This is a genomic window from Tenacibaculum piscium, from assembly GCF_021390755.1.
GTDB lineage: Bacteria > Bacteroidota > Bacteroidia > Flavobacteriales > Flavobacteriaceae > Polaribacter > Polaribacter piscius.
Genome location: NZ_JAJGWR010000001.1, coordinates 691,694 through 807,036 on the forward strand (window position 1 = coordinate 691,694; position 115,343 = coordinate 807,036).

General features: G+C 30.7%; 105 protein-coding genes (2 of these 105 running past the window's edge). 70 read left to right on the top strand and 35 right to left on the bottom strand.

The window, feature by feature from the left end:
- Positions 1-76 carry the end of an IS1096 element passenger TnpR family protein gene (locus L0U72_RS03290; RefSeq protein ID WP_101916914.1) on the top strand. 449 nt of this gene lie to the left of the window's left edge, so 76 of the gene's 525 nt are visible here — the last part of the coding sequence; its start codon lies beyond the left edge, outside the window; its stop codon occupies positions 74-76.
- A 74-nt stretch (positions 77-150) separates the two neighbouring features.
- Positions 151-771 (top strand): L-threonylcarbamoyladenylate synthase, encoded by a 621-nt coding sequence (locus L0U72_RS03295; RefSeq protein ID WP_101916915.1) that lies wholly within the window; start codon positions 151-153, stop codon positions 769-771.
- An 8-nt stretch (positions 772-779) separates the two neighbouring features.
- Here the strand turns inward: L0U72_RS03295 and L0U72_RS03300 are convergent, their stop codons facing one another.
- Together L0U72_RS03300 and L0U72_RS03305 are read right to left on the bottom strand one after the other, a co-directional pair.
- Complete coding sequence (locus L0U72_RS03300; protein WP_233898408.1) at positions 780-1,790, bottom strand: glycosyltransferase family 2 protein; 1,011 nt, start codon at positions 1,788-1,790, stop codon at positions 780-782.
- A gap of 24 nt (positions 1,791-1,814) precedes the next feature.
- Entirely contained in the window at positions 1,815-2,258 is a 444-nt protein-coding gene (locus L0U72_RS03305; protein ID WP_193699864.1) for a type I restriction enzyme HsdR N-terminal domain-containing protein, read from the bottom strand.
- Between the two features lie 17 nt (positions 2,259-2,275).
- Between L0U72_RS03305 and holA the strand changes: the two genes are divergently transcribed.
- Positions 2,276-3,277, top strand: coding sequence for a DNA polymerase III subunit delta (gene holA / locus L0U72_RS03310; protein ID WP_233898409.1), 1,002 nt, complete (start codon positions 2,276-2,278; stop codon positions 3,275-3,277).
- Here holA and L0U72_RS03315 read toward each other — a convergent pair.
- Complete coding sequence (locus L0U72_RS03315; protein WP_233898410.1) at positions 3,261-3,581, bottom strand: transposase; 321 nt, start codon at positions 3,579-3,581, stop codon at positions 3,261-3,263. The genes holA and L0U72_RS03315 overlap by 17 nt on opposite strands.
- A gap of 102 nt (positions 3,582-3,683) precedes the next feature.
- Entirely contained in the window at positions 3,684-4,712 is a 1,029-nt protein-coding gene (tsaD, locus tag L0U72_RS03320) for a tRNA (adenosine(37)-N6)-threonylcarbamoyltransferase complex transferase subunit TsaD (RefSeq protein ID WP_233898479.1), read from the bottom strand.
- A 230-nt stretch (positions 4,713-4,942) separates the two neighbouring features.
- Between tsaD and L0U72_RS03325 the strand changes: the two genes are divergently transcribed.
- The 5 genes from L0U72_RS03325 to L0U72_RS03345 all read left to right on the top strand — a co-directional run bounded on the left by L0U72_RS03325 (position 4,943) and on the right by L0U72_RS03345 (position 14,142).
- On the top strand, positions 4,943-9,364 hold the full coding sequence (locus L0U72_RS03325; RefSeq protein ID WP_233898411.1) for a translocation/assembly module TamB domain-containing protein: 4,422 nt from the start codon (positions 4,943-4,945) through the stop codon (positions 9,362-9,364).
- 40 nt (positions 9,365-9,404) lie between these two features.
- The gene (locus L0U72_RS03330; protein ID WP_101916921.1) at positions 9,405-10,337 is read left to right on the top strand and encodes a DUF368 domain-containing protein; all 933 of its coding nucleotides are present in this window, start codon (positions 9,405-9,407) and stop codon (positions 10,335-10,337) included.
- A gap of 44 nt (positions 10,338-10,381) precedes the next feature.
- A complete protein-coding gene (locus L0U72_RS03335; protein WP_233897766.1) occupies positions 10,382-11,404 on the top strand; it encodes a DUF368 domain-containing protein in 1,023 nt (340 codons plus the stop codon).
- A complete protein-coding gene (locus L0U72_RS03340; RefSeq protein ID WP_233884267.1) occupies positions 11,376-12,146 on the top strand; it encodes a shikimate dehydrogenase family protein in 771 nt (256 codons plus the stop codon). Before L0U72_RS03335 ends, L0U72_RS03340 begins: the two co-directional genes overlap by 29 nt.
- Before the next feature lie 151 nt (positions 12,147-12,297).
- A complete protein-coding gene (locus L0U72_RS03345; RefSeq protein WP_233898412.1) occupies positions 12,298-14,142 on the top strand; it encodes a DUF349 domain-containing protein in 1,845 nt (614 codons plus the stop codon).
- A 123-nt stretch (positions 14,143-14,265) separates the two neighbouring features.
- Here L0U72_RS03345 and L0U72_RS03350 read toward each other — a convergent pair whose 3' ends face one another.
- Positions 14,266-14,646: a Rid family detoxifying hydrolase gene (locus tag L0U72_RS03350; protein WP_101916925.1), complete on the bottom strand. Its 381-nt coding sequence runs from the start codon at positions 14,644-14,646 to the stop codon at positions 14,266-14,268.
- A 38-nt stretch (positions 14,647-14,684) separates the two neighbouring features.
- Positions 14,685-17,459 carry a putative LPS assembly protein LptD gene (locus L0U72_RS03355; protein WP_233898413.1) on the bottom strand — a complete coding sequence of 925 codons (2,775 nt, stop codon included), beginning with the start codon at positions 17,457-17,459 and terminating at the stop codon, positions 14,685-14,687.
- 112 nt (positions 17,460-17,571) lie between these two features.
- Between L0U72_RS03355 and L0U72_RS03360 the strand changes: the two genes are divergently transcribed.
- The 11 genes from L0U72_RS03360 to L0U72_RS03410 all read left to right on the top strand — a co-directional run bounded on the left by L0U72_RS03360 (position 17,572) and on the right by L0U72_RS03410 (position 28,116).
- A complete protein-coding gene (locus L0U72_RS03360) occupies positions 17,572-18,633 on the top strand; it encodes an N-acetylmuramoyl-L-alanine amidase family protein (protein ID WP_233860938.1) in 1,062 nt (353 codons plus the stop codon).
- A 61-nt stretch (positions 18,634-18,694) separates the two neighbouring features.
- Entirely contained in the window at positions 18,695-19,660 is a 966-nt protein-coding gene (locus tag L0U72_RS03365) for an MlaD family protein (RefSeq protein ID WP_101916927.1), read from the top strand.
- A 42-nt stretch (positions 19,661-19,702) separates the two neighbouring features.
- Positions 19,703-21,022 (top strand): 4Fe-4S dicluster domain-containing protein, encoded by a 1,320-nt coding sequence (locus L0U72_RS03370; protein ID WP_233898414.1) that lies wholly within the window; start codon positions 19,703-19,705, stop codon positions 21,020-21,022.
- A 60-nt stretch (positions 21,023-21,082) separates the two neighbouring features.
- Positions 21,083-21,862, top strand: coding sequence for a (Fe-S)-binding protein (locus L0U72_RS03375; protein WP_101916929.1), 780 nt, complete (start codon positions 21,083-21,085; stop codon positions 21,860-21,862).
- A 17-nt stretch (positions 21,863-21,879) separates the two neighbouring features.
- Positions 21,880-22,524, top strand: a complete 645-nt coding sequence (locus L0U72_RS03380) for an SPOR domain-containing protein (protein ID WP_193706532.1) — start codon at positions 21,880-21,882, stop codon at positions 22,522-22,524.
- 102 nt (positions 22,525-22,626) lie between these two features.
- Complete coding sequence (menA, locus tag L0U72_RS03385) at positions 22,627-23,532, top strand: 1,4-dihydroxy-2-naphthoate octaprenyltransferase (protein ID WP_241426923.1); 906 nt, start codon at positions 22,627-22,629, stop codon at positions 23,530-23,532.
- 49 nt (positions 23,533-23,581) lie between these two features.
- Complete coding sequence (locus tag L0U72_RS03390; protein WP_233898415.1) at positions 23,582-24,283, top strand: metal-dependent hydrolase; 702 nt, start codon at positions 23,582-23,584, stop codon at positions 24,281-24,283.
- 16 nt (positions 24,284-24,299) lie between these two features.
- Positions 24,300-24,812: an SRPBCC family protein gene (locus L0U72_RS03395; protein WP_193699860.1), complete on the top strand. Its 513-nt coding sequence runs from the start codon at positions 24,300-24,302 to the stop codon at positions 24,810-24,812.
- Positions 24,813-24,951: 139 nt separating this feature from the next.
- The gene (locus tag L0U72_RS03400; RefSeq protein ID WP_233898416.1) at positions 24,952-26,028 is read left to right on the top strand and encodes an o-succinylbenzoate synthase; all 1,077 of its coding nucleotides are present in this window, start codon (positions 24,952-24,954) and stop codon (positions 26,026-26,028) included.
- A gap of 71 nt (positions 26,029-26,099) precedes the next feature.
- Positions 26,100-27,041 carry a CPBP family intramembrane glutamic endopeptidase gene (locus L0U72_RS03405; RefSeq protein WP_233898417.1) on the top strand — a complete coding sequence of 314 codons (942 nt, stop codon included), beginning with the start codon at positions 26,100-26,102 and terminating at the stop codon, positions 27,039-27,041.
- Positions 27,034-28,116, top strand: coding sequence for an AMP-binding protein (locus L0U72_RS03410; RefSeq protein ID WP_233898418.1), 1,083 nt, complete (start codon positions 27,034-27,036; stop codon positions 28,114-28,116). The genes L0U72_RS03405 and L0U72_RS03410 overlap by 8 nt, the downstream gene beginning before the upstream one ends.
- 375 nt (positions 28,117-28,491) lie before the next feature.
- Here the strand turns inward: L0U72_RS03410 and L0U72_RS03415 are convergent, their stop codons facing one another.
- A complete protein-coding gene (locus L0U72_RS03415) occupies positions 28,492-28,944 on the bottom strand; it encodes a hypothetical protein (RefSeq protein ID WP_233860945.1) in 453 nt (150 codons plus the stop codon).
- Positions 28,945-29,818: 874 nt separating this feature from the next.
- On the opposite strand from L0U72_RS03415, the gene L0U72_RS03420 reads away from it, so the two are divergent.
- From L0U72_RS03420 to L0U72_RS03435, 4 genes are all read left to right on the top strand, one after another.
- Complete coding sequence (locus tag L0U72_RS03420) at positions 29,819-30,217, top strand: hypothetical protein (protein ID WP_058885421.1); 399 nt, start codon at positions 29,819-29,821, stop codon at positions 30,215-30,217.
- A gap of 68 nt (positions 30,218-30,285) precedes the next feature.
- Positions 30,286-30,456: a hypothetical protein gene (locus L0U72_RS03425; protein WP_158508516.1), complete on the top strand. Its 171-nt coding sequence runs from the start codon at positions 30,286-30,288 to the stop codon at positions 30,454-30,456.
- Entirely contained in the window at positions 30,443-30,979 is a 537-nt protein-coding gene (locus L0U72_RS03430) for a hypothetical protein (RefSeq protein ID WP_058885420.1), read from the top strand. The genes L0U72_RS03425 and L0U72_RS03430 overlap by 14 nt, the downstream gene beginning before the upstream one ends.
- The gene (locus tag L0U72_RS03435; protein WP_058885419.1) at positions 30,972-31,196 is read left to right on the top strand and encodes a hypothetical protein; all 225 of its coding nucleotides are present in this window, start codon (positions 30,972-30,974) and stop codon (positions 31,194-31,196) included. The genes L0U72_RS03430 and L0U72_RS03435 overlap by 8 nt, the downstream gene beginning before the upstream one ends.
- On the opposite strand, the gene L0U72_RS03440 is transcribed toward L0U72_RS03435, so the two are convergent.
- Positions 31,193-31,576 (bottom strand): helix-turn-helix domain-containing protein, encoded by a 384-nt coding sequence (locus tag L0U72_RS03440; RefSeq protein WP_058885418.1) that lies wholly within the window; start codon positions 31,574-31,576, stop codon positions 31,193-31,195. The genes L0U72_RS03435 and L0U72_RS03440 overlap by 4 nt on opposite strands.
- A gap of 262 nt (positions 31,577-31,838) precedes the next feature.
- Between L0U72_RS03440 and L0U72_RS03445 the strand changes: the two genes are divergently transcribed.
- From L0U72_RS03445 to L0U72_RS03590, 30 genes are all read left to right on the top strand, one after another.
- The gene (locus L0U72_RS03445; protein WP_101955825.1) at positions 31,839-32,087 is read left to right on the top strand and encodes a hypothetical protein; all 249 of its coding nucleotides are present in this window, start codon (positions 31,839-31,841) and stop codon (positions 32,085-32,087) included.
- Positions 32,088-32,473: 386 nt separating this feature from the next.
- Positions 32,474-32,761 (top strand): hypothetical protein, encoded by a 288-nt coding sequence (locus L0U72_RS03450; protein WP_058885416.1) that lies wholly within the window; start codon positions 32,474-32,476, stop codon positions 32,759-32,761.
- A 62-nt stretch (positions 32,762-32,823) separates the two neighbouring features.
- The gene (locus tag L0U72_RS03455; protein ID WP_058885415.1) at positions 32,824-34,722 is read left to right on the top strand and encodes a hypothetical protein; all 1,899 of its coding nucleotides are present in this window, start codon (positions 32,824-32,826) and stop codon (positions 34,720-34,722) included.
- Positions 34,723-34,733: 11 nt separating this feature from the next.
- Positions 34,734-35,042: a hypothetical protein gene (locus L0U72_RS03460; protein ID WP_058885414.1), complete on the top strand. Its 309-nt coding sequence runs from the start codon at positions 34,734-34,736 to the stop codon at positions 35,040-35,042.
- A 2-nt stretch (positions 35,043-35,044) separates the two neighbouring features.
- A complete protein-coding gene (locus L0U72_RS03465; protein WP_058885413.1) occupies positions 35,045-35,380 on the top strand; it encodes a hypothetical protein in 336 nt (111 codons plus the stop codon).
- Complete coding sequence (locus L0U72_RS03470; protein WP_233898419.1) at positions 35,374-36,456, top strand: hypothetical protein; 1,083 nt, start codon at positions 35,374-35,376, stop codon at positions 36,454-36,456. The genes L0U72_RS03465 and L0U72_RS03470 overlap by 7 nt, the downstream gene beginning before the upstream one ends.
- Before the next feature lie 2 nt (positions 36,457-36,458).
- Positions 36,459-36,749, top strand: a complete 291-nt coding sequence (locus tag L0U72_RS03475; RefSeq protein WP_058885411.1) for a hypothetical protein — start codon at positions 36,459-36,461, stop codon at positions 36,747-36,749.
- Positions 36,750-36,835: 86 nt separating this feature from the next.
- A complete protein-coding gene (locus L0U72_RS03480) occupies positions 36,836-37,102 on the top strand; it encodes a hypothetical protein (RefSeq protein WP_058885410.1) in 267 nt (88 codons plus the stop codon).
- Between the two features lie 5 nt (positions 37,103-37,107).
- Positions 37,108-37,338, top strand: a complete 231-nt coding sequence (locus L0U72_RS03485) for a Thoeris anti-defense Tad2 family protein (RefSeq protein WP_058885409.1) — start codon at positions 37,108-37,110, stop codon at positions 37,336-37,338.
- Positions 37,339-37,357: 19 nt separating this feature from the next.
- Positions 37,358-37,771, top strand: coding sequence for a hypothetical protein (locus L0U72_RS03490; RefSeq protein WP_144430058.1), 414 nt, complete (start codon positions 37,358-37,360; stop codon positions 37,769-37,771).
- Between the two features lie 122 nt (positions 37,772-37,893).
- On the top strand, positions 37,894-38,100 hold the full coding sequence (locus L0U72_RS03495; RefSeq protein ID WP_058885407.1) for a hypothetical protein: 207 nt from the start codon (positions 37,894-37,896) through the stop codon (positions 38,098-38,100).
- A gap of 208 nt (positions 38,101-38,308) precedes the next feature.
- On the top strand, positions 38,309-39,952 hold the full coding sequence (locus L0U72_RS03500; RefSeq protein ID WP_058885406.1) for a hypothetical protein: 1,644 nt from the start codon (positions 38,309-38,311) through the stop codon (positions 39,950-39,952).
- Between the two features lie 10 nt (positions 39,953-39,962).
- Positions 39,963-40,682, top strand: coding sequence for a hypothetical protein (locus L0U72_RS03505; RefSeq protein WP_058885405.1), 720 nt, complete (start codon positions 39,963-39,965; stop codon positions 40,680-40,682).
- On the top strand, positions 40,682-41,353 hold the full coding sequence (locus L0U72_RS03510; RefSeq protein WP_058885404.1) for a hypothetical protein: 672 nt from the start codon (positions 40,682-40,684) through the stop codon (positions 41,351-41,353). The genes L0U72_RS03505 and L0U72_RS03510 overlap by 1 nt, the downstream gene beginning before the upstream one ends.
- 25 nt (positions 41,354-41,378) lie before the next feature.
- Positions 41,379-41,852, top strand: coding sequence for a hypothetical protein (locus L0U72_RS03515; protein ID WP_144430057.1), 474 nt, complete (start codon positions 41,379-41,381; stop codon positions 41,850-41,852).
- Between the two features lie 4 nt (positions 41,853-41,856).
- Positions 41,857-42,285, top strand: a complete 429-nt coding sequence (locus tag L0U72_RS03520; RefSeq protein WP_058885402.1) for a hypothetical protein — start codon at positions 41,857-41,859, stop codon at positions 42,283-42,285.
- A 57-nt stretch (positions 42,286-42,342) separates the two neighbouring features.
- Positions 42,343-42,939 (top strand): hypothetical protein, encoded by a 597-nt coding sequence (locus L0U72_RS03525; RefSeq protein ID WP_101955904.1) that lies wholly within the window; start codon positions 42,343-42,345, stop codon positions 42,937-42,939.
- Between the two features lie 84 nt (positions 42,940-43,023).
- The gene (locus L0U72_RS03530; RefSeq protein WP_058885400.1) at positions 43,024-43,527 is read left to right on the top strand and encodes a hypothetical protein; all 504 of its coding nucleotides are present in this window, start codon (positions 43,024-43,026) and stop codon (positions 43,525-43,527) included.
- Positions 43,515-43,802 carry a hypothetical protein gene (locus L0U72_RS03535; RefSeq protein ID WP_058885399.1) on the top strand — a complete coding sequence of 96 codons (288 nt, stop codon included), beginning with the start codon at positions 43,515-43,517 and terminating at the stop codon, positions 43,800-43,802. Before L0U72_RS03530 ends, L0U72_RS03535 begins: the two co-directional genes overlap by 13 nt.
- A gap of 9 nt (positions 43,803-43,811) precedes the next feature.
- Positions 43,812-44,669: a hypothetical protein gene (locus tag L0U72_RS03540; protein ID WP_058885398.1), complete on the top strand. Its 858-nt coding sequence runs from the start codon at positions 43,812-43,814 to the stop codon at positions 44,667-44,669.
- A gap of 22 nt (positions 44,670-44,691) precedes the next feature.
- Positions 44,692-44,844, top strand: a complete 153-nt coding sequence (locus tag L0U72_RS03545) for a hypothetical protein (RefSeq protein ID WP_158508515.1) — start codon at positions 44,692-44,694, stop codon at positions 44,842-44,844.
- A 10-nt stretch (positions 44,845-44,854) separates the two neighbouring features.
- Positions 44,855-45,415 carry a hypothetical protein gene (locus tag L0U72_RS03550; protein ID WP_058885397.1) on the top strand — a complete coding sequence of 187 codons (561 nt, stop codon included), beginning with the start codon at positions 44,855-44,857 and terminating at the stop codon, positions 45,413-45,415.
- Positions 45,416-45,439: 24 nt separating this feature from the next.
- Complete coding sequence (locus L0U72_RS03555; protein WP_233898420.1) at positions 45,440-45,940, top strand: carboxypeptidase-like regulatory domain-containing protein; 501 nt, start codon at positions 45,440-45,442, stop codon at positions 45,938-45,940.
- Between the two features lie 4 nt (positions 45,941-45,944).
- Positions 45,945-46,262, top strand: coding sequence for a hypothetical protein (locus L0U72_RS03560; RefSeq protein ID WP_193704657.1), 318 nt, complete (start codon positions 45,945-45,947; stop codon positions 46,260-46,262).
- A gap of 5 nt (positions 46,263-46,267) precedes the next feature.
- On the top strand, positions 46,268-46,759 hold the full coding sequence (locus L0U72_RS03565; RefSeq protein WP_233898421.1) for a putative periplasmic lipoprotein: 492 nt from the start codon (positions 46,268-46,270) through the stop codon (positions 46,757-46,759).
- Positions 46,760-46,762: 3 nt separating this feature from the next.
- Positions 46,763-47,239: a hypothetical protein gene (locus L0U72_RS03570; protein WP_193704655.1), complete on the top strand. Its 477-nt coding sequence runs from the start codon at positions 46,763-46,765 to the stop codon at positions 47,237-47,239.
- Between the two features lie 37 nt (positions 47,240-47,276).
- The gene (locus tag L0U72_RS03575) at positions 47,277-47,726 is read left to right on the top strand and encodes a hypothetical protein (protein ID WP_233898422.1); all 450 of its coding nucleotides are present in this window, start codon (positions 47,277-47,279) and stop codon (positions 47,724-47,726) included.
- Between the two features lie 4 nt (positions 47,727-47,730).
- Complete coding sequence (locus tag L0U72_RS03580; protein WP_233898423.1) at positions 47,731-48,732, top strand: collagen-like domain-containing protein; 1,002 nt, start codon at positions 47,731-47,733, stop codon at positions 48,730-48,732.
- Between the two features lie 20 nt (positions 48,733-48,752).
- A complete protein-coding gene (locus tag L0U72_RS03585; protein ID WP_233898424.1) occupies positions 48,753-49,340 on the top strand; it encodes a glycoside hydrolase family 108 protein in 588 nt (195 codons plus the stop codon).
- Positions 49,341-49,427: 87 nt separating this feature from the next.
- Complete coding sequence (locus L0U72_RS03590) at positions 49,428-52,700, top strand: ArdC family protein (protein ID WP_233898425.1); 3,273 nt, start codon at positions 49,428-49,430, stop codon at positions 52,698-52,700.
- Positions 52,701-52,751: 51 nt separating this feature from the next.
- Here the strand turns inward: L0U72_RS03590 and L0U72_RS03595 are convergent, their stop codons facing one another.
- The 6 genes from L0U72_RS03595 to L0U72_RS03620 all read right to left on the bottom strand — a co-directional run bounded on the left by L0U72_RS03595 (position 52,752) and on the right by L0U72_RS03620 (position 63,588).
- Positions 52,752-55,619 (bottom strand): type III restriction-modification system endonuclease, encoded by a 2,868-nt coding sequence (locus tag L0U72_RS03595; protein WP_233898426.1) that lies wholly within the window; start codon positions 55,617-55,619, stop codon positions 52,752-52,754.
- 1 nt (position 55,620) lies between these two features.
- Complete coding sequence (locus L0U72_RS03600; RefSeq protein WP_233898427.1) at positions 55,621-57,507, bottom strand: site-specific DNA-methyltransferase; 1,887 nt, start codon at positions 57,505-57,507, stop codon at positions 55,621-55,623.
- A gap of 131 nt (positions 57,508-57,638) precedes the next feature.
- A complete protein-coding gene (locus tag L0U72_RS03605) occupies positions 57,639-58,829 on the bottom strand; it encodes a site-specific integrase (protein WP_214984058.1) in 1,191 nt (396 codons plus the stop codon).
- A 116-nt stretch (positions 58,830-58,945) separates the two neighbouring features.
- Complete coding sequence (locus L0U72_RS03610; RefSeq protein ID WP_233860946.1) at positions 58,946-59,662, bottom strand: YebC/PmpR family DNA-binding transcriptional regulator; 717 nt, start codon at positions 59,660-59,662, stop codon at positions 58,946-58,948.
- Between the two features lie 90 nt (positions 59,663-59,752).
- The gene (locus L0U72_RS03615; protein WP_233898428.1) at positions 59,753-61,753 is read right to left on the bottom strand and encodes a DUF3352 domain-containing protein; all 2,001 of its coding nucleotides are present in this window, start codon (positions 61,751-61,753) and stop codon (positions 59,753-59,755) included.
- A gap of 206 nt (positions 61,754-61,959) precedes the next feature.
- Complete coding sequence (locus L0U72_RS03620) at positions 61,960-63,588, bottom strand: acyl-CoA carboxylase subunit beta (protein ID WP_233898429.1); 1,629 nt, start codon at positions 63,586-63,588, stop codon at positions 61,960-61,962.
- A gap of 215 nt (positions 63,589-63,803) precedes the next feature.
- Between L0U72_RS03620 and L0U72_RS03625 the strand changes: the two genes are divergently transcribed.
- The 7 genes from L0U72_RS03625 to ettA all read left to right on the top strand — a co-directional run bounded on the left by L0U72_RS03625 (position 63,804) and on the right by ettA (position 71,512).
- The gene (locus tag L0U72_RS03625; protein WP_233898430.1) at positions 63,804-64,211 is read left to right on the top strand and encodes an OsmC family protein; all 408 of its coding nucleotides are present in this window, start codon (positions 63,804-63,806) and stop codon (positions 64,209-64,211) included.
- 492 nt (positions 64,212-64,703) lie between these two features.
- Positions 64,704-65,144, top strand: a complete 441-nt coding sequence (locus L0U72_RS03630) for a MarR family winged helix-turn-helix transcriptional regulator (RefSeq protein WP_193699856.1) — start codon at positions 64,704-64,706, stop codon at positions 65,142-65,144.
- A gap of 168 nt (positions 65,145-65,312) precedes the next feature.
- Positions 65,313-66,197 (top strand): pirin family protein, encoded by an 885-nt coding sequence (locus L0U72_RS03635; protein ID WP_233860948.1) that lies wholly within the window; start codon positions 65,313-65,315, stop codon positions 66,195-66,197.
- A gap of 138 nt (positions 66,198-66,335) precedes the next feature.
- Positions 66,336-68,360, top strand: coding sequence for an NADPH-dependent 2,4-dienoyl-CoA reductase (locus L0U72_RS03640; RefSeq protein ID WP_233898431.1), 2,025 nt, complete (start codon positions 66,336-66,338; stop codon positions 68,358-68,360).
- Between the two features lie 112 nt (positions 68,361-68,472).
- Positions 68,473-69,459, top strand: a complete 987-nt coding sequence (gene lpxD / locus L0U72_RS03645) for a UDP-3-O-(3-hydroxymyristoyl)glucosamine N-acyltransferase (RefSeq protein ID WP_233898432.1) — start codon at positions 68,473-68,475, stop codon at positions 69,457-69,459.
- Positions 69,460-69,616: 157 nt separating this feature from the next.
- Positions 69,617-69,799 (top strand): CAL67264 family membrane protein, encoded by a 183-nt coding sequence (locus L0U72_RS03650; RefSeq protein WP_101916944.1) that lies wholly within the window; start codon positions 69,617-69,619, stop codon positions 69,797-69,799.
- A gap of 21 nt (positions 69,800-69,820) precedes the next feature.
- Positions 69,821-71,512, top strand: coding sequence for an energy-dependent translational throttle protein EttA (gene ettA, locus L0U72_RS03655; protein ID WP_101916945.1), 1,692 nt, complete (start codon positions 69,821-69,823; stop codon positions 71,510-71,512).
- 117 nt (positions 71,513-71,629) lie between these two features.
- On the opposite strand, the gene L0U72_RS03660 is transcribed toward ettA, so the two are convergent.
- The 5 genes from L0U72_RS03660 to argS all read right to left on the bottom strand — a co-directional run bounded on the left by L0U72_RS03660 (position 71,630) and on the right by argS (position 82,705).
- Positions 71,630-72,646, bottom strand: a complete 1,017-nt coding sequence (locus L0U72_RS03660; protein WP_101916946.1) for a porin — start codon at positions 72,644-72,646, stop codon at positions 71,630-71,632.
- 199 nt (positions 72,647-72,845) lie between these two features.
- Positions 72,846-73,025 carry a hypothetical protein gene (locus L0U72_RS03665; RefSeq protein WP_233898433.1) on the bottom strand — a complete coding sequence of 60 codons (180 nt, stop codon included), beginning with the start codon at positions 73,023-73,025 and terminating at the stop codon, positions 72,846-72,848.
- A 24-nt stretch (positions 73,026-73,049) separates the two neighbouring features.
- Positions 73,050-78,737, bottom strand: a complete 5,688-nt coding sequence (locus L0U72_RS03670; protein ID WP_233898434.1) for a M43 family zinc metalloprotease — start codon at positions 78,735-78,737, stop codon at positions 73,050-73,052.
- A 515-nt stretch (positions 78,738-79,252) separates the two neighbouring features.
- A complete protein-coding gene (gene lpdA / locus L0U72_RS03675) occupies positions 79,253-80,641 on the bottom strand; it encodes a dihydrolipoyl dehydrogenase (protein WP_233898435.1) in 1,389 nt (462 codons plus the stop codon).
- A 270-nt stretch (positions 80,642-80,911) separates the two neighbouring features.
- The gene (gene argS / locus L0U72_RS03680) at positions 80,912-82,705 is read right to left on the bottom strand and encodes an arginine--tRNA ligase (protein ID WP_233898436.1); all 1,794 of its coding nucleotides are present in this window, start codon (positions 82,703-82,705) and stop codon (positions 80,912-80,914) included.
- A 113-nt stretch (positions 82,706-82,818) separates the two neighbouring features.
- Here argS and L0U72_RS03685 point away from each other — a divergent pair, with 113 nt between their 5' ends.
- From L0U72_RS03685 to L0U72_RS03700, 4 genes are all read left to right on the top strand, one after another.
- Positions 82,819-83,346 (top strand): YkgJ family cysteine cluster protein, encoded by a 528-nt coding sequence (locus tag L0U72_RS03685; protein WP_233898437.1) that lies wholly within the window; start codon positions 82,819-82,821, stop codon positions 83,344-83,346.
- A 210-nt stretch (positions 83,347-83,556) separates the two neighbouring features.
- Positions 83,557-84,249 carry a toxin-antitoxin system YwqK family antitoxin gene (locus L0U72_RS03690; protein ID WP_233898438.1) on the top strand — a complete coding sequence of 231 codons (693 nt, stop codon included), beginning with the start codon at positions 83,557-83,559 and terminating at the stop codon, positions 84,247-84,249.
- Positions 84,250-84,407: 158 nt separating this feature from the next.
- Positions 84,408-85,595, top strand: a complete 1,188-nt coding sequence (mnmA, locus tag L0U72_RS03695) for a tRNA 2-thiouridine(34) synthase MnmA (RefSeq protein ID WP_101916953.1) — start codon at positions 84,408-84,410, stop codon at positions 85,593-85,595.
- Between the two features lie 34 nt (positions 85,596-85,629).
- Entirely contained in the window at positions 85,630-86,571 is a 942-nt protein-coding gene (locus L0U72_RS03700) for an NAD(P)H-dependent flavin oxidoreductase (protein WP_233898439.1), read from the top strand.
- A gap of 595 nt (positions 86,572-87,166) precedes the next feature.
- Here L0U72_RS03700 and ribB read toward each other — a convergent pair.
- From ribB to tpx, 6 genes are all read right to left on the bottom strand, one after another.
- A complete protein-coding gene (gene ribB, locus L0U72_RS03705; protein WP_233898440.1) occupies positions 87,167-88,318 on the bottom strand; it encodes a 3,4-dihydroxy-2-butanone-4-phosphate synthase in 1,152 nt (383 codons plus the stop codon).
- Between the two features lie 2 nt (positions 88,319-88,320).
- Positions 88,321-89,772, bottom strand: coding sequence for an LptF/LptG family permease (locus L0U72_RS03710; RefSeq protein WP_233884225.1), 1,452 nt, complete (start codon positions 89,770-89,772; stop codon positions 88,321-88,323).
- Between the two features lie 136 nt (positions 89,773-89,908).
- Complete coding sequence (locus tag L0U72_RS03715; protein WP_233897747.1) at positions 89,909-90,562, bottom strand: LolA family protein; 654 nt, start codon at positions 90,560-90,562, stop codon at positions 89,909-89,911.
- Between the two features lie 101 nt (positions 90,563-90,663).
- On the bottom strand, positions 90,664-93,591 hold the full coding sequence (locus L0U72_RS03720; RefSeq protein WP_233898441.1) for a DNA translocase FtsK: 2,928 nt from the start codon (positions 93,589-93,591) through the stop codon (positions 90,664-90,666).
- A gap of 27 nt (positions 93,592-93,618) precedes the next feature.
- Positions 93,619-93,999 (bottom strand): diacylglycerol kinase family protein, encoded by a 381-nt coding sequence (locus tag L0U72_RS03725; protein WP_233884222.1) that lies wholly within the window; start codon positions 93,997-93,999, stop codon positions 93,619-93,621.
- A 6-nt stretch (positions 94,000-94,005) separates the two neighbouring features.
- Entirely contained in the window at positions 94,006-94,503 is a 498-nt protein-coding gene (gene tpx, locus L0U72_RS03730) for a thiol peroxidase (RefSeq protein WP_101916959.1), read from the bottom strand.
- Between the two features lie 123 nt (positions 94,504-94,626).
- Here tpx and L0U72_RS03735 point away from each other — a divergent pair, with 123 nt between their 5' ends.
- Entirely contained in the window at positions 94,627-96,021 is a 1,395-nt protein-coding gene (locus L0U72_RS03735; protein ID WP_145993203.1) for an MATE family efflux transporter, read from the top strand.
- 21 nt (positions 96,022-96,042) lie between these two features.
- Positions 96,043-96,267, top strand: a complete 225-nt coding sequence (locus L0U72_RS03740) for a hypothetical protein (RefSeq protein ID WP_058885356.1) — start codon at positions 96,043-96,045, stop codon at positions 96,265-96,267.
- A gap of 73 nt (positions 96,268-96,340) precedes the next feature.
- Here the strand turns inward: L0U72_RS03740 and L0U72_RS03745 are convergent, their stop codons facing one another.
- The gene (locus L0U72_RS03745) at positions 96,341-98,548 is read right to left on the bottom strand and encodes an endonuclease MutS2 (protein WP_233898442.1); all 2,208 of its coding nucleotides are present in this window, start codon (positions 98,546-98,548) and stop codon (positions 96,341-96,343) included.
- Positions 98,549-98,585: 37 nt separating this feature from the next.
- Here L0U72_RS03745 and ung point away from each other — a divergent pair, with 37 nt between their 5' ends.
- Positions 98,586-99,248: a uracil-DNA glycosylase gene (gene ung / locus L0U72_RS03750; protein WP_233898443.1), complete on the top strand. Its 663-nt coding sequence runs from the start codon at positions 98,586-98,588 to the stop codon at positions 99,246-99,248.
- Here ung and L0U72_RS03755 read toward each other — a convergent pair.
- From L0U72_RS03755 to L0U72_RS03780, 6 genes are all read right to left on the bottom strand, one after another.
- Positions 99,235-100,266, bottom strand: coding sequence for a glycosyltransferase family protein (locus tag L0U72_RS03755; RefSeq protein WP_233898444.1), 1,032 nt, complete (start codon positions 100,264-100,266; stop codon positions 99,235-99,237). The two genes, ung and L0U72_RS03755, sit on opposite strands and share 14 nt — an antisense overlap.
- Positions 100,267-100,280: 14 nt before the next feature.
- On the bottom strand, positions 100,281-101,150 hold the full coding sequence (locus tag L0U72_RS03760; protein WP_101917056.1) for a UDP-2,3-diacylglucosamine diphosphatase: 870 nt from the start codon (positions 101,148-101,150) through the stop codon (positions 100,281-100,283).
- A gap of 229 nt (positions 101,151-101,379) precedes the next feature.
- Positions 101,380-104,733: a preprotein translocase subunit SecA gene (secA, locus tag L0U72_RS03765; protein ID WP_233898445.1), complete on the bottom strand. Its 3,354-nt coding sequence runs from the start codon at positions 104,731-104,733 to the stop codon at positions 101,380-101,382.
- A 133-nt stretch (positions 104,734-104,866) separates the two neighbouring features.
- The gene (locus L0U72_RS03770) at positions 104,867-105,088 is read right to left on the bottom strand and encodes a DUF2795 domain-containing protein (protein WP_101916964.1); all 222 of its coding nucleotides are present in this window, start codon (positions 105,086-105,088) and stop codon (positions 104,867-104,869) included.
- Between the two features lie 78 nt (positions 105,089-105,166).
- Positions 105,167-105,775 carry a cob(I)yrinic acid a,c-diamide adenosyltransferase gene (locus L0U72_RS03775; protein ID WP_233884214.1) on the bottom strand — a complete coding sequence of 203 codons (609 nt, stop codon included), beginning with the start codon at positions 105,773-105,775 and terminating at the stop codon, positions 105,167-105,169.
- Positions 105,776-105,811: 36 nt separating this feature from the next.
- The gene (locus L0U72_RS03780) at positions 105,812-106,216 is read right to left on the bottom strand and encodes an acyl-CoA thioesterase (protein ID WP_233898446.1); all 405 of its coding nucleotides are present in this window, start codon (positions 106,214-106,216) and stop codon (positions 105,812-105,814) included.
- Between the two features lie 172 nt (positions 106,217-106,388).
- Here L0U72_RS03780 and dnaA point away from each other — a divergent pair, with 172 nt between their 5' ends.
- The 3 genes from dnaA to L0U72_RS03795 are packed head-to-tail and all read left to right on the top strand — an operon-like array spanning position 106,389 to position 108,995.
- Positions 106,389-107,813, top strand: coding sequence for a chromosomal replication initiator protein DnaA (dnaA, locus tag L0U72_RS03785; protein WP_233898447.1), 1,425 nt, complete (start codon positions 106,389-106,391; stop codon positions 107,811-107,813).
- Positions 107,814-107,818: 5 nt separating this feature from the next.
- A complete protein-coding gene (locus tag L0U72_RS03790; protein ID WP_233898448.1) occupies positions 107,819-108,298 on the top strand; it encodes a low molecular weight protein-tyrosine-phosphatase in 480 nt (159 codons plus the stop codon).
- On the top strand, positions 108,288-108,995 hold the full coding sequence (locus L0U72_RS03795; protein ID WP_233898449.1) for an SAM-dependent methyltransferase: 708 nt from the start codon (positions 108,288-108,290) through the stop codon (positions 108,993-108,995). The genes L0U72_RS03790 and L0U72_RS03795 overlap by 11 nt, the downstream gene beginning before the upstream one ends.
- 118 nt (positions 108,996-109,113) lie before the next feature.
- On the opposite strand, the gene L0U72_RS03800 is transcribed toward L0U72_RS03795, so the two are convergent.
- The 3 genes from L0U72_RS03800 to mltG form a co-directional block, all read right to left on the bottom strand.
- Complete coding sequence (locus tag L0U72_RS03800; RefSeq protein ID WP_233884207.1) at positions 109,114-109,659, bottom strand: peptidoglycan-binding protein LysM; 546 nt, start codon at positions 109,657-109,659, stop codon at positions 109,114-109,116.
- Between the two features lie 316 nt (positions 109,660-109,975).
- Complete coding sequence (locus tag L0U72_RS03805) at positions 109,976-114,325, bottom strand: collagenase (RefSeq protein ID WP_233898450.1); 4,350 nt, start codon at positions 114,323-114,325, stop codon at positions 109,976-109,978.
- A gap of 280 nt (positions 114,326-114,605) precedes the next feature.
- Positions 114,606-115,343: the 3' portion of an endolytic transglycosylase MltG gene (mltG, locus tag L0U72_RS03810; protein ID WP_101916971.1), read on the bottom strand. It continues 291 nt past the right edge of the window; only the last 738 of its 1,029 coding nucleotides appear in the window; its start codon lies off the right edge, out of view — the gene reads right to left on this strand; the stop codon is at positions 114,606-114,608.

A 115,343-nucleotide genomic window follows, 5' to 3' on the forward strand; every position in this document is an offset into this window, starting at 1 on the left:
TGAATTTGGAGGAGAATTTAATGATGAGTTTCCAAGTTTCGAAAATATTGATGATTTTGATTTTGATAATTTTTAAATATTTTTAGATTTTTATAGCGCATAAAAACAGCAAAATAAACAGTAATAAATAGCAATAAATAGCAAAGAGAGATGGCACAATTCATAAAATTATACAACGATAATCCGAATCCGAAAGAAATTGCAAAAATTGTGAAAGTTTTACAAAATGGCGGTTTAATTATTTATCCAACAGATACTATTTATGGCTTAGGATGTGATATTACCAATACAAAAGCACTCGAAAAAATCGCTAGAATAAAAGAAGTGAAGCTAGAGAAAGCAAATTTTTCATTTATTTGTAATGATTTAAGTCATTTATCCGATTATGTAAAACAGATAGATACGCCAACTTTTAAGATATTAAATAGAGCGTTGCCAGGACCTTATACCTTTATTTTACCAGGGAGTACTTCATTGCCAAAGGCATTTAAAAAGCGAAAAACGGTCGGGATTCGTGTGCCAGATAATGCTATTGCTCAGGCGATTGTGGAGGCTTTGGGAAATCCAATTGTTTCTACATCGATTCATGATGAAGATGAAATGATAGAATATACCACCGACCCAGAATTGATTTTTGAGAAATGGCAAAACCGTGTCGATATTGTAATTGACGGTGGCTATGGCGATAATCAAGCATCAACAGTTATTGATTTAACCACTGCGATGCCAGAAATAATTCGGGAAGGAAAAGGAAGTTTAGATATTTTGTAATTTTTTTGCTATTTTAAATTTTCAAATTTCGTTCTTCCCAAAGCATAACATTGCCAAACAACAGAAATATGATTGTTATAATTTGATTTCTGTTGTAGTTTTTTCCTTTTTTTGAGGAATTTAAAAAAGTTTGCATAAAAGCTAAAATGTGCTTTTAAAATAGCGATAGTATGTGTTGGTTTTAATTCAATTAAAAATTTAATTCCTGCGATTCCGTCTAAAATCAAGCGAGAAAAAATTACAAAAAACACTAAATTGTTCGGAATATTTTTAAGGATATTAAACAAACTATTTCTAAAGTTTAAGTGGGTTTTCTGCGGATTTATTGCTTCCAAAGTAGCACCGCCAACATGATATACGGTTGATTTTCCTACATATTTAATCGTGAAATTATTGTTTTTTGCTCGCCAACATAAATCAATTTCTTCTTGATGTGCAAAATAATCTTCATCAAAACCACCCAATTCATGATACACTTTTGAGCGGATAAAAAAACACGCTCCCGATGCCCAAAAAATTTCGGTGGTATCATTAAATTGTCCGTTATCGGTTTCTAAATGATTGAAAATTCGTCCACGACAATATGGGTATCCGTATAAATCTATAAATCCGCCACCTGCTCCTGCGTATTCAAATTTTGCTTTGTCTTTCTTTTTAGATTTAAAATCTAAAATTTTAGGCTGAATAATTGCCGTTTTTTCTTCTTTTTTAAAGGTGTCTAAAATAGGCGTTAGCCAGTTTTTTGTAACCTCGATATCAGAATTAACTAAGCAATAAATATCGGCTTTAATATGTTGTAACGCATCATTATATCCTTTGGCATAACCGCCGTTAGTAGTATTTTTAACAATTTTAACCGTAGGGAAATTTTGTTTGATAAATTCAACAGATGTATCTGAAGACGCATTATCAGCCACATAAATTTCGGCTTCTTGCTCACTAAAATTTACGATACTCGGTAAAAATTGTTCTAATAATTGTTTTCCATTCCAATTTAATATAACGATGGCTGTTTTCATATTGGCGAATTTATCAATTATTTGTTATTTATAATCAGGAATATCTTTTAAAAAAATATAGGTTTCATTTTTTGTATCAAGTTTGCAAAAATAATGCGATAATCCGTTGGTAACCACCAAAAAATTAGCCTTTAATTTTAAATTATAACGGGCAATTTGGTCGAAAGTATCTTGTGCAATTTTGATTTTTGGAGCTTTACATTCCACGATAATATTCGGTGTGCCATCCGAAGAAAAAATAACAATATCGGTGCGTTTTTGAAGAGTATTCAAAACTAATTGTTTTTCAATCGCAATTAAACTCGCAGGATATTTTTTTTCTTCCATTAAAAATCGAACAAAATGCTGACGAACCCATTCTTCAGGAGTTAATACCAAGTATTTTTTTCTTAAATTATCAAAAATAAATGTCTTATTATCGTTACTTTTGAGCCTAAATTTGTAGGTAGGAAGATTCAATTTTTGCATGCTTCAAAAATAATAAAATGAACGATATTAAAGCTATCATCTCCGATATAAAAGCAGGAAATTTAAAGCCTATTTATTTTTTAATGGGCGAAGAACCGTATTATATTGATAAAATTTCAGATTATATCGAAGAAAATGTGCTTGATGACTCTGAAAAAGGGTTTAATCAAGTGGTTATGTATGGCAGAGATGTTACGATTGATGAAATTATAGCATCGGCAAAACGCTACCCGATGATGGCTGATAAACAGGTGATTATCGTAAAAGAAGCACAGGATTTAAGCCGTACCATTGATGCAATTGAAACCTATGCTCAAAATCCACAAGTAAGTACCGTATTGGTTTTTAATTATAAATATAAAAAGCTTGATAAACGTAAAAAATCGTACAAAGCGATTGCTAAAAATGGTTTAATTTATGAAAGTAAAAAATTATATGACAATCAGGTTGCTGATTGGATTCGTAGAGTTTTAAGCGGGAAAAAATATACGATTGAGCCAAAAGCATCTCAAATGTTGGTAGAGTTTTTAGGAACAGATTTAAGTAAAATCGCCAATGAATTGGATAAATTAACTGCTGTTTTACCTCAAAAAACAATTATAACCGATAAACATATTGAACAAAATATTGGTATTTCAAAAGATTTTAACAATTTTGAATTACGAAAAGCAATCGGTCAAAAAGATATTGTAAAAGCAAACAGAATCATCAATTATTTTACGCAAAACCCTAAAAATAATCCGTTAGTAATGACGATTTCATTATTAAATAGTTTTTTTACACAATTGTTAATGTATCATGGTTTGAGAGATAAATCCAAAGGTTCTGTGGCTAAAAATTTAGGTATAAATCCTTATTTTGTAGATGATTATACGGTTTCAGTAAAGAAATATCCAATGCGAAAAGTATCGCAAGTAATCGGTTTTTTAAGAGAAGCAGATATTAAAAGTAAAGGAGTTGGAGCAAATCAATCACAGGGAGATATTCTAAAAGAATTATTGTTTAAAATTTTGCATTAATTTTATTGAGGCTGTCTTCTTCCCAATTTTGAGGATTATTTTTGATATATTCTGAAATTTTTAAATGTGATTTTTCATTTCTGATAATGTGTTCCCAATAATTTCGTTGCCATAATTTTTCATCAAAACGTTGCCAATTATTTGATTTTACATTACGAATATAATCATTTGTGGTCATGGTTTTAAACCATTGAACCACCGAATGTAGGGGCGAACCTATGTGTTCGCCCAACGATTCCTGTTTGCCTAGCGATTTATGTTTATCTAACAATTCCTGTTTGCTTAAAAATTCCTGTTCGCCCAACAATTTATGTTTGTCAATTTTTACGGATTGGTGGCGGGCAGATAGGTGTGAGCGTACAGATATGTGTGGGCGGACACATAGGTCAGCCCCTACGAATTACATTTATTCTGTAACTTTTAAACGTGCTTTTGAAGTTACGGAAATATCGGTATAATCATTATTCAAATGTTTTAAATATCCAGCGATGGCAATCATGGCGGCATTATCGGTGGTGTATTCAAATTTTGGAATATAGGTTGTCCAACCCCAATGTTTTTCAGCTAAAAGTAAACGTTTTCTAATTTCTGAATTTGCAGAAACGCCACCAGCAATTGCAATGTGTTTAATATCGGTTTGTTTCACGGTGTTTTTTAATTTATCCATCAGAATTTCAACAATTGTATGTTGAATAGAGGCACAAATATCATGTAAATTTTCTTTGATAAAATCAGGGTTTTCTTTTACATTTTTTTGGATAAAACGCAAAATTCCTGTTTTTAATCCGCTGAAACTAAACTCTAAATCGCCGACTTTTGGCTTGGTAAACTGATACGCCTTTGGATTTCCTAATTGTGCATATTTATCAATTAAAGGACCTCCAGGATATGGTAATCCTAGTATTTTTGCCGATTTGTCAAACGCTTCTCCAACGGCATCATCAATAGTTTCCCCTAAAATTTCCATTTCAAAATGATTGCTAACTTTAACAATTTGCGTATGTCCGCCGCTAATAGTTAAACAAACAAACGGAAATGGCGGAATTTTAGCATTTTCATCTTCAATAAAATGCGCTAAAATATGTGCTTGCATATGGTTTACAGCAATCAACGGAATGTTTAATCCTAAGGCAAAAGATTTAGCAAAAGATGTCCCAACTAATAAAGAACCCATCAAACCAGGACCTCGTGTAAAAGCAATGGCACTTAAATCATTTTTGGAGATATTCGCCTGTTCAATAGCTTGTTGCACTACAGGAACGATATTTTGTTGATGCGCTCTTGATGCCAATTCAGGAACAACACCGCCGTATTTAGCGTGTATTTCTTGGTTTGCAACCACGTTACTTATTACCTTTCCGTTGTAAATTACCGAAGCACTTGTGTCATCACAAGAACTTTCAATACCCAAAATATAGCTGTTTTTTGTCGTCAAAATAGTATTTGAATTATTCAATTTAATCGTGTATTAAAATGCAAAAATATCGTTATTACGTTAGATTTTCGTTAAAATTGATATTTCTTTAAAATTAGGCAATATTTTTGCTGTTAGCGGGTTACATTTGTTAGTCATTTTATAAAAATAAAATCATCATTAAAAAGCTAGGGAAAATAGTGTGGAAGTGTTCAAAGTACGTGCTACTTTTTTTAATCTTGCTCATTATTTTGCTATCGCTACCCGTTGTACAAACTCAAATAGCAACAAAAGTAACAACTGTTTTAAATCAAAAATACAATACAAATATTGTTGTTAAAAAAGTCGATTTATCATGGTTAGGAAATGTTCAATTAAAAGAAATTGAAATTAGAGATCATCATAAAGATACTCTTATTTTTATTCAGAATTTAAGTACTTCACTATTAAATGTAAAACGTATTGTTGATAATAAAGTCGATTTAGGGGAAGCTTCTTTAAGTGGTGCGTATCTTAATATGAAAAAATATAAAGACGAAAAAGACGACAATCTTGCGATTTTTATGGCCTCTTTTGATGATGATCATCAGAAAGATAGCGTTACACCTTTTGTCTTAAATAGTGCCAAGATTTCGTTGGATAATTTTACGTTTATCAAAACAGATCAGAATAAAAAAGAAGCATTAGAGTTTTCAGCACACAATGTACATGGCGATTTTATTGACTTTTCTATCAAAGGCCCAGAGATTTCTCTAAAAATGAGAGAAGTCTGTTTTATCGAAAATAGAGGAATTCAGATAACAGATATGGCGACCGATTTTCGGTATACCAGAAAATATATGAATTTTGAGAATACTGTTTTAGAAACAGCGAATAAATCAAAAATAAAAGGAAATTTTAAATTAACATACAACAGAGAAGATTTTGCGAATTTTAATGATAAAGTGAAATTTAAAGCCACTTTATTAAAAAGTGCCCTCGCTATTAAAGATTTAAATAAATTTTATAAAGAATTAAAGGGAAATGATATTTTGCATTTCACCACAAATATGAACGGCGTTTTAAATAATTTTAGCCTGAATAATATCCAATTATATTCCGAAAAAGGAATGAAAATTATTGGAGATATGGGTTTTGTAAACGCTATCAAAAAAGAACGAGGATTTGTTTTTGATGCTGATTTAGATAATGTTACGGCTAATTATTTTCAATTAAAAAATGTGCTTCCTAACGTCTTAGGGAAATCGTTACCGAATGAATTTCAACGATTTGGAAACTTTACACTTAAAGGACTTATTCGAGTTACACCAGCACAAATGGAAGCGACAATATCGGTGAAATCTGCCATAGGAACGATTATTTCAGACCTTCAATTAACCAATATTGATGATATTAATCAGGCAGTTTATACCGGTGAAGTTGCTTTTAAAAATTTTGATTTAGGTATTTTTGCAAACGATCCAATACTTGGTGAAATATCCTTAAAAGCCGACGTAAATGGTAGCGGTTTTAATATGGATAACGTAAATACAACCATTATCGGAAAGATTAGTAGCCTTGAATTTAATAAATATACCTACAAAGATTTATATGTAAATGGTCAGTTTCAAAACAAAAAATTCGACGGTTTATTAAAATCAAAAGATGAAAATTTTAACCTCAATTTTGAAGGGTTAGCCGACTTTTCATCCGTAGTAAATAAATTCGATTTCGTAGCAAATATTGATAAAATAGATCTTAAAAAAACAAACTTTTTTACCCGAGATAGTATCGCAACGCTACATGGAAATATCAATTTAAATATTTCAGGAAATAATTTTGATGATATTATTGGAAAAGCAACCTTTGAAAATCTAGTGTATAAAAATCAAAAAAAAGACTATTTATTTGAAAAATTTGAAATAAATTCTTCCGTAAAAGATAGCATAAAAACGATTGAAGTAAATTCAAAAGAAATTGTTACAGGTGCGTTAAAAGGAAAATTCTCTTTTGAAGAATTAATTCCCATTACCCAAAATGCACTGGGAAGCGTATATGCCAATTATCAACCTAATAAAGTTGCTCCAAATCAGTTTTTAGAATTTGATTTTACCATTTATAATCAAATTATCGACGTGTTTTTTCCAAATATTACAATCGCCAAAAATACACGCATAAAAGGACGTATTAATTCCGATAAAAATGCCCTGAAATTAACGTTCACATCACCCGAAATTCAAGCCTATAAAAATAGTATCGAAAATATTGTGTTGCGTATGGATACTAAAAATCCGCTGTATAATACGCATTTAACAGCTCATAAAATCAGCAATAAATACTATAATATCGAAAAATTAAACCTGCTAAATAGAACCAAAAATGATACACTCTATTTTAAATCGGTATTTAAAGGAAGTGAAAATCAGTCAGAAACTTTTAACCTAGATTTCTATTATACTATTGATGAATTTAAAAAATCAGTGGTTGGTATTCAAAAATCAAACTTCAATTACAAAGGATTTAATTGGATTATCAATAAAAATGAAGATAAAAAACATAAAATAGCCTTCAATCTAAAAGAAGATAATTATATCATTAGTCCGTTTTTAGTAGAGTCGGAAGCCCAAAAAATTGCCTTTAAAGGCGTTGTAAAAGATACTACTTATAAAGATTTACAAGCCAGTTTTACCAACGTTAAATTAGGTAGTTTTTTCCCTGTAATTGACAATTTAAGCCTAGAAGGAAATCTAACGGGGAATATCGATTTACAACAAAAAGAAGGGAAAATAGCACCAAAAACAACGCTATCAATAGAAGACTTTTATATTAATAAACAACCTCAAGGAACGCTATCTTTGAAAATAACAGGGGATAATTCCTATGAAAAATATAACGCAAATCTTTCGTTGATTAACGAAAAAATAAAGCATATTTCAGCAATCGGAAGTCTTGATTTTTCAGCGAAAAAACCAAGCATAGATGCACAAATCTATTTAGAAGAATACGATATTTTAGCGTTTAGCCCGCTGGGAAAAAAAGTACTAAATAAATTAAGAGGGAAAATTACAGGGAATTTTAGAGCCAAAGGTTTGTTAAGTAATCCTGATTTTAAAGGAACTTTAAATGTAGAAAATGGTGGATTAACATTTCCGTATCTAAATGTAGATTTTGACCTAAAAGGAAATACGAATATCGTTTTAGATAAGCAACAATTTAAACTCAAAAATGTTCTGCTAGAAGATACAAAACATAAAACAACAGGAGATTTATCAGGATATATAGCGCATCAAAATTTTAAAGATTGGTATTTGAAATTAGATATTAATACCAAAAATTTACTGGTTTTAGATACCCAAGAAACCGAAGAATCTTCCTATTATGGAACCGGTTTTTTAAACGGAAATGCCGAAATTAGAGGACTTACTAGTAATTTAGATATCGTGATTGATGGAAAAACAAATAAAGGAACATTGTTTGTAATTCCTTTAAATGATGTAAAAACTATTGATAATTATAAATTAATCCGCTTTAAATCAGCAGAAATAGATGCTCAAAATAATCAAGAAACAATCAAAGATATAAAAGGACTTGATTTGAAAATAAATCTTGAAGTAACAAAAGATGCCGTCGCTCAAGTTGTTATTGATAAAGTTTCTGGAAGTGAACTAAAAGGAAGCGGAAAAGGAAATTTAAGAATCGATATTAATACGCTTGGGAAATTTAAAATGTATGGCGATTTCGAAATTCATAAAGGATTATATAATTTTAAATATGCAGGAATTTCAAAGCCATTTATGGTGCAAAAAGGAGGACGAATTGCTTGGAATGGAAATCCGTATAATGCCGAATTGGATTTAATTGCCATCTATAAAACCAAAGCAAATCCCGCTCAATTACTCGATAATATTAACTCAAGCCGTAAAATACCCATCGACTTATATACCAAAATTACAGGAGGATTATTCAGTTCTAAACAAGAATTTGATATTAAAATTCCAAATGCAAATTCAACGGTAGCTTCCGAATTGGAATTTATTTTAAACGGAAATGATTTGAATACTAAAATGCAACATTTTTCATTTTTGTTAGCTTTTGGAACTTTTTATAATCAGGAAAATATCGGGAGTAGTGCCGCTAACGGATTACGAGGAACTGCCTCTGAAATCGCATCGAGCATTTTAACGGAAGTATTAAATAGTGATGATAGTAAATTTCGATTAGGACTCGGATATACGCAAGGCGATAACGGAAACTCGGAGGATGTAAATAGTTTAAAATCAGACGATCAAGTTGATGTTTCGGTAAGTACACAAGTAAGCGATAGAGTGTTGATAAACGGAAAAGTAGGCGTTCCTGTGGGAGCAAATACCCAAACAAATATAGTTGGAGAAGTGAAAATTGAAGTGCTTTTAAATAAAGAAGGAACTTTAAGAGGAACGGTTTTTAATCGACAAAATGAAGTGCAATATTCATCCGAAGAAGAAGGATATACACAAGGTGTTGGTTTTTCTTATCAAGTTAATTTTAATAATTTAGCAGGACTTGCAAAAAAATTAGGACTTAAAAAAAATCAGCAAAAAAATAGTCAGAAAAATAATCTTAAAAATAACCTGAAAGACACACTTAAAATTAAGGAAGTCAAGAAAAAAATTAAGAAAAATAAATTTGTCAGCTTTAAAAAAAACAGAAAATAAATCAGTAGAAAAATCAGTGCAAAAGAATAATTAAAATTACATGAACAGAACCAAAAAAGATTATTTAGTAATCATGCTAAAAGGACTCGCTATGGGAGCCGCAGACGTTGTTCCTGGAGTTTCAGGAGGAACTATTGCTTTTATTTCAGGCATTTATGAAGAATTATTAAACTCCATAAGTGGCATTACTCTAAGTTTATTTAAAACCTTAAAAAATCAAGGATTTAAAACCGCTTGGAAACAACTTAATGGAAACTTTTTAGCATCGCTTTTTATAGGAATGTTTATCAGTATACTTTCTTTGGCGAAAGTAATTTCGTGGTTACTTGTAAGTCATCCAATTTTATTGTGGTCTTTTTTCTTCGGATTAGTTTTAGCAAGTATTATTTACATCGCAAAACAAATTACAAATTGGAATTTTATCGCCATTATATTACTGATAATTGGCGGTATTTTAGCGTATTATATTACGACATTAAATCCTCTGATTGCTGAAAATTCATCGACAATATTTATGTTTTTAGCTGGAGCAATTGCCATTTGTGCCATGATTTTACCTGGTATTTCTGGTTCGTTTATTTTAGTGCTTTTAGGAGCATATAAACCTGTGTTATCTGCTATAAACACTAGAGATTACACCACCATAATGGCAATTGGATTCGGGGCAATTGTAGGATTATTATCTTTTTCAAGACTTTTAAAATACTTATTTGCACATTATAAAAATTATACGTTAGCAGTTTTAACAGGATTTATAATTGGGTCGTTAAATAAAATTTGGCCTTGGAAAAAAGTGCTCACATTTAGAACTAATTCTCACGGTGAAAAAGTACCGTTTAACGAATTATCAGTTTCGCCATTTTCATTTGATGGAAATCCGCAAATAATGTATGCGTGCTTATTAGCAATCTTCGGATTTTCGTTAATTCTAATTCTTGAAAAATTAGCCGTAAAAAGTCATCAAAAGGATTAAAAATTCCTAAAAAATAAGTATTTTAGTTCCTTATATTTTAAAAAATGTATCAACAACAGCAACGCACATTATCACAAAAAATAGTGCTTTTTTTAAAAGGAATAACCATGGGAGGTGCCAATAAAGTTCCTGGAGTTTCTGGAGGAATGGTGGCTTTTGTAATGGGATTTTATGAAGAACTTATTTTTTCTTTTCAGCGGATAAACGCAAAAGCATTTAAATTGCTTTTCAATGGACGCTTCAAAAGTTTTGCCCGATACACCAACTTACAATTTTTAACATTGATAATGTTAGGAAGTATGTTTAGTTACTTTACAATTTCATTGGTGTTAGATTATTTTTTAAAAAACAATGAATTATATGTTTGGTCGTGGTTTTTTGGAATGATTATCGGTTCAATTTATTATATTTCAAAAGATTTTAATGACTGGAAATTAAAAAATACAATCGCTCTAATCATTGGTGTTGCTATCGGTATTTTTATCAGTTTTTTAACGCCCGCCAAAGAAAATGATAATCTTTGGTTTGTTTTTATTTGTGGGATTATCGGCGTTTCAGGGATGACACTTCCTGGATTATCAGGGTCTTTTATTCTGATTTTATTAGGAAATTATGTGTTATTATTGGTCGATAGCGTCAATGTTTTTGCAAGTGTTGTAACGAGTTTGGTATCAGGCGATTTTGAGGTGTTGAAAAATCCTGTAAAAATAAGATATTTAAAAATCATAAGCGTTTTTACGCTGGGTTCTGTCTTCGGGTTAGTGTCTATTTCGCATATTTTAGGATACGTTTTAAAACGATGGCATCAGCTGGTAACTGCCGTAATTATCGGTTTTATAACAGGTTCTTTAGGAATTGTATGGCCTTGGAAAAAAACAATATTCAAAAGCAATGAAAACGGTTTTTTATTCGATAAAAAAGGACATAAAATCGTGGAAAATTATCAGCGATTTATACCCGATTTTTCAACACAAGAAACATGGATTTCAATAGGTTTTATCATCTTTGGAATCGCCTTAATTTTAATGATAGACTTTTATGCAAGAAAAAAAACAACAAAAAACTAAGAACACATACGCCTTAGTTGGAAAAAATATTTCATACTCTTTTTCAAAAGGATATTTTACCGATAAATTTGAAAAATTAGGACTCGATTCAAGTGAATATGTCAATTTTGATATCCAATCAATAGAGGAACTTCCCCTAAAAATAAAAGAAAATAAACAGCATTTAAAAGGAATGAATGTTACGATTCCTTATAAATTAGAAGTATTCAACTTCTTAGATAAAATAGATAAAAAAGCACACAAAATAGGTGCGGTAAATACTATCAAAATATCTAAAAAAGGAAAATTAAAAGGATTTAATACCGATGTTTATGGATTTAAAAAATCCTTACAACCATTGCTGGAAAATCATCATCAAAAAGCCCTGATTCTAGGAACAGGAGGCGCCTCAAAAGCAGTTGCCTATGTGCTTAAAAAATTAAATATCAACTATCAATTCGTTTCTAGAAATCCGCAAGGAAAAAAAGAAATTTCATATCAAGATGTATCCAAAGAAATTATAGAAACACATCATCTAATAATTAATTGTACACCTTTAGGAACGCATCCAAATATAGAGGATTGTCCTGATATTCCGTATCAATTTTTATCTGAAAAACACCTCTTGTTTGACCTGATTTATAATCCAGCAGTAACTACGTTCTTGAAAAAAGGAAAAGAAAAAAAAGCAACCATCAAAAATGGACTCGAAATGCTAGAACAACAAGCCGAAAAAGCTTGGAGAATATGGAATGACCAATAATTTAGAAGTAAATTAAAATAAAATAGCGTATGCTATAATATTATAGAAGAATCCGTATATTTATAAAATTAATAATTTAAAAATAATTAATAAAACTTTTAAGAATTAAAAGTTGAAAATTAAATTAATAAGGAACTTAAACATTGTAGATATGTTAGAAAATAACGAAAAAGAAGTACAAGAACCAATTACAGCGGAAAATACTGTTGTGAAAGTAGCAACCGAAAAAGCAGTGAACGAAGTAGAAACACAAGTTGCTAATGAAGCTGAAAAAGTAGATGAAAAGCACGAAATACCAATGCTGGAATATGCAACGATGGAGTTGGATATATTGGTGTCGGAATTAAAAAAGTTATTAGACAACCATCAAGTACAACAGTTAAAGTCGAATATTGATGCCATTAAAAATGCTTTTAATACCAAATTTAATGACTTACTAACTCAAAAAAAAGAAGCCTTTTTAGCCGAAGGTGGAAATGTAATTGACTTTCAGTTTTCAAGTCCTATTAAAGCCGAATATAATAAATTAGTAGGCGAATATAAAGCCAAACGTGATGCGCATTACGCACAATTGGAAAATCAATTAAAAGAAAATTTAGACAAAAGAAATGCCTTAATCGAAGAGTTAAAAACACTAATCGAAAAAGCAGACGCCAAAACAATGTATAATGATTTCCAGGAAATTCAAAAAAAATGGAAAACAATAGGCGCTGTTCCTAAAACAAAATACAATGATACTTGGAAAATATACCATCATCATGTAGAACGTTTTTATGATTTATTAGACTTAAATAAAGACTTTAGAGAACTTGATTTTAAACATAATTTAGAAGAAAAATTAAAACTTATTTCGCACGCAGAAACTTTAAATGAAGTAGCTGATGTAAATGTAGCTTTTAAAGATTTACAAGATTTACACCGCATCTGGAAAGAAGAAATAGGGCCTGTAGGTAAAGAACATCGAGAAGATATATGGGGAAAATTTAGTGAAGCAACCAAAAAAATACACGATAAACGTCATCAATATTTTAGAGAATTAAAATCGAAATATCAAGAAATGATTGACGCAAAATTGAAAGTTGTTGCCGAAATTAATGCGTTCGATACTTCGAAAAATGAATCGCACAACGATTGGCAAAAAAGTATTGTAGAACTTGAAAAACTACGTAAAAAATACTTTGATATCGGGAAATTACCCTACAATAAAAGTGAAGCTGTTTGGCAAGAATTTAAAAATGCGACCAAAAAATTCAACAGTTCAAAAAATGTTTTTTATAAAGCTGAAAAAAATACCCAAAACGATAACTTAAAAAGTAAAATTGCACTTATCGAACTTGCTGAAAGCATTAAAGATAGCGATGATTGGGAAGAAGCAACCAATACTATGAAACGTATTCAGTCTGATTGGAAAAAAATTGGTCATGTACCAAGAAAGTTTTCTGATGATATTTGGAAACGTTTTAAAGATGCTTGTAATTTCTATTTTGATAGATTACATGCTCAAAAAAATGAGCAAAATAAAGAGCAATTAGCGCTTGTTACCGATAAAAAAGCATTTATAGAAAAAATAAAAACATCCGAAGACTTAAGCCTAGAAGCGATTCAAGAAAATATTGTTGCATGGAGAGCTTTAGGAGCATTGCCTAGAAATGCTCGTCATTTAGATGAGAAATTCAACAAAGCAATTGACGCGCATTTAGGAAAACTAAACATGAGTAAAAGTGATATCGAATTGATGAAGTTTAAAAATTCGATTGATATGTATTTATCACAAAAAGATTTAAAAAAATTAGATAACGAACAATATTTTATCCGTAAGAAAATAGATGAAACAGTTCGTGAAATGCAACAATTAGAAAATAATTTAGGTTTCTTTTCTAATGCAAAATCGGATAATCCTTTAGTATTGAATGTTCGTAAAGGGATTCAAGAATTTAAAGACCAATTAGCTGTTTGGAAATCAAAATTAGCATACATTAAAAAACTTGATTATTAGATTTAGTAATAATTTTCAATCAAATTAATAAATCAAAATAATAAATCAAAATAAATTAAATTTTAAAAAACGAACTCGAGTCTTTTATGTGAATATAAAACATAAAAAACTCGAGTTTTTTTATTATTTAACAGCAATCATACTAATTTCTACATTCACAAATTTAGGCAAATTCGCTACTTCTACAGTTTCTCTTGCGGGAGCTGTTGCTTCGTTAAAATATTGGGCGTAAACGCTATTTATTTTTGAAAAATTATTCATATCAGAAATGAAAATAGATGTTTTTACGACATTTTCAAAAGTCATTTCAGCAGCGGCTAAAACTTCTTTCATGTTTTCCATAACTTGTTTTGTTTCAATTTCGATGGTATCTAATACGAGTTCACCATTTTCAGGATTGAAAGCAATTTGACCCGAAGTATATAACGTATTTCCGCTTAAAACAGCTTGATTGTAAGGTCCAATAGGAGCAGGAGCTTTATCGGTAGTGATAATTTTTTTCATTATATTTTGATTTTATGTTTTGATATTTTTAGAGATTCTTAAAATAACACTCTATCTGGCGGTTTATTTTTATCCCATTTCAAATCGCTTAATACTGATGATTTTACTCCGATAAAGAAATTATACGAAGTTCTTTGTCCGAAAGGTGTCCAACCGAAATTTAAACGCCAACTATCTAAATCTCTAGAAAAATTTAAATTTGTATAGGAGAATCCAGTATTTTTAATGTCATATCCAGAATTAAAACCAACGCCCCATTTAGGCGATAATTCGACATTTCCACTAAACATTAAAATATTTCGAGTAATATCGCTGGTAAATCCGTCATTAGAATAATTTAAGGTATAGGTTAAATTTAACGTCCAAGGAATTTTATGACGATATAAAAGCGTTTCTTTTACTTCCGTTTCATTCTCTGGTGTATTGGAAAAATCGTTGGCATTTTTATTGTTTCGACCAAATAAATCAGGGGTGTCTTGCGCACCGTTTCCGTTATTTTTACGCTTATTTTTATTGTTTTTTAGACTTTCTTTATCTTTTTTAAAATCTTCACTAGACAAAGAGTAATTTGCCGTTATGCCCACTGTTTTTATTCGGAATAATTTATCATTAAATTTATCGATTTTTTCTCCCTTTTTATCAAGCTGATACGGGTCTAAAAGCATATTCGCATTTAACGCTAATTTATCTTTGAATAAACGAGTTCCCGCACTTACAGTAACATCGCTCCAACGAATACTATCTTTGGTAATATCGTAGGAAGTACTAAAATTCAAATTATTTAAAAGTGTTATTTTCTGATCTTCTTCATCACTATCGGGGTCTTTTGGAGCTACTTTGGCTTCTAAAACATTGTTAACGGCAATTCCAATTCTATTTGAAGTTCCACTTCCTGGGGTACCATATATTCCTCCTTTAAAAGGAGAATACGTTCGTAAATCGGTTGGGTCAGAGCTTTGTTGTACTTGTAAATCGTGATTTTTAGCAAAATTAGGCGTATATCCGTAAGAAATCGAAGGTCTAATCGTATGACGAATGGCTTTTAAACGTCCTTTTTTAAAGTTAAAAGTTCCGTAAATATTTGTAGATAAAGAAACTCCAAAATTATAAGTATGAAACCGATTGAATCCGCCAATAGTATCGTTTACAACCGCACCTAAATTTTTATCAGCATTGACTTTTGTAGGGTCGTATCTTTTATGAATTTTATCAAAATACCAAACATCTCGATAACTTGCACTAGGCGATACTGTAAAATGTTTAAACGCTTTTAAATTCGTACTGGTGCTAAGATTATGTTGAATCCCTTTTTTGGCAGTATTGAACATTTTTGCCGTAAAAAACTCATCATCCGTAGTATTTATAAGGTATTGTCCTTGCATACTATAATTCAAACCCATTTTTTGAATCGCATTATTTTTAGCACCTCCTTTGCCTGCAAACGGATAGACAGGACGCATATTTAATTGCAAAGCAGGTAGGGTCATGGTTATTTCTTCGGTGTTGGTGTTTTGACCATGTTTTAACGTAATATTCATGTTAAAAGGCGTTCCAACGAAGTTTTTTGAATACGAAATCGATGAATTTAAACTATTGTCAATAGCTCTTGAATTATTTGCTTGATTCAACGATTCTAAGAAAAAAGTACTACTTCCTAAATCAACAGAGGCAGAAAAACTAGAATTTGGACTCGATTTAGTATCTCGATTATGACTCCAACGAATATTGAAACTAGAACTTTTATTATAGTTTGATAAACCTTTAATTCCTTGAATATTATTCTGAAATTGAAGACTAAAATTCCCACTGAAATTGTAGCGTTTATAATAGTTAGATTCCGTTCGGAAACCCCAACTTCCATTGGTGTATAAATCTCCTAAAACAGTTAAATCAAAATAATCACTTAATGCCAAATAATATCCTCCATTTTGTAGAAAAAATCCTTGACTATTACTATCTCCCCAAGATGGAATGATAAAACCAGAGGTTCTTTTATCTGTTAAAGGAAAGTAGGCAAATGGTAAAAATAAAGGGGTCGGAACATCCGCTAAAACCAAATTACTGCTACCTACAATTATTTTTTTACCAGGAACTAATTTGGCTTTGTTAGTTTGAATATAATAATCGGGGCGTTTCTTTTTTGAGGTGGTAAAACGTAATTTACGCATATAAATGGTCGAATCATTGACTCGTTTTGTTTTTTCGGCATAAGTTATAATACCACTTTGAACCGTTTTTACGCCATAAACCAACGCTTTTTTAGTTTTGAAGTTAAATAAAATAGAATCTTGTTCTGATTCTTGTCCATCTTGTTTAAAAACAGGGCGTTGATGATAACCTAAACTATCTTTTATTCCCTTGGCGTACACGGTATTGTTTTTATAATCAAGCACAATTATTCCTGCTTTCAAATCAATATTTGTGTACGTAATTTGGGCTTTATTATATAACGTTACTGTTTTATTTTTTGCATTCTGAAGCGTATAATCTTCCGCATTATGCGTAATGATGCCTTGAATAACTTCTTTTTTCTCTTTGTCTTGTTTATTTAAAGAAATTAACGAATCTTTTAGATAATCCTTAGAAGGTTCTTTTAAGGAATCTTTCGAGATATTTAAAACTGTCTTTTTTTTAGGCTTTTTAGCCTCGATGCTTGTTGTACCTAAATCTTGAGCTACACTTATTTGATAATAAAAAAGGCAGAAAGCTAAAAGTATGTAAGTTAGAGTTGTTCGCAATGTTATAAATGCTATTTTTGTGTTATATTTAAAAATATCTGGCGTATTATTTGCACGCCTAAATACAAAACCCAAAAATAGTTAAATTTTATTGATGCAATTCTTAAAATTACGTAAATATAATCACCTAAAAAATTATTTTTTATTTTTGATCTCAATATTCTTTTTATTGGGTGCTTCAACACAGGTGATAGCTCAAAAAAAATACAATATTGTACTTGATGCAGGACATGGAGGAAAAGATCATGGAGCTTCGAGAGGTTCCTATATCGAGAAAAAAATCGCCTTGAAACTTGCCTTAAAAGTAGGTGAAATATTAAAGAAAGATAAAACAATTAACGTCAGTTATACTCGAACGAAAGATGTTTTTGTCGAACTTCATAAACGAGCAAGTATCGCTAATAAAAAAAATGCCGACCTTTTTGTGTCGATTCACTGCAATGCAAATAATTCCTCAAAACCACACGGTTCTGAAACCTATGTGCTAGGTTTAAAGGGAAATCAAGAGAATTTAGAAATCGTAAAAAAAGAAAATGCCGTGATTTTCTTGGAAGATAATTATCAAAAAAATTATGATTACGATCCTAATTCTCCACAATCTTTAATAGGATTATCGGTATTACAAGAAGAAAATTTAGACGCAAGTTTGTCGTTAGCAAGTTTGGTGCAAACTAATTTTAAAAAAATAAAAAGATATGATAGAAAAGTAAAACAAGCTAATTTTTTAGTCTTGCGAGAAACTGTAATGCCAAGCGTACTTATTGAACTTGGTTTTTTATCGAATAAATCCGAAGGAAACTTCCTTAATTCAAAATACGGACAGCTAAAAATGGCAAAATCACTCGCAACTGCCATCAAAAAATACGTACAACGATTAAAATTAAATACGATTCAAGATAAAACAATCGTATCAACTAAAAAAATATCAAAAAAAATACCAAAAAAAATAATTCGAAAACCAACTCGAAAAATTGCTAAAAAATCAACGTCTAAAATTGCCTTTAAAGTACAAATAGCAGCGTCCAAAAAACAACTAAACAAACGAAACTTTAACTTTAGAGGACTCAAAAATGTAGAATCGAAGTTTATTGGTGGATATCATAAATACTATTATGGAAGTTCTTCTAGCTTTTCACAGGTTAAAAAAACATTAACACATCTGAAAAAAATAGGCTATAAAGATGCTTGGATTGTCGCTTTTAAAGGAAATAAAAAAATATCGGTTAAAGAAGCACTGAGAAATCATTAATTTAGAAAAACTATATTTATACTCCCAAAATATTAGTATTTTCGTGGGATAAATTTTATGTATGTCAAAAGAACTAAAAACTGGTATTGTTGCTATCGTGGTTATCGCCCTATTTGTTTGGGGATATAATTTTTTAAAAGGAGAAAATTTGTTTAGTGGTAGTAATCGGTATTTTTATATTGAATACAAAAATATAAACGGACTAAACGAAGCGAGTCAAGTAACCATAAATGGATTGAAAGTTGGTAAAATTGAAAATATTTCCTTCAAAGATACTCCTGATAAAAAAGGAATGTTACTTGTGAAAATTTCACTGAATAATGATTTCGTTTTCTCTAAAAATAGTGTTGGTAAAATATATTCCGCTAGTTTAATGGGCGGACAAAATTTAGCAATTGTTCCTCGATATGATGGCGAAAAAGCTGTTTCTGGAGATTATTTAAAAGGAGAAGTAGAATCTGACCTTTTTTCATCCGTAGGTGAAAAATTAAATCCGATTCAATCAAAACTTCAAAATGTGCTAATCGGTGCAGATTCATTACTTGTAGGCGTGAATCAAGTATTGGATGAAAAATCTAGAAAAAGTTTAAATAATAGTATTCTTGGTTTAGAAGGAACAATTAACGGTGTTCAAAAAACCCTGAAATCAGTAAATAACTTGTTAGCAAATAACAAACAAAATCTTGATGCGACCTTTAAAAATACTAAAAAAATTACGGATAATTTCTCGAAAATATCCGAAGATTTAGCCCAAACAAATCTTGGTGCTACCGTGAAAAAATTAGAAACAACCTTGGCGAATGTAAATGGATTATTAGCCAACGTAAAAGACGGAAAAGGAACGCTAGGGAAGTTAATGACCGATGAAAAAATGTATGCAAACTTAACAAATGCATCAAAAGAAATGGAAGAATTATTACGGGAAATGAAATTAAACCCAAAACGATTTGTTCATTTTTCATTATTTGGTAAAAAAGCAAAAGCATATAATGAAGAAAATAATACCAAAAATATAAGTGCGAAATAAACGCATCTACCAGAAATTACTAACATTAAAACAGCAAGAACGATGGAGAAATATTTACCAAACATAATTTTCGCAACTATTTTAATCGCAGGGATTGGATATTTTGTATTAAATGTTCGAAAATTAGTTCGAAATATTAAGCTAGGAAAAGATATTGATAGAACTGACCGAAAACCTGAGCGTTGGAAAAATATGGCAAAAATAGCCTTAGGACAATATAAAATGGTGCGTCGTCCTGTTTCTGGAATTCTACATGTAGTAGTGTATGTAGGGTTTATTTTGATAAATATCGAAATGTTAGAAATTGTTATTGATGGATTATTAGGAACGCATCGTGTTTTTCAGCCAATTTTAGGCGATGCTATCTATGGATTTTTAATCGGTAATTTCGAAATTTTAGCCGTGCTTGTTTTTGTTGCAGTTACTATTTTCTGGTTTAGACGAAATATCGAAAAAGTAAAGCGTTTCTGGAGTAAAGAAATGACTGGTTGGCCAAAAAATGATGGAAATATTATTCTATATTTTGAAATGGTTTTAATGTCGTTATTTTTGATAATGAACGCCACTGATGTTGCCTTTCAAGAAGCAGGAGCAGGAAATGTAATTTCTCAATTTATTGCCCCTTGGTTCAATGGTTTTTCAGTAGAAAGTTTACATCTTATAGAAAAAACAACTTGGTGGGTACATATTATAGGTATTTTAATTTTCTTGAATTATTTATATTATTCAAAACATTTACATATTTTATTAGCATTTCCAAATACCTTTTTTGCGAACTTAAAACCAAAAGGACAACTTACAAATTTAGCTTCTGTAACCAAAGAAGTTAAAATGATGCTAGATCCTGATGCCGACCCGTACGCAATGCCAGAAGAAGGAACGGAAGACGAAGTACCTGAAAAATTTGGTGCTTCTGATGTTACCGATTTAAATTGGGTGCAACTAATGAATGCTTATACCTGTACCGAATGTGGACGTTGTACTTCGTCGTGTCCTGCAAATTTAACGGGTAAAGAATTATCGCCTCGTAAAATTATGATGGATACCAGAGATCGTTTGGAAGAGGTAGGGAAAAATATCGACCAAAATAACGGTGTTTTTAAAGATGATGGAAAACAACTGTTAAATGATTACATTTCTCCAGAAGAATTATGGGCGTGTACAAGTTGTAATGCCTGTGTGCAAGAATGTCCAATAGGAATTGATCCGTTGTCTATTATTATGGAGATGCGTCGTTATTTGGTGATGGAAGAATCGGCAGCTCCTCAGGAATTAAATGCTATGATGTCAAATATTGAAAATAATGGAGCACCTTGGCAATATAGTCAGCAAGATAGACTTAACTGGAAAGATGAAGCATAAAGCTTTTTTAAGCTCTCAATAATAAAAATTTAGAAATAACAACGCTTAAAACATAAAACGATGAACGTACCAACAATGGCAGAAATGATGGCTCAGGGAAAACAACCAGAAGTGTTGTTTTGGGTAGGAGCAGCAGGAAGTTATGATGATAGAGCTAAAAAAATAACCAAATCATTTGTAAAAATATTACATAAAGCAGACGTGAATTTTGCGGTGTTAGGTACGGAAGAAAGTTCAACTGGAGATGCCGCAAAACGTGCAGGAAATGAATTTTTGTTTCAAATGCAAGCAATGATGAATATTGAAGTCTTAAACGGATATCAGGTAAAAACAATCGTAACCTGCGATCCACATTCATTTAATACTTTAAAAAATGAATATCCAGAATTAGGCGGTAAATATGAAGTGTATCATCATACTCAATTTATTAGTAAATTAATAAAAGAAGGACGTTTATCGATTGATAATACGACTTTAAAAGGAAAACGATTAACGTATCATGATCCTTGTTATTTAGGACGTGCAAACGAAATATACGAAACACCACGGGAATTATTACGTAATTTAGGCGTGAAAATGACCGAAATGAAACGTCATAAATCAACGGCTTTATGTTGCGGTGCAGGAGGAGCACAAATGTTTAAAGATGCTGAAAAAGGTGATAAGGAAATTAATATCTTACGTACCGAAGATGCGTTAGAAACCGATCCTCAAATTATAGCAACAGGTTGCCCATATTGTAATACTATGATGACGGATGGTGTGAAATTTAAACTTAAAGAAGACCAAATCGTGGTGAAAGATATTGCAGAACTAATTGCGAGTGCCAATAATTTATAGATTTTAAATCCAAAGAAATGCCATTAATAGACGACGATGAGTTTATTAAAATTTGTGATGAATTAGAAAGATTAAAGCAAAAAGAAAAAGACCTGGAAAAAGGGTATATCGATTTAAAGTTAGAGAATACCAAAATCAGTAGTCATAAAAAATATCGAGTTTTACTTATTTTTGCATTAATAGCCCTAGTTTTATTTTTGATTGTAACGATGTATAATAAACATCATAAATTTACAATCATTAAGCAGCAAAAAATATCCTTAGAAAAATTAATCGATAGCATTAATAATGTCACAAAAATAAAAGAAACATCAAGGTTAAAAAAAGAGAAAACTGTTGCTCTTTTAGCAAAAAATAAAATTGTTTTTACAGTTCAAATTGGCGTTTTTGAAAACCTTAAAATGTCCGAAGAAAACCTAAGACAAGAAGGAGGGATCCGAAAAATGCCTAATAATTTAGGTGAAAAAACAGAAAAATATATTGCAGGTGCTTTTTCTACTTATGAAAATGCCCGAATATTTAGAGATGAAGTAAAAAAAATAGGTATAAAAGATGGATTTGTAGTAGCATTGCGTAACGGAAAAAAAATCCCGATTAGTACTGCTGTAAAATTATCAAATTTAGATTCTTTGGATACTTCAGATCAATTAAGTATTGAATAATTAAGAGCATAAAAGAATAATTAAGAAATTTATAGCTTAAAAAAGGAAGGATGTACTCTTTCCTTTTTTATGTTTCAAATTATTTTGGATTAAAGAATAACTATGAAAAATTATATAAAAGCTGCACGTTTACGCACCTTACCATTATCGATATCAGGAATTATTGTGGGAGCATCGCTTGGAATTAAAGATAGTGTACCTACATTTTATTTTTGGGAAAGTACTATTTTTTGGTTGGCAATTTTAACGACTATTGGTTTTCAAGTTTTGTCAAATTTTGCAAATGATTATGGCGATGGTATCAAAGGAACCGACGATAATAGAGAAGGAGAAGCTCGCATGGTTTCATCAGGAATGATTACGCCAAAGCAAATGAAAATGGCAATGATAATAACCGCAATTATCACATTATTACTTGCTTTATTATTGATTTTCACTTCTTTTGGGAAAGATAATTTTTTGTTTTCAGCACTATTTTTAGGATTAGGAATTGCGTCAATTGTGGCAGCGATTAAATATACGGTTGGTAAATCGGCATACGGTTACAGTGGTTTTGGTGATGTTTTTGTATTTCTTTTCTTCGGATTATTAGCAGTCGTGGGAACCTATTTTCTATACACAAAGCAAGTAAATTTTGGTATCTTTTTACCAGCCATTAGCATTGGATTATTAAGTACTGCCGTGCTAAATTTAAACAATATGCGCGATAGAATAAATGATAAAAAAGTAGGTAAAAATACCTTAGTCGTTAAAAATGGTGCAAAATTCGCTAAAAAATATCATTATACATTATTGATAATTTCTTTTATAACGGCGATGATGTATGTACTAATTAATTATCAAAAACCAGTACAATTCTTATTTATATTGGCGTATTTACCAATTATAAAACACGTATTTTTTGTGTATAAAAACAAAGAAGAACCGTTATTAGATGGTGAATTAAAAAAAGTAGCGTTAAGTACTTTTTTATTTTCAATATTATTTGCACTAGGATATCTTTTTTAAAATAAGGAATAAATAAAATATAAAATTAATACAAAATAGTATTTAAATAATGAACATTACATTTTACGGTCATGCTTGTTTTGGCATCGAAATTAACGGAATATATTTATTAGTAGATCCATTTATCACAGGAAATTCACTGGCATCAAATATTGTAATTGCCGATATTAAAGCCGATTATATTTTGCTAACACACGCACATCAAGACCATGTTTTAGATGTTGAACTTTTTGCAGAACAAACAGGCGCAACCATTATATCTAATTTTGAAATAGCACAATATTATGGCGCTAAAAATTTAAAAACCGCCGCAGTAAATCATGGAGGAACTTTTAAAACTGCTACTTTTTCGGCTAAATATGTAAATGCAATTCACACTTCTTCATTTGCTGATGGAACTTACGGAGGGCAACCAGGCGGATTTATAATTTCATCCGAAGAAAAAGTATTATATATTGCTGGAGATACTGCCGTTACTATGGATATGAAATTAATTCCGATGACCACAAAAGTAACTACGGTAATTTTTCCGATTGGCGATACTTTTACCATGGGCGTTGAGGACGCAATTTTAGCCAGTAATTTAGTGGAATGTGATACGGTAATTGGTTGTCATTTCAACACATTTCCGCCTATTGAAATTGATACACATCAAGCAAAAGAAAAATTTACAGAAGCCAAGAAAGAATTGATTATTTTAGAAATAGGAGCTTCGATTAATATCGCTGAAATTAGTAAAAACAAGCACTAAAAAACAAGAAGTTAGTATGAAATCAGTAAAAATAATTTTAGGAATTGTAACGGCTTTTGTCCTTGTTTTTTTCATAACAGGAATCGTTGTAACAGAGGTTAAATATAGTACTGAAATTGAAATTAATAAACCTGTAACCGAGGTTTTTGAAAATTTCACCAATCCAGATTTGATGAAAAAATGGTTGCCAGATATCAAATCAATTGAGCCAATAATGCAGAAAAAAGCTGTTGTAGGAAGTACTTATACAATGATTATCGAAAATAATGGGCAAGAAGTGACCATGATTCAAAAAATCACGGAGTACGTTCCGAATCAAAAAATAACATTTGAGTATCATTCAAACGAAATGCTTAAAAAAGAGGCGTATAATTTCAATGCTAACGGAGCAAAAACTACGATTATCCAAAATAGTAGTGTCAATAGTAAATCGTACATGACAGCGTGTTTGTATCCTTATTTTAAAGGAACATTTAAAGCGTTAAATAGGAGATATTTACAACAATTAAAAGAACTTGCAGAAAAATAATTTTTTGGGCGTTCGAGCGGGCTTTCCATTACAATCTTTTGTTTCGTCCCTCACAAAAGGATTTTCATTGCAATCCCTAACGCAAAACCAACTTACATTCTAAAAAACACGTGACTAAAATCTTCTTAAAATAAGCAAAATGATACAAGCAACTTATCATCAGTATTTATTGAATTTTAAACAAGCAAGCGGTACATCTCGAGGTATTTTACGCACTAAAGAAACGTGGTTTATCATCTTAAAGAAAGACGGAAAAACAGGCGTGGGAGAATGCGGTTTATTTAGAGGATTAAGTATTGATGATACGCCAGATTATCAAGAAAAACTACAATGGTTTTGTGAAAATATCAATCTAGGTTTAGAGGTTTTATTAGCTAAAGCGATTCACTTTCCATCGATTCAATTTGGTTTAGAACAGGCTTTTTTATCTTTGAAATCTGAACTGAAATCTGAACTGAAATCTGAACTGAAATCTGAAAATAAATTTGAATTATTTCCTTCGGATTTTACAAAAGGGACACAAGATATTCCCATAAATGGCTTAGTTTGGATGGGCGATAAATCGTTTATGCAACAACAAATTAAAGATAAATTACAGCAAGGTTTTACCACGATAAAAATGAAAATCGGTGCGATTGATTTTGATACAGAACTCAATTTATTAAAAGCAATTCGCAAGGAATTTTCATCTAAAGAAATAACGCTACGAGTCGATGCAAATGGAAGTTTTACTCCTAAAGATGCTTTACAAAAATTACAACGATTATCGGAATTAAACATACATTCTATCGAGCAACCAATACAGCAAGGACAATGGCAAGAAATGGCGAATTTGTGTGAAAAAACGCCTTTGCCAATCGCTTTAGACGAAGAATTGATAGGTGTTTTTACATCCGAAGAAAAAGAAAAATGTATCGAAACAATTAAACCGCAATACATTATTTTAAAACCAAGTTTAATTGGCGGATTTCAAGGAAGTAAACAATGGATTTCAATCGCTAAAAAATACGATGCCGATAATTGGATAACATCAGCATTAGAAAGTAATATTGGTTTAAATGCCATTGCACAATTCACAAAAATACTCGAAAACCCACTGCCTCAAGGCTTAGGAACGGGTGGTTTATTTACCAATAATTTTGAAAGTCCGTTAGAAGTTATTAATGGAAATTTACATTATAATATCAAGAAAAAATGGGCGTTTAATTTAGAATAATCTTATTTTAAACTTTTCTAAGCGTACATTATTTTAAAGAAATGAACAAATATTGAACAAATATTGAGCAAATGAATTTTATACAGCAAGCATACAAAGGAAAAAATGATTGGTTTTATTATTTAGCAAGTATTTTTTTAGTCATATTTGGTTGGCAATTTATAGGAATTATGCCTTTGGCATTAGTTGCAGCTTTACATTCTAAAGATTTTGATGCGTTTTCTAAGGCAGCCAATGAAAGTTTTATGAGTTTAGGAATTAATAAAAATTTATTTTTATTTCTGATGATATTAATGTTTGCTATCGGGTTACTATTTTTATTTTTGGCGGTAAAATTCATTCATAAAAGAGCGATAAAAACCATCATAACAAGCCGAAAAACCATTGATTGGAGTAGGTTTTGGTTCGGTTTTATGACTTGGGGAATTTTAGCGGTAAGCATCACTTTTTTAGGTATTTTTTTAACACCAGAAAATTATACATGGAATTTTAAACCTGTTCCTTTTTTTACATTAGTAGCCGTTTCTTTTTTATTTTTACCTTTACAAACTAGTTTTGAAGAGTTGTTATTTAGAGGTTATTTTATGCAAGGTTTAGGCGTTTGGTTTAAAAATAGATGGTTGCCTTTAATCATAACTTCGGTGGCTTTTGGGTTGTTACACGGTGCAAATCCTGAGGTTGAAAAAATTGGTTATATTTCGATGGTGTTTTATATTGGTACAGGATTTTTCTTCGGAATTACCACTTTAATGGACGAAGGAACGGAATTAGCGTTAGGATTACATGCGGTAAATAATATTGTCGCCGCATTTTTAGTAACCACCAATTGGACGGTTTTTCAAACAGATGCTTTATTTGTTGATATTTCAGAACCTTCTATTGGAATCGAAATGTTTTTACCTGTTTTGGTATTGTATCCTTTGCTATTATTCTTGTTTTCTAAAAAATACAGTTGGAAAAATTGGCAAGAAAAATTATTTGGACAGATAGAAAAACCAATCAACATTGAATAAACAACCTTTTCATAATAGTTTTAAATTAAACGGAATTTCTTTTTCATCCGAAGAAAAATTACTTGTTTTTGCTGATAAAATATCAAAATCTACACATACTTTTTTAAGTGATTGGTTCAATGAAAACGATTTTGTAATCGTACAAACTTCGGGCTCTACGGGCAAACCAAAACCGATAAAGTTGCAAAAAGAGTTTATGAAAAACTCTGCTTTGGCTACTGGAAAATTTTTCAATGTATCAGAAAATACCACAGCGTTATTATGTTTATCTACGGATTATATTGCGGGTAAAATGATGTTGGTTCGTGGGTTAATATTAGGTTGGCAATTGGATATTGTAAAACCAGATTCTAATCCGTTAAAAAATATAAAAAACGCTGAAAAACACTATGATTTTTCCGCAATGGTTCCTTTGCAATTACGAAATTCATTGTCTGAATTACATAAAATAGATAAATTAATTGTCGGTGGAGGTGTGGTTTCAAATGATTTAATAAAAGCTATTCAAAATATTCCAACCAATATATTTGCTACTTATGGAATGACTGAAACAATTACACATATTGCCGTTAAAAAACTCAATAATTTTAAGAGTCATCAACTTGTTTCAGATGCGAATTATACTATTTTATCAAACGTAAAAATAACTACTGACACTAGAAATTGTTTAGTTATTGAAGCACCAAAAGTATCCGAAGAAAAAATAATAACTAATGATATTGTAAAGTTGATTTCTGCGACTAAATTTGAGTGGTTAGGACGTTTTGATAATGTTATTAATTCTGGAGGCGTAAAATTACATCCCGAAAAAATAGAAGAAAAATTATCAGAAATAATAACATCTCGTTTTTTTGTTATCGGAATTTCTGATGCTATTTTAGGCGAAAAATTAATCTTAATTATTGAAAATAAAATTTCATCCGAAGAAGAAAAAACCTTAAAAAAAGCCGTTGAAAACTTAAAAACATTATCAAAATTCGAAGTTCCGAAAGAAATTTATTTTATTGATAATTTTATAGAAACAGAAACAAATAAAATTCAACGAAAAAAAACTTGGAATTTAATTTTAGTATAACCTCTTATTTAAAAAACAAAAATCCTAATTTATTAAATTAGGGTTTTTGTTTTCTGATATTATTCAATAACTTCAATAAAAATATCGTTTTCTGTATTATTAGAATTTAATTCGTTAATTAATGCTTTAGAAACTGACACTAATTGCCCTATGTGATTTTTATAAATAGCATGAGGATACCTTTTAATATTGTAAACCTTTTCCTTCAAATTGAAAAATCGCCCATTTTCCTTCTAATAGCTTATTAGATATAGTTGTTAAAAGCATCACAGTGAATTCTTAATCTGCTGTTTTAGGTACAAAATTATTATTACTACAAGTAGAAATAAGTAGTGAAAAAATAAGTTTGATAAATAGGAATTTTTTATTCATTATTTAAATTGTTTTTACGCTAGTTTTTTTGAAAAAAAACTTGGTCATTTTATTATACATTTTCATTTCTCCTATTAGTTTAGTATCAATTAATTTAAATGTAAAATCGTTCATGTAAATAGAAGGATTAAATTCAGCTTTAGTAAATATAGTATCAGGGTTGTAATCAATTTTGATTTCATTTTGTTCTGATAACACCCATTTAAAATACCCTATTTCAAAAATTTCTATTTCATTACATCCAGAAATATATCTTTCAGAAACAACTACTTTTTCTTTAAAAAAGGTAAGTATTAAATAAATTTCTTTACCAGCACAACGACTAGGTCTATTTGTTTCTTCACACATAGAACCAACTTTTGATATAAAAGTGTTATTTTCAAGGTGTTTTTTATCTTCTTGGGCTTTAAGTATAAGAGACCAAAACATAAAACTTATAACAATAACTATTTTCATTTTTTATCTCTATTTTATTAAAAAATTGAATTAAGGCATATAGATTAGTTTATAAATTATGCAAAGCGATGTAACTTATTTACAAACCTAAGTAGGAGATAAGTAATTCATAGTAATATTTCTTTCACAGATAAGTCAAATGTAATGAAAAAATTAGTAGAAGTGAAAAAAGTGTTTTTTGTGATATATGTTATTCTAGGTTAAAATTTATTTGTTCGGAATTTAAGTAAAAACAGATAAGAACCAATAAATATGGAAAATAAAACCTCCTATTAAATAGGAGGTTTGTCTTGTATTTACAATGCTTTCAGGCTATTACATAACCATGCTGTGGTATACATTTTGAACATCTCTAATACTGTTTAAAGCCTTTTAATTATAGGTTTTTTTTGTTTTTAATGTATTATTTGTTCTTTATTTGTTCTTTAATAGTGTTTTTTTAGCATTTTTTATATCTAAAAAGATGTTAGAATAATCTTTTTTCTAAATTTTTTTGACCTGTTTTAAAACCATATTTTTTTCCTCAAAAAAATAAGATTAACTAAGGTTGTAGCTATTAATAAAATAATATTTGTTTCAGTTTTTTTATCTTCATAAAGATATGAATATTATAATTACAATCAAATTTACTTAAAAATAAAAATCCAAATGTTAAGTAAATGTTAACGAAATTAGGGTTATCCCTAATTCAAATTAGGGTTATCCCTAATTCGAATTAGGGGTATTGGGTATTGACTGTTAATTAAAAAGGTTGTTAATTTGCGGAAAAAATTATTTCAGGATAACTAACAGTTAGCTTAACATAGCTTACAAAGCCTTAAATTTTTACTTTTACTTTAGTTTTTTTTAAATTTAAAACAAAAAACATTAAAAAATGGTGCTATTAAAAGAAGAAGAAATTATTACTGAATCAGCAGATAACCAAATAATATTAACTAACAAAAGAGTTCGTTATTATTATAATTCAAAAAAAACAGATTATACTTCAATTCTTCTAAATAGAATTAGTTCTATTGAAGTAGTGAAAACTCAAAAAAATATATTATATCTATATATTGGTATTTTTATGATTTTAGCTGATATTAGATTTAAGATAGGGCTATTAGCTCTTTTAGGAATAGTTTTAATAGGTTTATTTGTAACATCATCTAAACATGTAGTTTCTATTACCCCTAATGGAGGTAAACCTATAATATTTTCAACTAAAGGCTTCAAAAATGAATTTATTAATGATTTTGTAAATAAAGTAGAAAAAGCATCTAGCTTAACATAGCTTACAAAGCCTTAAATTTTTACTTTTATTTTAGCTTTTTTTTAATATTAATTTAAAACAAGGCAATTATGAAAAAATTACAAGTAGTAGCATTAGCAATATTCAGTACATTTATTTTAACCAGCTGTACAGATGATACTGAATATCTTTTAGAAAAAGAAGATAAAGCAAATGTTCAAGAAAGTCAAATAGGGTTTATAGATAAAGATGAAGTTGAAAGTCCAGATGATAGAAAATAGAAAAGCATTAATTATAATAACTGGAGCAATTACAATTTTATCTGTAATTGCTCCATATATTCATATTTTTTTAGATAAAACAGATCAAATAAAAATTTTTGGTTTTAGAAATATAAGAACTTTTTTATATGTATTAGGACTACCTATATCTTTATTTTCTTGTGCTGTATTTCTTTTATACTCTACAAAATTTATGAATGAAACTTCTCCTAAAAAATATTTCAAAAAAATAAGTTTTCTTTTTTTATGGAGTTCGTTTTTTCAATTTATATGGATTTTTTGGGATAAACAAGATCTCCCTAAAGTTACTTATTACATAATAATATTACTTATCAGTTTTTTTACAACTTATTATTTTAAAAAAGCAATAGGATTAAGAAAAGAAACTCTTATAAAGCTTCAAAACATAGTTAATTCATTGTCTCGGTTCAGTATTATAACAGTAAAAAAACATATACCTAAAGAGAATCAAGAAGGGTATAAAAAGGATTTAATTAACGCATTAAAAGAAGGTAATGAATAACTCTAAACAAGAAGAATTAGAAAATCTTAAAGATTTTTATAAAGATTTTTTTCCTGATGACGTAAAAGAATCTTTAAATCATTTAATAGATGAAGAAATTGGACAACAGAAAGAAATTATTAAAGAATATAAAAAAGAAATTTTAGGTAGTAATATTTCTGCAAAAATTTATTTTTCAGATTTAGAAAACCTTATTACTAGAAAATTAGCTTATTAATCTTTTGATGTTAATTTTAACGGATCTATAGAGCCATCATCATTTTTTATTTCTTTTATTAAACCTAAAGCTTCCATAACAAAAGTGTTGTAAAAAACACTTTTCTTTTTTAATTCGTCTATATTTTTTGCAGCGAATAAAGCTATTTCATCTAGAGTTACAATTTCTTTTTTAGAAACATCCATAAAAATCTCTTCCTTCCCTACTCCATACTTCTCAAAAACAACACGAAATAATGCGGATTTTGATTTAGGTATTTTTTGACCTGCTTCGTAGTTTTGTATAGTTCTCCAAGAAACACCAAGTAAATCAGCTAAAGATTCTTGAGTTATTTTATTTTTTTTACGAAATTCTTTTATATCTAAGTTATTTATATCCAATGCTTTATGATTTTTTTTACGAAATAATGCGTGTAAAGTTTTAAAAACACGCAGAAAGTGTGTAATTTAGCTCTATCAATAAAACAAATATAGCAATTAACTTGTTATAAATAGGGCTAACAGTACAATTGATAATACAGTACAATATAATAAACACTTATGAAAGTTTGAATACTTGTATAAGTAAATTTTTTTCAATTGTTATTTCTAGTCCATTTACGCAAAAAAAGCGCAAAAAAGCACAAATAATTAAAGCAGTAATATGGAAGCTATAAAACCTTTAAATGTATCTGGTAAAATATTCTGTCAAATGGTAGGGCTTACCTATAATGGACAAATATTACAAGGGTTAAGAGACTTAAATTTAGTTACTTTTTTCAAAATTGGTAAAAAATATATGTACCCTTTTGAAGAAACAAAACTAATTTCTGATATGTTGAGAGATGGCAAAATATCAATAAAAACTAACGGAGGTTACTATATAACCTTAACCGATAGTAAGACAGGATAAAAACAAAGCAAAAATTAACCATTAGGTTATAGCTTCAAACAATACCAGTAGGATAGGCTAACACCTGTTTTAGAATAAATAGTACGATTACCAATAAAGCTTATAAATGTCGGAAATTATATAGCTTTAAGATAAAACCAGTAGGATAGGCTAACACCTATTTTAAAGTAGCTCACAACCTATTTCATTTATACACCGACATGTATTAAATTAAATTTAAAGTTGTGGGTTATTTTTTTAAAAGATCATTAACATTTTGGCAGATTTAGAAAGTCTTATAATTAATTGAGCTTTCAGATTTTTAAAAAGGAATTAGGTCTCCTTTTTATTTTTTTGAAAGCAAACCAAAAGTAAGACTTTCTTTTCTGTTATTAAACATTTTAACAATGAACAAAACGCAAAAAAAAGCAATTAAAGCGCAAAACAGAATTGAAGTATTTTTTTCAGAAAAGCTACAAGTTTTTTATGTAAAAGGAAAAAGAAACCATGAGCCAACACAAAAATTTAAGGCATTAATTACTTGTGAGCATGCTTTTTTTAATGAGTTTTTAACCTTTTTAGAACAGTTTAAATCTTCTAAAGAGTTAAAAACGTATAAGTTTTTAGAGCTTAAAGACAAATTAAATGATTTTCTAATCAATAACGCTGCGAACTTGAAAAATACAGCAGCGTAAAAATAAAAGTGATTAGAAACTGGAACTTCTAATCACTTTTTAAATTAAAAAAATCAAAACGGATGAACAAATTTACAAATAAACCCGCAAATAAAACGCAAAATCGCAAAATAATACTTAGCACTATTGGTCTTTATAACCAATCTGTTAAAGATGCTTTGCGTAAACGTAAAATTTCTGTTATTGAACAGCACGCCATCAAAAACTTTATGGATGGAGCTTATAGAAATAAATTAACAGATGCTCAATATAATGAAGCCGTAGAACAGTTTAATAAAAGCGGTTTATTACTTCTTAAAAAAGGAGCAGAAGAAGAGAAATTTCAAGAAGCAAATTTACCACAGTATTCATATATCAATTATCCATATTTAGACCGTGAAGCGTTTAAAAACACAATGGATAATTACAGGCAATACGTATATAAATACAATGTAAAAACGGAATTAGAAAACGAAGAGATAAGAAAATACAACAGTACTATTGTAGAACACCCTTTTCAGCTTACAGAAGCAAAAAAAGCACGTAAAGCCGCCTTTGAAAAAGCAAATAAAAAAGAATTTCCAAGAAAATACAATGAACTTGTTATTGAAGAGAATAAAAAAGGTGCAATAGTTTCAAAAAGAAAAATTCAAACTATAAAACCATTTAGTGAAATGATTTTTCAAGTTTTAGTTGGGTTTTATACGTCTCAATTAAAAGTTCGTAATGCTTATTTATTGCAGATGAAAAAACCAACAAGCACTTTAAAAAAATCTTTACCAAAATTAAAGATAGATCATAGGAAATTAGCGACTCATGAAATAGCAGATATACCAAGATTAGGTATTTGCAAAAGATCGGCGCAAATCCATGTAAAAAGACTTAGAGAAGCAGGTGTTTTAATCAATTATAAAATGATTAATCAAAATAAGCCTATTTCTGTAAATTTTAATTACGAAATAATCGAAATTTTAGACGGAAAAACCCCAAAACAGCAATTACCTGAAAATAAATCGTTTACCCCTCTAAGTTTGCAAAACCTACCTGATAATAGTGATACTACTAGAACTAAAAACTTAAAAGAAAAAGAAATAAAAGGCTGTGCAAATAGCACAACCTTGAATGAATCCGGTTCGATGCTGGCAAATCAGTACGAAAGTAATACCGCGTCTCCTGCGGAGGGCTACAAGAACACCAGTCGGATAAGTAACAAAACTGAAATCCGAATAGAGGGTGGAGAGAAAATAAACTTGCCCGATTTTTTAAATAAACCAGTGGCAAAAAAGAAAACCGATTTATTAAGCATTAATTTTTTAAATAGGCTAGAAAATGAAAAAGATTTTTCCGCAAAATTAGCCAATGGCGAATTTGACAATTACAGAGGTATGCGCTATGATTATTTACAAAAAATAGAGCAATATGGGCTTTTATCTACTGATGAATTTAAGCAAGTTGTAATCGAAGATTTTATAAAATCGTCTGCGAAAATTTGGAAAAAACACAGTGTTTACGTGGGAGAATGGAAGAAAACAATCAATCTTCTAAAAACGCAATTATTTAAAAATCTTACACACAAAAGTACTGTTATAAAAAAATTAAAAGAATTGCGTTGGAAATTAGAATTTGCAAGAACATGGTTTTTGAAAAAAGAAGATGTAAACGCATTATTTCCATTTTCTTATTTCGATAAAACTCGTACAAACTCTAATGAATTAGGCTTTTATGGGCTTCATTCTATTTGGAAAAGTCATTTAAAGTACCAGGAGAAAAAAGCGAAAAATGATAAAGAATTAGCGCAAAATTCAAGCGCAAGAAAACGCAAATTATCAACACAAAAGAAACTTACTAGGGCAATTAGTAAATATGATTTAGGTCAATTCACTTATAAACAGCTTTTTAGTTATGTACAGGATAATTTGCCACATGATTACTTGATTTTATTACCAGCTTTAATTAAAACCGAAAACACAAACTTAGCCTAAAACCTAAAAAAATGAGTAAAGAAAATATAACAACAAAATGTAGTTGTGGAGCTAATAATAAAATTACGTGTCCAAATTGTAGCGAATTAAAAATGGTTATTCTATTAAAAAATGGATTTAGTCATTTAAAATTAGTGTCAGGCACTAGAAAAATAAATCCTGTATGGTATAACCACCTTTCTAAGAATAAAAAATCCCACAGTATTTTATACAATGCCATGTATAGGCGTTTCCAAGCATCAGAATATGCAAATACAGCCAATAGAATCAATTTTTACAGCAATACAACTGGAAAATTAGTAATCAGTATAAAAGTTTAATTATGAAAATACAATTATTCTTAAAATTCCATCAATTAATTGCCTTGCACAAATTGACTATCAAGCTTTATGATTTGGATTTTTTAACTCTTGAGTCTCAAGAAAAAATTGCCGTATCAATCGGTTTAATTTTAGCAGATAAATTTGATAAAAAAATTAAAACTATACAAAAGAAGCTTTTTTTTGATACTGAAAAAGATATAAAATTCACATTTGATTTTTTTGAAGCTTGGGCTTTAAAGCAGATATGTATTCAATTAATCGGTATTTCGGATAGTGATTTTAATAAATTAAATATTCAAGTTGTAATTAATAAACTAGATCAAGAAAGATGTTAAAAACTACGAAGAAAAAAGAATTATACAAGTCTCTTATTTCGATGAACTCTTTATCAAGGTCGATACAAAGTTATAATATATTTTATGGGATAAAGCAAGCTGCATTTTTCTTTATCCTCTTTGCTGAATTAATTACGAATGATTATCTGCGTATAATTCCTGCTTTATGTTTTGGATATTTTGTATCAAAAGCAATTCTTGATATTGCTGTAAATATTCCAAAAAACAAAGATTGGGTGATTATATCAATTTCAATATTTGACTTTTTTATGCTTTGTGTTATTACAAATGTACTAAAGCAGCCAAGCTGGACAGCAGTGATTAATCTACTAATATTTTGTGGTTTTGTTACGTACATAGGTTATTGGTTAAATCAAGTATTTGTATTAAAAGTAGCAGAAAAAGAAGCAGAAGAAAAAGCAGAATTGGAGCAGAACCGAGCAGATGCCGAGCAGGTAGAAGCAGACTTAAATAATGCTAAAGCAGAATTGGAGCAGAACCGAGCAGATGCCGAGCAGGTAGAAGCAGACTTAAATAATGCTAAAGCAGAATTGGAGCAGAACCGAGCAGATGCCGAGCAGGTAGAAGCAGACTTAAATAATGCTAAAGCAGAATTGGAGCATAACCGAGCAGATACCGAGCAGGTAGAAGCAGACTTAAATAATGCTARAGCAGAATTGGAGCAKAACCGAGCAGATGCCGAGCAGGTAGAAGCAGACTTAAATAATGCTARAGCAGAATTGGAGCAKAACCGAGCAGATGCCGAGCAGGTAGAAGCAGACTTAAATAATGCTAAAGCAGAATTGGAGCATAACCGAGCAGATGCCGAGCAGGTAGAAGCAGACTTAAATAATGCTAGAGCAGAATTGGAGCATAACCGAGCAGATGCCGAGCAGGTAGAAGCAGACTTAAATAATGCTAGAGCAGAATTGGAGCATAACCGAGCAGTTAATAATCAAATAGATTTAGTAGATACAATTGATCGTATATGCCCGCATTGTAATGCTGATTTTCCTAGTAAGAAATCAAGAGATGCTCACAAAGGAAGATGTAAAATGAACCCTAAAAATATTTAAAAATGACACAAAAAAAAATATATCCTCTAAATAAAAAGGAAAGAAAAAGAAAAATACTGCCATTAAATGAAGATTATAAATTAAAAAAAAAATTAAGAAAAGATAATTTTTATAATTTTTTTAGAGATTATGTTAAATCTTATGACGAAATGAAAAATGAAATTGGAGAAATTGTAAAAGAATATAGAGGTATTCCAATTAAACAAGCTCGAAACATTCGTGTTTTTAGATATCCAGAAATTCAAAAGTTTATAGAGAATAATGATTTTCAGAAGTTATTTTATTTTGATTAAAAAAACCTAAATACCACCTTTAATTTTATAAGGTAATCGTTTATTATGACTAAGAGAAATAATTTAATCCAAAAATCAATAAAATTATGAGTAATGACAACATTCAAAATAACATCGTTTATTTTTTAACAGATACTAAAATAACCGAAAATAACGAAACAAGAATCCTTTATAAAATAGTCGATGGATCGGAACGATTAAAAACCGCTCACGAATTTCACAAAGGAACGGTAAAAGAAGCATCTGAAAGAGAAATGGAAATAGAAATGAACAAAGGATATTGTGATTGGTATGCTAAAAATCGTGCTGTAATTCTTACGTATTACCGAAATAAAAAACAAACTAAAAATTAGAAAGTATGATATTAAATAGTTTTTCAGAAGCTTTTAAAAAAACAAAAGCTGGTCAAGGTTCTTTAAAAATGCGTTTAGCTCACTGGTCTAAAGATGTTATGATAAAAATTCAATATCCTGATGAAAAAAGTAAAATGACAGCTCCGTATTTATATGTACAAAGTCGTTTTGGGAACGTTCCATGGATACCAACTCAAATCGAATTGTTTTCGAATGAATGGGAAGTTGTTAATTAAAAAAAATCTTTTAGAAATTATGTTAAGAAAATTAATAGTAAAGTATTTTGCGTTAAGTTATATAACCAAAATTTTTGGAAAAGAAATTTATATGTTAAGAGGTGCTACACCTCTTAGCATTTCTTTTAGTTTAGTAATGATAGGTGCATTTTTCGACAATGACCATCTATATTATACCGCTTTTACAGCGTTTATAGTATTTGTATATATAGGATTTATTTATTTTAGAAGCTCTAAAAATTCGGTAAAATGGAAGGAATTAGATAGTGTTCAAAAAAGAATATTCTATAATATAACACCTGTTTTTTTAGATGAAGATAAACGAATAGAGGGAACTATTTTAAATGATAGGAAAGTACACAATTCGCCAATTTATCTAATTATAAACATTGTTTTTTGGGCAGCAGCACCAATAATTACAATGATAGTTTAAAGTATAAAAAAACCACCCCGAACGAGTGGTTAAAAATTGCTATGAAAAAGAAAATAAGAATATACACACTCTTAAAACTCTAAACAAATATAACTTATATTAATCAATAATTGGTATTAAAAATGACTAAAGCAAAACTTTGGGCTAAATTAAATGGAGTAGAACTAAAACGCTTACAGCAAGTAACTTGGTTGGTCGTTTCTAAAAATAGAAAGCGGACGATAAACGATATTAAATATATTCGAAATTTAGATGTTGGCGAGGTTTCTGCAATATTAAATTACTTTAATAAAGAAGTAGATATTAATATTGATGATATAAATATATAGTTCATTTTTTTGAAACTGTTAAAGTTATGCTTTAGCGGTTTTTTTTTGTGAAAAACAAAAAACACTAAACAATTTTAACTTTTTTAATCGAAGTTAATAGAAGTTAATCGAAGTTGAATTATGTGTTAATACTTCGGAACATTGCGGAACAAAAATGATGTTTTTTTCTTGTTTTATTATTGCAGTATCAAATCAGATATAGTTGTAAATGAGTCAAGCAGAATCTATAAATCAAGCATTATACAGGAACATTAAAAGCGGGCAACAATACGCTCATTTAATGCCTTATAGTAATTGTAGTAGTACCAAATTAACTACTGGAGATACAAAAGCTGCAATTGATAATATGGCTATCTGGTCAAAGAAACATCAAAATCATACAAAAAATATTGCAGTAACTTTTACAGGTAAAAGCACCAAAGAAACCGCTATTTCTATACATTCTTTTTTATACCACCATTTTCAATACAAAATAGACGGATTAAATCAAGAGCTTAGAAGTCCAGCTTGTTCATGGGCAAGTCGTCAAAACGGCATAGACTGTAAAAGTTACTCAATTTTTGCAAGTACAATTCTTTTAAATTTAGGAATACATCATTTTTTAAGACGCATCAAACAAAGTGCAACCGCTGGTTATTCGCACGTTTATGTAATTGTTCCAAAAAATCAAAAAAATCCAAAAAATCTAAAATTAGGATATTATACCATAGATGGAACTTTAGCAGGAATTAAAGAACCTGATTTTTATCAAAAATCAGATGTTTTTATGAGAGCTAAAACAAAAAATCATGGTTTAGCTGGAGTGGCTAAACCAAAACAGTTACAAAAACAACAATCAAAAGGTGGGCAAGTTGCTGGAACTTGGCAAGGAGAACTTGTTAAAGGATTATTTGAAACATTAAAGCCTGTTTTAGATGTAGCCGTTCAAGGGTTAGTTGAGCATTTATTTGGCTGTCCTGAACCTCAATACGAATTACCAATAATAAAATTAAGAATTGAGCGAGATTTTAAAGTAAAATTAGAAAAAGAATTAGATGATTTAGATAGCGCTATTCTATATAATAATCGTCCACGAATACAGCATATTTTAAACAATGTTTTAAAAGAATTAGATCTAGGAATAGCACACTTAAAAAGCGAAGCAGCATACAATGGAAATCACCAATGTATTGGTAAAACGTTGGCAATTTCTTTAAAATACATAGGAGATATAAAAAATATATTTGATAAGATATTTGAAAGTTTTATCAAGTCTAACGGTCGTTATTCCGTAGATGTTTTTACAAAAACCGCCACTTCATCTGATCGACTTTGGTATTTCGTAGTAGGAAATGCAGATAACCCTGTAAATGCAGAATATAGGTTTGTAGTTCTTAGAAAAGAAAAAAGTAAGTACGGTATAGAACCAGTATTACCATACGGAGAAGGGGACGAAACATTTAAAGGGATTTCGAATAAATGGCTTTCTGACAATAAAAATCATTTACGTATAAACTATGGAGATGGTCGTGAAAGCAATTATCAAAAGGAAATAAGACCTTTAATTGATGAAATAGAAGAATTACGAAAACAAGTTTATTTGGGCGGTCATAGCCTGTATTGGTTCGAACAACCTAAACAGCTAAAAATGTACAAAATATGGCTGAAATACGATACTAAATATACCGATTTTTTGATAAAAGAAGCTAAAAGTTTACGTACAGCAAACGAATTAATGGTTCGTGATTATCAAAAGAGGTTAAAATTTGAAATTAGTAAAGACAAGTCAATAAAAAAAAGAAAGTCATTAAAAAATAAAATCGGAATAGGTGCTGGTATCGCTGCTGCTAGTCTTTTGATTATCAAAGTTTAAATATAAGTATATGAATTGTAATAAAAACAGTGGTAGCGAATCAGCGCAGTTATCGGGGTGGTGTAGTTCCTCCAAAATAGCTGGTAGATTAGAAGGAAAAACTAGAGATGTCTTAGGACGTAAAAGAACGGCAGATGCTAAATACAAAGCATTGGAAACTGGCGCAGAAGCGAATCAGTGGGCGAATCTTGAAAAAGAAGTCGAACGAACTGGGCGAATAATTAAAAAACTGCAAGTAGAATTACAGCAAGAACAAACAATTGCCGAATCTTTAGGTTTAGGCGCTTTTTGTAAAAAAGCAAAAAGACGAAGAAAACACGCAGAAACGGCTTTACAGGCTGCTGAAAATTCACTAGGTAAAGTACAGGGGCGAATTAATATTTTAAAGCAAAAACAAACTTTAGGTATTGATCGAGCTAATGAAATATTAGCAAGTAACAGTACGATTACCAGTTCGATAAAAACACAAATTCAAGCAGTAAAAACAAAAATAACAAACTATAAAATAGAACGAGATAACATCAAGAAAGCTAAAATTGCAGCAACTAAAACTGCACAAGCAGCATCAAATATGGTATCTATTAATTCAGCTAAAAAAATGAATACCGCAGGTTTTGGATCGTTTTTATCAAAAGAAAATTTGCCTTTAATTATAGGCGGTGCTTTATTATTTGGTGGCGTTTTTTATTTCAAAAATAAAAATTCACAAGTTAAAAAAGTAGTAGCATAATGGAAAGTAAATTAAATATATATGGTTTAGCAGGTGTTCCTGGTCGTGGTCGTGGTGTGTTTATGGATGGTAACGGTAGAGAGCAGTTTGGACGACCAATCAGCAGACGACCAATAATCAAATTAAGACCAAAGACAAGGCAAGTAACTAGGTTAGTAAAAACAACAGGAGGCTTTAAACCAGCTAAAATTAAAGTAAAACCTTTTCGACCTAAGGGATCAAAAAAACCAATCTTCATAGTTACTTCAAAACCAAATATTGACGATGTCGAGTCTGGTAAAATAAAATATAATAAAGATGTTAAGAAATTCGTCATAGTTAATAATAAAGCAGAAGAAAATGCAATAAAACTTGCTTTTGAAAATAAATTAAAAAAGGATCAAGCAAGAACATTAGCGGCTAGAGCAGCCAAATCCAAAGCCAAAAAATTAGCATTAGCGAATGCAAAAAGAATAGCAGACGATAAATTAAAAAGAGTTGTAAAACCGACGAAACCAATAATTCAAACGGTTGTTCCTGATAATGTGCCTATGAATTTAAGCACGGAAACTACGGAAACCGAAGAAAAAGAAACTTTTATTTCTAAAAATAAATATGCTATTGGCGTTGCAGGTTTAGTAGCAGCTGGCTTGTTGTTCTTTAGAAAAAAGGACGATAAAAAGAAAACGTAAAATAGCGGGAATTATGAGTAAAAATATGAGTGTAGTACAATTGTCGAGATTGTCAGGTTTTGCAGATAATGTATCATGGGATACACCACAAACAAGCATACCAAGCCAAGGTGGCGGATATTCAACGCCACAAGATGCACCTGATAGCGGTGGCGGTAGTCAATTCTGGGGAGGTACTAATTTCATGGGACTATTAAATACTATCGGTGGTACTTGGGCGCAAATAGAACAAGCGAAACACGGTAATAAAGTAATTGTCAAAGATTCTAGCGGTAAGAGCAAGGATATTGCACCCCAATTGTTGCAGAAATTAAACCAACAAGCTAGTGCAAATAACACATCATCAAATCAGATGTTTCAAATGATGCAAATGCAAATGATGAAGCAAATGCAAACACAACAACAACCAAAAGACAACACCGCATTATATATCGGTTTAGGCGTTGGCGGTTTGATTTTATTAACAGGAGTAATTTTTATAACGAGTAAAAAAAAGTAAGAGAATGACAAGTAAACAGATTAAAAGTTCAGGAATTGGAATTTTATCAGCGACTGGAGGAGCAATAGCGTCTCGAATTGTTGCCGATAAAATACCGATTGAAAACGCAAAAATTAAACACGGAATTTTAGCGGTTGCTGGAATGGTAGGATGTGCATTATTAACCAAAAAAGATGCAACAACCGAAGCAATGAGAAATGTAGCAATTGGTGTAAGTGTAGCGCAAGTCGGGGCATTAGCAAAGGAATTTGCAGGCGAAACCGATGGTATTATGAAAACCGCTTTAGGTGGTACAACTGACAATTATTTTAATTCTTATGAAGATTTTGAAGATGATGAAAATATTTTTTTATCAGGGATAGATGAGGGTTATATACTTCCTGATGAAGATGAAGATGAATTTGAAGATGATGAAGTATCATTTGCATCATAAGAAATAACAATACAAGTACAACAACAATATTAATAATAAAGAAATACAAATAATAAGATGAGTTTATTAAGCAACCAAGAGAGATATTTAAGAGTAACGGAATTTTTAAAATCAAAATACAAGGATAGTGAAAAGTATCAAATGGAATGGAATCCAAAAAAAATGAAGCCAATGGATAACGAATTATATGTTACGACAGAGGCTAATATTGGATCTTTAGTATCATTAATCCAAGGAGATACCAAACAAGTCCCAGGCTTGAACAATTTTAACGGAAATGCTTTATCTAAAGGTAAAATTGCCGTTTTAGATGGGGTTGCTTTTGGCTTTGTTGTTGCTGATGAAGATTCTGTAGCTCATACTTTAACTTTTGACTACAGAAAAGTACCAAACTATTTACGTTTTGCAAACTTGAAATTAAGCCAAGATTCGCAATCATTAATTAATTTACCAATCAGTAATATAATTGATAACAGAAATGAATCGGGTACTTTTAGAGATTTAGGTGCTATGGTATTAGTAGAAGATGTGAGCGCAATTGATTTATATATTGACTATCCTAAAAATTTAAAAGCAACATTACCTGTAGGAAAGAAATTATTTGTTTCTATTCGTTTTAATGGGATGACCACTTACGGTATGCGTGCTGCATAAATACGATAAATAAACAGAAAAAAACCGCAATCAACTGTATTGCGGTTTTTTTATAAAATCCAAAAAATCCAAAAAATCCAAAAAATGGAAATAATCAAAAAACCAGAAAAAACAATATATCATGTTATTCAGGTAAACAAAAAATTATTAAAGCATCGTGAAAATGATATTATAGATTTCAAACCTTATTTAATAGATGAAATTACAGATACTTTGCCAAAAGGTAAGCTAATCGGAATACATTTTAACTCTTATGTTAAAAAACTAGATACTTGGTCGGCTATTGATTATCAAGGAAAAGACAAAACACCTGCGGCGGATGATACAAGTATTCCAGAATTAAAGGCATTTATCTGTTCTTATACTCAAATTCGTATAGAAAACGGAAACGACAAGCTAGTTACTAAACCTTGTGATTTACGTGATTTTGAGCGTAAAAATTGGAGTGAAAAAGGTTTTAAAGAAGTTGAAATGAACCTAAACAATAACGAGCAGATTAAAATTCGTTGGGAAACTATCGGCGATGACTTTCCGCCAGTGGGAGAATTTGTATTTACAATAAAAGCGGCTGATGAATGTGCCATTTAAAAACGCTCTTAAAAAAAGACACTTATACAGGTGCTTTTACAATTGATTTATCTGAAATAAATAAATGTAAAGGCATTGTTTATATCGAAGTTTTACCGCTAAACGTGGCTGATAAATTAATATTAGATAACGTAGAAAGCGTATTGTATTCAGGCGACAAGCCATATAAATTAGAATCAAACCACCCTATTATTAACGGCGAATTGCATTTTAAACCAAGCAAAGCCTCTAATGATGAAATGAAATCTATTGTAAGGATTTTATTAGTAGAATAATTGTAACAGATGGAAACGATAAAACAGATTGAACATATTTTGAGAAGTCCGCATTGCGTGGTAACAATTTATGACAGCGATAATAACAAGCTGATAAAAGAGGTTCGTAAAAATAAAAATTGGTTTTCAGCGGAGGATATTAATGAATTATACGGTTCTGTTGAAGGTCTTTTTAACCATCTGAAGCAAAAACAATACAATGAAACGACTTTTAAATTTGGGCGTATTCGAAACGAGAAAGTAAACCCACGGCTGGGAGTTGAAAACATCATTGTAAATATTCAGGATAATCTAAATAATCCAAAAAATCCAGAAAATCCAGAAAATCCAAAAAGTGAAATGGGAAAATCTAATAAAAATAATCCTGATTATTCAGGTAGTCAAATGCCAAATCTTGCAAATATGCAATATTTAGGCGCATTTGTAGATGCAGAACGTTCAGGAGATCATCAAAAGCGAGTTGCAGAACTTGAAGAAGATGTTAAAGACTACCGATCAGAAATTAGAACATTAAAAGAAGAAAATCATGTTCTAAGATTAAAAGATGCGACCTCAAAAGAACGTACTGAATTAAATATTCAAAAAGCATTAATTGATAAAAAAAGCTTTTTTGAAAGTGATGGTTTTCAAAAGGTTACAGAAGCCTTGGGCGGTTTAGTTCCAATGATACCACAGTTTTTAAACAAAGCAGCACCAGCGCAATTAGGTGGTGCAGATACTAATTTAACTAATGTACAACAACAAGTTATTCAGTTAGTAAAACAAGCAAACCCTGAACAAACTGCATTTATTTTATTAGTAATTAACCATTTAGATACTGATTTAATGAGCCTTTTATCAAATTACATTGATAATAAATCAAATTAAACCTTAAAAAAACACAACTAAAATGCCGAAAATTACAAAATCAGAAGCAATAAAAATGCTTTCTGATCTTCCAGAAGAAACATTATCACGAATGGCGGAATTATCAAGCAACAAAAAGGCAATGTCTTATTTCGAAAATCCGATATTATTTTCTTTGTTGAAATCATATTTATAAAATAAAAAAAATGAAAAAGACCACCACAAAAAAAATTAGCAAAAATTTAAAATCTACAAGCGATTTTGTGTCTGAAAACAAAAAACAACTGCTGTACGTTGGTGGTTCTATTTTGTTATTGTACACGATTTACAAAGTATCTAGTTCTTTATTTTCAGGAGCTAAAAATGGAATTTCAAATGCTTTTGATGATAAAAATGAAAACGTTGTTTCTCAAGTAAAAATTAATCCAAAAGAAACAACTATTTCACTTGATAATGCCAAAATATACGCCCAACAGTTACTAAATGCGTGTAATGATGGAGCGCCTTTTTACGGAACTGATGAAGCGTTAATTAGGAAAGTTTTTAAAAAGATAAAAACTGGCGATGATTTTAAATTAGTTTTTAACGCTTTCGGTGAAAAGAATTATAACGGTCATAATTCGCCGCCAACTGGTATTTATAGGCATTTAGATAATTATGCACCACGAAATTTAGTCTATTGGCTACGTGCTGAATTAAGCGCAAGAGATGGAGCAGTTTACACCGAAGTAAAAGAACGAATAGAAAGTGCGGGTATCGCATTTTAATTTTAATCAAAAAAAACAAAAAAGATGAAACAAGATTTTTTAGCAGGAGAACGGATTACAGGTTACCAAATGTTTGACAAACCCAAATGCGGTGCGTCAAAAGGAAAATGCGGCTGCGGTTGTAGTGGCGGCGAAAAGGGTGCAAAACAGCGACCACATACCGCTTTTAAAAATATTTCAGCAAAGAAAACAGCCAAGGTTATTGATGCTGCTTCAAATGAAATATTGCCGTTTAGTGCAATTATTAATTTAAGAACTAAACAAGGCGTAGAAGCAGATGAAAACGGAAATTTTACACTAACAGGGCATAATGGCGATATTATACAGGTGTCTTTTGTAGGGTATAAATCAGTAAAATTACCGCTTTCACAAATTAACGGAACTATTAGTTTAGTAGCTGATGGCTTATTAGATGAAGTGGTAATAACCGCAAAAAAGAAAAACCCAACAAGTAATTTACTGGCAATTGTTTTAGGTTCTTTATATGTTACAGGCGTTGCCGTGTGTAAATTTAAGGGACAATAATATTATGATTATCAAAAATATTATAGAAAACTGGGAAGCAATATCAATGCTTTTTATTGGAACAGGTGGCGGTGGCTGGCTGGGATGGATATTTAATAGCAAGCTGAAAAAAGTAGAATTTCATTCAAAAGCTTTTAAAATCAATTCAGAAATGATTGATGCTATAAAATGTGATTTTGAAGATCGTATTAAGTTCCTTCAAGAACTTAATGCTGAATTAACTTTAAATTCAAAAGAACTAAAACAAATCATAAAAGAACAACGAGATTATATATCGTTGTTAAAAAAAGATAGTGCTAATTTTTGTCTAAAAAAGACCTAAAAAAAATGAAGTATATAATTTATTTCTTGATTACAATGCTTTTGCTTGGTGCTTGTAGATCGTCAAAAGTAGTTACGGAAAAAGAAAAAATACAGCAAACAAAAGTAGTATCTAAAAAAACTGATAGCTCTTTAATTAAGATAAAAACATTGCCGATAAACGATATTTTTTTTGTCGGCATAAAAACAAATAACAAGCAAATTGATAGTGTTATCAATTTGAAATTTAAACACTTTAAAACCGCTAAAATTAGCGGTACAAATAGTTTTACTGCTTCTTTTGATACGGTCAAAAAAGGCTTTCAGTTCAGTGCAATAGTATCTAGTTCAGAAAATCAAAAAGTAAAGATTAAAGAAATGGTTTTATCTAAAGAAAAAAATCAAACACAAATAGAAAAAAGCACAAAAGTTGTTACGCATCGTAGAGGTTTTTTAGTAATCGGATTTTTAGTTTTAATTGTGATAATCGCTATTCGATTTCACTTAAAATTTTTATAAACTATGAATAAAATTATAAAATTTGGCGGTTTAATTGCTATTTCAGGACTTGCAACTTATATCTATTTACGCAAAAAAAATATTGACAAAATTACCGAAAGTTTAGATATATCAATTATTGATGCCAACAAATTTAAGTTGAATTTCAATCGTTTAAAAGTAGATTTATATTTTAAAATCCATAATCCAACGCTGGAAAGTTTAAATGTAGCTGCTGGAGGTATTGTTATAAAAACGCTCCGTGTTTACGACAAAAAAAGCAAAAAACAATTGGCGCTTACAGATTTGAATATTACGAATTTCAAACTAGACGCAAAAGGATCTTTTTATTTGCCAGCCGTACAAATTTCAATACCATTAATAACAGGCGCAATGCTTGTATTAACACAATTAAACGATAATAAAGCGGATTTTATGGATAGGCTTTATTTTGAAATTGATATTTCAGTAATGAATATCAGTAAAACAATTACAATTTAATTTTAAAATTATTACAATTTTAATATAAAAATATATAATGAGTAGAAAAGTAACAACGACACATTTAAAGGTTAAATCTGTGAAAAATGCAAAGGCATTAGGTACTGATGAATATGGGAATTTAATTAAAGTAAGTAGCGGAAGTGGTAAAAAGATTCAAGAAATTACTGCACAAAACCAAAAGCAGGAACTTGAAAACAATCAAGTTAATAATATTTTATATTTTGATTCATCAAATTTAATTATTGTTATTAATCTCGATTCTATAAAAGAAATAGGCGATTCAATAACAGTTGTAAACGTTCAGAAAAATATGGAATTTATACTTGGAGGTGGGGTTTATGCCGTTTATGATACTGCGGGAGCTGTTGATAGAAAAGGTACTATGTCTGGATTTTCGGGCAGTCATTCATCAAAAAAGATTAAATATTATTGTTTAAGTAAGGTTATTACAAAAACATCTGAAACTAATTACTTAATACATTAATGTAATGAGCAGAAAAGTAGAAACAACGCATTTACAGGTTAAATCTGTTAAAAATGCAAAGGTATTAGGTACTGACAAAGATGGTTTTGTAATTGAAAGTGATTTGGATTTTTTGAATTACATACCTAAAGATGGAGCAAAAGGCGATACTGGGGCAAAAGGAGCTGATGGTTTAAAAGGAACAAAAGGCGATACTGGAGCAAAAGGAGCTGATGGTTTAAAAGGAGCAAAAGGCGATACTGGAGCAAAAGGAGATGATGGTTTAAAAGGAGCAAAAGGCGATACTGGAGCAAAAGGAGATGATGGTTTAAAAGGAGCAAAAGGCGATACTGGAGAACGTGGCTATCCAGGTGTAAATGGTCATGGCTACCCTGGAAAAGATGGTGCAACGGGTTTTCCAGGTCCTAGAGGACCAAAAGGTAATACTGGAGCAAAAGGAAGCGATGCCAATTCAATAGACGTACAAGCAGGAACAAACATAACTATTGATAAAACAAACCCACTAAAACCTGTAATTAATAGTTCTTTACCTGCTAAATTTTATGAAGAGGGGGTTTTCGAGCCTATTTTATCTTCGAGTTATGACGCTTCAGATTTAAAAAAAAGATATAAAACAGTTTCACCTAAAGGGTATTTTATTCGAATAGGAAATAGTGTTAGTTTTTCGGTTGTATTAAATAACATATCAGATCCAGAAGATGGTGTTTATGGTGCTTTGTGTATGCACGGAATACCTTTTTCAACAGCCAATGGCTTTATGAACGCATCCTCTTTAAGTGTAGAAAAGATGGTATTTAATCGTGCAACTAATAATACAACAGGAAGTGAGGCGCATTATAAGACTACTACACCTTCTAAGGTTAGAGCAAATTATGCAGGGGTTTTATTAACTTTTAAGCTAGCGGATGGTTTCCCTTTACAAGATGTAGTTTTTAATGATAATACATCGGGTAATGACCTTTACCTTGGAGGTACATTTATAACAGATATTTATAAACATAAATAATTTATAAAAATCAATTCATAATGGCAAACTACCCAATATTCCAAAAGAAAATACAACGAGCAGAAGGAGGTTATCAAAGATTAAAAAATGATAGCGGGAATTACAACTCCTTAAAAGAATTAGTCGGAACAAATTTTGGTGTTTCGGCTAAAGTTTATGAACGAAATATCGGCAGACCACCAAGCATTGCCGATATGAAAAATATTACCCAACAAATAGCACATACTATCTTCAAAAATCAATTTTGGGATAGTATCAATGCTGATAAAATAACATCGCAAGCAATTGCTGAAACATTTGCAGACCACGCAATAAACGCAAGCCCTAAAAGAGCTACAATAATAATGCAACGTACACTAAACAACGCATTTAATAAAAAGCTTTTAATTGATGGAATTGCAGGAGCAAAAACAATAACTGCAATTAATAGCGTAGATGCTAAAGAGTTATTTAATGCCTATTCACAAGCTCGTAAAAGTTATTATAGCAGTTTACGAGATTGTAAACATTTTTGCAATGTTTGGCATCGGCGAGTAGATGAATTAGCAACCGACCATAATATAAGTATCAACAAACCAGTACACGGTTTATCAAAAAAAAAAGCCTAAAATTAATCTTTGGTTTGATAATAATTGCTGGAGCAACATATTTAGCAACGAAAAAACCAACCTTACATAAAGCATTAAAATAACAGCATGACCATACAACAGCAATTTAAAAACCTAAACGGATCAACAGTTTCAAGAAGTCAATTAGAAGTGATTATCGCAAACGCAAAAAAAGCAAACGATACTGAAATTGTTTATAGATTATCAAAAATTTTATTAGATAATAAAGGCGATGATAGATTTTATGTTTCATTACGTCAATATCCAACAGCCTTAGCAGGTTCAATGCACAAAGGAGCGTACAAAGAAGCATTAACCGAGTGCGGGCGTTTGCGTAAAGGTTGGCGTTTTCACAAAGGAGGCGTATTAAAAATAGCTTCAGTAGATAAAAAAACAAAGCAAATTAAAATGGCTTTAAATGGCAAAAAGCCGTGCGGTTGTGGTGGGACTAAAAAAACGTGTGGTTGTAAAAAAAAAAGTCTAAACGCTAATAATTTATCTTTTGACGAATTAGAAGGGTTAGGATTACCTTTTATCCCTAACCCTGAAAGCGTTGAAGATCCAACGGCATTAGGTAAACCCTTTACAAATGATGATATTTATCAGATGATTACTGATAAAATGATTTCATTAGTTGAAAAATCAACAGGAACAGGTTACAAAAGAAAATGGGGGCAAAAAGAATTTTACGAAAAAGACGGTTTTTTAATTCCAATTAATTTTGTTTCAAAAAATGCCTATCGTGGTGTTAATCCGTGGTTGCTAAAAGATGATTTTTTAGATGTTATGGATAATCCTTATTTTATGACCTTTAAGCAAATAAAGGAGAAAAAAGGAACGTTAAAAAAAGGCTCAAAAGGAAAGCCAATTGTATATTTCACATTACTTTATAAATTCGATAATCCAAAAACAAAAAAAGAATTTGGAACATACGATAAAGAGTATATGATAAAATACATTAAAAATTTCGGCTATTCAAAATCTGATTTTGATGATGTTGTAAATAGTATTCCTATTTTAAAATATTACAATGTTTTTAACGGATCAGATATTGAAGAAATTGATTTCAAATTAGATGAATTAAAATTAGGTCGTGTTATCAAATCTGATGAAAGTTTAGCAAACGAAAGAAACGAAATTGCCGAATTAATTGTAGCTAATTATCCTAAGATGGCACCAACTATTAAACATGGTGGCGATGAAGCATATTATAACTCGGCAGCTGATGGCGTACAAATGCCAAGGTTTCAGAGTTTTGAAACGCCAAACGATTATTATCGTACTTTGCTACACGAATTAATACATTCAACAGGAAATGAAAAGCGATTGGCTAGAAAATTCGGTAAAAAATTCGGGTCAAAAGATTATGCTTTCGAAGAACTTGTAGCGGAATTTGGGTCTGTTTTTTTATCGGCAAATGCTGGTATTATTTGGCATTCGAATAAAAACCACGAAGAATATTTAGCCAATTGGAATAATTCACTAAAAATAGCAAAAGACGATAATAAATTTTTAATGCGTGCCGCAAGTGCCGCACAAAAAGCTTCTGATTTTGTGCTAAATTTAGACGCATCAAAAGTTCCTGCTTTTTACAAAGAATTAGGTAAAATTACAGACACTAAAAAGACAGTAAAGAAAACATCTACTAAAAAAATGGTTTCAATTCCTGATAGTTCAGCCTATCCAGTAGCAATCCCTGAAACTAAAATAACCATAAAAGCAAACGCCCCTTTTGATAGTTGTGGACGTTTGCGTAAAGGTTGGAAATTTCAAAACGGTAAACCTGTACAAGTTATTCCTAAAAAAAAAGCTACTAAAAAAGCTGAAATTAAAAAGGTTGTTGTCAAGAAAATTGAAAAACCAACTAAAACGGTAAAAAGACCTAGTAAAGAGGTTGTTTTAAAGGACAGAATTAATCAAGAGGGTAATTATATCAAACAGATTACGGCATTTTTAAAAGAAACAAGAGCAAAAAGCAAAAAAACAGCAAAAGATAAGAAAAATATTAATTATTGGGTAATAGCTATCAAGGAAGCTAAAAAACGTAAATCTTTAAATGAAAAATTACTGAAAGAATTAGGTGAGATATTAACTCCTAAAAAAAACGATGTTACTATATACGCTTATAACAAAATAACAGCTAAAGAAATGGCAGTATATTCAGATGATGAATTATATCTTTTATATCGTGCTATTGCCAAACAACAAAATAAAACAGGAATAGATAAAGAATTAATAAGATACAATAGAGGTGTAATTATTAAAGCTTTAAGACACCCTTTAAAACATTATTCTTATCTTGATAAAACATACAATTTTGTACTTGATGAACTGATAGAAGAGAAAAAATTACATGACCATGCGATATTGGGACATGATGCACATATGTATTCAGACAAGGTTATTGCCAAAGGTTACGCTTATGCCAATTTAGCACGGTTTATATATTTTTATCGTTTATCTTTTCCATTTTACAAACGCACCAAATTATTAAAAGAAGCTCAAAATCCTGAATTAAGAAAGTTATTCGAAAAAGAAATTAAAAAACGTAAATTAAAAGTAAATGTACAGGCTGTTGTACCGATAACACCAGAACAGAAAGCGATAAAGAGAAAAAGAGATAAAGCTAAAACCGTTGTAAAGCCAACACCTATAAAATTAGGCAATCCAAAAAATACAAAAAATCCAGAAAATCCAAAAAAGACAAATACTTTAGCTTATAAAATGGCAAATCGTCAAAATAAAGTTTCTGAAATTTATAAAATTAGAGATAAAAATATCAGTGAATTTTTAGGTGAAATTGAAGTAAAACAAAAAGAATCGGTTGTAATTACTTTAACTGGTGGGCAGGGATCTATGAAAACTCGTTGTGCTTTTAGATTTATGAATGCTTTTGCGCAAAAATATAAAGTAGGACACGCCAGTATTGAAGAGCATCCAGAAAGTACACTTTACTATAATAAAGTAGATGAATATATAAATGATAATGCTTTAAATAATATTCATAATCCTGAAATAAACAGCATTAGCGATTTAGATATGTTAGTAAAAGAAAATGATATTATTGTTATTGATAGTTTTGCGAAAATGCAAGAAATACAAAAAGGTTTTGAAGTCGATAAAGACTTACGTAAAAAATACGATGGTAAATTATTTATTGTAATATTTCAGCAAACTACGGATGGCAAAATGCGTGGCGGTTCAAAAAGCCAATTTGATGCCGATATTATTTTATTTACTGAAAAATTTGATAATTACCAGGATAACTATATTTATGCCGATAAAAACCGTTATCAAAATAAAAATTTAACTGATTTGAAATACAATATTTTTGAAGGAGTTTTAAAAGATTTAGAATAAAATAAAGTTTTTAATTATTATGCCCAAGTTTTGAAGACTTGGGCATTTTTTTTATGCGTTAATATCACTAATTAAATCAATAATTTTTTTGTTACTGAATTGAGTTTTGAACGTTATTTTTACGGCATCATTAAAAAATATTTCAGCATGTTTTATTTTTTGCTTTTCTTCATCTCTTAAACTTTCTTCTTGTGCATTTTTTGTTTCAACTATAAAGTATAGTTTCTTTTTACCATCTTCAAAATTTAAAACATAGGCAAAATCAGGTGAATAATTTTTCCCACCTGCAACAGGTATTTTTATTGAGTTCTTAGGTATTTTACTAAAAATAACAACTTCTTCAATTTTAGTTTTAATATTTTCTTTTTCTAATTCCGAATCATAAAATAATTCATTAAAAAGGTAATTAGAAGCTACATTTTCATCGGAAGATAAAACCCCAACATCAGAAGCATTAATTTCTTCTAACACCTGACCGCTACTATCTGTAATTTTAGTAGGATGAATAGAGCTTGCTACAGTTTTATAATCTATCTCAAACTTGCTAAACGCTTGATACATTAAATAATTATTAAAATTATGTTTAATAATTCTAATTGTTGAAGCATTTAAAAAATCATTAATTTTAATTTCAGAATCTATAAAACTCTGGTGTAATGTTTTTAAATTAACATTAATAGCCTTAGACAATTCTAATAAAAATACACTGTATTTCATTGTAGAAACTTGTGTTATTTTATTATCTAAAACAGATATTTCATCTCTTGTAATGGCTTGGTTATCTTCTATTTCAATTATTGCTTTTCTTTCTCTTACTCCATCAATAGAAAAATTATCCTTTTGTTCTTTTAAAAACTCAATCAAAATTGATTTAAATTTAGTTTCATTTTCAAACTTATATTCTAAAACAACTTTTTCATTCAACTTTTCCCACAAATCTTTTAATTGTGCATATTTTTCTGTTCTTATGCTAACTTTTTTCTTTTCATCAGTTGCTTTTCTTACTTTACTAGAACCAACACCTTCAAATATTAAAGGGTAATTTTTCTTTATAAAATCAAAACCTTTGTCTTTAAATTCGTTTTTTCTATTAATAATTCCATTATCGTCTAAATCCTCAAGTAATTCATCTTCTGTTATAGCGTATTTATCACAAATTTGCTGAATCATAGTATCATGCAATTTGTCTGGAATTTCTTCTATAGAAAAAGCATCTGATTTTTCATTAATTTCATTAACTAATTTATCTACAAAATTACTTTCTGTAAAATCTACAAAGTAATTCAAATAAAACTGTTCGTCTTTTACTCGGTTATTATATTCATTTACAGGCAATCTTAATCCCCTACCAACTTCTTGAAGTTTAGAAATATCACTACCACTACTACGAAGTTTACATATTTGAAAAACATTTGGATTATCCCAACCTTCACGAAGTGTCCATTTAGAAAAAATAAATCTTCTTGGATTTTCTAAATCAAGCATTGCTTGTTTATCGTGTAGTATTTCATTAATTTCTTTTTCTATGACTTCATCTTTCTCGCTATTATCTTTAGAAAAATAACCTCCATGTGTTTTAGAAATATCTAAAAGTGTTTTTTCTAAATAAGTTTTATAAAACCCTTTTTTTTCTGTTTTTAATAACTCTTCAACTTCTGATTTTATATATTTTTCAACAGATAATTTGATACTTCCTTTTTCGTCTCGATATTCTTTAATATTATCAATAAAAAACAAGGTTAAAGGTTTAATTTTAACATCTTTTGTTAAGTATTCTTTTTCTAATTTAAAATGGCTTTTTATAGCCTTTTTAATCATAATATCTTGTAAAGTAACAGCGTAAGAATAAGGATTTATTTTATCTCCTTTTTTCAAAATTAAACCGTTAGATAATACAACTGTAGTTTTATTGAGGTTTTCAATAAGTAAATCACTCATTGCTGAATGTACTTTTTCTAAACTTTCTTTTTTACTTATTTTAAAAGTCTTCTTTTTAGTGTTTTCATTCAGTTCAAAAGTTGCTTCAGTACCATTTGTACTAATTAACTTAACAATACTATTTTTACCACTTTCAAATTCTGTAATATGCCCAATAACTCCTTTTACTAAATTCTGATTAAAAGAATCTACCGCAGTTAATGTGTAAATAAGGTTTTCATAATCTTTAAAAGTCGCACCGTATCTTAAAATGAATTGAGGTGTCATTTTTTGAATATTCTGCCAAGTTTTATTAACTGTAGCAAATTTGTGTGGTTCATCTACTATTAAAAAGGGCTTTACTGCTGATAAAGCTTCAAATGGAATTGCATATTTATCAAAAAGGCTTTTATCGAAACTTTTTTGCATCGTTTCACTATTAATCATTCCTGCATTAATGATTAATACTTGAATTTGATTTTTCTCAAAAGTACCAGCATTTACAAAGCTATTAACCGCAGGTGGCATATACGATTTTTTACTTTTATTTCCTTTTTTACTTTCTACAATATGAAGCTTTAAGGTTTTTCCATATTGTTCTTTAAAATGTTGCCTTGCACTTGGCGATTTTAAAAAGTTGATAGTACCTGCTTTAATTGATAAAGTGGGTACTATAATTACAAATTTAAAAATTCCAAAATTTTTATTTAACTCAAAAATAGTTTTGGTGTAGGTATAGGTTTTTCCTGTACCTGTTTCCATCATAATATCAATGATGTTTTGACCTGCTTTTATATCTTTTTTAATACCGTTTAAGCTTTGTAGCTTTCCGATATTATCATAATATTGACTATAAACTTTTCTTACTTCTATTGACGGATTAACACATTGTTTTTCTGTGCCAATAGGTTGGTTTATTACTAAGTTTTCAAAAACACCAACGGTACTTTCTACCGCTTTGGTTTGGTGTATTAGATTTTTTTCAAAATTAAATCCTTTCATATTAATATCTTGTTATAAAATCAATATCAATGTTTTTCTTATTGGCATAAGATTTAATATTCTCGCTTATTTCTCTTAAATTTTTACTTTCAAAATGATAGCCAAAAGCAATAATACTAGCAGGATTAATTTTTTTATCAGTATCAATGAGTTCTAATAATATTTTAAGGTTATTAGTTGTAAAATCTTTATCCATTAAATATAATTTACTTTCAAAATAGTAAGCTGTATATGTGCCTAAATCTATTTCTTCTAAATTATTTGTAAGTGGAATACAATCGTTTGTTTTCCAGGTAATTAATAAGGCTTTTACATCTTCTTTAGTCAATTGTAATTCGTCAAATAACTGTAATTTCTCTTCAAAAGTATCTGATTCTAAATTGTAATTTTCCCAAATAGGCATAGTTTCAAAAACTTTAAAACCTAAATCTATTTTAGTTTCCTTATTTTCTTCTTTTATTTTTTTTGATGCTCTTATTAATCTTTCTTTTGTTATGTCAAAAATTGTTGGAACTGCTACTTTTAATTTATCTTTTACAAAATCGTAAGCTACTTTATTTTTTTTCTTATCAATTACTTCTGGTAATTGTGCTAAAATAAATTTTCTAGTACCATTATCTTCTGCATTTAGTTGCATAACTGCATCTCCTGTTGTTCCTGAACCTGCAAAAAAATCAAGAATTATATCTTCCTCATTTGAACCGATTAAAGATAAATACCTAATTAAACCTGTAGGTTTAGGAAAAGAAAAATACGCATTCGAACCTAAAAGTTTTTCTATTTCTTTAGAGGCTTCATCATTAGTAGCAATTTTATCGAGCCAAGAATTTGGAATTAAACCAGGTAATTCATTTAAGTAAATTTTTATACGTGGCATTCCTTCTCCATTCCTTGGAATAACTAATTTATTTTCTAAAACATATTTATTGAAAGTTTCTTGAGAACAACTCCATTTTGCTGTAATTTTTCTTCCGTTTGGCATTTCAAGTTCATATTCTTTATTACTTGAATTTTCAGGTCTAGCTAGTGGTCCTGTTTGATACAAACCTTTTGGGTCATTATCTTTATTTTTAAAAGTTTTCTTAATAAACTCAGCAGAATAAGGAGTTCGATTTATTTTTAAAGAACTTTTATTTTTACAAAAACATAATATATAATCATGTACAGGAGCTGTATATTTCGATAAATTCGCTTGTGTCTTCCTTCTTCTCCATATAAAGGATTCAACAAAATTCTCTTCTCCAAAAATTTCATCCATCAATAATTTTAATTGAGAAACCTCATTATCATCAATAGAAATAAAAATAACACCATCTTCTTTTAAAAGTTGTTTTGCAATATACAGTCTTGGGTACATAAAGGTTAACCAAGCAGAATGAGAGTTGCTTTTGCTATCTACAAAATTCAATATTTTTTTCGCTTTATCTTCATCAACACCTGCTAAATGTTTAAACTCATTTACTGTAAATTTTCTATCATCTTGATATACAAACCCATCACTTCCTGTGTTATATGGTGGGTCAATGTATATCATTTTTATTTTCTCATAATAGGCATTAGAAAGATGTTTTAAAACTTCTAAATTATCGCCTTTTATTAAAAGGTTTTCAGAATTTTTATTTTCTTCTTTTGTATTAAAAGCCTCATCTTCTTTTAATAACGTAGTTGTACTATCACTAGCTAAAAGTCTTGCATAAGATTTCCCTAACCAGTCCATACCATAACTTTCCTTAGAGAAATTAACTTCATTTTCTGATAACTCCTTTTTGAATTTATCAAAATCAAAATCTCCATTTTTATCAAAACAATGTGAGAAATTTTTTTTCAGTACGTCCATATCTTTGTTAAGTACTGATATATTTTGGGTGGTGTTTTCTTCTTTTGTCATTGTTTTATGTGCTTTTTATCAATTAGTTAATAGGTGTTGTTTATTTCGGATATAAATTTCTTTTTATACCTAATTGATTAAGTGTTTTTTTAATATTTTGCAAAGATACTATTTTAAGTAGTTTGTTTATTTTACCCAAATAATTTATTGATAGCATCAGATTCATCTTTATGATAAAAATCTTTAAGATAATGTTGTGTTGTAGCTAATTTGGTGTGTCCTAATAATTTTGAAATCATTAATAAACCAACATCACTTTTTACGGCATAATCTGTAAATGTATGTTTAGCCATGTGCATAGAAATAGGTTTGTTTATTTCACAATGTTCAGCTAAAATTTTTAAGGCTCTATTCAGATTGTTGTTTTGAACTTTTAAACGATATTCTATATCTGTAGTAGTCTTACCTTTGTAATTATATAATGGTGGGAAAATAAAAAACTCATCTTTACCTTTATATTTTTCTAGTATTTCAATAGATTTAGGATTTAAAGGAATTGATCTTCTTGCACCAGCTCTGCTTCTTGATTTGTTCATAGTATAAACAATATCATTATCAATAATATTAGTCCATTGTAATTTACATATATCAGTAAAACGCATACCAGCAGTATAGAATGAAAAAAGAAACATATCTCTTGCTTTAATCATTGCTTTGTGCCTTGGTGCTATCTCTAATTTAATAACCGTTTGTATTTCATCTAAAGTAAGCGATTGCTTTTCTACATTTTCATTTACAATTTGATAGCCTTTTATAGGATTTGAATTAATTACTCCAGAAACAACAGCTTTATTTAATGTTGCATAAATTGCTTTAAAATTCGAAGCAATAGTATTTATCTTATTTCCTTTTTTTAAAAGCCATAATTCATATTCTTTAGCCCAAAGAACAGATAAATCAGAAAAAGAAATAAAAGAAGAGAACTGTTTTAGTTTATTGATATAAATTTGATTAGTGTTTGCAGACCTTATTTTATCTTTTAAAATCATTTCATCAACTAAAGTTTGATAAAAATTTAAAAAATCAGCGGTATCATATTTTTTACTATTTCTATAAATTTGAAGTAATCGTTTAGCAGAAATACCATCATTTTTATAATAGAGTTGTTTAACCTCAATAAGTAAAGCGTTTATCTTTGCGTTTATATTTTCTTCAAGTGGGTGTTTTTTTATCTTTTGCTTTTTCTGATCCCATTGATTTTTTAAAACAGATATTTTTGTATCAATATATTGAACATCATATGGAGTGGTGTATAATTTTAATCTAATGGTTTGCGTACCGTTTTGCTTTTTATAAGCGTTGATTTGTAGGTTAAAATTCATTTGTTCTCTATTTGTTCTTTTTTTCGGTAAAAATAACTAAAAATGAATAGATATGAAAAATAAAACCCACTATTAAAATAGAGGGTTTGTCTTGTGGTAGCTATGTATTAAGAGTTTTACATTACCATGCTATGATAAACATTTTGAACATCGTCATCGTCTTCTAATTTCTCTAAAAGTTTTTCAACATCTGCTTGTTGTTCTTCAGAAAGTTTTGTTGTTGAAGCAGGTATTCTTTCAAATCCTGATGATATAATTTCTACATTATTATCCTCAAAATAAGACTGAATAGCACCAAATTGCTCAAACGGAGCATAAATAATAATTCCTTCATCATCATTAAAAACCTCTTCAACTTCAAAGTCAATAAGTTCTAATTCTAATTCTTCTAAATCAACAGTAATATCTTCTTTTTTTACAGTGAAATTACAAACTCTATCAAACATAAAAACTACAGAACCAGAAGTTCCTAAATTTCCATTTCCTTTGTTGAAAATAGCACGAACATTGGCAACGGTTCTATTATTATTATCGGTTGCAGTTTCTACAACGATCGCAATTCCGTGTGGTGCATAACCTTCAAATAATGCCTCTTTATAATCACTGGTGTCTTTATCTACGGCTTTTTTTATGGCACGTTCTACATTATCTTTAGGCATATTTGCAGCCTTTGCATTTTGCATTACTGCCCTTAAACGTGAGTTTGTATCTGGGTTTGGGCCACCATCTTTAATTGCCATTACAATATCTTTACCGATTCTGGTAAATGTTTTAGCCATTGCAGACCAACGCTTCATCTTGCGTCCTTTTCTTAGTTCGAATGCTCTTCCCATTTTATTAAATTATATTTACGCTTAAATTATTTTTACGCAACCACAAATGTAGTTATTGCGTTAATTATTTACAATTACAATTAAAGTATTTTAAAATCTTTTTTTGATAATCAGTTTATTTTCTTGCTTATCATAAGCGCGCCAAGTTCCTGATTTTTTTCCGTTTTTATAGCTTCCTTTTAATTTTAATTTTCCATTCTGATAATATACTTTATATTTTCCGTCTAGTAAACCATTTTTAAGGCTTGCTTCAATCTTTAATTTTCCATTAGGATAATTTTCCGTGTAAGTAGTTGCACTTAAATCTGAAGGATAAATTTCTTTAACATCAAAAATATTTTCAAGATTATTATTACTATTGGAATTTATTTTTTCAGCCTTTCTTTTTTCGGCGATTTCTTTTTTTATTTTTTGTGCTGATGCTATTTTTTCTTGAAGTAATTTTGGATTGATAAATGTACTTGTAATCGTACTTTTAAAAACATTTCCTTCGGATGTTAATTGCATACCAAATTGATTAAAAGCAGTAATATATGCTTTGTTTTTTTTGATTTGAAGCTGTGTTTTTCTATCGGTTAAACTTACGATATCATCAAAAATATGAGGCGTATTTATGTAAGTGAAAATAGTCGATTTCTTATCAAATAAATAATTAAACTCTTCAAATTCTTTGGAAGTATGTAAGGTATAATTATTTTGATTATTATTGATAATTTCTTTTAATGTGTTCGGACTAGCACTAAAAATAACAAAATCATTAATAATTGTAAAGTATGGTTTTTCCATTTTTTTAAACATATTTCCTGCAACTATTTTAAAGAAACCTTTTAAATCTAAAAAGTTAATTGTGTGATTTTTATAGGAAATTTGTTTAAATTGTAAGGGTGTTTTTTCTTTTATTTTTGATAAAATAAAGTCTAAATTTTTTGAAGCATCCTGAATATCCGAAGTTTTAAAAACGATAGCAACATCTTTTTTGTTCCTCGAAAGTTCCGAATTAAAATGAATAAATCCGATTTCATTTCCAATCCAACTATACACATTTTCTTTGATGTTGATGTCTAATTTTTTTTCAATTTCGATAATTTGTTTCGAATAAATTTCAAACTCTTGAGGTTTTTCTTTTCTAAGAGTTTCAAAATTTTCATTAAGAGTTTCAAAATTATCAAAAGCAAAACTTACATAAAGTGCGGTATTTTTTGGAGCAATCGTAGCGATACTTCTTTTTCCTTTTCCCGATTTTTGAATGGCTTTTAAATAGCTTTCGGAATCTTCTTTTACGTTTGTATAACCATCTGCTTGAATAATAGTTCCTTCAATTAAAGAAACATCAAAACCAGAATAGTATAATGAATTTTGAATATTTTCGATAAGATTTTCATTGGTTTTATCAGCAAAACAAGAAAGATAGTTTTGTAAATATTTATATTGAAAAAACAATTTAAAGAACCCGTCATCAGGTGTTTCTTTAGTAATTTCAATAAAATTAACATCTCTACCGATAATAGGTTTTTGATATTGATTGATAGCATTTTCAACTAAAAGATGCGTATAAGAAGCGATTAATTGATTTTTTATAAAGGTAATATGTAGGGTTTCTCTTTTGGAGGTATCGTAAATTTCTGTTATTTCTTTATTTTGATAAATTCTGTTGGTAACTTTAAAATCATCGCCAGTTAAACTCGAAACACTGTTTTTTAAAAAATTAAATTTTGATAATTTACCAAGATTAACGACATATAAAAAATCATATTTTTTGGGTTTATAAACATGAGCGGAGATTAAAACATCACGTTCTCCGATAAAATTCAGGATACTTTTTTGTTGTTTTACAGTTTTATCGAGCGTATTTATGCTTTTGCTGATTTCTTTAAAATAGCTATTTTTTTGGAGTTCTTTCCAGATAGGGCTTGTACTAATTTCGTCCCAAGTATCGATAGGTCTTTGAGTCTCTAAAATAAAAACAGCATCTTTTGGAATTAAGTAAATGGGTTTTATATTATTTTGATTATCAAAAGTGAAAACATAAATTTGATAGGCTAAAAATCCCAAAAAAGCGATGAACGCTGTCCATAAAATCTTTTTTTTCATAATAATTGATGCTTTTGATTATATTTTAAGACCCTGTTTAAATTTTATTCCAAAATTTTTTGTAACGTAAAAATAGCATAGCAAGGGGTTAAAACCCCTTGTTTTAAAAATAAAAATACGTCAAACTGAATTTATTTCAGTTTCTCATCCTGATTTGCCAGTTTTATGCGATGCTGAAATAAATTCAGCATGACGTTTAGATATTTTTAAACTTGAATAATTCCCAAATTAAATTTCTTTTCGATTGGAGCATGATTTGCAGCTTCAATTCCCATAGAAATCCAAGTTCGGGTATCCAACGGATTGATAACAGCATCTGTCCAAATTCTTGCAGCGGCATAATATGGTGAAATTTGTTTATCGTACCGTGCTTTTATGTTATCGAATAATTCGGTTTCTTTTTCGGGTGTAATTTCTTCGCCTTTTTTTAGTAAAGAGGCTTTTTCGATTTGCAGTAAAACTTTTGCGGCAGAATTTCCACTCATAACGGCAAGTTCGGCACTTGGCCACGCTACAATTAATCGAGGATCGTAGGCTTTTCCACACATGGCATAATTTCCTGCACCGTACGAATTTCCGATAATAATCGTAAATTTTGGAACAACCGAATTACTAACTGCATTTACCATTTTCGCACCATCTTTTATAATTCCGCCGTGTTCCGATTTTGAACCGACCATAAAACCAGTAACATCTTGTAAAAAAACCAATGGAATTTTCTTTTGATTACAATTGGCAATAAAACGGGTTGCTTTATCTGCGGAATCATTATAAATAACGCCACCAAATTGCATTTCGCCTTTGGCTGTTTTTACTAATTTTCGTTGATTCGCCACAATTCCAACCGCCCAACCATCGATGCGAGCATAGCCTGTAATAATGGTTTTTCCGTAACCTTCTTTATATTGATCAAATTCAGAACTATCAACTAAACGTTTGATAATTTCCAACATATCATATTGTGCATTTCTTTCTTTTGGCAAAATTCCGAAAATATCATCTTCGTTTTCTTTTGGATCAAGCGCTTCTTTTCTATTGAAACCAGCCTTGTCGTAATCACCAATTTTATCCATTAATTTTTTAATGGTATCTAACGCATCTTTATCATCTTTCGATTTATAATCGGTAACGCCCGAAATTTCACAATGCGTAGTGGCGCCACCCAAAGTTTCATTATCGATAGTTTCACCAATGGCGGCTTTTACTAAATAACTTCCCGCTAAAAAAATACTTCCTGTTTTATCAACAATTAACGCTTCATCGCTCATAATTGGCAAATACGCACCGCCTGCAACGCAACTTCCCATAATTGCCGAAATTTGCGTAATTCCCATGCTACTCATCATGGCATTGTTTCTGAAAATTCGCCCAAAATGTTCTTTATCAGGAAAAATTTCATCTTGCAAAGGCAAATAAACACCTGCCGAATCGACCAAATAAATAATCGGTATTTTATTTTCTATGGATATTTCTTGGGCTCGTAAATTCTTTTTTGCGGTAATCGGAAACCAAGCTCCAGCTTTTACAGTGGCATCATTGGCAACAACAATACACTGTTTTCCGCTGACATATCCTATTTTTACAACAACGCCTGCCGAAGGACATCCGCCGTGTTCTTGATACATTTCTTCACCAGCAAAAGCACCTATTTCTATGGATTTTGTATGGTCATCTAAAAGATAATCGATACGTTCACGAGCGCTTAATTTCCCCTTTTCGTGTTGTTTTTCAAGACGTTTTTTACCGCCTCCTAATTTTACTTTGGCAAAACGCCTGCGTAAATCAGAAACTAAAAGTTTGTTGTAATCTTCGTTTTTATTGAAGTTAATATCCATAGATCGGTTCTTTATTTGCAAGTGCTAAAGTAAGAAAAACCCTTTAAAATACAAGATAGTTATATGTTTGATTCGATTTGTTCTTTTAATTTCTGATAATTAAATCCCATGAAAATATTTTCCATGGAATTTAATTATTTTTAGTGTATATTTGTATCGAATTTAAAAAAATACTGCTTTAAACGTAGTTTCTTATATTTAGCAAAAAAGTAATAATGGCATCAAAAGCATCATCAAAAGTAGTATTAAGTAATCGTAATTATGTGGCAGAAGCAAAAATGAGGAATCATTTTGTAATTACAGATCAGCCCGTTGAAAAAGGGGGCGATAATAACGGACCAACGCCTGTAGAATATTTATTAACCGCAATTGGTGGTTGTGTATCGATTACTTTAAGAACCTATGCCGAAAATAAAAAATGGGATGTCGGTGAAATTACAGTCAATATTACGCAACAAATAAGGTTAACATCTCAAGGAATAAAAAAATCATTACTAGAAGAAATATCTTTTGAAAAAGAGGTAACCAAGGCTCAAAAAGAAACATTATTAGAAGTTGCAGGAACATGTCCCGTTGTAGAAATGGTAAAAGGAAACACCGAAATAGTAACTAATATTCAGTAAAATTAAGAGCCTGTTTAAGTTTCATCTGAAAAAAATATGGTGGCAAAAAATGACGGCAATGACGGCAAGGGGTTAAAACCCCTTGTTAAAAGGAGTTAAAAATCACAAAAAAAAGATAAAAAATGTGGCAAATTAGCATGAGAAACTGAAATAAATCCTTTGACATATTTTATTTTTAAAACAAGGGGTTTTAACCCCTTGTCATGCAATTTTGAGGTTACAAAAATTTTTGGAATAAAATTTAAACAGGCTCTTAAACAGAAAAATAAGAAATCGAATTTGTTAATATTATAACCGATTTTTCTTTACCAAGTTTTTTTGATAATTTTAAAGAAGGAAGTATCATTGATGATGCGTTAAAGACAGCATTAAAAGAACAAGCAATCAAGTTTGAAAAATCGTTGTAATGACACTATTTTTATTGATTTTATTTTCCTTGGAGTATAAATGTGTTTTTTGTAATTTTGCTATCATATAAAAAAATGAGTTAATATGGGAGATATTTCTAAAGATATAAAATCTAACTTTAAAAATGATAAAATTAAAGCACTTATCAATATTAAATACACCTCAAATTGGTTAAGTAGCAATGAAAATGATTTTTTTAAACCTTACGGAATATCGCCTCAACAATACAATATTTTACGGATTTTAAGAGGAGCAGGAGAAGCCATAAAAGTACAGGTAATTAAAGAACGAATGATAGAAAGAGCGCCGAATGCTACTCGTTTAATGGATAAATTATGTGATAAGAATTTTATTGAAAGAACTAGAAGTCAGCAAGATAGACGTGTTGTTTATATCAATATTTCCAACAAAGGATTAACCTTGCTAAAAACGATTGATAGCGCATCAGCAAACTTAGATTTTTTAGAAAAATTAACCGAAAAAGAAGCACTTCAATTAAGTGATTTATTAGATAAAATACGCTAATCTTAGCGTATTATTTACGTTATCACTCTTTTATAAAAAAGAAAAATGACTAAAATTATATCAAAATATTTTCCATGGATAGTATTTTTATTATCTCAAGATTGAAAGTAAAGAAATCAGTAAAGAAATTATTAAAATGAATTAAAATCAGAAATAATCAAAAATAAAATGAAAAATTTAAAAAAAATACAACATAAAGTGACGAGTCCTTTGGTAAATATGGGAACCATAAAATTAAGACAGCCCTTACCAACAGCAGAAATTGAACATGTAGATCCATTTATTTTACTACATCATTACGGGCCTTACGCAATTAGTGAATTTAATAATCCGTTTGATGTAAGCGCGCATCCGCATCGTGGATTTGAACCGATAACCTTATTATTTAAAGGCGAACAATTACACCGAGATTCTTTAGGAAATGAAATGATTGTTAAAGCAGGAGATGTGCAATGGACAACCGCAGGTAGGGGGATTATGCACGCAGAAGCACCCACCAAAGAGTTTATCGCAAAAACAGGCGAGTTAGAAGGAATTCAATTATGGTTAAATTTACCAGCATCTAAAAAAATGATGCCTGCGAATTATCAGCATTTAAAAAGTGAACAAATTCCCGTTATTTTTAATGATGATAAAACAATCGAACTAAAAATTGTTGCAGGAGAACAAGCAACAAAAAAAGGATTAATAACGACTCAAACCAGCGTAAATGTTTTTACGCTAAAAACAAAAGATACTGGTGAAATAGCAATTGAAATTCCTGAGACACATCAATCGTTAGTGTATTTATTAGAAGGCGAAGTTTTAGTAAATAATACCGAATTATTAAAAAAAGGAGCATCACAAATGCTAACTTTTAGTGATAATCTTAACAAAAATAATGGTGATTTTATTCAAATTGAAGCTAAAAAAGAAAGTACTTTATTAGTGATATCTGGTGAGCCGATTCATGAAAAAATAACGCAATACGGTCCTTTTGTAATGAATACGCAAACTCAAATTATGGAAGCAATGCGTGATTTTAAAATGGGGAAAATGGGGTTTTTATATTAAAATAAGCGCGCTTTTATAGATTCGTGTAAATTTTTATAGTTTCATCTGATAATAATTAAATTTTTTATTTTATAAAAAACCGTATCTTGCAATATATTATGCATGCATAATACTTTTAAACTTTAAAACTCTCAATAGATGAAATACAAACATATTTTTGAACCATTAGATTTAGGTTTTACTACATTAAAAAATCGTGTAATAATGGGTTCTATGCACACAGGTTTAGAGGAAGAAAAAAATGGTACACAAAGAATCGCAACGTATTATTCCGAACGTGCAAAAGGAGGAGTTAGTTTAATTATTACAGGCGGAATTTCGCCAAATATTCAAGGTTGGACAGCGCCATTTTCCGCTAGAATGAGCACTAAAAAACACGCAAGAGAACATAAAATAATTACCGATGCCGTGCATAAAGAAGGCGGTAAAATTTGTATGCAAATTTTACATTCTGGGCGTTACGGATACCATCCTTTAACGGTTGCTCCATCAAAAATAAAAGCGCCGATAAATCCGTTTACGCCGTTTAAATTAAAGCAATCAGGCATACGAAGAACGGTTAAAGATTTTGTAAATTCTGCAAAACTATCGCAAGAAGCAGGGTACGATGGTGTTGAAATTATGGGTTCGGAAGGGTATTTAATTAATGAATTTATCGTTAAAAAAACCAATAAAAGAACCGATAATTATGGCGGAACGTATGAAAATAGAATCCGTTTAGCAATTGAAATTGTTCAGAAAATTCGCAAAGAAGTAGGAACAAATTTTATTATTATTTATAGATTATCAATGCTCGATTTAGTGGAACAAGGGAGTTCTTGGGAAGAAGTCGTGCAACTTGGAAAAGAAATCGAAAAAGCAGGCGCAACTATTATTAATACAGGAATCGGTTGGCATGAATCACGTATTCCAACGATTGCAACATCAGTTCCAAGAGGAGCATTTACTTGGGTTACTCAAAAAATGAAAGAAGAATTATCAATTCCGTTGATAACTTCAAACCGAATTAATATGCCCGAAACGGCTGAAAAAATACTATCCGAAGGACATGCCGATATGATTTCAATGGCACGTCCGTTTTTAGCAGATCCGCAGTGGGTAAATAAAGCAAAAGAAGAACGTGATGATGAAATAAATACCTGTATTGCTTGTAATCAGGCGTGTTTAGACCATGCGTTTCAACAAAAAGTAGCGAGTTGTTTGGTAAATCCGAGAGCTTGCCACGAAACCGAATTTAATTATAATCCAACGAAAAATAAGAAAAAAATAGCCGTAGTCGGTGCAGGACCAGCAGGATTATCTGCTGCTACAATTTTAGCTCAAAGAGGACACGAAGTAACACTTTTTGATGCCGATAAAGAAATAGGTGGTCAGTTTAATATCGCGAAGCAAATCCCTGGAAAAGAAGAATTTTACGAAACAATTCGATATTTTAAAAAACAATTAGAATTATATAACGTAACCGTAAAATTAAATACACGAGTTTCTGCGGATGATTTATCAAAAGGTAATTTTGATGAGGTAATTATCGCCACAGGAATTACGCCTAGAATGCCAAGAATTAACGGAATTGAACACGAAAAAGTATTGAATTATATTGATGTTATCAAACTTAAAAAACATGTTGGAAAGCGTGTAGCCGTTATTGGAGCTGGTGGAATTGGTTTTGATGTATCGGAATATTTAGCGCATGAAGGAGAAAGTACATCTTTAAATATTGATGCGTGGTTACAAGAATGGGGAATTGATAAATCGCTAAAAGCTCGTGCAGGAATTGAAAATGTTACACCAGAATTTCATCCATCGCCAAGAGAAATTTTTATGTTTAAACGTAGCAAAGGAAAATTCGGCGCAAACTTAGGAAAAACAACAGGTTGGATTCATCGAGCAACATTAAAAAAGAAAAAAGTACAGTTTATAGGCGAAGTTCAATATACGAAAATTGATGATGAAGGTTTGCATTATACCCAAGGCGAGGAGCAAAAAATACTAGCCGTAGATAATGTCATTATCTGTGCAGGGCAACTTCCGCTGAAAGAATTAGTAACACCTTTAGAAGAAAAAGGTATTAAAATACACGTAATTGGTGGGGCAGATTTTGCTTCGGAATTGGATGCAAAACGTGCGATTAATCAAGGAAGTAGATTAGCAGCGGAGATTTAATAAAAAATACTAACATTTTTAAAATCCTACATTACTGTAGGATTTTTTTTTGATTTGTCTTTAATAAGGAATTAAACACTATTTTTAGCAAATTAATCCCCAAAAAAACAAAATGAAGTCATTTACTATACAAGAAATCAACTCATTATTAAAAGGAGAATTACTAGGAAATTGTTCTGAAAAAATTACTGCTCCTGAGCAAATTGAAAAAGCTCAAAAAGGACAAATTACTTTTATCGGGAATAAGAAATTTGCAAAATTATGGGAAAATTCCAATGCAAGTGCTGCCATTATCTGCGAAAAATTAGATATTCAACCAGGAACAGATAAGGCGTTTATCAAAGTTAAAAATCCCGATTTAGCTATGGCGATTTTATTAGAAGCCTTTCAGCCAGAAGCTCCATCTTTTGAAATTGACATTCATCCAACGGCTGTTATTGATAAAACCGCAAAAATTGGCGAAGGCTGTAAAATTGGTGCAAATTGTTATATCGGTAAAAATGTAGTGTTAGCAGACGCAATTATTTTGTATCCAAACGTAACTGTTTTTGATGATACAACTATTGGAAAAAATACGGTAATTTGGTCAGGAACGGTTGTTAGAGAACGAAGTGTTATCGGAAATAATTGTATTTTTCATACGAATGTAAGTATCGGAGCAGATGGTTTCGGATACAGACCAAGCGCACAAGGATTAACGAAAATTCCACATATCGGAAATGTAATTATTGGAAATCAAGTAGAAATTGGTGCAAATTCTTGTGTTGATAGAGGAAAGTTTAGTGCCACTATTTTAGGCGATGGCTGTAAAATTGATAACTTGGTGCAAATAGGGCATAATTGCGTATTAGGGAAGTTTTGTATTATGGCTGGAAGCAGTGGTTTAGCAGGGTCGGTAACCTTAGGCGATGGCGTTATTATCGGCGGAAGCGCTTCTATAAAAGATCATGTAACTATTCACTCTGGAGCAACTGTAGGTGCAGGTTCTGGTGTTATTGCCGATGTTCCAGCAGGAAAAACCGTACTTGGTTATCCAGCAACAGATGCTAGAGAAAAAATGAAACAATGGGTTGCTTTACGTAAATTAGGAAGAGCCTAAAAAATCATCAAAATAAATAAAAAAAGCAATAAATCATCAAAAATGAACACAGATACGCCTTTTTAACCTCTTTTTAAGGTAAAATCAGTAATTTGTCAATAGAGATTATAAAATAAAAACCGATATTTGTGCTACATATTTTTTTAAAGAGTAAATTATGGCAATGAATAAAAATAATGTCCTCGCTTGGGCAACAATTATAATGGTTTTAATAGGGCTTTTACTAGTGCTACTAGGAGCTTTTCGATATGATGACGTAGCAGGATATGGTTTTGCAGCAGTAGGTTTAGGATTTTTTGCAAATGCATGGGTTTTCAACGCCTTAAAAGGAAGAGTTTAATTAATAAAAAAATAGCACAAAATGTCAGACGATAAGAAGGTTATATTTTCAATGAATAAGGTTTCAAAAACCTATCAAAGTACCAATAAACAAGTTTTAAAAGATATTTATTTAAGTTTCTTCTACGGAGCTAAAATTGGTATTTTAGGTTTAAACGGATCGGGTAAATCGACTTTATTAAAAATAATTGCTGGAGTAGAAAAAAATTTCCAAGGAGATGTTACTTTTTCACCAGGGTATAAAGTTGGTTATTTAGAACAAGAACCAAAATTAGACGAAACCAAAACGGTTATCGAAATTGTAAGAGAAGGTGTTGCAGAAACGGTGGCTATTTTAGAGGAATACAACAAAATCAACGATATGTTTGGTTTAGAAGAAGTGTATTCTGATGCTGATAAAATGGACAAGTTAATGGCGCAACAAGCAGAGCTTCAAGATAAAATTGATGCTTCTAATGCTTGGGAATTAGATACCAAACTTGAAATTGCCATGGATGCTTTACGTACTCCAGATGGTGATACGCCAATTAAAAATTTATCAGGAGGGGAACGAAGAAGAGTCGCTTTATGTCGATTATTATTACAAGAACCAGAAATTTTATTATTAGATGAGCCTACCAATCACTTGGATGCGGAATCTGTACATTGGTTAGAACATCATTTAGCACAATATAAAGGAACGGTAATCGCGGTAACGCATGATAGGTATTTCTTAGATAATGTTGCAGGTTGGATTTTAGAATTAGATAGAGGTGAAGGAATTCCTTGGAAAGGAAATTATTCTTCTTGGTTAGATCAAAAATCAACAAGAATGGCACAAGAAAGCAAAACTGCTTCTAAGCGTCAAAAAACATTAGAACGAGAATTAGAATGGGTTCGTCAAGGTGCAAAAGGTCGTCAAACAAAGCAAAAAGCACGTTTGAAGAATTATGATAAGTTGATGAGCCAAGATCAGAAACAAACGGATGAAAAATTAGAAATTTATATTCCAAATGGTCCACGTTTAGGAACCAATGTTATTGAGGCTAGTGGTGTTTCAAAAGCTTTTGGAGATAAATTATTATACGATAATTTAGAGTTTAACTTGCCGCAAGCAGGAATTGTTGGAATTATCGGGCCAAACGGTGCAGGTAAAACCACTATTTTCAAAATGATAATGGGCGAAGAAACTCCTGATGCAGGAAGTTTTAATGTAGGTGAAACGGCAAAAATCGCGTATGTAGATCAGGCACACTCTAATATAGACCCTGATAAATCTATTTGGGAAAATTTCTCTGAAGGACAAGATTTAGTAATGATGGGAGGGAAGCAAGTAAATTCTCGTGCTTATTTAAGTCGTTTTAACTTTGGAGGAAGCGAACAAAACAAAAAAGTTTCTACACTTTCAGGAGGTGAGCGTAACCGTTTACACTTAGCAATGACTTTAAAGGAAGAAGGAAACGTTTTATTATTAGATGAGCCTACCAATGATTTAGATGTAAATACATTAAGAGCGTTAGAAGAAGGTTTAGAAAACTTTGCAGGATGTGCCGTAGTTATTTCTCATGATAGATGGTTTTTAGATAGAATTTGTACACATATTTTAGCTTTTGAAGGAAATAGTGAAGTTTATTTCTTTGAAGGAGGTTTTTCTGAATATGAAGAAAATAAAAAGAAACGTTTGGGTGGAGATTTAATGCCAAAAAGAATTAAATATAGAAAATTAATTAGATAATTTTTTTGATATTTTAATAGATAAAAAAACTCGAAGTTTATAGCTTCGAGTTTTTTGTTTTCTTGATTATTTTTAGAGCCTGTTAAATTACACTCAATATAATTTCTCAATATAATTTTATAACAAATCATAGGATATGTCATAACGTAAACCAACCGAAATATTCGTAATTGCAGGTTTATCAGTATCCTTATAATTTAAAAGTTCAACATACGTTCGAACGTTCTTTTTGAATCTTTTCTCAAAAGTGAAATTAAATCCAGTACCGTTTATAGTGCCATTGTCGTAGTTAAAATAACTAGCTTTAGCATTGTAACTTTCATTAAAAGAATATACTGCAACAATATCTAAAGTACTTGCGTCTAATTTTAAATCAGCACTATTTTTGATATTTATATTTTGATAATTCATAGCCATATATAAATTATTGAAAAAAGTAGTCGCTCCAGCAAAAGCAAAAATAGCACGCTTAATTCCATCAGCATCTTCATCAGAAAGATACGAAGTCCCTACGTAAAAATTTTCAGCAGTATATCCCAAACCAAGTACGGCAGTATCTACATAACTTCTTCCAAAAGTGTCATCGGTAACACCGCCATTTGTAGAGCCAGAATCTCCATTTATTTGTATTCCTGCATCAATTTTGAAATTCCCTAAACTATTCTTATAAGTTACTAAATTATTAGTTCTAAAAGGACTCTGTGTGTCATAGGCAAATGGACTTGAACGATTGTTAAAAACATCGGTTACTTCCGCCACGATATTGTAATGTGGTGACCATTGTTTTCCAATGGCAATACGTCCCCAATTTCCTTTTAAACCTGCATATCCTAAACGAGCATCACCAAAATCAGCATCGCCTTCAATATCAATATCCCATTCTCCTCTAACGAATACGGTTAAATTTTTATCAATTTTTTGTTCCGCTTTTACGCCTATTCGCGAGAAAAAATCAGTAACATCTAAACTTTTTATATTTGTTATTCTATCGTTTCGGTACGTAATCGCAGGTCTTAAACTAGCGTAGACATTAATTTTTTGAGCATCCTCATTTTTATTTAGTTTTTCTTTTTTTTGAGCATTCGCTGTCAAAATTCCCAAAGCCATAGCGGTAAGCATTATTTTTTTTTTCATAGATATTTTATTTTTTAACAAATTTTTGTGATACACAAATATACTCTATGAACTGTAATTCTCTGTATTTGATATTATTTAAACGAGTAGTTTTTAGAATATTTGTCATGCTAATTAAGCAAAAAATTAAGCAAAAAAATCTCCAAGAACAACTAAATGTTCTTGGAGATAAATAAATTAAGGGGGTCTTAACTATTAATTAAAAATCAGTACCTGGATCTTCTGGACCTGTAGGACTTTGAGCTTGTGCCTTTTGAGGGCTTAAAATCATATACGTTCCAAGGGCTGTTAAAGCAGCATATTTTCCGTGTTTTCCGATTTTTTGTAAAGCTTCTTTACGGCTAATATTGGTATCTTTTGATATATGTTGTTTTTTCATGATGTTTTGTCTGTTTTTAAATAATTAATTTAAAATAATTTTTTTGTTTATCTTTTTTAAATCACTTGTTAAATTAACAATATAAACTCCTGCAGATACTTTAGGTAAGTTTATTACAGTTGTTCCGTTTGATTTAAAAGTTTTACTTAAAATTTGTTTCCCTATCGTAGAATATATTGCAATCGTATTATTTTCTGATTGTAATCCTGTAATGGTTAACTCATTTTTAGCTGATTGAGAAATGAAGATGTTTGCTGTTTTTGCAACATCATTTACATTTTTTGAAGCTGTGTGTATAAAGAATTGACCTGAATTAGTTGTTTTCTTTAATCGTACACTATACTTTTCTTTTGATAAATTAATAAATTTTTCATTTCCTTTATCCTCTAAATAAACTTCGGTATTTTCAGGTAAGTTAAAAGATTTTGCAGAGAAAACAATAGTTTCATTTGCAGTTGCTTTTACACCAACAGGAACAACAGTTGTTGTTAAATCAGCAATTGGTAACGATTGAACAGCATAATCATTACTGTTTTCGTTGTTTACTAATTTTGTAAATACACTAAAGTTGCTTTTAGCTCCTTTAAATACACTTCCATCAAAACCATTATCAAAACCTGTAGTTGCTTCATTTAAATAATAGATTTTAGCTGTTTTAGCTGTTCCATTATTTGAAGTAACAGTTACGTTTACTTGCGTTTTAGGGTTTGCTTGTCTTTGAAAAGTACCCGCAGTATGTGATTGATTATTCTTATCAAAAGTTACATTGGTATTTGCATTGGCACTTACAAAGAAACCTTGTGTTGGTGCAATTTGATAATCAGTATCAATACCTGCTAATTTTAAATCATAACTATTTGTTGCTTGATTCCATAACCAAATTGTAGCTTCTTTTACAACCGTGTTTAAAGGATTCGCGTTGAAAAATTCTTCTAAATTAATATAAGAAGTATATGGGTTTCCAACTAAGTTATAACTATTTGTAGCAGTTGTTACAGGAATTGTTACATTTTCGTAATTCACATCACCTGTAAATTTAACATCGGCAACAGTCTTTAACTTAACAGAATATCCTTTTCCAGAAACAAAATTTCCTTTAGAACCTATCGTTTGATAATCCCAAACTGTTCCATCATTTTTATAAGAAGCTAAACCGATATTTCCAGCCGTTCCTGAAGCAAAATCATTATTTACAATAATATTTGAAAGCGTTTCATTACTTAGCGGAGAACTTACTAAATACCAGTTATTGGTAGGTAAGTTTCTGTTATAAGTAACGTTCGCATTTAATTTACTATTGGTAATTAAAGTAGCACCAGATTCGATGGTAACTTTATTTAAAGTAACTTCTTGTGTTAATGTAGGAAATTTAGTCGCATTTGCAGGGATAATAACATCATCAGCACTTGTTGGAACGGTATTTCCTATCCAGTTATTTGCATTATTCCAATCAGTATCTGTTGCTCCTGACCATGTAATTGTTGTTGGTAAGGTAGTTGCACCAGCTAAAATTGCTCCTTTAGGTTTGGTGTAAAAAGCATACTCTGTAATAGTGTATTGACTACCATCTGCTAGAACAGTCGCTTTAAACCAACCATATACGGTCGCACCTTGGTATAATGCTTCAAAACCAACATATCCAGTTTTTCCTGCCCATGTAGTATACGAAGAGGTATGTATATTAGGTTTATAGGTTCCAAGACTAAAATTATCATTTTCTGAAATTAATTGATTTTCATTGATAAGTGTAATATTATCAGTACTACCATTTAGGATTATTTTTTTACCGTTGTTTTCAATTTTTAAATCATCTTCAGATTTCCATGCACCAAATGATTGATTATTATTACCAGCGTCTAAATCATAAAGTGTAAAAGGACCCCAAGGAGTAGAACTATTCAAAGTTCCTGTAATAATTTGATAAGGGTCAGAAAAATTAAAATCAAGGGTGTTTACTTTATTATTGACATCAGCATAACCATTACTAAAAGCAGTACTGTTAAAAGTAATATCATAATTCGCAGAAGCATCATTTCCGTGACTATTTAACGTTCCTGTAATTGTTAAACGAACTTCTTTTTCATTTAAATAGATAACTTCAACATTGTAATCATTAGGAATTGTTGATGTAAAATCTGTTCCATTTACAAATGTTTTATTATTGAAATTAGCTACACCTCCAATACGAATTGTTGAAGTGAAATTAATAATTCCTGTGTTATCTTCGTTTTCAGCGACAGTTTTAGAATTAAATTCTAATTCAGAATTATCACCTCTAAATACTAATTGTCCTGCTTCGATATCTCCATTTGGTTCTGTAGAAAAAGCGTATTCATAAACAGTAAATGTTTTTCCATCGGCAGAAACACCTGCTTTTATCCATCCGTGAATGGTTTCTCCATCATGATCGGTTGTAAAACCAATATATCCAATTTTTCCGTCCCAATCGGTATATGCTTCATGTCTCATATCTAATTGACCAGGATACGCCTCAGGAGCTGTAAAATTACTTGCTGTAGAAATTAATGCATTTTGTGGTAAAAATGTAATATTTCTTGTTCCTGTATTGGTAACTAATTTTTTACCATAGGTTTCTAATTTTAAATATTCTTTATTAGTCGTATCATCTGTATGTGCCCAAACACCATAAAAATGAGAACCATTAATTGCTGTTAAATTGTAATTAAACCAATTATTAGCCTTGTTTGCTGATAAATCATCATTATCTACAAAAATAATTTCGTAAGGGTCTCTGTATTTAAGAGAAATACTGTTTTCTTTATTTGAAATTTTATCAAATCCAGAAGTAAAAGCACTACTATTAAAACTAATATCGAAACTAGTTGTTTCACTTTTAGCGTGACTTATAGTCGTTCCTGTAATAGTTATTTGTGCTTCTTTAGCATTTACATAACTAACTGCTACGGTAAAATCATTAGGGAAAGTAGTTGTGAAATCAGTTCCGTTTACAAATGTTTTATCGGTAAAGTTTGCAACGCCATCAATCGTAATGGTAGTTGAAAAATTAAAAGAACCTTCGTTATCAGTTGTTTCTCTAGCTTCATTAGATGCAAAAACTAATTCAGAAGCATCTAAATCAAATAATTTTTGTCCTGTTTTGATATCTCCTCTTGGTTCTGTAGAAAAAGCGTATTCATAAACAGTAAATGTTTGACCATCGGCAGAAACACTAGCTTTCATCCATCCGTGGATAGTTTCCCCATTATGTTCAGCTTCAAATCCAAGATATCCTGTTTTTCCATCCCAATCGGTATAGGTGTCATAACTCATATCTAACTGTCCTGGATAGGCAGCAGGAGCCGTAAAGTTATCCGTTTTAGAAATTAAGGTGTTTTTAGGTAAAAATGAAATATCTCTTGTTCCTGTATTGGTAACTAATCTTTTTCCGTAGGTTTCTAATTTTAATTTACCTGCTTCAAAAAGCCAAACTCCATACTCGTAATTACCATTTATTTTGGTTAAATTTAAATTATCCCAACCAGCTCCTGTGGTAGCTGTAATATCTACGATGTCATCATAAATAATTTCATAAGGATCTCTAAATACAACATCAAAATCATTTGCTTTATTTACTACACTGTCAAATCCAGAGGTAAATGCACTGCTATTCAAACTAATAGTGTAATTAGAATTATCAGCCACAGTATGGTTTGTCGTTATTCCTGTAACTGTTACTTCAAGTTCATCTTTACTGATGTAATTAAAGGCAACTGCTAAATTACTTGGAAAAGTAGTTGTAAAATCAGTTCCTTTTACAAATATTTTATTTGAAAACTCTGCCGCTCCAGAAAGCGTAACTTTCGTTGAATAATTAAACGCTCCTGTGTTATCAGTTGCTTCTTTAATTTCTTTAGATACAAAAAGTAATTCAGATGCTGATGTATCGAATAATGTTTGTCCTGCTAAAATATCACCATTAGGTTCAGTAGAAAAAGCGTATTCATAAACGGTTAACGTTTCACCATCGGCAGAAACACTAGCTTTCATCCATCCGTGGATAGTTTCCCCATTATGATCTGCTTCAAATCCAATATATCCAGTTTTTGCATCCCAATCAGTATAAGTATCATAACTCATATCTAATTGACCAGGATAAGCCTCAGGAGCTGTAAAATTACTTACCGTAGAAATTAATGTGTTTTTGGTTAAAAGTGTAATGTCTCTTGTTCCTGTATTGGTAACTAATTTTTTACCATAGGTTTCTAATTTTAAATGCCCTGGTTTATATGCCCAAGTACCATAGGTATTACCACCATTTATTTTGGTTAAATTTAAATTATCCCAAGAAGCAGCTGTGCTTGCAGAAATATCTGTAATATCATGATAAATAATTTCATAAGGGCTATAAAATTTAAAGTCTAAACCGATAGAAGTACAGCTTAAGGTTTGCCCTGGACTAAACGCACTAGTATCAAAAGATAAGTTTACTGTTTCATTATTGGTTTCTAGGTGATTTGTTGCAATACCTGATATTGTTAGAGTAGCAGTTGTTGTAGAGGTAATTGCTACTGTAGAAGATAATCCTTGAGGTAAAGCAATACTATATTGATTACCTTGAGTTAAGTTACCCGTTGAAGCGCTAAAAGTAGCATTATCAAGAGTTACCGTTATTTCTTGGTTAAAGCTACCATCGTTTGCTACTAATTCTTTAACTGTATTATTATTTAAAGCAATGGCACCGCCAGTATTATTAACACCTGTATCAATTAAATTCTGAGCTTCCCATAAAGTTTTACGAGCAGGATGTTGTAAAGCTGCTAACATACGGTCTGTTTGACCTTTGGTAAACATTCTGTAACAACCATCAGCTGCACCATTATATCCCATATAATTTTCATAGTTGATAAAATAACCTTCACAGTTTCTTGTAGGAGAACAATTAGCACCAACTACATCTTTATCTTCGGCAGGCGTATCATCTACTTGATCATTTGGGTAGGTACATCCTCCTTGAAACGTATGTATCAGGTTAAAAAAGTGACCAAATTCGTGAGTAAATACAGAGGCAAATTCTTTCCCTGTATTTCCGTGTAAATAGGCTCCGTTATATACAACTCTTGCGGTATTTGCATCTGACATTGAACTGTTAGGGTACCAAGCAACACCAGATTGATTCGTATCACCATCAGCATATAATTCTGCCTGAATATATACATTCATATATTTATAATTATCCCAAGCATCAGCAGCAATTTGGTCATCGTATCCACCACCATTACCGTAACCAGCTTTTTCATCGTAAAAAACAACACCACTTGTACAGTTTCCATTCGGGTCTAATTTTGCTAATTTAAACTCGATATCTAAGGTGCTTTTTACAGTATTAAATGCAGGGTCAGTTCCTGCAAAATCATCATTTAAACCTTGAAAATCAAGATTAAGTTTATCTATAGCTGTTTTAACGATGTCTGTAGTAACTGTTTTTCCATTCTGATTTTCACCATATACATGAACAACAACTGGAATTGTGTATGTTCTAGCACGTTGAAGTTTTTGACCTCTTGCTAATTTTCTTGTTATTTTATTAAATTCAATGTATTCCTTTCTAGCTTCAGGATGTTTTTTGAATATTAATTCATTTTGGATACTTGCTTTACAAGCATGTTTGTTGTGTTCCGATTTTTGTGCAAAAATTTTGGATTGCAAAGAAGCGACCAAAATTAATAGCATGAGTGTAATTTTGTTTCTCATTTAGTGAGGTTTTTGAACTATTTTTTAGATAGTTAGAGGTTAATTTTGTGTTAAATTTGTATAAATATATAATTCGTAATATAAAAACAGCTGTTTTTGCTTCTTTTTCGATAAAATAATATACATATATGGTTGTATAGTATTTTATTTTTGTAGATTCGTCTATTTTTTTGATTTTTTGGAGGTGTTTTGAATCTAAAAATCTTTATTTTTTTAATGAAATAAAGATTCCATTAAAAACAGATTATTTATTACGAAGTTAAAAAAAAAGTGTTTTTTTCAATAAAAAATTATAATATCATAAATATAGTGAAAAAACATTAAAATAATTACATTTTCTTTAATCTATTATATACAACAAAACCTCACCAAATTGATGAGGTTTTGTTGTATAAAAGATTATTTAGAGTAAGTTTACGAATAGAAATTATATAATTTACCCGTAATTTACTTAAAATTTACATCAATATTTATGTTTAAAAATTGATGTAAAATTTTTTAAATAATCAGAATCTCTATAAATGAATCACTTCATCATAAGCATCAGCAACAGCTTCCATAACAGCTTCACTCATTGTTGGGTGAGGATGAATTGTTTTTAAAACTTCATGACCAGTAGTTTCTAATTTTCTACCTAAAACAGCTTCAGCAATCATATCGGTAACACCTGCACCAATCATATGACAACCTAACCATTCACCATATTTTGCATCAAAAATTACCTTTACAAAACCATCTGTAGTTCCGGCAGCAGTTGCTTTACCAGAGGCAGAAAAAGGAAATTTACCAACTTTTAAATCGTAACCAGCTTCTTTTGCTTGTTTTTCTGTCATTCCAACAGAAGCAATTTCAGGAGTTGCATACGTACAACCAGGAATATTTCCATAGTCGATAGCTTCAGTATGTAAACCAGCTAATTTTTCAACTAAAGTAATTCCTTCAGCAGAAGCAACGTGTGCTAAAGCTGGTCCAGGAGTTACATCACCAATAGCGAAATAACCAGGGATATTTGTTTGATAAAAATCATTTACTAAAATTTTATCGCTATCAGTAATAATTCCAACATCTTCTAAACCGATGTTTTCGATATTTGTTTTAATTCCAACTGCCGATAATAAAATATCTGCTTCTAAAACAACTTCACCTTTTTTCGTTTTAACGGTAGCTTTTACGCCATCGCCAGAAGTATCAACAGTTTCAACAGATGAACTTGTCATTACTTTAATACCCGATTTTTTGAAAGAACGTTCCATTTGTTTCGAAACATCAATATCTTCAACAGGCACAATATTTGGCATAAATTCAACAACAGTAACATCCGTTCCCATTGAATTGTAAAAATGTGCAAACTCAACACCAATAGCACCCGAACCTACAACAATCATAGATTTTGGCTGACTAGGTAAGCTCATTGCCTGACGATAACCAATTACTTTTTCACCATCTTGTGGTAAATTTGGTAAAACTCTAGAACGTGCACCAGTTGCGATAATAATATTGTCAGCAGCATATTCAGTTACAGAACCATCTTTAGCGGTAACATCAACTTTTTTACCAGTTTTAATTTTACCAAAACCGTCAATAATATCAATTTTGTTTTTCTTCATTAAAAAAGAAACACCTTTGCTCATTCCTTCGGCAACACCACGACTACGTTTAATAACTGCTCCAAAATCTTTATCGATTGCTTCCGCTTTTAAACCATACTCATCAACATGTTTTAAATAATCATAAACTTGAGCAGATTTTAACAATGCTTTTGTAGGAATACATCCCCAGTTTAAGCAAATTCCACCTAAACTTTCTTTTTCAATTACTCCAACTTTAAAGCCTAATTGAGATGCTCTAATAGCAGTTACATAACCTCCAGGACCACTTCCGATTATTAATACGTCGTATTTCATGTTGTTAATTTTTTACTTATTGTTTGTTTATTTTATATATTTTTTTCATTTCGAGTGATTTTATTTTCAAAATCGTATCGAGAATTTGGGCGTTCGGGCGGGCTTTCACTACTCGCTTTTTTTAAATATGAAAAATATTTAAAAAAGAGCTCAAACATGCCGTTCAATCCCTAACGCGAATTTTCGTTTTTTCAACCCTATTTATTTTTCAATTTTTTAAAGTTTATCACTTTTTTATCAAAAAATAAATAGGGCAGAAGCAACATTTTATTACATTCTTTCAGGAACTTCAATTCCTAATAAAGCAAATGCAGATTTAATAGTATCGGCAACTTTTTTTGATAATTGAACTCTGAATACTTTTTTATCTTGGTTTTCTTCTCCTAAAATATGTACATTCTGATAAAAAGAATTGAATTCTTTTACCAATTCGTAGGTGTAATTAGCAATTACGGCAGGCGAATAATTTTTAGCCGCTTGCTGAATTACTTCAGGATATAATTCTAATTGTTTAATTAATTCTTTTTCTTTTGCGTGTAAATCTATAGAAACAGGTTTTGAATAATCAAAAGTTGCTTTTCTTAAAATAGATTGAATTCTAGCATACGTATATTGAATAAAAGGACCTGTATTTCCTTGAAAATCTACAGAAGCTTTCGGATCGAATAAAATTCTCTTTTTAGGATCAACTTTTAAGATGAAATATTTTAAAGCTCCTAAACCAATAACTCTATATAATTCTTCTTTTTCAATGTCAGAATAGCCTTCTAATTTACCTAATTCTTGAGAAATAGTACGAGCTGTATCTGTCATTTCGTCCATTAAATCATCGGCATCAACAACAGTTCCTTCACGAGATTTCATTTTTCCAGAAGGTAAATCTACCATTCCATAACTTAAATGATGTAATTGTTCAGCCCAAGAATATCCTAATTTCTTTAAAATTAAGAATAATACTTTAAAGTGATAATCTTGTTCGTTACCAACTGTGTAAACCATTCCGCCAACATCGGGCATATCTTTTGCACGTTGAATAGCAGTTCCAATATCTTGCGTCATATAAACTGATGTTCCATCAGAACGTAAAACCAGTTTTTCATCTAAACCTTCTTCAGATAAATCACACCAAACAGAACCATCTTCTTTTTTAAAGAAAACACCACTTTCTAATCCTTGTTCAACAACATCTTTTCCTAATAAATACGTGTTACTTTCGTAATATAATGTATCAAAATCGACACCTATATTTTTATACGTAACATCAAATCCTTTGTAAACCCAAGAATTCATTTCTTTCCAAAGTGTTACAACTTGTTCATCACCAGCTTCCCATTTACGAAGCATTGCTTGCGCTTCTAAAAATAAAGGTGCTTGTTTTTTAGCATCATCTTCAGAAACACCTGAAGCTATTAAAGTTGCTATTTCTTTTTTGTATTCTTGGTCGAATTTTACGTAATAGTTTCCTACTAATTTATCACCTTTTAATCCCGTATTACTAGGGTTTTCTTTTTTGCCATCACTCCCATTGGGAGCGAATTTTTCCCAAGCTAACATCGATTTACAAATATGTATTCCTCTATCATTAATGATTTGAGTTTTATATACTTTTTTACCCGATGCTTTTAAAATTTCAGCAACTGAATATCCTAATAAAACATTACGAACGTGTCCTAAATGCAACGGTTTGTTGGTGTTTGGCGATGAATATTCTACCATACGAGAAGAATCATCCGCCGAAGGTGAAATAAATCCATAAGAAGAATTTGCACTAATTTTATTGAAGAAATTCGTATAAAAGGTGTCATCAATCACTAGGTTTAAAAACCCTTTAACGACATTATAATTAGTGATTTCAGTAACGTTTTCAACCAAATACTTCCCTAAATCCTCGCCGATTTGAACAGGATTTCCTTTTTTATATCTTAAAAGAGGAAAAACCACGACAGTGATATCTCCTTCAAAATCTTTACGGGTTGCTTGAAATTCGACACTCGGAATTTCGATATTATATAAGGTTGAAAATCCTTCTTTTACTTTGGTTTCTATTAAGGTTTGTATGCTCATTAGTAGTTGAAAATTGAATAACAAAACTACATAATTTATTTTGATTTTCTATTTTGATTTTGACTCGCTGTATTTAAACTGATTCTAACAATTTATATGACTATTTTTGCACTATGGATAAAGATTTAGAGAACTTAGAGAAGTTAGCAAAAGACGTAGAGAAGGAGAATAAAAAATATTTTGCAACCATAAAAAAACGAGTACCTAAAAACTTCGATGTTGTCGTACAAGATTTGCACGACAAGGAGTTTGCAAAAACCGATTGTTTAGATTGTGGGAACTGTTGTAAAACAACCAGCCCTATTTTTACGGATAAAGATACTGAGCGTATCGCCAAGCATTTAAGAATGAAAGTTCGTGATTTTGAATCTCAATATTTAGAGCGTGATCAAGATGATTTTATGGTACTAAAAACAGCACCGTGTTCATTTTTAGATGAACGTGATAATTCTTGTTTTATTTATGATGTTCGCCCAAAAGCGTGTTCAGAATATCCTCATACAAACCGTAAAAAGTTTATCCAAATTTCAGATTTAACGATTGCAAATACGGCTATTTGTCCTGCAACTTATCGAATTGTAGAAGAATTAAAAAAATGTTTACCAGTTCATTCTAACGAAAAAATTAAAAGATTAGGATAATTGAAGCTTATTTTTCTTTAATTTCTTCGATTAATAATTACGAATCAAAAGCTATTTAGCGCTATTTATCAATTTTAATGATACATACGTTAAGTAGCTTTTTCTATTTGGTATGATTTATGTATTTTTGAACTTATTGTTTTTCATTTTTTTTTTGATAAATAAACTGAAAATCAGCTTGAAAATAATTAATCCATAAAAAAAACAGCAATGTTATATTCTAAAAATAAAACAATATTACTTCTTTTAATAGCTACTTTTTTTATGATTTCTGTAAATGCTCAGAAATTAAATAAACTGGATGCTAACGGAAAAAGAACTGGTGTTTGGAAAAAATTATATCCCAATGGAAAAACGCGCTATACAGGAACTTTTCAAAATGGAAAAGAGATAGGCGTTTTTAAATTTTATGATATAAATTCATCATCACAACCAAGCATCACAAAAACTTTTGTAAACGGTACTGCTACGGTTAAATTCTATAATAAACTCGGAAAAGTAAAAACACAAGGTAAGATGATTGGCAAAAATCGTATTGGAAAATGGAATTATTATTTTTTAAATGGCAAACCTTTTTCCCAAGAAAATTATACAAACGGAAAGTTAGATGGTGAACTTATAAATTATTATCCGAATGGAAAAATTACCCAACAAATAAGCTATAAAAATGGGTTGAAAAATGGCGTTTCTAAAACATTTACCGATGCTGGAATTTTAATTGAAGAAGTACTTTATCTAAATGATAAATTGGAAGGAAAAGCGAAATATTACGATTTGAAAGGAAATATCAAAGAAGAAGGCGTTTATCAAAAAGGAAAAAGAGTCGGGAAATGGGAGTTTTATATGGACGGTGAAAAAGTCGATAAAAAGAAAACTAGAAAATTAACCGACCTAAAAAATTAATCAAGATTTTATCAAAAAAAAATAAAAAAAATAGTTGAAATTATAAAAAACCAATAGTAGTATCAATTTAATTGATGTTAGTATTGGTTTTTTCCATTGTAGAAACTTCCCAAAAAACAGAAACTTATTCGTAAATTTGTGGCTTACAAAAGTAAAAAATGAAAAGAGTAGTAGTAGGACTTTCGGGAGGTGTAGATAGTAGCGTAACGGCGTATTTGTTAAAAGAACAAGGCTATGAAGTTATCGGCTTATTTATGAAAAATTGGCACGATGATTCGGTTACAATTTCCGATGAATGTCCGTGGTTAGAAGATAGCAATGATGCAATGCTTGTTGCTGAAAAATTAGGAATCCCATTTCAAACAGTGGATTTAAGCGATCAATATAAAGAACGTATTGTCGATTATATGTTCAATGAATATGAAAAAGGACGTACGCCAAATCCTGATATTTTATGTAATCGAGAAATTAAATTTGATGTTTTTATGGACATCGCTTTAAGTTTGGGTGCAGATTATGTAGCAACAGGACATTATTGCCGAAAATCAGAAGAAATTATTGATGACAAAGCAGTTTATAAATTACTAGCAGGAAAGGATTCGAATAAAGACCAATCGTATTTTTTATGTCAATTATCGCAGAAACAGCTTGAAAAAGCTATGTTTCCAATCGGTGAATTAACAAAACCCGAAGTGCGAGAAATTGCTCAAAAAGCCGATTTAATTACTGCCGATAAAAAAGATTCTCAAGGATTATGTTTTATCGGAAAAGTACGTTTACCCGATTTTTTACAACAAAAATTACAACCCAAGGAAGGTGTAATTGTCCAAATTCCAGCAAGTTTTGAACCGTATAATCGTGAAACTCCATCTTTTGAAAATAAAGAAGCTGAATTAGCTTATTTCGCAACAAAATTTTCTTACAAAAAAGAAAGTGGAAAAACAGTTGGTAAGCATCAAGGGGCACATTATTTTACCAAAGGACAGCGAAAAGGCTTAAATGTTGGCGGAACAAAAGAAGCATTATATGTTATCGAAACCGATGTGCATGAAAATATCATTTATACAGGAGAAGGTAAAAATCACGCAGGTTTATATCGAAATGTATTGTTTGTTTCTAATGAAGAATTGCATTGGATTCGTCAAGATTTAGCGTTAAAAACAGGCGAAACGATGCAAGTAGAAGCAAGAATACGCTATCGTCAAAAATTAGAAAAAGCAACTTTGCATAAAGTTGAAAGTGGCTTATATGTCGAATTTGAAAATAAACAATCAGCAATTCAAGAAGGACAATTTGTTGCTTGGTATATAAATGAAGAATTGTTAGGCTCAGGAGTAATATCTTAATATTTTTTGTGAATTTTTATAAAATTTAAAAAAAATGCAAAATAAAATAACACAACTTTTCAATATAAAATATCCAATTATTCAAGGTGGAATGGTGTGGATTTCTGGTTGGAAATTAGCTTCCGCAGTTTCTAATGCAGGCGGTTTGGGATTAATCGGCGCAGGGTCGATGTATCCTGATATTTTGCGTGAACATATTCAAAAATGTAAAAAAGCAACCGATAAACCTTTCGGTGTAAATGTACCAATGTTGTATCCTGATGTTGAAAAAATAATGGATATTATCATCGAAGAAGGTGTTAAAATTGTTTTTACATCCGCAGGAAATCCGAAAACTTGGACAGCCTTTTTAAAAGAAAAAGGAATTACGGTTGTTCATGTTGTGAGTTCTGTGAAATTTGCCTTAAAATCCGAAGCGGCAGGCGTAGATGCAGTTGTTTGTGAAGGTTTTGAAGCGGGCGGACATAACGGACGAGAAGAAACGACAACGCTTACTTTAATTCCGATGGTTAAAGAAAAAGTGCAAATTCCTGTAATTTCTGCAGGCGGAATTTCATCAGGAAAAAGCATGTTAGCAACCATGATTTTAGGAGCAGATGGCGTTCAAATAGGAAGTCGTTTTGCGGCAACTTTAGAATCGTCAGCACATGCTAATTTTAAAGAGAAAATTATTGCTGTTCAAGATGGTGATACACAACTAACATTAAAAGAATTAGCACCTGTTCGCTTGATTAAAAATAAATTTTATCAAGATATTCAGGAATTATATCAGCAAAAAGCAACCGTTTTAGAACTCAAAGAATTATTAGGAAGAGCAAGAGCCAAAAAAGGAATGTTTCAAGGCGATTTAAACGAAGGAGAACTTGAAATTGGTCAAGTTGCTGGGTTAATTCATCAAATTAAATCCGCCAAAGAAGTTTTAGATGAAATTGTAACAGAGTTTGAACAAGTTAAAAAAGCGGTACAATTGTTATAATTTTTTTTGAAGCAATTTCCCGCTTTCCGCACTCGCTTTTTTTTGAAGAAAAATCAAAAAAAGAGCTCAAACAAAGCTTCAATCGGGGCTAGAAATTTGAGTTTTATTTTAACTTTTTTACAAGTTATTTTATTTAAGTTCAAAAATATCAGAGCCTGTTTAAATTTCATCTAAAAAAGTTTTATAACAGAAAAATAGTATGGCAAGGGGTTAAAACCCCTTGTTTTAAAATAAAAATGTGTCAAAGGGATTTTATTTCAGTTTCCCATCCTAATTTGCCAGAATTTTTAGCTTTTTTTGTGATTTTAGCTTTTTTTAACAAGGGGTTTTAACCCCTTGCCGTCATTTTTTGCCACTATATTTTTTTCAGATGATTTTGTCAATTCGAGTGATTTTAATGACTAAAAGGAATTAAAATTGTATCGAGAATTTGAATTTTTATGTTGATGAATTTGATACTAAAAAGTTCTCGATACAATTTTTTTGAAGGAAAAAAATCACTCGAACTGACAGTTTATTTAATTTTTAAACAGACTTTAAAATAAAAAAAAGGAAGCTATTTAAAGCTTCCTTTTTTATCTTATAAAATAAGTTTTTAATAATTTACATAATCAACAATTTCCAAACCATATCCGATAATACCGACACGTTTGGTTTGTTGGCTGTTAGAAACTAAGCGTAATTTATGAATTTTTAAATCGTGTAATATTTGCGCTCCGATACCAAAATCTTTAGAATCCATGATAACTTTAGGAGCTTTCATTTCTCCATTCGCTTGATTTTCTTGTAATAAATTCAATCTTTTGAGTAAGTTTAGCGCTTGACTCTGCTGATTGATAAATAAAATAGCTCCTTTTCCTTGGTCGTTTACAAGCTTGAACATTTGATCTAGCTTTTTATCGGCATTACTGGTTAGTGTACCAAGAATATCGTTATTAATTAAGGTAGAATTTATACGTGTTAAAACAGGTTCATTATGGTTCCAAGTTCCTTTTGTTAAAGCGATATGTATTTGATTATTCGTAGTTTGTTCGTAGGCTCTTAAACGAAAATCACCAAAACGGGTTTGAATATCAAAATCTTCTTTTTTCTCAATTAAAGAATCATGTTCCATTCTGTAGGCTACTAAATCTTCAATAGAAACGATTTTTAAATCGAACTTTTTGGCAACTTTTAAAAGCTCTGGTAAACGTGCCATTGTACCATCTTCATTCATTATTTCAACAATAACTCCTGCGGGTTGTAATCCTGCTAAACGAGCAAAATCAACAGCTGCTTCGGTATGTCCTGTTCTTCTTAAAACACCACCGTTTTTGGCTCTTAAAGGAAAAATATGACCAGGACGCGCAAGGTCAAAAGGTTTTGTTTCTGGGTTGATTAACGCTTGTATAGTAAGGGCTCTATCGGCAGCAGAAATACCTGTGGTTACGCCTTTTCCTCGTAAATCTACCGAAACCGTAAAACCAGTTTCCATCGGGTCGGTATTATTATGAACCATCATATTTAATGATAATTCATCACAACGATTCTCGGTAAGTGGCGTACAAATTAAGCCTCTACCGTGGGTTGCCATAAAATTAATCATCTCTGGAGTTACTTTGTCTGCCGCTGCTAAAAAATCGCCTTCATTCTCACGGTCTTCATCATCTACGACAATAATTACTTTTCCATCTTTAATATCTTGAATCGCTTCTTCAATAGAATTTAATTTAACTTTGCTGGTTTTAGTGGATGTTTGTGTTGTCATTTTTATGTTGTTTTCTCTTTTTTAGAGAATATGTTTTTAAATAAGTTACTAATCGGGATAAGAATAAAACTTTTAAAGTCAAATAAACCTTTATCTTTACTGGCTCTAATTGTTAATATGATAGCCAAAGGTAGCATTAAAAATACACTTAGCCAAGAACCTGTGATAGCAGTTAGTGAGCTTTCTTCTGCAAGATTTCTCCCAAAAGTGTTGGTGAAAAAATAGAGAACATAAATAGCAATTGCTAAAATCATTGGCAATCCCATACCACCTTTTCTGATGATAGAACCTAAAGGTGCACCTATAAAAAATAACAATAAACAAGAAAGTGAAAAGGCAACTCGATTATAAAATTCGATATCGTATAAATTTAAGTATTTTCGTTTTCTTTTTAAGGTTTCTTTATTCGAATCATGATTATTGATACTGCGTTCAATTTTGGAACTAGCACCATTTAAGATATTTTGTTGTTCAATAAGATTGAAATTATCAAGCACATTTTTAGCTACTTTTTTATTTACTAAAGAATCAGGATATGCGTGTAAATCTTTTATATCGAGGCTTAAAAATAAATTTTTGGCTCTACTAGCAATAAAAGCATCATAATTAACTTTTAATGTAGGAATAGTGTCTTTTAGCTGATTGATGCTCAGCATATTGTATTGAGTCTTGTATCGTTCTTCTTCTAAGTTTCCACCGCTTAATGATGAAATATCAATATTAATAGTATATTCATCAAAAGAGGCTTGTGAGGCGGGCATTTTTTGACGTTCTTTAAGAGGTGCGCCATTTCGAACATGATGTTCAAAATAGTAGCCATCTTCTAAAACAAGGGTCATATATCGGCTACCTTCTTCGGATAAAATTTCTCCTTTTTTAGCGGTGATAATTTTATTATTTCCTTTTTTAGCCGATAAATCATAAATCATTACATTTTTTAACAGATTTTCTTTTTCACCGTATTTTTCATCAAATTTAATTTGAAAATTGGGTAATTCAGTATTAAAACTTCCTGCAACTAAGGCGATAGCGGGTTGTTTCTTTTTGATGTTTACGCGCATATTTAGTTGTTTTAACATCGCGTACGGATACACATTGTTTAAAAACAGAAAATTTAATCCACTTAAAAAGAGTGTTAAAATAACCAAAGGACGTACCATTCTAGGCAATGAAATTCCTGCTGATTTGGTCGCAGCAAATTCATAATTTTCGGATAAACTTCCAAGCGTCATAATAGAGGAGAGTAAAACTCCGATAGGTAGCGCTTGTGGCGTAACAAGTAATGTCGTATACCAAAGGAATTTTAAGATAATTCCGATACTAATTCCTTTTCCTGCAAAACTATCAAAAGCAAGCCATAAAGCCTGCATTACCAATACAAATAGTATGATTAAGAAAGTTGCTAAAAAAGGCTGTAAGAAGCTTTTTAAAATATATTTGTCTAATGTTTTCACAGAAGCAAAGGTAAGTAGGTTAGTGGTGTAAATAAAAAAAGTTTTGTGAATAAATTTTATTTATTCACAAAACGTACTATTAAATATAATATTTAGTGATGTTTTTATAATTGAACATCAATTTTATTTATTTTAATTAGTCTATAAAATAACCTTGTTTTAAATATTTTTGTTTGTCAAATGAAAATAAATTACTTGAAATAGGTTGATTACTTTTAAATTTTACGATAGTAAAAGTTGTTTCAGCACCGTTTGAACCTATTTGAATTAACTTATAAATATGTTTTGTTTTAGCATCGATACCAAGCATTACTTTTACAATATCAGAATTACTATCTATTGGAAATAAATCTACAAATTGGACTTTTCGTCCGTTATTATTCTTTAATTTTCCCATCGAAAAAGTATAGCCTTTCTTATAGAATGTCAATAATTTAGAAGGATAAATAAAGCCATCATCTTCGTCTAAATCGCTATCAGAAATGGTTATTTCTTTTTCATCCTGATTGATAACCACAAGTTTATTTCCATCAAAAATAAAATTATTACCCAGATAGTTTAGGTTATATTTTTCACCAGCGAGTTTAATTTCGCCACGGATAGGGGTATCGTTTATAATTCCTGCTTCTTTGTTGATTAAAGAAGAATTAAAATCGATAAACATATTGGAATAAGCACCCATTTTGTTGGCTACTTGGTCTAATAATTCTTTAGCTTGAGAAGAGGTATTTTGACCGATTGTGTTAAAACTTATAAATAATGCAATTCCTATTAATGCTAATTTTCTCATGTATGTATATTTAATTTTTCCTGTTCTATAACAGGAGTATTTTTATAAGTATGCGTTATAATTCTTGATTATTATGTACACTTTTAATACTTTAGAAATCGTTATTTTATTTCGTCTTCTAATAATTTTTCTAGTGCGATAAAATCAGGAACTAAAACCTTTCTTGCTTTACTTCCTTCAAAAGGACCTACAATACCAGCGGCTTCTAATTGGTCAATAATTCGACCTGCTCTATTGTATCCTAATTTCAACTTTCGTTGCAATAAAGATGCCGAACCTTGTTGTGCGGTAATAATAACTTCCGCCGCAGTTTTAAATAATTTATCTCTATCATCAATATTGCTATCAAGATTTGTGCCAGTTTCTTCGCCAACATATTCTGGTAATAAATATGCTTCAGGATATGCACGTTGTGAGCCAATAAAGTCGGTTATTTTTTCTACTTCAGGCGTATCGACAAAAGCACATTGAATACGAATTAAATTATTTCCTCCAGAATACAGCATATCTCCACGACCAATTAATTGATCGGCTCCAGGAGCATCTAAAATAGTTCTTGAATCTATTTTAGAAGTTACTCTAAAGGCAATTCTAGCAGGGAAATTGGCTTTAATAATTCCTGTAATTACGTTTACAGAAGGTCTTTGTGTCGCTACAATTAAATGAATTCCAATGGCACGTGCTAATTGTGCTAAACGGGCAATTGGCGTTTCTACTTCTTTACCAGCGGTCATAATTAAATCGGCAAATTCATCAATTACCAATACGATATACGGTAAAAATTTATGCCCATTTTCAGGGTTTAATTTTCGAGCTTTGAACTTTACATTATACTCTTTAATATTACGAACCATGGCATTTTTAAGCAAGTCGTAACGAGCATCCATTTCCATACAAAGTGAATTTAAGGTATGTACAACTTTGGTGGTATCGGTAATAATTGCTTCTTCTGAATCGGGTAATTTTGCTAAATAATGACGTTCAATTTTATTAAATAATGTCAATTCTACTTTCTTCGGATCGACCAAAACGAACTTTACTTCCGCAGGATGTTTTTTATATAAAAGAGATGTTAATACGGCGTTTAATCCAACTGATTTTCCTTGTCCTGTTGCACCAGCCATTAATAAGTGAGGCATTTTAGCTAAATCAACCACAAGTGTTTCGTTGGAAATAGTTTTTCCTAAAGCAATTGGGAGTTCCATTTGACTTTCTTGAAATTTCTTTGAGGAAATAACGGAATGCATAGAAACAATAGTCGATTTTTTATTAGGAACTTCAATACCAATAGTTCCTTTTCCAGGAATTGGAGCAATAATTCGGATTCCTAAAGCGGATAGCGAAAGGGCAATATCGTCTTCTAAATTTTTAATTTTCGAAATTCGAACTCCTGCATTTGGTACAATTTCATATAAGGTAATGGTAGGTCCTACGGTTGCTTTAATTTCAGAAATTCCAATTTTATAGTTTTGAAGCGTGGTTACGATTCGTTTTTTATTGGCTTCTAATTCTTCGGGATCTATAGAAATAACTTCGTTATATTCTTTTAATAAATTAAAGTCAGGAAATTTAAAATGTCCTAAATCTAAGGTTGGATCAAACTCACCAAAATCGTTTACCAATTGGTCTGATAAGTTTTCAGCAACACTTTTTTCTTCAGAATTTTGTTCAACAGCAACTTTAATTTCTTTTATTGTTTCTTCAGGAACTTCAATTTTAGGAGTATCGTTAGGTATTTCTGATATTGTTTTTACTGTTTCAGGTTGTGTTTTCTCTGCTGTTTTTTCTGTGGTTATTTCAGGTGTTATTTTTTGTGTTTCGGATTGTTTTTCAGTTTCTTTTTCAACGGTTTTTTCTTCTGATGGTACTATGTTTTTTTCGTTGATTTCATTACTTTTATTTTCAGGAATCAAAGGTTCATCTAAAGTTTCTTCAGATATTTCAGGTATTTTGCTTATGGTTTCTGTTGGGTTTTCTTTTACAATTTCTGTTGGAGTTTCTTCATAAGAAGGTTCTTTAATAGGAAAATCAACAGTAATAGGTGTATCTTCTAACGCTTCATTAACTGATGCTCTATCAACTAAATATTCATTTATTAACGCTTCATTTTCGGAATTTCTATCTACTGATGCTTCAATTTTTTGTGTTGATATTTTTACTTCAGCAGTATTTTCAATAATATTTTCAGCGGTATTTTCTGGTGTATTATTGTTGTGTTCAACGGGTGCTTCAAAATTAGGAATCGGTGTTTGAGTACTTGTTTCTTGTTTTTCTTGTCTTTTTTCGATGGTTTCATCAATTATGATGTTCCTATTTTCGGCAGTAGTTGGTTGGTTGTTTTTAAAGTTTTGGTTGTTTAAACTTTCGTTTCTTAAATTTTCTTTTAGTTGTTGTTCTTTTAGTTCGTTCTTTTTAAGTTGATTTTCTTGAACTATTTTTATTTTCTGATTAATTTTTTCAGGTGTAATTTTAAATCTGATAATTAGATAGGCAATCAACCAAAAAAACAGTAAAATAATAACGCCTGTTTTTCCTAAAAATGTTTGAAAATAAGCATTTAATTCAAAGCCTATAATTCCAGGTAAAATGGCGTTTTTAGGTGCTGAAAAACCTAAGGTAATTGCAATCCATAACATGATTAATAACGACCAATTCCAAGAGGTTATTATTTTCCTTAAATTGGTTTGTAATAAAATTCGAGCTCCTGTAAAAAACAGAGCGACAGGTATCAGAAAAGCACCTAAACCAAAGCCTTTATAAATAAAAAAATTACTTAAAATAGCGCCTATTTTTCCTAATAAATTTTTGGTAACAATTGTTTTATCGGAAAATTCTGATAACGTGCTTTGATCTTCTTGCCAAGAGAAGAAAAAGGAAATAAAAGCAACGATTAAGAATATCGAAAAAAGCACTAAAAAAGCGCCTAAAATAGTTACGTTTTGTTTTTTCGAGAAAAAAGAAGCAAGTTTAGTTCTAAAAAAAATAATTTTAGATTGATTCTTTAGTGTCGGTATCTTTCTTTTTGCCATGTATTTATGTTAGAAATAAATTGAAAGCTACAATATAGCTATTATTTTAGGAAGGTAGATTATTCCAGCAATAATCAAGGAAGTTAGTGCCGCAAAAGCTGGAGCTCCTGCGGCAATATCTTTTATGAATCCTATTTTTTCATGATACTCAGGATGTATAAAGTCAGCTATTTTTTCAACAGCTGTATTTAAAGCCTCTGCTACTAAAACAACACCGATAATCAAACATTGAATTAACCATTGTGTTATCGATATGTTAAAATACCAGCCCAAACAAGTCGCTAAAAAGCCGAAAAAAAGCTGTGTTTTAATACTATCTTCCGTAGTAATTAGAAGCCACATTCCTTTAAAGGCAAAGGTTACACTACGTAATCTTCCTTTTATAAAGCCATCATTTGGGTTTTTCATGTAATATTATAAGGCGCTTAAAGCAGCTTGATAATTTGGTTCATCAGCAATTTCGCTTACTTGCTCGGTATGGGTAATTGTTCCGTTTTCGTCAATAATAACGATAGCACGAGAATGTAAACCTGCTAAAGGACCATTTTTAATCTCTAAACCGTAATTTTTTCCAAAATTTCCTGTTGAAAAATCAGATAACATAACCACGTTTTCAATTCCTTCAGCGCCACAAAAACGACCTTGAGCAAAAGGTAAATCTCTAGAAATACATAAAACTTTAGTGTTTTCTAAGTTGGCAACTTTTTCATTAAATTCTCTTACAGATGTTGCACAGGTTCCTGTATCAACACTTGGGAAAATGTTTAAAATTAATCGGCTTCCCGAGAAATCTGCTAATTTTTTAATTGATAAATCGGTAGCTACTAAAGCGAAATCAGTTGCTTTACTACCAACTTCTGGTAAATTTCCGATAGTGTCTATTGCGTTTCCTTGTAATGTTATTGAAGCCATTTTGTGTATTTTTTTCGGTATGTTTTATAAAAAACAAAGATAATTAAATTAATTAAAAAATGAAGAAGATAAAGACCTAGCGTATTAAAAAAGTTATCTTCGCGCTTTGAAATAATATACGCTTTGAATTTACAACAATATACATCAGAATTTAAATATAATTGGCAACTAGCGGCTCCTGTAATGCTCGGAATGTTAGGGCATACTTTTGTTAGTTTTGTCGATAATATCATGGTTGGTCAATTAGGAACAGCAGAATTGGCAGCGGTTTCTTTGGGAAATAGTTTTATGTTTATTGCCATGTCATTAGGAATTGGATTTTCGACAGCGATTACGCCTTTAATAGCTGAGGCAGATTCTTCTAATAATTTTAAAGAAGCAAAATCAACTTTTAAACATGGGTTGTTTTTATGTACTGTCATTGGAATTTTAATGTTTTTATTATTATTTTTTTCAAAGCCGTTAATGTATTTAATGAAACAGCCTACTGAGGTTGTTGCTTTGGCGATTCCTTATTTAGATTTGGTGGCATTTTCTTTAATTCCGATGATTATTTTTCAGGCATTTAAGCAATTTAGCGATGGTTTATCGATGACTCGCTATCCGATGTATGCTACTATTTTAGGAAATGTTTTAAACGTACTTTTAAATTATTTATTAATTTTCGGGAAGTTTGGTTTTCCAGAAATGGGAATTGTTGGAGCGGCTTACGGAACGTTACTTTCTCGTTTTGTGATGGTTTTACACCTTTGGTGGATGCTAACTCAAAAAGAGCGTTCGAGAGCATTGGTTACGAATATTAAATTTTTTGTATTGGATAAATTAATGCTTCAAAGGATTATTAATTTAGGAACACCGAGTGCGATGCAAATGTTTTTTGAAGTTGGTATTTTCACTGCTGCGATTTGGTTGAGTGGATTATTGGGAAGAAATGCACAAGCGGCAAATCAAATTGCGTTAAATTTATCTTCGATGACTTTCATGGTTGCGATGGGATTAAGCGTTGCTTCGATGATTCGGGTAGGAAATCAAAAAGGTTTGAATAAGTTTATAGATTTAAGAAGAATTGCTTTTTCTATTTTTTTATTAGGGATTCTTTTGGCAATCGGATTTGCAACTTTATTTTATTTATTTCATAAATCGCTTCCTAATTTATATATTGATTTAAGCGATGCTGAAAATTATGCCGACAATATGGAAGTAATGAAAACTGCGGCAAACTTATTGATCGCCGCGGCAATTTTTCAAATATCTGACAGTATTCAAGTTGTTGTTTTAGGTGCTTTGCGAGGTTTGCAAGATGTTAAAATTCCAACATTAATTACCTTTATATCGTATTGGGTTATTGGTTTTCCGATTAGTTATTTTTTAGGAACAGCAGAAACCTACGGAAGTTTTGGAATTTGGTTAGGATTATTAGCAGGATTAACTACGGCATCTATTTTATTATTTATTCGATTTAATAGATTATCATTAAAATTAATTAAAGAAAATCCCGAAATTACTGGGAATAAATAAAATATTAATACTACATTTTTTATGGAATTACCTAAATTTTTATTAGCAGATAACAGCAATCACCCCGAAGACGTTTTCGTATTACATACGGAATATCCACGTTTTTTAATCAATTTAAAAGATGATGAAGTAGAGTGGTTTGAAGATTTATCGGGAGAAATGGAAGAAGATATAACAACAGAACTTGCCGATTTAATGGACAAAGCAGGCGAGTTTTATGATAAAGAAATGGAAGGTTTAGAGTAATTTTCAAGATTTTACATTAAGACCTCACAGGTTTTTAAAACCTGTGAGGTCTTAATGTAACTAAATATAAAATTTATTTTTTGGCACGTTCGACCAATTCTAACTGTTCTATTTTTGCTTTGGTTGTAAAAAAACCATAATTGATAAAAACGGAATTTTTTTCAATTTTATCGATAGTTCCTACGGAGTTTCCATCAATTAAACGTACTCTGTCATTTATTTTATAGATATACGAAGCTTTTTCTAGGGCTATTTTTTTGGCTTCTTCTTTTTTCTGTTCTCTAATTTTGATTACTTTTTGAAGCACTTCTTTTTCTGTTTTTTTGATGGCTTCTTTTTGTTTTTGATTGGTAATTAAATCTTGTTTCTTTTCTATTTTAGATAATTTTTTAAGCGGTGCTTTTTTGATGCGTTTCGTATTTTCGATCGCAACCCATTTAAAGAATTCGGTTGATAATTCTTTTTTATTATTGGTTTGAAAATACTTGTTTAACAGCTCGTTTGTTTTTCTTCCTAAAGAAAGCATTCGTTGATTATTGTCGTATAATTCTTGAAAACCAGAGAGTTTGCTTTGTATTTTTTCTTCTTTTTCTTGTAAACTATCGATATGTTCTTGCCCTTTTGATTTTTGTTTAACCAAGCTATCAGACGTTTTTTGTAAGCGATTTCGCTCTTTCTGAAGATTAGAAATAGTTTTATCTAAACGGATTTTTTCAGTTTCAACTCTCTTTTTAGCTCTATTGATAATGCTATACGGAATCCCATTTTTCTGAGCAACTTCAAAGGTAAAAGAACTCCCTGCTTGCCCGATAAATAATTTATACAAAGGTTCTAAAGTTCGCTCGTCAAACTGCATATTTGCGTTGGTTACATTGTCCAATTCGTTGGCTAAAACCTTTAAATTAGCGTAATGTGTAGTGATAATTCCGAAGGCTTTTCGCTCGTAAAACTCTTCTAAGAAAATCTCTGCTAAAGCGCCTCCTAATTCAGGATCTGAACCTGTACCAAATTCATCAATTAAAAATAGGGTGTTATCGTTACATTTTCTCAAAAACGAACGCATATTTTTAAGGCGATAACTATACGTACTTAATTGATTTTCTATGGATTGATTATCGCCAATATCGGTTAAAATAGTATTGAATAATGTTGTTTCACTGCGTTCATGCACAGGAATTAACAAGCCACTTTGCAACATTAATTGCAATAAACCGATGGTTTTTAACGTAATACTTTTTCCACCAGCATTTGGTCCTGAAATAACAATAATTTGTTGTTTTTCGTCGAGTCGAATGGTTTGCGGAAAGGTTTCTTTATTTTGGTCTTTATTTTTTTTCCATAAAACAGGATGAAATGCATCTTTAAAAAATATCTTTTTTTCTTTTGATATTTTAGGTAATAATCCGTTGATACTTTTGGCATATTTTGCTTTTGCACCTACGGAATCTAAATGCGTTAAAAACACTAAGTATTCTTCTAATAAAGGCGTATAAGGATTAATTTTACTGGCTAAAGCTCTTAATATTTTAACAATTTCTTGTTTTTCATCATAGATTAAATTTTGTAATTCTCGGCTAAAAGTAAGTGTTGCTTGCGGTGCGATATATACAATTGCACCCGTTTTTGAAGCGCCTAATAAACTTCCTTTTACCTTACGGCGATGCATGGCGGTAACTGCTAAAACTCGTTGATTATCAATAACAGTTTCTTTAATGTCGTCTAAATATCCGTTGGCAATATTTCGTGTTAAAGCGTGCGAAAAACTTTCTGATATTTTACCACGGATATTACCAATATCTTTTCGAAGCTGTTTTAAAACTGGCGAAGCATTATCGGAAACAGTTCCGTGAGCGGTAATTATTTCTTTAATGCTATCTGAAACAAAAGTCGTAAATTGTATTGTATCACTTAAAGAAAACAGCGTAGGGTAGTAGGTTTGAAATTTCTTCAAGAACTTTTTTTGTTCATTGACTGTTTCGGTAACCGTGGCAATTTTTAAAAAAGCATCGGTTTCTAAAAAGCTGTTTTCGATAGTTAATCGTTTTGTTTCTTGGGTGATATCTTCAAAAAAATGATTTGGAAGTCTGTTTTCATTTTCAAAAGAAGCAAGATATTCGTTCACTAAATTTAACTCAAAAAACAGCTGTCTTTTATTTGATATTGGTTGAATTTTTAGGGTTTGTTCTTTTCCTAAATTTGTAATACAATGTGTTGCAACTTGTTCTAAAACTGTTGTAAATTCTAAATCTTGTAGCGTTTTATCTGAAATGTTTTTATTCAAAATAGTATATTTGAAACCGAAGCAAAAATAACAAACAATGGCGTTAAATATTCCTGATAATTGGAAAAATATTTTAAAAACAGAATTAGAGAAACCGTATTTTAAATATTTAGCTGATTTTATTGATGATGAATTTAAAAAGAATACTTGTTTTCCTGATAAAAAAGATATTTTCAAAGCTTTTACTGATTGTTCTTTTGATGCGTTAAAAGTCGTTATTATTGGACAAGATCCGTATCACGGAAAAGGGCAGGCAAATGGTTTGTGTTTTTCGGTTCAAGATGGCGTTAAGCAACCGCCGTCATTGGTGAATATTTTCAAGGAAATCGAAGCTGATATGCAAATTTCACCGCCTATTTCTGGTGATTTATCTCGTTGGGCAAAGCAGGGAGTTTTGTTGTTAAATGCGACTTTAACGGTTCGAGAAGGCGAGGCAGGAAGTCATCAAAAGCAAGGTTGGGAAACCTTTACAGATGTCGTTATTCAAAAAATATCCGAAGAAAAAACGGGCGTGGTTTTTTTACTTTGGGGAAAATTTGCCGAAAAAAAAGGAAGTATCATCAATTTAGAGAAACATATTGTTTTGAAAGCACCGCATCCATCTCCATTAGGAGCTTGGCGAGGTTGGTTTGGAAGTAAACACTTTTCAAAAACGAATGCGTTTTTGAAAAGTGTACACCAAGAAACTATCCAATGGTAGCAACGGGAAGTGTTGTTTGCGGATTGTAATTTTGATTATAATAAGGAGCTAAAACGCTGTCTAAAATATCTTGGGTAGCATCAGGATAATTTACGTTAATAATTTCTTTAGATGCCGTCCATCGAGTAATTTTTAAGACTTGTTTTTTATTGAAATTTTTCAAAACGGTAACGCCCATTTCTTTTAATGAAAGTGCGTTGCATTGTTGTTCATATTGATTTTTCATCGGAATCACCAATAATTTTTTCTTTAAAAACAAGGCTTCTGCAGGAGTTTCAAAACCTGCTCCACAGATAACGCCTTTACAAGAACTGATGCTTTTCATAAAACTATCGCCATTTATTGGTTTTATAATCACATTATTTTTGATGATATTTTCTTTGGTATGTTTCGAGAATACTTCCCATTTAATATCGTCAATTTTAGAGAGAATTTTGATGATTTTTTTATCACCATAAGCAGGAAGATACACGGTATAATGTCCTTTATTAATAACAGTGCTATGTCTTATTTTTTTGCGTATAATTGGCGTAAATATTCTTGAGGAATAGCTTTTAAAATGAAATCCGAATTTCTTTTTTACGGGTGCATAATATTTTAAAATAAGTCTTTCTAGTCTAAGCGTTCCATATTTTGGCGCATTTTTATCGAGTACCGCACTTTGATGACTTAATGAAATAATCGGAGTGTTTTTAAATTTGCTAGCCCAAGCGGTTATGGGTTCAAAATCATTAATAATTAAGTCGTATTGTTCTATCGGAACTGATTTAATTTCATTGAATAAATTTTTAAGTTTTGCTTTTTTGATAGTTTCCCAAAAGTCGATACCGCCTTTTTTTCCGAAGATAAAACTCAAACCATAATATTTATATTTCACTTCAAAAGGAAGTGCTAAATCACATTGGTAGCCACTAATTAACACATCGACTTCTCCTTTTTGTTGTAAATAAGGGAGTATTTCAGTAGCTCTACTTGCATGTCCGTTTCCTGTTCCTTGAAAAGCGTATAAAATTTTCATAAGTGTAAATTTTGTTATTTGTTGATGTTAAACTCTTTTAAAAGTTCTTCAAAAAGTTTGTTATTACTACTTTCTGCGTCTAAAAATTCGACTTCATTACTATTTAATCGGTCGTCTAATTTTTGGGCGATTTCATCTTTTTCGTATTCATATAATGACCACGTTTTATCGGTATATTCTAAGGCTGATAAATTTTCAATCCAATCACCAGAGTTTAAATACGTAGTTTCACCTTCTTCATTTTGTATAACTCTTATTTCAGGCTGATGTATATGTCCGCATACTACGTAATCATAATTGCTAGAAATAGCGATATCTGAAGCCGTTGTTTCAAAATCATTGATGAATTTTACAGCACCTTTTACGCTGTTTTTTATCTTCTTAGAAAAGGATAATTTTCCATATCCGAGTTTATTACTAGACCAATTAACGGCAGTATTTATCAGAATTAAAATATTGTAGCCAATGCTTCCTAATTTTGCCAGCCATTTTGAATGTTGCATGGTAACATCAAACACATCGCCATGAAAAAACCAGCCTTTTTTTCCATCAATATCCAGAACGAGTTTATTGACAATTTCAAAACTTCCAAGTCGAAATCCTTTAAATTTTCGAAACATTTCATCATGATTTCCTGTGATGTAATACACTTTTGTTCCCGAGGTGATAAAAGACATTAATTGCTTAATAATCTTCATGTGAGATTTTGGAAAATAACTTTTTTTGAATTGCCAAATATCAATAATATCACCATTTAAAATTAAAATTTTTGGATTTATAGATTTTAAATAATTGTGCAATTCATTGGCACGACATCCGTAAGTACCAAGGTGAAGGTCGGAAATAACGGCAATTTCTAAAGCTCTTTTCGAATTTTTTTTCATCTTTTTTTTCATCTTAAAAAGGATACTTAAACGATATTAACGACACTTGCTGTGTTTTATCAAATATACTTTTTGAATGTGTTTTTAAAGAGAATTATTTGTGAAGTATTGGTAATCAAATAGTTTTGTAAATGTAAAAAGTGATTCTAGAATCATTAAAACGATATCTATAAAACCAAAAAAAGCTCAGTTTTCACCGAGCTTTTTTTAGATTTTTATACTATATTATTTAAGAAACCAATACCCAAGTTCCTGCTTCTAATAGCGGAATTGCTTGTTTATATTTCACTTCTTTTTGTTCGCCGTTCATCACATTTTTGATGACAACTTTTTCGTTACGTCCAACTTTCGGTTCTTCACGTACAATTGTTTCTGTAATTGGTAATTCTTCTTGCGTTTGCTGATTACGAGCGCTATTCATCGCTTGTTGCGAAGAATTTTGAACTTCCTCTTTACGAGTATCTAATTGCTGAATTTCTTGTTGTTCAGGAGCTTCTGTTACTTGATCGACATCTTGGCTTGGTAAATGTCCTTTAAATAAGAAAGATAAAACTTCTTTATTAATAACATCAACGGTTGCTTGAAACAATTCAAAAGCTTCAAATTTATAGACTAATAACGGATCTTTTTGTTCGTAGGTTGCATTTTGAACGGTTTGTTTTAGTTCGTCCATTTTACGTAAATGATCTTTCCAGTTTTCATCAATAATTGATAACGTAATATTTTTTTCAAAATCGTTCACCAATGATTTTCCTTCCGATTCGTACGCTTCCTTTAAGTTGGTTACCACTTGTAATGTTTTTGAACCATCAGTAAAAGGAACAATGATGCGTTCGTAGCGGTCGCCTTCGGTTTCAAAAACATTTTTGATGACAGGAAAAGCCGTATGTGCGTGTCGTTCGGTATCATTTTTATAATGTGCCGAAACAATAACATATAATTTATCGATTATTTCTTGTGCAGTTAATTTATTGAATTCTTCTTCTGAAAAAGGAGAAGTCATTGCAGAGAAACGAATCAATTCGAACTCGAAATTTTTGTAATCGTTATTGGCTTTATTTTGAGTTACGATAGAATTACAGGTATCATAAATCATGTTGGCGATATCAATCTGTAAACGTTTTCCATCTAAGGCATGACGACGACGTTTGTAAACAAATTCACGTTGTGCATTCATAATATCATCATATTCTAATAAACGCTTACGAATACCAAAATTGTTTTCCTCGACTTTCTTTTGCGCTCTTTCAATAGATTTTGAAATCATCGAATGTTGAATTACTTCTCCATCTTTTAAGCCCATTCTGTCCATCATTTTGGCAATTCTATCAGAACCAAATAAACGCATTAAATTATCATCCAAAGCCACATAAAATTGGGTTGAACCAACATCTCCTTGACGACCTGCACGACCACGTAACTGACGGTCAACACGACGAGAATCATGACGTTCTGTACCTACAATTGCCAAACCTCCAGAGGCTTTAACTTCTTCGGATAATTTAATATCTGTACCACGACCTGCCATGTTGGTAGCAATGGTTACAATACCAGGTTTTCCAGCTTCGGCAACTACGTCGGCTTCTTTTTTGTGTAATTTTGCATTTAATATATTATGAGGAATTTTACGCATTTGTAACATTCTTCCTAATAATTCTGATATTTCTACGGATGTTGTTCCGATAAGTACTGGACGACCTGCGTTTGATAATTTTACAACATCTTCAATAACGGCGTTGTATTTTTCACGGGTAGTTTTGTAAACTAAATCTTCTTTATCATCTCTTTGGATAGGTCTGTTTGTTGGAATTTCAACAACATCTAATTTATAAATTTCCCAAAATTCTCCAGATTCTGTAATTGCCGTACCTGTCATTCCAGATAATTTGCGATACATTCTAAAGTAATTCTGTAAGGTAACGGTTGCAAAAGTTTGGGTAGCATCTTCGATGTTTACATTTTCTTTTGCTTCTAAGGCTTGATGCAATCCATCAGAATAACGACGACCATCCATAATACGTCCCGTTTGTTCATCAACAATCATTACTTTGTTGTCCATCACTACGTATTCCACATCTTTTTCAAAAACAGTGTATGCTTTTAAAAGTTGATTCATGGTATGAATACGTTCACTTTTCACGCTAAAATCACGATATAAAGCTTCTTTTTTATTGGCTTTATCTTCAGGAGCATCATCGCTTTTGTCAATTTGACCAACGATAACACTAATATCAGGCAATACGAAGAATGTATTATTTTGTGTTTTTTCTGATAAATGATTAATTCCTTTATCTGTTAAATCAATTTGATTATTTTTTTCTTCTACGGTAAACCATAATTCGTTATCTACCTGAGGCATTAACTTATTATTGTCTTGCATATAAAAGTTTTCGGTCTTTTGAAGAATTTGTTTGGTTCCTTCTTGAGATAAAAACTTAATTAAGGCTTTATTTTTAGGAAGTCCTCTGTAAACTCTAAATAATAAGAAACCACCTTCTTTTTCGTCGCCAGCTTTTAATAATTTTTTAGCTTCTGCTAAAACGCCTACTAAATATTTATTTTGAATAGCGACTAAGTCGGCAACTAGCGGTTTTAACTCGTTAAATTCATGACGATCTCCTTGCGGTACAGGTCCAGAAATAATTAAAGGGGTACGTGCATCATCAATTAAAACAGAATCGACTTCATCAATAATGGCATAATTAGGCGCTCTTTGTACTAAATCATCTTTTGATGATGCCATATTATCACGTAAATAATCGAAACCAAATTCGTTATTTGTTCCGTAGGTGATATCGGCATTATACGCTTTTCTACGTTCTTCGGAGTTTGGCTGATGAAAATCAACACAATCCGTAGATAATCCGTGGAATTCAAAAATAGGCGCCATCCACGCTCTATCTCGTTTTGCTAAGTAATCATTTACCGTTACAACGTGTACACCGTTCCCTGTTAGGGCGTTCAAATAAACGGGTAGGGTAGACACTAAAGTTTTCCCTTCACCAGTCATCATTTCGGCAATTTTTCCTTGATGTAATACCGAACCACCAATTAATTGGACATCATAATGAATCATATCCCAAGCAACTTCTTTACCCGCAGCATCCCAAGAACTTGCCCAAAAAGCTTTCTCATCTTGTAAGGTAACGTGGGCTCTTGTTGCTGATAATTCTCTATCAAAAGCAGAAGCAGTTACTTCAACGGCTTCATTTTGGGTAAATCGTTTTGCGGTTTCTTTAACTACGGCAAAAGCTTCAGGCATGATGTCTAATAAAACAGCTTCTGATTTTTCGTATGCTTCGTCTTTTAATTTGTCAATTTTAGTATAAATTTCTTCTTGACGGTCGATATCCGCAGTTAAAACTTCTTCTTCTAATTTTGCAATTTCTTGTGTAAAAGATTTTGTAGCATCATTAATTTTAGTTTTAAATTCGATAGTTTTCGTTCGTAATCCATCGTTTGATAAACTACTTAATGAATTTTCGAAATATCGTACTTTTTCAACAATTGGTTGTAAAGATTTGAGGTCTTTTTGTTGTTTATCACCAACAAAAATTTTTAGAATCGAGTTTAACACGCTCATTTTTAAAATATTTTTTTATGACTTATTAACCGTTATTATAAGTCTTTGATAAGTCTATTATAGGTATGTAATTTGATGCTTAAAAGTAAGCAAAAAAAAAGCCTCTTAAAAGAGACTTCTTATATTTGTATTCTTAGTATTCGTCCTCGTTCCAAAGATAATCTTCTTCTGTCGGATAATCAGGCCAAATCTCAACGATTGAATCATAAGAATCACCTTCATCCTCAATGTCTTGTAAGTTTTCAACCACTTCTAGGGGTGCTCCCGTACGAATAGCATAATCGATTAATTCGTCTTTCGTGGCAGGCCAAGGTGCATCTGCTAAATATGAGGCTAGTTCAAGTGTCCAGTACATTTTTTTTATCTGTTTAAGTAAAGATTATTACAAAAATAATTTTTTATTTGTAATAAGCCAAGTGTTTTTTTGTTGTTTTTATCGTTTTTCAGGAGTCCATTTAACCTCCGTTACTTTTAAGTTTTTGGTCAATTTTCGTGCCAGTACAAATAAGTAGTCAGAAAGTCGGTTTAAATAACTTAAAATAGCTAAATCAATCGCTTCTTCTTCGTGTAAAGCCACCGATAAACGTTCCGCTCTACGACATACACATCTCGCTATATGACAAAATGACACAGTTTCGTGTCCGCCAGGTAAAATAAAATGAGTCATTTGTGGTAAATCGGCATTCATTGCGTCAATTTCATCTTCTAAAAATTGAATAGAACCATCGGTTATTGTATCAATATTTAAGCGTTTTTTACCATTCTTTAACGTTTCTTTTTCGGGAGGTGTAGCAAGCATTGCTCCTAAAATGAATAAATCACCTTGGATTTTAAGTAACGTTTTTTGAATGTTTTTAGTGCTATTTTTATCGGTGTTTTCAGTATTATTTTCAGTGTTGTTTTTATCTCTGATTAAGCCGATATAAGAATTTAATTCATCGACTGTACCATAACTTTCAATGCGTAAATGATGTTTTGCAACACGAGTTCCGCCGAATAAAGCAGTAGTGCCTTTGTCGCCTGTTTTCGTATATATTTTCATTGATTTTTACTTTTTTATACGTTTTTATGATTTTTTTCACCTACTTTCTGTTAATTTTTCTAAAATATATTCAGGACAACGCATTGGTTTTTTAGTTTTTTTGTTCATAAATGCTAAGGTTGTCTTAGCGGTCGCAATTAATTCGTTGTGCTGATTTGTTATTTCATAGTCAAATTCTATCTTAACGGCAGGCATTTTTTTGATGCTAGTTGTAATGGTTATTTCATCATCATATAAAGCCGATTTTTTGAAATTACAGGACAATGAAATAACAGGAAGCATTACTCCTGAAAGTTCCATGTTTTTGTAAGTAATGCCCATAGAACGTAGTAATTCAGTACGTCCGACTTCTAAATATTGTGCATAATTACCGTGGTAAACTACGCCCATTTGATCTGTTTCAGCATAGCGAACTCGAATGGTAGTGTTGTTTTTTTTCAAAGTATATTTTGTGTTTAATTCACAATAACATTACGCAAATAATAATTAAGAACCAATAGGGGATTGGTTTTTTTATCCTGAATTTTATTCACATTTTTGCAGTCTGTTATGGCAACCCTCTAATCCTTATAAAACAGATTAAAATTAACACCTAAAATTGTTTTTAACACACATGACTAAAACTGCTGATTCAGTTTGGAATGAATGTTTGTTTTTCATCAAAGATAACATTAAACCCCAGGCATATAAAACTTGGTTTGAGCCAATTAAACCTGTTAAGTTGGCGGAAGAAGCTCTTACAGTTCAAGTACCTAGTAAATTTTTTTATGAATGGCTAGAAGAGCATTATCTTAAATTATTAAGAGTTGCGTTGGTTAAACAATTAGGGAATGATGCAAAGTTAATTTATGATGTGCGTATGGAAAATACGTACAGTAGTAATAGTCCGCAAATAGTTAAAATCCCGAGTTCTAATCGCAGGGCTGTAAAGCCTCAAAAAGTAGCCGTTCCTACGGGGACTAAAAGAGAACTTAAAAATCCTTTTGTAATCCCTGGTTTACAGAAAGTTAAGATAGAGTCACAACTAAATCCGAACTATAATTTTGTTAATTATATTGAAGGTGCCGCCAATAGATTGGCACGTTCAGCAGGAATGGCAGTTGCCAATAAGCCTGGAGGAACATCGTTTAATCCGCTGTTGGTTTATGGACCCGTTGGACTCGGAAAAACACACTTAGTTCAAGCAATTGGCGTTGAGGTAAAAGATAAATATCCTGATAAAACAGTTTTATATATTTCTTCAGAAAAATTTACCCAGCAATTTGTTGATTCCGTAAAATCGAATACTCGAAACGACTTTATTCATTTCTATGAAATGGTCGATGTTTTAATTATTGATGATGTCCAATTTTTATCAGGAAAAACAGGTACGCAAGAAGTGTTTTTTCATATTTTTAATCATTTACATCAAAATGGAAAACAGGTAATTTTAACCTCGGATAAAGCACCCGTGGATATGAAAGATATCGAATTACGATTATTATCTCGTTTTAAATGGGGATTATCCGCAGAATTACAAGCACCCTCTTTTGAAACACGTGTGTCTATTCTTCAAAATAAATTGTATCGAGATGGGCTTGAAATGCCTGAAGATGTTATTGAATATATCGCCAAAAATGTAAAAGCAAATGTGCGAGAATTAGAAGGTGTAATTATTTCGATGATCGCTCAAGCTTCTTTTAATAAAAGAGAATTTACCGTTTCATTGGCTAGAGAAATTGTTGATAAATTTGTTAAAAATACCAAACGAGAAATCTCTATTGAATATATTCAAAAAGTAGTTTCAAAATATTTTGATATGGATGTGGCAACTTTACAATCGAAAACACGTAAAAGACACATTGTTCAGGCACGTCAATTGGCGATGTATTTTGCTAAAAGATTAACTAAATTATCTTTGGCAAGTATTGGAAGTCAGATTGGTAAGCGAGATCACGCCACCGTATTACACGCCTGTAAAACAGTCGATAATTTAAGAGAAACAGACAAGCAATTTAAAAAATATGTTGATGAATTAACATCAAAATTAGCACTTTAATTACTATGTCAATCAAAAAAAAACAAAAATATAAAATACTGATGGTTTGTTTGGGGAATATTTGCCGTTCGCCATTGGCACAAGGTATTTTAGCTTCAAAATTAAATGAATCTTTTACAGTCGATTCTGCAGGAACATCGGCACATCATGTTGGCGAAACGCCCGATAAAAGATCGGTTGAAGTTGCTCAAAAATACGGTATCGATATTACAAAACAACGCTCACGTCAATTTAAAAAATCAGATTTTAATGAATTTGATGTAATTTATGCGATGGATTTGCAAAATTATAAGAACATTATTGCAATGGCAACGACATCAGCAGAAATTGAAAAAGTAACCATGATTTTGAATGAAATTGCTGCTGAAAATAACGAAGTTCCTGATCCGTATTATGGCGGAAATCAAGGCTTCGAAAATGTATATAAAATGTTAGATAAAGTGTGTGAAATCATCGCTTCAAAATTAGAAAATAATGAAAGGTAAATTATACTTAATTCCAACGACGTTAGGCGATACCGAACCTTTAGAGGTAATGCCTATTTCTGTTAAAAAAGTAATTGAACATCTTGATTATTTTATTGTAGAAAATGAAAAATCAGCAAGAGCATTTATTAAAAAAATTACACCTCATAAATCGCAACCTGCTTTAGAATTATTGTTGTTAGATAAATATTCAAATGACATTGAAATACAACATTATTTAGATACTTGTGAGAAAGGAATTTCTATCGGGTTACTTTCCGATGCAGGTGTTCCTGCAGTTGCTGATCCTGGGGCAAGTATTGTGAAATTAGCTCACGAAAAAGGAGTTCAAGTAGTGCCGTTAGTAGGTCCTTCTTCTATTTTAATGGCGATGATTGGTTCGGGAATGAATGGTCAAAACTTTGCCTTTAATGGGTATTTACCTATTGATAAATCAGAAAGAAAAAGAGCGATTAAAGACCTGGAAAAGCTTTCAAATGTTAAAAATCAATCGCAAATATTTATTGAAACGCCGTATCGAAATGAAAAAATGTTAGATGATTTAAGAAATACATTATCTGCGGATACACGTGTTTGTGTTGCCTGCGATATTACGCTTCCATCAGAATATATTAAAACATATACGGTAAAAGAATGGAAAAATACAAAAACAGATTTGCATAAAAGACCGACTATTTTTATCATTCATAAGTCCTAATTATTGAAAATTATCATAATTAAGAATTATCAAAAAAACATCAAAAAAAGACCACTTTATAAAGTGGTCTTTTTTGATGTAAAATAGTTTAAAATCTGTTATGTTTTAATTAAAGAGATTAAAGAGTTGGTTTTTTATTCGCATCAATACGAGAAACATCGTATCCTGAAAAATCATTCATATATGATTTTATTGAGGTTCCATAAGCATCATTAAAGCGAATAACACCATGTGAACGTAAATATTTTTTAACATTACCAGCACCGCTTAAATGAGCTGCCGCTAAAATCCCAGATTCTGTAATTTTAGTTCCATTGATAATTTTTCCAACACTTCGTTTAATATCTTTTCTTAAAATCCATTTATTTACCTGACAATATGCGATAAATGCTTTTTCTTGTAATTCTGGCGTTTTAAGAAAATTACTGATATTGTAAATTCTAAATCTTTTTAAGGTTTCTTTTCCAAATTGATATTTTCCTAAATAACCAAGCGTATTTATTACTCGATATTTTCCTTGTGATTCTTTAAAAGCTAAGGCTTCTTTAAAACCAACAAAGTTTTTTAATAAAAAAGGGAAACTCAATTCTTCAACAGGATATCCTGTTCTTTTTGGAGTAGTAGTAGTTTTTTCAATCTTTGTTTTTGGTGTTGTAAAACTCATCAGTAGTACAAATCCTATAAATGTAATTCCTAAATGCTTGATAATTAGTTATCTTTCTGTTTTGCGGTGCAAATGTACACTATTTTTTAAAAAACAAAACTAATTTTTAAAGTTATGTTATTGTTGCTGTTTTGTTATTTTTTTGCTGTTTTTTGTACTTGTTTTCTTAGTGAAAACAACTTGTAAGGTGTTTTAAAAACAATTATAAATAATAAAGAATAGTATAAAAATAATTAAAAAAGTAGTTTGAAAAATAAAACAGGTTGCTAAAAAGCAACCTGTTTCGTCTCTAAAAAATAAATAAAAATATAAAAAATTATAAAATAATCTTCTTGTTAACTTCTCCTATTTCTGAAATTATTTTAACTAAATAAATACCTGAAGCTAATTTTGGTAAATTAACAGTCGCATTTTCTTTGGATTTAATTTCTGTTGAGAATACTTGTTTTCCTTGTATTGAATATAGGATTACACGTGCTTTTTTAGCTTCTAAACCAGTAATTGTTACTGTAGAATTAGACGATTTATAAACAGCTAATTTATTTAAAGAAGCAATATTTTGATTTGCGTCTAATCTTTTAGATTTGGTATGAAGATAAAATTGACCGATTTCCGTAGCGTCTTTTGTTACCGTTACTGTGTAATTTCCCTCACTTAAATTCGTGAACGTATTGTTTTCTTTATCTTCTAAATAAACGATTATATTTTCAGGTAAATTCGTTGTTTTTACTGAAAATTCTACTTTTTTACCAGCTCTTACTTTCAATCCGATAGGAACAATAGTGTTTTCTAAATTGTTGGTAGGCAATGATTGAACGGCATAATTTTTACCGTTATTATCGCTTACTAACTGTGTATAAAGTTCATAATTAGTGATTGTTCCTCCAAAGACAGTTCCGTCATAACCGTTGTCAAAACCAGTAGTTGTACCGTCGATATAATATAATTTGGTAGATTTTACCGTATTATTTTCGCTTACACTTAAATTGATTTCAGTTTTTGCTTGTCTTTGAAAAGTATCCGATTGATGACTTTGATTTTCTTTGCTAAATGTTACATTAGTATTAGCAGCAGCACTTACAAAAAATCCTTGTCCTGGCGCTATTTGATAATTTGCATCAGCAGTACCTAATTTTAAATCATAACTATTTGTTGCTTGATTCCAAAGCCAAATCGTAGCTTCTGATAAAACAGTTCCCGTGGCGTTGTCTTTAAAGAAATCACCAAGTTTAACGTATGAAGTATAAGGATTTCCAATTAAATTAAAATCATTTACATTTTTTGTAATGCCATAATTCACAGCTGTTGAATTGATATTTCCTGTAAAAACTAAATTAGAAGCACCGTTTAATTTAACAGAATACCCCTGTGCAGAAGTAATATTCCCTTTAGAATTGTTTGATAAATAATTCCAAACTGTTCCGTCATTATTATAAGATGCAAGTCCGATATTTGTTCCTGTTCCTGATGCAAAAGTGTTGTTTTCTTTTAATTCTTCAATGGTTTCATATTTTAAAGGTGAAGCCACTAAGTACCAATTGTCAGTTGTTAAGTTTCTAATATACGTTACTGTTCCTGTTAATTCTGCATTGGCAATTAAAGTAGCTCCTGAAGCAATTGTAATAGTTTTTACTTCTGTAGGAGTTTCAATTACAGGATACTTTGTTAATCCTGCAGGAATAATAACATCGTCATAACTTGTTGGAACAGTGTTTGTATTCCAGTTTGTGATATCTGTAAAGTCGGTGCTTGTGTTTCCTGTCCAGGTAATGGTACTTGCTTCAATACCTACAATAACTGAATAATCTTCAACCTCTCCAAAATAAGAGTCTTCTCCACAAGCGAATACTTCTTTATCATATCCATAACGTACTCGCATTCTTGTTACCCCTAAAACAGCATTTGAAGGTACTGTTACACTTCCTTCTTTAAAGGCTCCTATATGTGCATAAACTTCCTCTTCTGCATCCTCAAAATCACCATCTTGATTCCAGTCAATCCAAGCTTTTATGTTATTTTTATCCCAACTAGCAATTTCTGCTTTAATAGCAATAGGGTATGTTTTGTTTAAATTAACTTCTGCAGCGTATGATGTATAATCAGAATACCTTTCTTCGTTATAAACAAAATCTTCATTATCTAAATTGCTAAATTTAACACTATGAATACCAACACCTTTTGTACCAATACTTATTGGACAATAATCTGTATCACTCTTGCCATGTACTTTTATAAAAGTGTTTTTTGTTCTTGTATTATTACCGCTTTTAGCACTTGTAACAGTTAATGTAACATCATAATTCCCTGGAGAACCATACACTACCGTAGGATTTTTTTCGGTACTTGTACTAGGCGTTCCTCCTGGAAAAGACCAAGTATATGAATTAATATATCCTGTAGATTCATTCGTAAATTGAATGCTTCCGCCAACGATAGTTGATGGTAAGTCACTTGAAAAATCAGCAACAGGAGCATCACTTACAGTAGCATCTCTTAATGAACCTGTAATTACAAATGTTGCATTTGAACCAGAAACTTCTTTATAATATCCTCCGATATAGTCAAAATTATTAACGGTAGGACTTTCTTTTAATTGGGTCATTAATTCGTTTAATTCTGTTTCAAATTGACCAGAAGTTAAACTTCCTGTTACTTTAAATCGTCTAATTGAGGTAGAAGCATCTAAAGTAACGGTAACATCTTTCCCTGTGATTGCCTCAAATTCTGTTTCAATATCGGCAATATTTCCGACAACAAAAAAGTCATCAACTTCCCAAGGCGTAACTACTTCCCACCAATTATTTTCATCAATAACTACGTTATTTAAGTAATTTTTAAAATCTGATTCTAGTCTCCAGCTTGATTCTAATCTGTTAATTTCTGTATCAAAAGCAGCGATGTCATCGGCTCTAACAAGGTTTATAAGTTTTCTCGCGGTATTTATGTCATTTTTAAACCAATACGACCATAACATGTTTCCATATCTATAAAATTTAAAACCACCAGCATAGCTTGCATTTAAAACTTCATTTACGGTCATATATTCACTAGCACCTTCATTTTTTACAGAACTACCTTGGCTTTCTCTAATTCGAACACCGTCATTATCGGTACTTCCTGCAAAATGTTCTGCCATACCTTCTTCAAACCAAATTAAACGCCCATCTTTATAAAAATCTGATTCACCCCAAGAACCATTAGCAATATAACGTCCTTGTAAATAATGTACATATTCATGTCTAAATAATTCCTCTAAACTAAACGTACTTTCTTCGTATGTTCTTTGGTAGGTATAAAAAGTTGCACCTCTTTCAATGTACATTCCTCCATTATTAGTAGCTAAACCGTTTAAAATTGTTTGCCAGTCATGGTAGTTTTTCATCGTACCATACACCACCATATTTAAGTTGACATTGATGTCACCAGTAACAGGTTCATCAGTTTCTAAAGCTCTAAAAAACTGAGTTTGTACTTGTTTTGATGCGTAGTATAATTCTTGTACTGTTTTATAATCTAACGGAGTTCTTACTTTTAAACGTCCATCATCAAATGTCCAAGTATTTGGGAAAAGCATGTTTTCAACTTCGGCAGTTATGTCATCCATATTTACACATAAGTTGTATTTAGCACAATTTCCTGATTCATTAATAGATTTAATAGACTTGTACCAGTTAGGTGTTAATCGCTCATAACTTTGTGCAATTTCGGCAATAAAAGGTTCTGTTTGATCTTTTAAAACATCTGAATTATCAGCAGTTCTGGTCATTTCTCCAATGGCATTATTTACCATTAAAGCTAAATCTTCATTTTCATCTCGTAATTCAGTATCCGTAGCTAAATCTGATAATAATTGTAAAAATTCAGGATCATTATTTAGGGATGCTTCATATTCAATATCTACGGGTTGCATTCCTCTAAACATTAAGAAGAATATTCTGTTGTACGCAGAAATATATTTTGTTAGCATTTGTTGATTATCAACAACTTCTCTCCAAGTATCATTTTCTGTTAAATTACGGATCGCTGTTTTGATTACATCTAATACAAAATCTTTATCTCTTATACCATCGTAATCACACATTATTAAAAACTCGTCTAAAACACCTAAGTTATATTCTGTATTATCCCATAATCGAGGGTTTTTAGCAAGGTATTGAACTGCATATTTATAGGCAGTTTTAGCATTTGCATCTAGGGTTATTTCTGCTTGAAAAAATTCATGGTATCCTGCGCAATGTAAGTAGGTTACCATTCCTAGCATTCCACTAGATTCTCTACCATCATAAGCGACTGAAATATTATATACAGCATCTGCAACCGCTTTAACATTGGCACTAGAAAATAATGAGCCACCGTATTGACCATAGTCAAAAAGAGGTCTTAAATTAGTGTCATAATCGGTCGCTTCTTTCAATTCACGGACTAAGTCAGCTCCACCATAAGATGCCCAAGCAGCAAAAGTACTAGGAGAATCGGGTCTAGCCATTCTGTTTTGACTAGCGTGTTCGTTATGATTTTTATGACTATATCCTTTAGTACAGGCTACAGTTTCTTTTACTTTTGATTTGGGAAGCGCTGGTTCAGCTTGTTGACTAAATCCATAAGAGTAGCATAATGTAAGTAATGCTACAGCTTGTTTTTGAAAGGTTTTTTTAGAGAATATCATAAAATTAATAGCGGTTTTTAACGAGTATTAATGAAGGGTTTTTTAATTTTATGTAAAATTAGTTTTAATATAATATTAACATTGATACAATATTAACTAAATGTTATATTAAATTGTGTTTTTTAACTTAAAATGTAACTAAAATGCCTAATTTTAGATATTTGTATGTTAAAGTGATTGAAATTTTATCATTTTAATAAAGAATAAAATAAAACACCTTACAATAATTAATTATTGTAAGGTGTTTATAAGATTAAAAGGAAAATTATTTAACATTTCATTAACGTATAATTCCTTTTTTGTGTATCCAGTTTTGATATTTGACGGCATTTCTGTTGTGTTGTGCTAAGGAGTTTGCAAATTCATGAAATCCTATTTTTTCGACACTTGCACACATATAATAGTAATTGTGTTTTTGATGATTTAAAACTGCATCAATTGCGGAAACATCAGGCATTGCGATTAATGCAGGAGGTAATCCTATATTTTTGTAGGTATTATAAGGCGATTCAATTTCAAGATCTTTTGTTAATACTCGTTTTATGTCAAAATCATCGCCTTTTAGCTGTTTAACGCAGTAAATAACGGTTGGATCGGCTTGTAATGGCCAATTATTTTGCAATCGATTTAAATACAAACCTGCCACAATTGGGCGTTCACTTTTTTGAGCAGTTTCTTTTTGAACAATTGATGCTAACGTGCTTACCTCTTTTTTTGATAAGTTTAATTTTCTAGCTTTTTCTAATCTTTCCGAATTCCAAAAACGCTTGTATTCGGTCAGCATTTTATCGCGAAATTTTTCTGCGGATGTGTTCCAGTAAAATTCATAACTATTAGGAATATACATTCCTAAAGCTGATTTTTCATTAAAATTATTTTCTGATAAAAATTTTTCATTCATCATTTGTTGTAATAAATCGCTAGAATCGGCTTCAATTTGTTCTGAAATTCGTTGTGCTAATTTTTCCAAAGAATCTTGATTGTTAAAAGACAATTTTATCGGCGTTTGATTTCCGCT

Excerpts from the sequence above, each read along its gene's own strand:
- L0U72_RS03295 (WP_101916915.1), top strand. The coding sequence starts at position 151 with ATGGCACAATTCATAAAATTATACAACGATAATCCGAATCCGAAAGAA.
- L0U72_RS03300 (WP_233898408.1), bottom strand. The coding sequence starts at position 1,790 with ATGAAAACAGCCATCGTTATATTAAATTGGAATGGAAAACAATTATTA.
- L0U72_RS03305 (WP_193699864.1), bottom strand. The coding sequence starts at position 2,258 with ATGCAAAAATTGAATCTTCCTACCTACAAATTTAGGCTCAAAAGTAAC.
- holA (WP_233898409.1), top strand. The coding sequence starts at position 2,276 with ATGAACGATATTAAAGCTATCATCTCCGATATAAAAGCAGGAAATTTA.
- L0U72_RS03330 (WP_101916921.1), top strand. The coding sequence starts at position 9,405 with ATGAACAGAACCAAAAAAGATTATTTAGTAATCATGCTAAAAGGACTC.
- L0U72_RS03335 (WP_233897766.1), top strand. The coding sequence starts at position 10,382 with ATGTATCAACAACAGCAACGCACATTATCACAAAAAATAGTGCTTTTT.
- L0U72_RS03340 (WP_233884267.1), top strand. The coding sequence starts at position 11,376 with ATGCAAGAAAAAAAACAACAAAAAACTAAGAACACATACGCCTTAGTT.
- L0U72_RS03345 (WP_233898412.1), top strand. The coding sequence starts at position 12,298 with ATGTTAGAAAATAACGAAAAAGAAGTACAAGAACCAATTACAGCGGAA.
- L0U72_RS03350 (WP_101916925.1), bottom strand. The coding sequence starts at position 14,646 with ATGAAAAAAATTATCACTACCGATAAAGCTCCTGCTCCTATTGGACCT.
- L0U72_RS03365 (WP_101916927.1), top strand. The coding sequence starts at position 18,695 with ATGTCAAAAGAACTAAAAACTGGTATTGTTGCTATCGTGGTTATCGCC.
- L0U72_RS03370 (WP_233898414.1), top strand. The coding sequence starts at position 19,703 with ATGGAGAAATATTTACCAAACATAATTTTCGCAACTATTTTAATCGCA.
- L0U72_RS03375 (WP_101916929.1), top strand. The coding sequence starts at position 21,083 with ATGAACGTACCAACAATGGCAGAAATGATGGCTCAGGGAAAACAACCA.
- L0U72_RS03380 (WP_193706532.1), top strand. The coding sequence starts at position 21,880 with ATGCCATTAATAGACGACGATGAGTTTATTAAAATTTGTGATGAATTA.
- menA (WP_241426923.1), top strand. The coding sequence starts at position 22,627 with ATGAAAAATTATATAAAAGCTGCACGTTTACGCACCTTACCATTATCG.
- L0U72_RS03390 (WP_233898415.1), top strand. The coding sequence starts at position 23,582 with ATGAACATTACATTTTACGGTCATGCTTGTTTTGGCATCGAAATTAAC.
- L0U72_RS03395 (WP_193699860.1), top strand. The coding sequence starts at position 24,300 with ATGAAATCAGTAAAAATAATTTTAGGAATTGTAACGGCTTTTGTCCTT.
- L0U72_RS03400 (WP_233898416.1), top strand. The coding sequence starts at position 24,952 with ATGATACAAGCAACTTATCATCAGTATTTATTGAATTTTAAACAAGCA.
- L0U72_RS03405 (WP_233898417.1), top strand. The coding sequence starts at position 26,100 with ATGAATTTTATACAGCAAGCATACAAAGGAAAAAATGATTGGTTTTAT.
- L0U72_RS03415 (WP_233860945.1), bottom strand. The coding sequence starts at position 28,944 with ATGAAAATAGTTATTGTTATAAGTTTTATGTTTTGGTCTCTTATACTT.
- L0U72_RS03420 (WP_058885421.1), top strand. The coding sequence starts at position 29,819 with ATGGTGCTATTAAAAGAAGAAGAAATTATTACTGAATCAGCAGATAAC.
- L0U72_RS03425 (WP_158508516.1), top strand. The coding sequence starts at position 30,286 with ATGAAAAAATTACAAGTAGTAGCATTAGCAATATTCAGTACATTTATT.
- L0U72_RS03430 (WP_058885420.1), top strand. The coding sequence starts at position 30,443 with ATGATAGAAAATAGAAAAGCATTAATTATAATAACTGGAGCAATTACA.
- L0U72_RS03435 (WP_058885419.1), top strand. The coding sequence starts at position 30,972 with ATGAATAACTCTAAACAAGAAGAATTAGAAAATCTTAAAGATTTTTAT.
- L0U72_RS03445 (WP_101955825.1), top strand. The coding sequence starts at position 31,839 with ATGGAAGCTATAAAACCTTTAAATGTATCTGGTAAAATATTCTGTCAA.
- L0U72_RS03450 (WP_058885416.1), top strand. The coding sequence starts at position 32,474 with ATGAACAAAACGCAAAAAAAAGCAATTAAAGCGCAAAACAGAATTGAA.
- L0U72_RS03455 (WP_058885415.1), top strand. The coding sequence starts at position 32,824 with ATGAACAAATTTACAAATAAACCCGCAAATAAAACGCAAAATCGCAAA.
- L0U72_RS03460 (WP_058885414.1), top strand. The coding sequence starts at position 34,734 with ATGAGTAAAGAAAATATAACAACAAAATGTAGTTGTGGAGCTAATAAT.
- L0U72_RS03465 (WP_058885413.1), top strand. The coding sequence starts at position 35,045 with ATGAAAATACAATTATTCTTAAAATTCCATCAATTAATTGCCTTGCAC.
- L0U72_RS03475 (WP_058885411.1), top strand. The coding sequence starts at position 36,459 with ATGACACAAAAAAAAATATATCCTCTAAATAAAAAGGAAAGAAAAAGA.
- L0U72_RS03480 (WP_058885410.1), top strand. The coding sequence starts at position 36,836 with ATGAGTAATGACAACATTCAAAATAACATCGTTTATTTTTTAACAGAT.
- L0U72_RS03485 (WP_058885409.1), top strand. The coding sequence starts at position 37,108 with ATGATATTAAATAGTTTTTCAGAAGCTTTTAAAAAAACAAAAGCTGGT.
- L0U72_RS03490 (WP_144430058.1), top strand. The coding sequence starts at position 37,358 with ATGTTAAGAAAATTAATAGTAAAGTATTTTGCGTTAAGTTATATAACC.
- L0U72_RS03495 (WP_058885407.1), top strand. The coding sequence starts at position 37,894 with ATGACTAAAGCAAAACTTTGGGCTAAATTAAATGGAGTAGAACTAAAA.
- L0U72_RS03500 (WP_058885406.1), top strand. The coding sequence starts at position 38,309 with ATGAGTCAAGCAGAATCTATAAATCAAGCATTATACAGGAACATTAAA.
- L0U72_RS03505 (WP_058885405.1), top strand. The coding sequence starts at position 39,963 with ATGAATTGTAATAAAAACAGTGGTAGCGAATCAGCGCAGTTATCGGGG.
- L0U72_RS03510 (WP_058885404.1), top strand. The coding sequence starts at position 40,682 with ATGGAAAGTAAATTAAATATATATGGTTTAGCAGGTGTTCCTGGTCGT.
- L0U72_RS03515 (WP_144430057.1), top strand. The coding sequence starts at position 41,379 with ATGAGTGTAGTACAATTGTCGAGATTGTCAGGTTTTGCAGATAATGTA.
- L0U72_RS03520 (WP_058885402.1), top strand. The coding sequence starts at position 41,857 with ATGACAAGTAAACAGATTAAAAGTTCAGGAATTGGAATTTTATCAGCG.
- L0U72_RS03525 (WP_101955904.1), top strand. The coding sequence starts at position 42,343 with ATGAGTTTATTAAGCAACCAAGAGAGATATTTAAGAGTAACGGAATTT.
- L0U72_RS03530 (WP_058885400.1), top strand. The coding sequence starts at position 43,024 with ATGGAAATAATCAAAAAACCAGAAAAAACAATATATCATGTTATTCAG.
- L0U72_RS03535 (WP_058885399.1), top strand. The coding sequence starts at position 43,515 with ATGTGCCATTTAAAAACGCTCTTAAAAAAAGACACTTATACAGGTGCT.
- L0U72_RS03540 (WP_058885398.1), top strand. The coding sequence starts at position 43,812 with ATGGAAACGATAAAACAGATTGAACATATTTTGAGAAGTCCGCATTGC.
- L0U72_RS03545 (WP_158508515.1), top strand. The coding sequence starts at position 44,692 with ATGCCGAAAATTACAAAATCAGAAGCAATAAAAATGCTTTCTGATCTT.
- L0U72_RS03550 (WP_058885397.1), top strand. The coding sequence starts at position 44,855 with ATGAAAAAGACCACCACAAAAAAAATTAGCAAAAATTTAAAATCTACA.
- L0U72_RS03555 (WP_233898420.1), top strand. The coding sequence starts at position 45,440 with ATGAAACAAGATTTTTTAGCAGGAGAACGGATTACAGGTTACCAAATG.
- L0U72_RS03560 (WP_193704657.1), top strand. The coding sequence starts at position 45,945 with ATGATTATCAAAAATATTATAGAAAACTGGGAAGCAATATCAATGCTT.
- L0U72_RS03565 (WP_233898421.1), top strand. The coding sequence starts at position 46,268 with ATGAAGTATATAATTTATTTCTTGATTACAATGCTTTTGCTTGGTGCT.
- L0U72_RS03570 (WP_193704655.1), top strand. The coding sequence starts at position 46,763 with ATGAATAAAATTATAAAATTTGGCGGTTTAATTGCTATTTCAGGACTT.
- L0U72_RS03575 (WP_233898422.1), top strand. The coding sequence starts at position 47,277 with ATGAGTAGAAAAGTAACAACGACACATTTAAAGGTTAAATCTGTGAAA.
- L0U72_RS03580 (WP_233898423.1), top strand. The coding sequence starts at position 47,731 with ATGAGCAGAAAAGTAGAAACAACGCATTTACAGGTTAAATCTGTTAAA.
- L0U72_RS03585 (WP_233898424.1), top strand. The coding sequence starts at position 48,753 with ATGGCAAACTACCCAATATTCCAAAAGAAAATACAACGAGCAGAAGGA.
- L0U72_RS03590 (WP_233898425.1), top strand. The coding sequence starts at position 49,428 with ATGACCATACAACAGCAATTTAAAAACCTAAACGGATCAACAGTTTCA.
- L0U72_RS03595 (WP_233898426.1), bottom strand. The coding sequence starts at position 55,619 with ATGAAAGGATTTAATTTTGAAAAAAATCTAATACACCAAACCAAAGCG.
- L0U72_RS03600 (WP_233898427.1), bottom strand. The coding sequence starts at position 57,507 with ATGACAAAAGAAGAAAACACCACCCAAAATATATCAGTACTTAACAAA.
- L0U72_RS03605 (WP_214984058.1), bottom strand. The coding sequence starts at position 58,829 with ATGAATTTTAACCTACAAATCAACGCTTATAAAAAGCAAAACGGTACG.
- L0U72_RS03610 (WP_233860946.1), bottom strand. The coding sequence starts at position 59,662 with ATGGGAAGAGCATTCGAACTAAGAAAAGGACGCAAGATGAAGCGTTGG.
- L0U72_RS03615 (WP_233898428.1), bottom strand. The coding sequence starts at position 61,753 with ATGAAAAAAAAGATTTTATGGACAGCGTTCATCGCTTTTTTGGGATTT.
- L0U72_RS03620 (WP_233898429.1), bottom strand. The coding sequence starts at position 63,588 with ATGGATATTAACTTCAATAAAAACGAAGATTACAACAAACTTTTAGTT.
- L0U72_RS03625 (WP_233898430.1), top strand. The coding sequence starts at position 63,804 with ATGGCATCAAAAGCATCATCAAAAGTAGTATTAAGTAATCGTAATTAT.
- L0U72_RS03630 (WP_193699856.1), top strand. The coding sequence starts at position 64,704 with ATGGGAGATATTTCTAAAGATATAAAATCTAACTTTAAAAATGATAAA.
- L0U72_RS03635 (WP_233860948.1), top strand. The coding sequence starts at position 65,313 with ATGAAAAATTTAAAAAAAATACAACATAAAGTGACGAGTCCTTTGGTA.
- L0U72_RS03640 (WP_233898431.1), top strand. The coding sequence starts at position 66,336 with ATGAAATACAAACATATTTTTGAACCATTAGATTTAGGTTTTACTACA.
- lpxD (WP_233898432.1), top strand. The coding sequence starts at position 68,473 with ATGAAGTCATTTACTATACAAGAAATCAACTCATTATTAAAAGGAGAA.
- L0U72_RS03650 (WP_101916944.1), top strand. The coding sequence starts at position 69,617 with ATGGCAATGAATAAAAATAATGTCCTCGCTTGGGCAACAATTATAATG.
- ettA (WP_101916945.1), top strand. The coding sequence starts at position 69,821 with ATGTCAGACGATAAGAAGGTTATATTTTCAATGAATAAGGTTTCAAAA.
- L0U72_RS03660 (WP_101916946.1), bottom strand. The coding sequence starts at position 72,646 with ATGAAAAAAAAAATAATGCTTACCGCTATGGCTTTGGGAATTTTGACA.
- L0U72_RS03665 (WP_233898433.1), bottom strand. The coding sequence starts at position 73,025 with ATGAAAAAACAACATATATCAAAAGATACCAATATTAGCCGTAAAGAA.
- L0U72_RS03670 (WP_233898434.1), bottom strand. The coding sequence starts at position 78,737 with ATGAGAAACAAAATTACACTCATGCTATTAATTTTGGTCGCTTCTTTG.
- lpdA (WP_233898435.1), bottom strand. The coding sequence starts at position 80,641 with ATGAAATACGACGTATTAATAATCGGAAGTGGTCCTGGAGGTTATGTA.
- argS (WP_233898436.1), bottom strand. The coding sequence starts at position 82,705 with ATGAGCATACAAACCTTAATAGAAACCAAAGTAAAAGAAGGATTTTCA.
- L0U72_RS03685 (WP_233898437.1), top strand. The coding sequence starts at position 82,819 with ATGGATAAAGATTTAGAGAACTTAGAGAAGTTAGCAAAAGACGTAGAG.
- L0U72_RS03690 (WP_233898438.1), top strand. The coding sequence starts at position 83,557 with ATGTTATATTCTAAAAATAAAACAATATTACTTCTTTTAATAGCTACT.
- mnmA (WP_101916953.1), top strand. The coding sequence starts at position 84,408 with ATGAAAAGAGTAGTAGTAGGACTTTCGGGAGGTGTAGATAGTAGCGTA.
- L0U72_RS03700 (WP_233898439.1), top strand. The coding sequence starts at position 85,630 with ATGCAAAATAAAATAACACAACTTTTCAATATAAAATATCCAATTATT.
- ribB (WP_233898440.1), bottom strand. The coding sequence starts at position 88,318 with ATGACAACACAAACATCCACTAAAACCAGCAAAGTTAAATTAAATTCT.
- L0U72_RS03715 (WP_233897747.1), bottom strand. The coding sequence starts at position 90,562 with ATGAGAAAATTAGCATTAATAGGAATTGCATTATTTATAAGTTTTAAC.
- L0U72_RS03720 (WP_233898441.1), bottom strand. The coding sequence starts at position 93,591 with ATGGCAAAAAGAAAGATACCGACACTAAAGAATCAATCTAAAATTATT.
- L0U72_RS03725 (WP_233884222.1), bottom strand. The coding sequence starts at position 93,999 with ATGAAAAACCCAAATGATGGCTTTATAAAAGGAAGATTACGTAGTGTA.
- tpx (WP_101916959.1), bottom strand. The coding sequence starts at position 94,503 with ATGGCTTCAATAACATTACAAGGAAACGCAATAGACACTATCGGAAAT.
- L0U72_RS03740 (WP_058885356.1), top strand. The coding sequence starts at position 96,043 with ATGGAATTACCTAAATTTTTATTAGCAGATAACAGCAATCACCCCGAA.
- ung (WP_233898443.1), top strand. The coding sequence starts at position 98,586 with ATGGCGTTAAATATTCCTGATAATTGGAAAAATATTTTAAAAACAGAA.
- L0U72_RS03755 (WP_233898444.1), bottom strand. The coding sequence starts at position 100,266 with ATGAAAATTTTATACGCTTTTCAAGGAACAGGAAACGGACATGCAAGT.
- L0U72_RS03760 (WP_101917056.1), bottom strand. The coding sequence starts at position 101,150 with ATGAAAAAAAATTCGAAAAGAGCTTTAGAAATTGCCGTTATTTCCGAC.
- secA (WP_233898445.1), bottom strand. The coding sequence starts at position 104,733 with ATGAGCGTGTTAAACTCGATTCTAAAAATTTTTGTTGGTGATAAACAA.
- L0U72_RS03770 (WP_101916964.1), bottom strand. The coding sequence starts at position 105,088 with ATGTACTGGACACTTGAACTAGCCTCATATTTAGCAGATGCACCTTGG.
- L0U72_RS03775 (WP_233884214.1), bottom strand. The coding sequence starts at position 105,775 with ATGAAAATATATACGAAAACAGGCGACAAAGGCACTACTGCTTTATTC.
- dnaA (WP_233898447.1), top strand. The coding sequence starts at position 106,389 with ATGACTAAAACTGCTGATTCAGTTTGGAATGAATGTTTGTTTTTCATC.
- L0U72_RS03790 (WP_233898448.1), top strand. The coding sequence starts at position 107,819 with ATGTCAATCAAAAAAAAACAAAAATATAAAATACTGATGGTTTGTTTG.
- L0U72_RS03795 (WP_233898449.1), top strand. The coding sequence starts at position 108,288 with ATGAAAGGTAAATTATACTTAATTCCAACGACGTTAGGCGATACCGAA.
- L0U72_RS03800 (WP_233884207.1), bottom strand. The coding sequence starts at position 109,659 with ATGAGTTTTACAACACCAAAAACAAAGATTGAAAAAACTACTACTACT.
- L0U72_RS03805 (WP_233898450.1), bottom strand. The coding sequence starts at position 114,325 with ATGATATTCTCTAAAAAAACCTTTCAAAAACAAGCTGTAGCATTACTT.